A 113,733-nucleotide genomic window follows, 5' to 3' on the forward strand; every position below is an offset into this window, starting at 1 on the left:
CAGTTACGACAACGAGGATTGGCTCACCAAGGGGCTTCCACCCATTCTGCTCAAGCAGGTCGAGCAGGACGTTCCTGCCGCCATGCTGATCAAATACCTGGCGACCAGGTCACCGCACCCCGATGCGGCGAGGCGTCGCCCGCCCGCCCCGTTGCGTCCTGCGCCGCCGCCCATGGGTCCGCCCGCTCCGCCACCTGCCGGGTTCCGCGGTCTGAAGTGGTATCCGCCGCCCCCAGCCGAGGTAGGCGTGCCGCGATGACCGAGTCACCCCCGCCGCGGTTGACCGACGAGGAGCTCGTGCTGCTCGGCGGCGACCATCACGTCGTCGCACTTCCGTTCCTCGACGTACTGGAGCCCGACGCCCGGTCGGTCGCGATGACCGTCGCTCAGCGTGCCCTCTTCGCTCACGGGGCGATGGCAGAGGACGGGTCCATCGGCGTCCCGGAGCAGATCCTCGACCTGCTGCGCTGCAGACGAGAGGCGGACGCGTCGCTCGTCCTGATCGCATCCGACCTGCGTCGTGACCTGTGGGCTGCTCGCTACCTGCATTGCTGCGACGGCTTCTTCGTGGTCGAGGATGTCAGCGCGGACGGCGTGCATGAGTTCGGGCTCGCTGCTCCCGCCGCGGTGGACGACGTTGTGCGGGACTGGATCATCCCGCTCGAACCGCTTGCCGCACAAGGGAATCCGATGCGCTTGGTCGACGCGGCCGAACCGTGGGGGGACTGCCAGTTCCGTCTCGACGCAACCCTTCACCTGCGTGGTGGGCCCCGCGGACGTCTCATCGGTGTGCTCGGCGGCACCCGTGGCAGTTGGCTCACCGATGTGGCACCGCAGCAGCCGGGGGAGGTGGAACTCGAACCCGTCGACCTCGACTGCATCGTGCACCGCATCGTGACGCTTCTGCCGACCGTCGGCGACGATGCTTGCGCGGGGCCGGCAGGTCCAGGCGGCACAATGACCGCGTGACTTCTCCTCGCACCGTGGCCTTGCTCGGTTCCACCGGTTCGATCGGCACCCAGGCGTGCCGGATCGTCCGCGACAACCCCGACCGGTTCCGCATCGTCGCGCTCAGTGCCGGCGGATCGGATCTCGACCTCATCGCGAAGCAGGCGGCGGAGTTCGAGGTGCCGCTGGTGGGTGTGGCTCGCCAGGGAACCGACCTGGACGAGCGCATCATCGCGGCCTGTCGGGCGATGGGTAAGCAGCCCGGGGCGACGCAGGTGCTGCAGGGTGACCAGGCGGCGTCCATCGTTGCCGGTTGCGGCGCCGACGTGGTCGTCAACGGCATCACCGGCTCGATCGGTCTCGTCCCGACCATCGCTGCGCTGCAAGCGAATTCGACCCTGGCGCTCGCCAACAAGGAATCGCTCATCGTCGGGGGCCCGGTGGTGAAATCCCTAGCCAAGCCCGAGCAGATCGTCCCCGTCGACAGCGAACACTCGGCGATCGCGCAGTCGCTGCTGGCCGGACGGCGCGACGAGGTGCGCAAGCTCGTCGTCACCGCCAGTGGCGGGCCGTTCCGTGGCATGAGCCGCGAGCAACTGCAGGACGTCACGCCGGAGCAAGCCCTCAAGCACCCGAACTTCGCGATGGGCAAGGTCGTCACCACCAACTCGGCGACGCTGGTCAACAAGGGGCTGGAGGTCATCGAGGCGCACCTGCTGTTCGACGTGCCGATCGACGACATCGACGTCGTGGTGCACCCGCAGCAGTACATCCACTCGATGGTGGAGTTCGTCGACGGTGCGGTCGTCGCACAGATCGGACTGCCGACCATGATGGTGCCCATCGCGCTCGGCATGGGATGGCCCGACCGTGTGGCCGACGTCGAGACCGCGATCGACTGGACGAAGGCCAGCACCTGGGAGTTCGCCCCGCTCGATGACGAGGCGTTCCCCGCGGTGCAACTGGCCCGCCAGGTCGGACGCGCGGGCTCGACCTACCCGGCCGTTTACAACGCAGCCAACGAGGAATGCGTCGAGGCCTTCCACGACCGCCGGATCAGCTTCACCGACATCGTCGACACTGTCGCCCGCGTCGTCGGGGAGCACGACGCACAGACCGAGCGCGAACTCAGCGTCGAGCAGGTGTTGGACGCCGAGACCTGGGCCCGCGCCCGTGCGAACGAACTCCTCGACCGACGACCGGCTTGAACTGTGCAAGCCACGGTTCGGCGTAACCCAGCTGTGCAAACCGCGCCAGTGGCGCCGCGGTTTGCACAGGCAGGGACTCACAAACCGCGGTTTGCGCAGTTGAGGCTCCACGTTCGCGACGGCGGTGCACATGAACGCGTGAGAGACTTCCGCGCGTGATGTTCCTGCTCGGCGTTCTGTTCATGATCCTCGGTGTCGGGGCGTCGATCGCCTTGCACGAGATCGGCCACCTCACCCCGGCCAAGAAGTTCGGGGTGAAGGTCACCCAGTACATGGTCGGCTTCGGTCCGACCATCTGGTCCAAGCGCAAGGGTGAGACCGAGTACGGCGTCAAGGCCATCCCGCTCGGCGGTTACATCCGGATGATCGGCATGTTCCCGCCGCGGCCCGAGGACGAAGTGCTCCCCGACGGCACCATCCGCGTCCGTGCATCGTCCACCGGACGCTTCAGCCAGCTGGTCGACGAGGCGCGCAACGCCGCGCACGAGGAAGTCTCGCCCGCCGACCAGCACCGCGTCTTCTACGACCTGCCGACGCACAAGAAGCTGATCATCATGTTCGGCGGACCGTTCATGAACCTGGTCATCGCTGCCGTACTGCTCACGATCGTCGCGTGCGGTATCGGCCTGCCGACGGAGAAGGCCGCCAAGATCTACACCGTTCAGCAGTGCCAGGACGCCGCGGTGAAAACCTGCGCGCCGGCCGAGCGAGCACCCGCGTCCGTCGCGGGACTGAAGGATGACGACGAACTGGTCTCCATCGGCGGACGCCGGATCACCGGTGGCACCGAGGCCATCAACACCATCCGCGCGCACGCCGGGAAGCCGGTCGAGATCGTGGTGCTGCGCGACGGTCGGCAACAGGCGATCACCGTCACTCCCGTCGCCCGGACGATGGACAAGATCGACGCCGACGGCGCTCCCGTCCTGGATTGGAAGGGTCAGCGCGAGCGGGCCGAGGTCGGCGTGATCGGCGCCTCCATCGGCGCGGCGAAGATCGTCGACGAACGACGTCCGCTGACCGCCGCGCCCGGCATCGTGTGGGACACCCTGGCCAAGACCGCGTCCATCTTCGTCAAGATCCCGCAGAAGATGGTCGGCGTGTTCTACGCCGCGTTCGGCAGCGGTGAACGCGACGTCAACGGACCGGTCTCCGTCGTGGGCGTCGGCCGCATCGCCGGCGAGGTGGCCGACATCCAGCAGATCACGCTGATGGACAAGTTCGCGATGCTGCTGATGATGCTCGCCGCGCTGAACATGGCGCTGTTCGTGTTCAACCTGGTGCCGCTGCTGCCGCTGGACGGCGGCCACATCGCCACGGCGCTGTGGGAGGCGATCAAGCGCCCGGTCCTGCGCGCCCGCGGAGTGAAGGGACGCATCTACGCCGACGCCGCGAAGGGCATGCCGGTCGCGTACGGCGTCTCGCTGGTGCTGATCGTGATGTTCGTGCTGCTCGCGTACGCCGACATCGTCAACCCGGTGAAACTCGGCAACTGAGGTTTTCGGTAACTACCGGCGCCTGGCGCGACCGAGGTTTCGGTTGATGGCGGAAGGAGACGCCGCTGTTGACAGTGACCTCGCCTCCGCTCATTATCAGTACACAATTTTTGACAACGGGTCGGGGAGTGAGCGATGCGGAGAAGGTTGGGTACGAGTCTAGTTGCGGTGGTGGTTGCAGTCTTGGGTCTGCTGGTTGGCGGGCCCTCGGCGTCCTACGCCTCCGGACCCTCGGTTCACGCGATCCAGTTGGTGGAGCAGGGACCTCAACCTCAGTGGCATCCGTGGGGCTACTACGCGTCGCAGTCGTCGTGTCTGAGCGCTGGAGCGGCCTACCAGGCGGACCCGAACATCATCTCGTACAAGTGTCTCAAGCTTACGAGCGGTGCGAACGCAGGAAAGTGGCAGCTGTGGTTGCAGGAGAAGGGGTAATCGTTACGGGGTGGCTTCTAGGGCCCCGCATCATCTCCTCGTCGCCTGCGGAAACGCGAGGTGAATCGTCAACCGTAATGATTCGCGACTCCCTTGTGGACTTGGCCGATGTCGGCAACGGTGCGGTGCGGCTCACCGGACACCTGGACGAGCAGGGGCTCTTTGTCGAGAGGGTTGACCATCCGGAGACGTCGGCATGGGACGCTCAACCGGGAAAAGGCACCGACTTAGATGTCGCTAGTGCGAGTGCGATGCAGGTGCCCACGGAAGCCGCGGAAGAGATAGAGAGCGTCGGAGTTTCGCCTGCCGAAGATGGATTTGTCGCCGTCGTCCAGTTGCGGCGTCCGGTGCCGGCCGTCGAGCGATGGGCGGCAGACCAGGGACCGACGAAGGTGCGGCTCTACGTGTTCATCCGCGAGTCGGCGGACGCCTGATACACGGATCGCCGGGCCGCGCGACACGCGGATTCGGTTCGTGACCAGCGCGGGTTGATAATGGGCGACATGACGTCTACCCCGATCTCGCTCGGCATGCCCTCCGCCCCGGCGCCGGTCCTCGCGCCGCGTCGCAAGACCCGGCAGATCAAGGTCGGGTCGGTCGGCGTGGGTTCCGATTCGCCGATCTCGGTGCAGTCGATGACCACGACGCCCACCACCGACATCAACGCGACCCTGCAGCAGATCGCCGAACTCACGGCCACCGGATGCGACATCGTCCGTGTTGCCTGCCCGAGCCAGGACGACGCCGACGCGCTGCCGGCGATCGCGAAGAAGTCGCAGATCCCGGTGATCGCCGACATCCACTTCCAACCGAAGTACGTCTTCGCCGCGATCGACGCCGGTTGTGCGGCGGTGCGCGTCAACCCGGGCAACATCCGCCAGTTCGACGACAAGGTCAAGGAGATCGCGGACGCGGCCAAGGCTGCGGGTGTCTCGATCCGCATCGGCGTCAACGCCGGCTCGCTCGACAAGCGCCTGTTGGAGAAGTACGGCAAGCCCACCCCGGAGGCACTGGTCGAATCGGCCGTCTGGGAGGCGTCGCTGTTCGAGGAGCACGACTTCCACGACTTCAAGATCTCGGTCAAGCACAACGACCCGGTCGTGATGGTGAAGGCCTACGAGATGCTCGCCGAACGGGGCGACTGGCCGCTGCACCTCGGCGTCACCGAGGCGGGCCCGGCCTTCCAGGGCACGATCAAGAGTTCGGTCGCTTTCGGTTCGCTGCTGTCCAAGGGCATCGGCGACACCATTCGCGTCTCGCTGTCCGCGCCGCCGGTCGAGGAGGTCAAGGTCGGCAACCAGATCCTGCAGAGCCTGAACCTCAAGCCGCGCAAGCTCGAGATCGTCTCCTGCCCGTCGTGTGGGCGTGCGCAGGTCGACGTCTACACGCTGGCGGACGAGGTCACCGCCGGCCTGGAGGGCCTGACCGTCCCGTTGCGCGTCGCCGTGATGGGTTGCGTCGTCAACGGCCCGGGTGAGGCTCGCGAGGCCGACCTCGGTGTCGCCTCCGGCAACGGCAAGGGTCAGATTTTCGTCAAGGGCGAGGTCATCAAGACCGTTCCGGAGAGCCAGATCGTGGAGACCCTCATCGAAGAAGCGATGCGGATCGCCGAGGAGATGGGCGAACCGATCGACGAGGACGGCGCGGGTGCGCCGACCGTCACGGTGGGCTGACGTACGCCCGACATCGAGAAGGCCGGTCGCTCTCGGGCGACCGGCCTTCGCGTGTCAGCGGGCGATGCGCCGAAGCTCACGAGTCAGCGCCCAACCGCCCAGCAACCCGACCGCGCCGCGACCAGCGGCATACACGACAACCGTCCTCGGAGTGTCTGCGGGCACCAGGTCGTTCGGCACGATGGTGACCACCGCCTGGAACAGGCCCCAGGCGAACAGGGCGCCCGTGCCGGTGAAGGCGGCGAGCACCGGCACCCAGGCCTTGACCTGGGCACGGCCGGTCGCCAGCACGAACAGGCCCGCGGCAGCAACGAACGAGAGCACGCCCTCGACGACGAACATTCGCGCCGCATCCAGGCCCACAGGTACCACCACAGCCAGACTCACAGCACCCATGGTCGCCGTCAGCGTGGCGACCCACGCGGTCGGACGATCGACGACCAGCGCCGCCGGAACTGTTCCTCGGCCTGGAGACAGTCAAGGCCTATGTGGCGTCCGCGCTGGCCGAACTCGGTGTGCGCGACCGGACGCAGGCGGTGGTGTTCGCCTACGAATCAGGTTTCGTCAGCCCGGGAGATCGTTGATTCGCTCCAGCCACGCTTCACCGGTGCCGTCGAAGGGCGGCCGGTGATCGCGGACCGCGCCGAAGACCTCGTCCGCCGTACGTCTGGTCGCGTCGACCAGCTCCGGTGGGTAGCTCAATGCGACTGTGTGCGCTTCGAATTCGTCCTCGTCGTCGATGAACACCTCACCGGTGAAACGCTCGATCACGTCCAGGTCGATGTCGGCGAGAGTCGCCCGGAAACCTTCGTCGGTGCGCGTCCAACTGACCGGCGTGGTGATATCGACGTAGGTGCGGGACCGCAGTTGTCCGGTCGGGTCGGGTGCGTTGTAGCAGGCGGCCCAGAGCGCCTGGTGGGGCAGGAGTCGCACCGTGTCGGTGCGTGCCGTGACGTCCACGCCAGGCCGTGCGAAGGGGGTGCCTGCGCGCATGCCCAACCAGGTCCCGATCTCGTCCACGCCGAGCAGAAAGTAGTGCTCCTGCCAGTGCTCACGACCGTCGTACTTACGGAAGTCGACGTGGACCGGCGTACCGACCGGCGTGTTGGCATCTGGCTGATCGGTCGTCATGCGCGCCACGGTATCGGCAAGGCAACATCGGCGTTCGCGCCCGTCGGCGGCGCCGGGCTGGCAGGCTGAGGGGGTGCTTCGTACGTTCCGGCCACCGGCCACGCTTCGGTCCGAGGACCTGGACGCCGCGCTGCGCCTGGCCGCGACCGATCCGGTGGCCAACGTGTTCGTCGCCGCGCGCCTGGCCTCGGGTGGGGAGTACGCGGCCCAGAACGTGATCGCCATGGGCGGCGGCGACGACCTGAGGTCGATGTGCTGGACGTCGGCCAACGTGGTGCCGATCAATCTCGACGAGGGCGAGCTGGACGCCTACGCCGGCAAACTGCGCCGCTACCGGCGACGCAGCAGTTCGGTCTTCGGGCTCGCGTCGCAGGTGCTGCCACTCTGGGACCGGCTCGAGAAACACTGGGGCACACCGCGTTCCGTGCGTGAGCAGCAGCCGCTGATGGCGCTGACCGCGGATGATCTCAACGTCGAGGTGGCCGCCGACCAGCGTGTCCGCCCGGCGACCATGGGCGAACTCGACCTGGTCGTTCCGGCTGCGGCGCACATGTTCACCAGCGAGATCGGTTACCCGCCGTTCTACGGCTCCGATCGCGAGTACCGACGGATGGTCGCCTCGCTGATCCGGCAAGGCCACACCTACGTGATCGTCGAGGGCAAACGCGTCGTCTTCAAGGCGGACGTCGGGTCGCTCGCGCTCGGCGTTGCGCAGATACAGGGTGTGTGGGTCACGCCCGAACTGCGCGGGCACGGCCTGGCCGCACCGGCAATGAAAGCCGTGGTGGAACAGGTACTCGGCGAGCACGCGCCGACGGCCTCGCTCTACGTGAACGACTTCAACACCTCAGCTGTCCGCACCTACGAACGCGTCGGCTTCCAGCATCGCGACACGTTCGCGACCGTCATCCTCTGACATGACTCGGACGCTCGGATGCCACGGCGAGTGACGCGTGACTGGGTGCTCCGGCGTCGGCTGGCCACTCAACGGCTGTCCGGCTCAGAGCTTCGAACCGGTTCGGACGCAGTGCGCCTGCTGGTCTGCGTGCAGGCCCAGGACGCTCCACTGACAGCGCACTCGCTGGCTATGCGGACGCGTTCGTCCACCTACGACGCCGTGCTGGACGAACAGCGCGCCGGAGGTTGGGTGCGTACGCACATCCTGCGACCGACCTGGCATTTCGTCGCACCCGAGGACCTGCGATGGATCCAGGCCCTCACCGGGCCGAAGGTCGAGTCGAGTCTCGCCGCTCGCCACCGTGGACTCGGCCTGGACACACGGCGCCTGAGCCGAGCTTCGGAAGCACTCAGCAACCTGCTGGCCGGAGGGAAGGCGCTGACCCGCAAGGAGATTCAGCGACACTTCGCACGGAATGGTCTACCGGCGTCCGGCGAACAGATCGGGCACCAACTGCTCGTCGCCGAGGTGCGTTCCGTCATCTGTTCGGGTCCGCCGCGTGGCACCGAACACACGTATCAACTGGTCGAGGACGTCGTCGCGCACGACAAGGAGCTCGATCCGGACGAAGCGGCCCGGCGCCTCGCACAACGGTTCTATGCCGGACACGGGCCCGCGTCCGAGCGGGACCTGCAGCGTTGGAGCGGTCTGACCCTCACGCAGATCAGGGCGGCCATCGTCGACCTCGGTGAGCGGTTGGCTGCGGTCGAATGCGAGGGGGAGACGCTCCACTTCGACCCGTCGGTCAGTGCTCGCGCCACGCGAGCTCAGGACGCCTACCTGTTGTCCACCTTCGACGAGGCGCAACTGACCTACCCCACAACGGGTTTCGTTCGGCGAGGTCCCGACGCGGACCGGACCAGGCAGGTGTCAGAAGCCGGCGGCGGGGTGGTGATCGCCGGACTCGACGATGTCGGCACCTTCAAGCGGAAGGTCGCGCCGAAACACGTGATCGTGTCGGTGACAGCCGATGTTCGGCTCTCATCGCAGGAGCGCACGGCCGTGCACGACGCAGCCGAGCGACTGGCAGCCTTCCACCAGCGCGAACTCGAACTGCAATGGTCCTGAAATTGTGGGGGACGCCGGCCGGTACTGTCGGCGAATGAGCGAACTGTCCCGTGGAGCCCGCAGTATCGCGATCGCCTTCACCGCCTCGGGTGTGACCCATCTGGTGCGGCCGCAGGTCTTCGAGCCGATCGTGCCGCGCTTCTTGGGCAACCCGAGGACGCTCGTGCATCTGTCCGGTGTCGCGGAACTCACGTGTGCCGCAGCACTTGTCGTGCCTCGCACCCGGGCAGTCGGAGCTGTCGCGTCTGCGGCGTTGCTGGCGGCGGTCTTTCCCGCCAACGTGAAGATGGCAGCCGATGCTGTATCTGCGGCTCGTCGTCGTCCGAGTCCTACCCGGAACGCGCTGGCTGCCGCGACGATCGCGCGCCTGCCGCTGCAGTGGCCGATGATCCGCTGGGTGTGGTCGGAGCGGCACTAGCGAAGCCGAACCCCTGGGCCACCGGGTGATTCGCCGCGCCGGGCAACGGAAGGCGGGCGATCACCGCGGATCGAAGCCACCATGTCGACCACGCGTCGGGTGGCTCGGACGTCGTGGGCGCGGAACACGGTCGCGCCGAGCCAGGTGGCGACTGCAGTCGCCGCGAGAGTTCCCTCCAAGCGGTCATCAGCGGGAAGATCGAGCGTCTCGCCCACGAAGTCCTTGCGCGAAAGCGCCTGCAGCACAGGGAAACCAAGGGCGACAATCTCAGCAGTGGCACGCAGCACGGCCAACGAATGGTGGGTGGTCTTGCCGAAATCGAGCGTCGGATCGATCAGCACCCGTTCAGGTGCGACGCCTTCGGCGACCGCGCGTTCGGCGCCTTCACGCAAGGTGCGGACGACCGAAGTGACCACGGCAGCGTCCTCCTGCTCCCGTGAGACACCTTCGTCGGCGTACCGGATCGCGACGGGATCGGTGCGCGGCGGGAGACCACCGGTGTGCGAGACCACGTAACCGGCACCGAGTTCGGCTGCGACGCAAACGAGTTCGGGATCGTGTCCGGCCCACGTATCGTTGATCAGATCGACGTTCCCCGCGGCGGCGCGTGCGACGGACGATCGCCAGGTGTCGAGCGAGAGGACGAGATCGGGGTGTCGTTCGCGGGCAGCGCGCAGGAACGGTACGACGCGCTCGATCTCCTCGGCGTCATCCACCCAATCGCCCTCCTGGCCGGCACGCACCCCGCCCACATCCACGATGTCTGCGCCGGCAGCGACGGCGGCGTCCAGGGCGTGCAGGGCTGACTCGAGTGAGGAGTGCCGGTTGCCCGACCAGAACGAGTCCGACGTGCGGTTGACGATCGCCATCACCGCCGGGCGGGACGCGTCGAAGGTGTGGCCGCGCAGGCGCAAGGGGGCGGGGGAGTGGGAAGTCATCGCCGGATCAACCTACCCGGACACAGCGAACGCCCACCCGAAGACCGAGTGGGCGTTCGCTGGCACCGCTTCAGCCGTCCAGCAAGGCCTGTTGACCGAACATCTCGGCCGCCTGGCGGGCGGTCGGGGTGCCGGCGTCGAGGTCGCTGCCGGCCTCGACGAGCAGACGCACGATCTCGCGCTCGCCCTTGAACAACGCGCCGGCCACGACCGACTGGTCACGTCCGTTGCGCAGGTTCGGGTCGGCGCCCGCCGTCAACAACCGGCGGACGGTGTCGGAGTGACCGTGGTACGCCGCGAGCATCAGCAGGGTGTTGCCGTCGCCGTCGACGACGTCGATCGGCAGGCCGTGGTCGACGAACTCCAGGAGTTCGTCACCGCGTCCGGCACGCGCCAGGTCGAGCGCGAGCGCAACGACGCGCTCGCGCTCTTCCGGCGTGAGTTCCCGCTGGCTCAGAGCAGGTCTCCGTCGAACTCCGGGCCGTACTCGAGGTCTTCGGTGCCGGCCTTCGGGGCCTCACCGGCGTTGAGCGCGTCGATCGCCGCACGCACGCCCGCGCCGTAGGCCTGGTCGGCCTTGGTGCAGTTGCCGATGTGGCGCTCGATGGTCTCGGCCGAGGCACCGCTGATCGCCCGGGCGGTGTTCTCGAACAGGCGCTGCTTCTGCGCGTCGGTGAAGCTGCGGAACAGCTGGCCCGGCTGGCTGAAGTAGTCGGCGTCGTCCTGGCGGAAGTCGAACCGGTCGGCGAGCGGGTCGATCTTCAGAGCCGGCTCGCGGAACTGCGGCTGCTCCTCCCACCGGCCGTAGCTGTTCGGGTTGATGCCCGGGGTCGGCTCGGCCGACAGGCGCATCGCACCGTCACGGTGGTAGGAGTTGACCTGCGGCGCACCCTTGGGGGAGTTGACCGGGATCTGGTGGTGGTTGACGCCGAGGCGGTAGCGCTGGGCGTCACCGTAGGAGAACAGACGTCCCTGCAGCATGCGGTCGGGCGAGAAGCCGATGCCGGGCACGACGTTGGCCGGGCTGAACGCGGCCTGCTCGACGTCGGTGTGGTAGTTCTCCGCGTTGCGGTTGAGCTCCCACTCGCCGACCTCGATCAGCGGGTAGTCGGCCTTCGGCCACACCTTGGTGAGGTCGAACGGGTGGTAGGGCACCTTCTCCGCGTCGGCCTCCGGCATGATCTGCACGAACAGCTTCCACTTGGGGAAGTCGCCCTGCTCGATCGCCTCGAACAGGTCGCGCTGGCTCGATTCGCGGTCGGCCGCGACGATCTCACCGGCGGCGGCGTCGGTGAGGTTCTTCAGGCCCTGCTGGCTGCGGTGGTGGAACTTCACCCAGAAGCGCTCACCCTCCTTGTTGTAGAAGGAGTAGGTGTGGCTGCCGAAGCCGTTCATGTGGCGGTAGCCGTCGGGGATGCCGCGGTCGGACATCACGATCGTCACCTGGTGCAGCGCCTCGGGCAGGTTGGTCCAGAAGTCCCAGTTGTTCTCGGCGTTGCGCATGTTGGTCTTCGGGTCGCGCTTGACCGCGTGGTTGAGGTCGGGGAACTTCAGCGCGTCGCGGAAGAAGAACACCGGGGTGTTGTTGCCGACGAGGTCCCAGTTGCCCTGGTCGGTGTAGAACTTCAGCGCGAAGCCGCGGATGTCGCGCTCGGCGTCGGCCGCGCCGCGCTCGCCGGCGACGGTCGAGAAACGGGCGAACATCTCGGTCTTCTTGCCGACCTCGGCGAAGATGCTCGCGCCGGTGTACTTGGTGATGTCGTTGGTCACGGTGAAGGTGCCGTAGGCGCCCGAACCCTTGGCGTGCATACGACGCTCCGGGATGACCTCACGGTCGAAGTGGGCGAGCTTCTCCAGGAACCACACGTCCTGCAGCAGCATCGGGCCGCGGGCGCCCGCGGTGAGGCTGTTCTGGTTCTCCCACACCGGTGCACCGGCGACGGTGGTCAACGGCTTGGTGTTACCGGCGTCCTGCCGGGGTCCTTCGACGGTCATTCCATCTCTCCTTCGTTGCGCAATCTTGTTGCGTCGGTGGATAGCTCGAACGGATCAGGGGTCAAGCGACTTGCACTCGGGGCACAGACCCCAATAGGTCACCTCGGTCTCGTCGATGGCGAAACCGTGGTCGTCAGGGGCGTCCATGCACGGGCGGATGCCGGTGCCGCACTCGACGTCGGTGATCGTGCCGCAGCGGCGGCAGACCAGGTGGTGGTGGTTGTCGTGTGCCTGCAACTCGTAACGCGCACTCGATCCGGCCGGCTCGAACCGGCGGATGAGTGACGCGCTCTCCAGCGCGTGCAGGACGTCGTAGACGGCCTGTGTTGAGACCGTCCCGATCGCCGCGCGCACCTGTTGTGCGACGGCGTCCGCGCTGGCGTGCGGATGGTCGCGCAGCACCTCGAGCACGGCCACCCGCGGACGGGTGACGCGCAACTGCGCATCGCGCAGCAGCTCGGTCGGGGTGGTCATGACTCGAACCTTTCAAGTTTTCTGGAATGAGTCAAGAATAAGTCCCGAGGCGTGGACGGCGCGGCGGGCAAATTACCCTTTCGAAGGGTGAGCACCGATGTCTTCCAGCGCAACCCGATCAACCAGCCGCGCCCGCTCGTCGGGCACAACGCCGTCCGAGGCGATGCCGGTCTCGTCGCCGCGGTGCGCGCCCAGGCGGGCGATCACGCCGACGCGCTACTCGATTCGCTCGACGAACTCGGCCTCGAGGCGGGGTCGGCCGAAACCCGCGAGCACGGGATGCTCGCCAACGAGCACCCGCCCGCGCTGCGCCCGGTCGACCGGTTCGGCACCCGCATCGACGAGGTGGAGTTCCACCCCAGTTGGCACCACATGATGAGTCGCGGCATCGCCCACGGTCTCGGCGCGACGCCGTGGGTGAGCGACGAGCCGCTGCCGCACCTGCGCCGCGCGGCCGGCTACATCGCCTGGACCCCGCTCGAGCCGGGCCACGGGTGCCCGATCACGATGACGTACGCCTCGGTGCCGGCGCTGCGCTCCGACGACGCGCTGGCCAAGGAATGGACCGACCTCCTGGCGTCGACCAGCTACGACTTCGGGCTGCGCGAACCGCACACCAAGCGCGGCCTGCTCGCCGGCATGGGCATGACCGAGAAGCAGGGCGGGTCCGACGTGCGCACCAACGTGACACGCGCCGACCGCCAGGACGACGGGTCGTACCGGCTCACCGGGCACAAGTGGTTCACCTCGGCGCCGATGAACGATCTCTTCCTCGTGCTCGCACAGGCGCCCGACGGACTCAGCTGCTTCGTGTTGCCGCGGGTGTGCCCGGACGGTTCGCTCAACGACGTGCGCATCGTGCGGCTCAAGGACAAGCTCGGCAACCGGTCGAACGCGTCCAGCGAGTTGGAGTTCCACGGCGCGTACGCCCAGCGCCTGGGGGACGAAGGCAAGGGCGTCCGGACGATCCTCGAGATGGTCGCGGCGACACGGCTCGACTGCGTGCTCGGTTCCGCGGCGTTGATGCGACGGGCGGTCGCGGAGGCGAGTTGGCACGTCTCCCAGCGGGCTGCCTTCGGAGCCACCCTCATCGACCAGCCGGCGATGACCAACGTGATCGCCGATCTCGCGCTGGAGTCGGAGGCCGCGACGCACCTGGCCCTGCGTCTGGCGCGCGCCGTCGAGCAGCCGCACGACGAGCACGAGATCGCGCTACGTCGCATGGCGCTACCGCTGGCGAAGTTCTGGGTCTGCAAGCGCACGCCGACCGTCACCGTCGAGGCGATGGAGTGCCTGGGCGGCAACGGCTACGCCGAAGAGTCGGGCATGCCGCTGCTGGTGCGGGAGTCGCCGCTGAACTCCATCTGGGAAGGCAGCGGCAACGTCAACGCACTGGATCTGCTGCGTGTGCTCGCGAAATCGCCGGAAGCGGTCGAGGCATGGCGTCGCGAAATGGCTTGTGCGGCAGGGGAGTACGAGGTGCTCGATCGCGCCGTCGACAGCGCGCTTTCTGATCTGCAGGTCGCGTCGTGCGATCTGGTCACCGCTCAGGGCCGTGCCCGTTCGCTCACCGCCCGGCTCGCCGTGCTCCTGCAGGCATCCCTCCTGGTGCAGCACTCCACCGGCGAGGTGGCGGACGCCTTCGTCGCCAGCCGCGTCGCGGGGGAGTGGGACGGCGTGTACGGCACCCTGCCAGCGTCCGCCGACGTCCGCTCGATCGCGCGACGACCCCTTCCCGCCTGACCGATACTACGGATTCGGCAGGGGCGGGGGGACGGATAGGCTGGTGGACGGCCCGAGAGCCACCACGAACAACACCCACGAACATCTGGAGATCCGCCCGTGGCACTGCGCATGTCGACCTTGTTCCTGCGAACCCTGCGCGAGGACCCGGCCGACGCCGAACTGCCGGGCCACAAGCTGCTGGTGCGCGCCGGCTACATCCGCCGCGCGGCCCCCGGCATCTACACCTGGCTGCCGCTGGGTCTGAAGGTGCGCGCCAAGGTCGAGGCGATCATCCGCGAGGAGATGGACGCGATCGGTGCCCAGGAGGTGCAGTTCCCCGCGCTCCTGCCGCGCGAGCCTTACGAGGCGTCGAACCGCTGGTCCGAGTACGGCCCGAACCTGTTCCGCCTGAAGGACCGGCGCGACAACGACATGCTGCTGGGGCCGACGCACGAGGAGATGTTCTGCCTCACGGTCAAGGACATGTACTCCTCGTACAAGGACCTGCCGCTGTCGCTCTACCAGATCCAGAACAAGTACCGCGACGAAGCGCGTCCGCGGGCGGGCATCCTGCGTGGTCGTGAATTCATCATGAAGGACTCCTACTCCTTCGACATCAACGAAGCGGGCCTGCAGAAGTCCTACGACGCGCACCGCGACGCGTATACCAAGATTTTCAACCGGCTCGGCTTCGAGTACGTCATCGTGCAGGCCGACGCCGGCGCGATGGGTGGCTCGGCGTCCGAGGAGTTCCTTGCGGTCAGCGACCTGGGTGAGGACACCTTCGTCCGGGACGACGCCGGCTACGCCGCGAACGTCGAGGCGGTCGAGGTGCCGCAGGCCCCGGCCGTCGAGATCACCGCCGGTCCGGCCCACGTCGAGAACACCCCCGACACCCCGACCATCGAGACGCTCGTCGCCGCGCTCAACGCGAACCACCCCCGCGAGGACGGCCGGTCCTGGACCGCCGCTGACACCCTCAAGAACGTGCTGGTCATGCTCGCCCACCCGGACGGCACCCGCGAGCCGTTGGCTGTCGGGTTGCCCGGTGACCGTGAGGTCGACCCGAAGCGGCTGGAGACCAAGGTCGCCCCGGCCGAGATCGAGCCCTTCGAGGAGAGCGACTTCAAGCGCTACCCGATGCTGGCGAAGGGCTACATCGGTCCCGGCGTGCTCGGTGAGGAGAAGGCGAGCGGGATCCGTTACCTGCTCGACCCGAGCGTCGCCGAGGGTTCGGCGTGGGTGACCGGCGCCGACGAGCACGGCAAGCACGTGCTCGACCTGGTGTACGGCCGCGACTTCACCGCCGACGGCACTGTGCAGGCGGCTCAGCTGCGAGAAGGTGACCTCGGCCCGAACGGGCGTGCCCTCACCCTGGCCCGCGGCGTCGAGATGGGTCACATCTTCCAGTTGGGCACCAAGTACGCCGAGGCCCTCGGGCTGAAGGTGCTGGACGAGAACGGCAAGTTGGTCACCGTGACGATGGGGTCGTACGGGGTGGGTGTCACTCGCGCGGTCGGAATGATCGCCGAGGACAACTTGGACGACATCGGTCTGGTCTGGCCCCGCGAGGTCGCCCCGGCCGACGTCCATGTCGTTGCCACGGGCAAGGACGATGCCGTCTTCCTCAAGGCCGCCGAGATCGTGAACGAACTCGAAGCCCAGGGTCTGGACGTGCTGTACGACGATCGCCTCAAGGTGTCGCCCGGTGTGAAGTTCAAGGACGCCGAACTCATCGGTGTGCCGACGATCCTGGTCCTGGGCAAGGGCTTGGCCGACGGAACGGTCGAACTCAAGGACCGTCGCAGTGGCGAGCGACGTGACGTGCCGGTCGAGGGCGCGGTCACCGAGGTGCTGCGCGAGGTCAAGGGCGAGGTCGCGGGGGCGTGATCCGCGCCGTCATCTTCGACTGGGGCGGCACGCTCACCCCGTGGCACGGCGACATCGACTACGAACGTGAGTGGCTCGGCTACGCGCAGGCGTGGGGTGTGCCGAACCCGCACGAGATGGTCGGACGCATCGTCACCGCCGGACAGGCAGCGTGGGCGCGTGCCCGTGAGCAACATACGAGCGCGAGCGTCGAGAGCATCCTGCGGGACGCCGGCGTCGACCCCACCGACGCTCGGCACGAGGCCGGACTCGCCGCGCACCTGGCATTCTGGGACGAGCACACCTACACCGACCCGTTGGTGCGTCCGATGTGGGAACGTCTGCGCGACATGGACATTCGCATCGGCGTGCTGTCGAACACCATCTGGTCGCGCGAGCACCACCGCGGCATCTTCGAACGCGACGGCGTGCTCGACCTGATCGACGGTGACGTCTACTCCTCCGAGATCCCGTGGGCCAAACCGCATCCGGACGCCTTCCGGGCAGCTGCGGACGCCGTAGGTGTCGCTCCCGAACACTGCGCGTACGTCGGTGACCGACCCTTCGAGGACGTGCACGGCAGCAAGCAGGTCGGGATGAAGGCGATCCTGGTGCCGCACAGCGATATCCCGAGGGAGCAGCAGGTGCCGGTCGAGGTCGAGCCGGACGCCGTCGTCCAGACCATCGACGAGGTCGCCGACCACGTCGAGCGGTGGCGTTGATGGACGACATCTCCACCACTGTCTTCATCCTGCTGGTCGTTGCAGCCCTCGCGGCCGGGTGGATCGACTCGGTCGTCGGCGGGGGAGGGCTCGTGCAACTGCCCGCGCTGCTGATCGCCTTCCCGCACGCTGCGCCGGTGCACCTGCTCGCCACCAACAAGATGGCCTCCATCGCCGGCACGACCGTCAGCAGTGTCACCTACTGGCGACGGGTCAGACCCGATCCGAAAACGGCTCTGGCACTGGCGATTCCTGCGTTCGCCGGATCGTTGATCGGTGCGCTCATCGCCTCGCACCTGCCGCGCAGTTCGTTCAACCCGATCATCCTGATCGCGCTCGTCGCAGTGATGATCTACACCGTGGCCAAGCCGGCGTTGGGTCAGACGACGATGCTTCGGCACACCGGCCGCAAGCACACCGTGCTCGCTGCCGGTGCCGGGTTCACGATCGGCATGTACGACGGAGCGCTCGGACCGGGCACCGGCTCGTTCCTGGTGTTCGCGTTGGTCGGTCTCCTGGGATACGCCTTCCTGGAGGCGTCGGCGAAGGCGAAGATCGCCAACTTCGCCACGAACCTCGCCTCTCTGGTGATCTTCATCCCGCAGGGTGCCGGGTTCTGGAAGCTGGGCCTGGCGATGGCCGCCGCCAACATGACCGGTGGCTACCTCGGTGCGCGGACGGCAGTCGCGAAAGGCGCGACGTTCGTCCGGTTGGTGTTCGTCGTCGTCGTGAGTGCGTTCATCCTCCGGATCGGCTACGACGTGCTGCGTCAGTTCGATCTGGTCTGAGCGGGCTCAGGAGCCGGTTCGCGCAGGATCTCGCCGAGTACCACGACGATCGCGAGCGCGAACGTGATCACGTGAACAGCGGTGCACCACAGGCAGATCGCACCGATCCACATGAACTCGGCCCAGATCAGATAACCCACCATCAGCACGCCGACGGCCAGCGCGGCCAACCGCGTCAGGTCGGCGGCACGCGGAGCACGACGCCAGACCTGCGGTAGGCACAACACGACCATCGCGACGAAGAAAAGCAGCCCCAGCAGTGACACCGGCAGGCCGAACAGCGACGACCACTTGCTCGTGGTGACCGTCTGGCAGTTGACCGTCGAGGATTCGGCGCAGAACAACGAATCAGAGCCGGTGTAGTGCTCGTAGGTCAGGTACGCCGAGATCACCAACCCGAGCACGCTGAGTGCGAACGAGGTGGTCGGTACCCAACCGGGCACCGACCCCCGCGTCGCGCGGACGTCGGTCACTTCACCTCGAGCTTCGCTGCGGCCGCCTTCACTCCCGCGGAGTTGCAGACGTTCGCCGGCTGCTGCCCGGTGAGAGTGCAGATCTGCGCCGAGTAGACATTGGCCGCGCCGACGGCTCCCTTGGAGATCGCGCTGTTCGGGTCGGCCATCTGCTCGGCGATCTCCGTATTGGTCATGCCCGGCAGGCTGCGTCCGTCCCAGGTCGCGCCCTGCGTGGTCGACTTGCCGCCGATCAGAACGAACGGGATGGATCCCCGGTCGTTGTACTTGCTCACCAGGGTCGAGTCGGCGTCCGACATCGTCTGCAGCGGTTCGCCCATCCGGTCCTTGGTCTCCCACCCCTTGAACGCGATGTACTTACTGGTGTAGGTCGCGTCCTTGAAGGTGACGGTCTGGATGTTCGACATCGCACCCTCGTTCGGGCTGGACACAGCGCCGGCCAGACCGTCCCAGGTGCCGAAGCGCGACAGGGCCGACACCAGCGACCACCGCTCGACCGCACAGAACGGGCAGAACTCGGCACCGACGTACAGGACGCGTGGCTTGTCCCCGACCTTGTCCTGCGGGCCGTCGGTCGCACTCGGGACGCCGGTCGCCGCGCCGAACCCGACCTTGTCGTGGGTGGCAGCCGGAATGGTGGTGAGCGTCTTGATGAACTGGGAGTTGCGGGCCTGCTGCTCGGCGGACTCGCTCTCCTTCTTCTTGTTGCCCTGCGACACGAACCACAAGATCGCCACGCCCAGCACCGCAATGGTCACGACACCGGCCACCAGGGCGAGCATCCTGCGTTGCTTGGCCTGCCTGGCTTCAAGTTCCTTGACCTCAGCGAGCCGCTCACGGCCGGTCTTGCCGGGGGTCGAGGGAATGCTCACGGTGTTCCTTCCGACGTGCGTTCGCTCGGGCGGACGTACCTCCCCCTCGAGCCTCGTGGTCCGAGCCTAATCCGCCGTTCGTCGAACGGGAGAGCGGGACCTACGCAGCGTAGTAGGTCAGTCGGTCATCGCCTTGGCGATCGTGATCATCCGCGTCACCCACCCCTTGGAGTCCGACCCCCACAGGGCGTTCACGATCACCCGGACGAAGGTCCATGCGGCGGCGCGGTCCTCGTCCAGACCGGCCGCCTCGCAGACGACTCCCAGGCGCAGCCGAAGGTGTGACCGGACGTGGTGCGCGGCTGCCGTGACGTCGTCGCGGTTCCAGAGCACCGGCGCCACGGCGAATTCCCATTCGCCGGCAAGCGCCTTCGGGTCGATGGCCAGCCAAGAGGTCCGCCCCGCAGCAAGGACATTCATGAAGTGCAGGTCCTGGTGGATCAGCGAGGCGTCGACATCGTCGTGCTGCAGATCGCGCACCATGGATGCGGCCTGCTCGGTGAAGCGTCGTGGAACGGCTGCAGACCCGTTGCTGCACAACGTGATCCATTGACTGCTCAGGTCGCTGAGTGTGATGAGCTGTGGGAGAGCGGGCCGGTCCAGTCGACGCATCAGGTCGCCGATGACCTCGCATCCCTCGAGCACCGGGACGCTGGTGAGGTCGGTGGGGTCGAGGCGTTCCAACTGCATGGCCCATCGCCGCGGATCGGCGCGCAGCAGCCGCACCGCACCGTCGCCGTCCCAGGCCCGCAGCGCCAGATGTTCGGTAGACGCTTCGAGGTGGGGCCAAGTCACTTTGAGTACGGACTGTTCGCCGGCGCCCGCAACGGGAAGGACGAGTGCGCACTCACCGAACATCGGTTCGCCGTCCACCGTCAGCTGCCAGTCGTCGAGCAGGCGGTCGAGCGTCGCGGGCAGGGTGCGCAACCAGGCATCGCCGCCGACGTACGGCTGCGGTTCACGTCCGGCGATCGAAGAAGCGAAGGCTTCCGGGATCAGACTCATTTCAGCCCGAGGAAGGTGGTCGGCGCCGTGCCCCAGGTCCAGGCTGCGGCCGCCAGGTCGCCCCACAGCTCCAGCGTGCGCCGTGCCCCGCCAGGGTCGCGCTCCTCACCGCTGACGCTCGCCGCCGCGACGACGCACGATCCCAGCAGGTGGGCCATCGTCGTCCGGGCGCGGGTCGGGTCGTCCGAGCCCGCGGGCAGCGCGTAACTCAGCTGCTCGGCGGGTGCTCGTGACCCTGCCTCGGAGCCCAGCCGCATCCGCTCGGCGTACAGGAAGGAAAGGAGACCGGCCAGATCGCCGCGCTGCTTCACCTGGGTCTTGGCGATGAGCACCTCGGCGGCGTAGGTGGCTGTGCGCACCGGTCCGAGCACCGTGGCGGCGGACTTGGCGGACAAGCCGGTGATCGCGGGCGAGTCGACCGCTCCGAGCAGACGCGCCCCCGTGCGGTGCCCGGCCAGCACCGCCAGGAGTACCGGCCGGTGCTGCGCGCTCGCACGGATCACCGCGCCGAAGCGTCCGGGCTTGATCTCGTCCGCCTCCAGCACTCCGGCGGGGTGGACGGTGATCGTCGAACTGCTCGTGGTCGCCGAACCGGGGGAGGATGTGGGCGCGGGGCGGGTGGTCACCGGCGTCATCGTCGAACTGTCCGTGGTGGTGATACCGGTCGAGGAAGCGACGGGTGATGGTTCGACGGTGATCCCGGCAGACGCCGCGATGCGGGTGAGCTCGTCGGCCTGCTTGCTGTGCAGCGCAGCCAGACGACCGGTCCACGGGGCAGGTTCCTGACCGGACAGCGCGCGGCTGAGCGCGCGCAGACGGGCGATGGTCTCCTGCATGACCGCGATGTCGGCGGGTGGGGTCGCCGTCGGTACTCCGGGGATCTGCGGGGCGTCCCGCTCGAGACGGACGCCGCACGCCGCCAAGGGAAGGGCAGTGGTCGCGAGGAGCACGGAGCGCCGCGTGGCAAAGACGGTCCGCGAGTCCTCACCTGAGGCTGCGGCACCGGACATGCGCGCCAGTGTCGCACGGCTCGGCTGTGCGCCGTCGCATGCTCGCAGCCGGGGGCGTCTCGCCGTCCGAGATCCCGGCATGCATCATTTGAAGTTTGGGGTCACCAAATGGGAAGTTATGGAACGTGACAGTCGTGACGACGAAGAACGAGGGGCAGTGGGCGCTCGACCAGCGCGAGCCGCTGAACCACAACGAGCAGTTCAAGGCGCAGGACGACGGCCTGAACGTGCGTCGCCGGATCGAGGAGGTCTACTCCAAGCAGGGGTTCGCCTCGATCCATCCCGACGATCTGCGTGGCCGGATGCGTTGGTGGGGGCTGTACACCCAGCGCCGCCAGGGGATCTCCGGCGGCCGGACGGCGTCGATGGAGCCGGAGGAACTCGACGACGAGTTCTTCATGCTTCGGATCCGCTGCGACGGCGGAGCGCTCAGCACCGAGCAGTTGCGGGTGATCGCGCAGATCTCGACCGAGTTCGGCCGGGATACGGCCGACATCACCGATCGACAGAACATCCAGTTGCACTGGGTGCGGGTCGAGGACGTCCCGGAGATCTGGCGGCGCCTCGAAGCCGTCGGGCTCTCGACCACCGAGGCGTGCGGCGACTGCCCGCGTGTGGTGCTCGGTTCGCCCGTGGCCGGTGTCAGCTCGGCAGAGGTGCTGGATGCAACGCCTGCGATCGACGAGATCAGCCGCCGCTACATCGGTGACCCGACCGTCAGCAACCTGCCGCGCAAGTTCAAGACCGCCATCTCGTGGCTGCCCGACACCGCGCCGGAGATCAACGATGTCTCGTTCGTCGGCGTCGTCCACCCCGAACTCGGTCCTGGCTTCGACCTCCTCGTCGGTGGCGGCCTGTCGACCAACCCCAAGCTGGCGGTCCGCCTCGGCGCCTTCGTCACCCTCGAACAGGTGCCGGACGTCTGGTACGGCGTCGTGCAGTTGTTCCGCGATTACGGCTACCGGCGTCTGCGTCACCGTGCTCGCATCAAGTTCCTGGTCTCCGACTGGGGACCGGAGAAGTTCCGTGACGTGCTGCAGCGGGAGTTTCTCGGATTCGACCTGCCGGACGGTCCGCCGGCGCCGGTCGACGAGACCCCGCTGGATCACATCGGCATCCACAAGCAGGTCGACGGCAACGCCTACATCGGCTTCGCGCCGGTCGTCGGACGCGTGTCCGGCACGATCCTGTCGCAGGTCGCCGACGCCGCCGAGCGGGCCGGCAGTGGACGCGTCCGGCTCACTCCGCACCAGAAACTCCTGGTGCTCGACGTGCCGCCTGAGCAGATCCAGCCGCTCGTGGCCGAGATGAAGACCGTCGGCCTGGAGGCGAATCCGTCGCGCTGGCGTCGTTCGACGATGGCGTGCACCGGTCTGGAGTTCTGCAAGCTGGCGATCGTCGACACCAAGCAGCGCGCGATCGACCTCGTCGCGGAACTGGATGCGCGCCTGGAGCACCTCGACCTCGACGTGCCGATCGCGATCCACCTCAACGGCTGTCCGAACTCGTGCGCCCGCATCCAGACCGCCGACATCGGTCTGAAGGGGCAGATCGTCACCACCGCCGACGGAGAACAGGTCGAGGGATTCCAGGTGCACCTCGGTGGAGGGCTCGGCCTCGACGCCGGCTTCGGCCGCAAGCTGCGCGCACACAAGGTGACTTCCGCCGAACTCGGCGACTACGTCGAGCGCCTTGCCACCAACTTCGCGCAGCAGCGCACCGACGGCGAGCGGTTCGCGGAATGGGTCGGCCGGGCCGACGAGGAGCACCTGCGATGAGTGACCTCTCGGCGCTCGCAGAAACCGCGTCCCGCGAGCTTGCCGACGCCCCGGCGCAGGAGATCCTGCGCTGGGCGGGTGAGCGGTTCGGGGACGACCTGGTGGTCGCCGCTTCGATGCAGGACACCGTGCTGGTGCACCTCGCCTCGAAGGCCGTCCCCGGCATCCAGGTCGTCTTCCTCGACACCGGCTATCACTTCGCCGAGACGATCGAGACCCGCGACCGCGTCGCCCGCGAGTACGACGTCCGGCTGATCGATGCCAAGCCGCGCCAGACCGTCGCCGAGCAGGACGCCGAGTACGGCCCGCGGTTGCACGACAGCGACCCCGACCTGTGCTGCGCGTTACGAAAGACACATCCGCTCGACGAGGCGCTCGACGGGAAGGCCGCCTGGGCGACAGGTCTGCGGCGCGCGGAGTCGCCGTCGCGGGCCGGGACGCCGGTCGTCTCCTACGACGATCGCCGTGAGCTGCTCAAGCTCGCGCCGCTCGCCGCGTGGACCGACGAGGACGTGGAGCGGTACGTCGCCGAGCACGACGTGATCATGAATCCGCTTCTGTCCCAGGGATTTCCGTCGATCGGCTGCGCGCCGTGCACGCGCAAGGTGCTTGCCGGCGAGGACGCCCGCGCCGGACGCTGGTCCGGCACCGGGAAGACCGAGTGCGGGATCCACACGTCGCAGGAGACGCTCCGGGCACGCTGACCGTGTGCCTGGACGAGTCGGGGTCGAAGACGACCGGCTCGCCGGTCGGACAACCCCGCTTTCGATTGGTGCAGCGGCAGCCGTCCTGATTAGAGTGGTTGATCCCACTCGAGAACACAGGAGTCAGGCGATGAGCACCAGCCCGACGGATCGGCACCAGCAGATCCTTGCCGACCTGACCTGCGCGTTGGCCCCCCTGGGCGCACGCGTCGAGGACCTCACCGTCACCCCCGCCGGCAAGCGCCGCGTCGTCCGCGTGCTCGTCGACCGCGACCTGTCCGATCTCGACCCCGCAGACGACACCTCAGCCATCGAGCCGCTCGATCTCGACACCGTCGGTGAACTCACCCGCGTCATCAGCGACCGTCTCGACGAGACCGACGCGATGGGCGAACAGCCCTACGTACTCGAGGTCTCCTCGCCCGGAATCGACCGCCCGCTCACCGAGCCGCGGCACTACCGGCGCAACGTCGGCCGGCTGATCACGGTCGCCCGCACCGAGGGTGGCGAACTCACCGGACGCGTGATGCGCGCCGGTGCCGACGATTTCGACCTGTTGGTCCAACCCGCCAAGGGCGAACCTGCGCTGACGACGCTGGCCTACGCAGACACGACGAAGAGCAAGGTGAACGTGGAGTTCAACCGGGCCGAGGAAGGAGAGCTCTGATGGACATCGACATGGCTGCACTGCGCGCGCTCGAACGGGAGCGCGAGATCCCGATGGATGTCATCGTGCCTGCGATCGAGCAGGCGCTGCTCACCGCCTACCACCGCGTGGAGGGATCCCTGCGGCACGCCCGCGTCGAACTCGACCGCAAGAGCGGCCATGTCGTTGTGTGGGCCCGTGAGGACGGCGAGATCGACGACGAAGGCGTCCGCAGCGACCCCGGCCCGGAGTTCGACGACACCCCCGACAACTTCGGACGCGTCGCCGCGGCGACCGCCCGACAGGTCATCGTCCAGCGCATGCGTGACGTCGAGGACGAGGCGATCCTCGGCGACTTCAAGGGCCGCGAGGGCGACATCGTCGCCGGCATCATCCAACAGTCCAGTGACCCGCGCACCGTCCGTGTTGACTTCGGCACGGTCGAGGGATTCCTGCCGTCCGCCGAGCAGGTGCCGGGCGAGACCTACAAGCACGGTGAGCGGCTGCGCTGCTATGTCGTGAGCGTCAAGCGCGGACCGAAGGGCCCGCAGATCGGTCTGTCGCGCACCCACCCCAACCTGGTGCGCAAGCTGTTCGCGCTCGAGGTGCCCGAGATCGCCGACGGCACCGTGCAGATCGCGGCTCTTGCCCGCGAGGCCGGCCACCGCACCAAACTCGCGGTGCACTCCAAGACTCCCGGCGTGAACGCGAAGGGTGCCTGCATCGGCCCGATGGGCTCGCGGGTGCGGGCCGTCATGACCGAACTGCACGGCGAGAAGATCGACATCGTCGACTACTCCGAGGACCCGGCCGAGTTCGTTGCCGCTGCGCTGTCGCCCTCGCGGGTCTCCGCAGTGGAGATCACCGACCGGGCCGGCAAGGCTGCGCGCGTCATCGTGCCCGACTACCAGCTTTCGCTGGCGATCGGCAAGGAGGGTCAGAACGCCCGACTCGCGGCCAAACTGACCGGCTGGCGCATCGACATCCGTCCCGACACGGCGCCCGGTGGACCGGCTGTTGCGTCCGGTTCGCCGACCGCCGCCGGACCCGCCGGCAACGGCGGGGAGTGAACGCTGCGCTAGACTTGCTCGCGGACGGTTCGCCAGAACGTGGCCACAAACCTGCACACACCGGTCTGCGGACGTGTGTCGGCTGCCGGCAGCGGGACGAACGGTCCGAGTTGGTACACCTCGTCGCGATCGCCGATCGTGAGCGGCCGTCTCGGTGGCAGGTCATGGTCGACGAGCGAGGCCGGTTGCCCGGCAGGGGAGCCTGGTTGCATCCGCGAGTCGCATGTGTCGAACGGGCTTTGGCCCGTCAGGCACTCGGACGCGCGTTGCGAGTACCGGCGCAGGTGGACACCACACCCGTCCAGGAGTGGTGGGCCATGCACGACGCCGCTGCATCGACCGATGCCGCGGACAAGGAAGAGAACCGAAAGCGGGTTTGACGCTGATGAGCACCCGATGAGTACTCAGCGATGAGCAACACCCTCTGATTGACGGTTCGCTCGCGATTCTTTCGCGCTCGGACCGTCGCAATCCATAAAGGAGAAGCGTGGCAAAGGTCCGAGTTCACGAGCTCGCAAAAGAGCTCGGGATCGAGAGCAAAGAACTTCTTGCGTACCTGAAGGAGCAGGGAGAGTTCGTCAAGACGGCGAGCTCCACCATCGAGGCTCCGGTCGTCCGCAAGATCAAGGAGAACCCGCCGCCCTCGGCGGGTAAGGCCGAGGAGAAGGCCGACAAGCCGGCCGCGAAGTCGGCTGCGCCGAAGCCCGGCGCAAAGAAGGCTGCGCCGTCCCCGTCCAGCACATCGAGCACCCCGTCGAGCACCTCCGCTCGTCCGGGTCCGTCACCGGCCAAGCCCGCTGCAGAGCCGCAGGCTCCGGCCGCGGCTGCCACGCCCGCAGCCGCGCCCGCAGCCGCGCCCGAGGTGAAGGCCGCCCCGAAGCCGACGACCGAATCGGCACCCGCTGCCGAGTCCGCGCCGGCCGCGCAGCCCGCCGCCCCGGCGGCTCGCGAGACGTCGAACCGTCCGGGTCCGGCAGCACCGAAGCCCGGTGCTCGTCCGGCACCGGCTGCTCCGGCCGCTCGTGAAGAGCGTCCGGCGCGTGATCAGGGTCGCGATCAAGGTCGCGATCAAGGTCGTGGTGACTCGCGTCCGGGTCGTCCCGGTGGAGCCGGCGCGTCCGGTGGTGGCCGCCCCGGCGCACCGCGTCCGGGCAACAACCCGTTCAGTTCCAGCCAGGGCATGCGCTCGGGTCAGCCGGCGCGTCCGGGCAACAACCCGTTCGCTCCCAGCCAGGGCATGCCCCGTCCGGCCTCGGCTCGCGGCGCCGGTGGCGCAGCGGGTCCGCGTCCGGCAGGTCCGCGTCCCGGTGGTGCTCCCGCCGGTGGCGCCCCGCGCCCGGGTGGATCCCGTCCCAGCCCCGGCATGATGCCGGAGCGCTCCTCGATCGGTCGTCCCGGTGACCGTCCCACGCGTGGTGGGGGCCCCGGTCGTCCCGGTGGCGGCCCCGGCGGTGCGCCCGGTCGTCCGGGCGGCGGCGGTTTCGCCGGTCGTCCCGGTGGCGGCGGCAACCGTCCCGGTGGTCGTGGTGGCACGCAGGGTGCGTTCGGACGAGGCGGCGGAAAGGTCCGCGGTCGCAAGTCCAAGCGCGCGAAGCGTCAGGAATTCGAGCAGATGCAGGCTCCGTCGATCGGTGGCGTCAGCGTTCCCCGTGGCGACGGCAAGACCGTCGTGCGGGTGCGTCGCGGTTCGTCGCTGACCGACTTCGCCGACCGCATCGACGCGAACCCCGCGTCGTTGGTGACCGTGCTGATCCACCTCGGTGAGATGGCCACGGCGACCCAGTCGCTCGACGAGGACACCTTCAAGCTGCTCGGTGCCGAGCTGGGCTACGACGTCCAGGTCGTCTCGCCGGAGGACGAGGAGAAGGAGCTGTTCGGCGCCTTCAACATCGACCTCGAGGCAGAGGCCGATGCCGAGTCCGACGAGGACCTGCAGGCCCGTCCGCCGGTCGTGACCGTCATGGGTCACGTCGACCACGGTAAGACGCGACTGCTGGACGCCATCCGTAACGCCGACGTCCAGGCGTCGGAGGCCGGTGGCATCACCCAGCACATCGGTGCCTACCAGGTGCACAAGGAGCACGAGGGCAACGACCGGCCGATCACCTTCATCGACACCCCGGGTCACGAGGCGTTCACCGCCATGCGTGCACGTGGTGCGAAGGTCACCGACGTCGCGATCCTCGTGGTCGCGGCCGACGACGGTGTCATGCCGCAGACGGTCGAGGCCTTGAATCACGCGCAGGCGGCCGATGTGCCGATCGTCGTCGCGGTCAACAAGATCGACGTCGACGGTGCGAACCCGGCCAAGGTGCGTCAGCAGCTGACCGAGTACAACCTGATCGCGGAGGAGTACGGCGGCGACACCATGTTCGTCGACGTGTCGGCTCGCCAGGGTCAGAACATCGACGAGCTGCTCGAGGCCGTCCTGCTCACCGCAGACGCCGCCCTCGACCTGCGCGCCAACCCGGACAAGGACGCTCGCGGCGTCGCGATCGAGGCCAACCTCGACCGTGGACGCGGTGCGATCGCCACCGTCCTGGTGCAGTCGGGCACGCTGCGTGTCGGTGACGCGATCGTCGCCGGAACGGCCCACGGCCGCGTCCGCGCGATGCTCGACGAGCACGGCAACAACGTGTACGAGGCGACCCCGTCCCGTCCGGTCCAGGTGACCGGTCTGGCCTCGGTGCCGCGTGCAGGTGACACGTTCATCGTGGCTCCGGACGACCGCACTGCTCGCCAGATCGCCGAGAAGCGTGAAGCTGCCGACCGTCAGGCCAGCCTGGCCAAGGCGCGCAAGCGGATCAGCCTGGAGGACCTCAACGAGCACCTCGCCGCCGGCAAGGTCGAGACCCTCAACCTCATCCTCAAGGGTGACGTGTCGGGTTCGGTCGAAGCGCTCGAGGACGCCCTTATGCAGATCGATGTGGGCGAAGAGGTCGACCTGCGCATCATCGACCGCGGCGTCGGCTCGATCACGATGAACAACATCAACCTCGCGGTGGCCTCCAACGCGGTGATCATCGGCTTCAACGTGCGAGCCGAGGGTCAGAACGCGGAGTACGCCGACAAGGAAGGTGTGGAGATCCGGTACTACTCGGTGATCTACAGCGCCATCGAGGAGATCGAGGCGGCCCTGAAGGGCATGCTCAAGCCGGAGTACGAGGAGGTCGAGCTCGGTACCGCGGAGATCCGCGAGATCTTCCGCTCGTCCAAGTTCGGCAACATCGCCGGCTCGATCGTCCGCTCGGGTGAGATCAGGCGTGGTACCAAGGCGCGCATCACCCGCGACGGCGTCGTCGTGGCCGAGAACGTCGAGATCGCCGGTCTGCGCCGGTTCAAGGACGACGTCACCGAGGTCCGTGAGGGCTTCGAGTGCGGTATCAACCTCGGGTCGTACAACGACCTGCAGTTGGGCGATCTCATCGCGACGTACGAGATGCGGGAGAAGCCGCGGGCCTGATCCCGCTGCTCTTCATGGAGCCCCCGGTGCGAGTTCGCTCGCACCGGGGGCTTCCTGCGTCCCTGATCGCGTCCTGGCAGGAACAGGGAGGGACTTTCCCCGCGAGAAGGGAAAGTTCGCTGCCGGTGGGACAAACGCCTCCCCGAAATGGCGGCGCCGTCCGCCCGGTAGCGTGACCGGTCGTGAGTGAGTACCTGGTGCTGGTCGCACCGTCGAGCAATCGTGTCTATGCGGACGCTGCCCCGCGCCTGGCCGCGGCCGAGATCGAGACCGTGCTGGCGGCCTTCGGATCGACGCCCGACGTCGCGCCGATCGAATTGGCGGGGGTCGATTACCTGACCATTTCCGCCTCCGGTGACGAGGTCGTGCCGGCTCTGTCGAACCTCTCGGCGACGTTCGCGCTGTTCGAGCGCGAGGGTGAGTTGCTGCGGCCGATTCCGTTGCAGCGCAGGCAGTTCTACCCCAGCGATCTGGTGACGATTCAGAAGTACCAGGGGAAGACCAACGAACAGTGGACGCGGTTGCTGCTCAACGTCACTGCGGCTGCGACCAAGCGTCCGAGCAAGTGGCTGGAGGGCGGCCTGGACGTCATGGACCCGATGTGCGGACGCGGGACGACCCTCAACATCGCTCTGCTGGCGGGGTACAGCGTCACCGGCGTCGACGTCGACCGCAAGGACTACGACACCTACGCCGCGTTCCTGAAGACGTGGGTGCAGGCGCACCGGCTCAAACACACGATGGACCGGGGCGCGAGCACGACCGGCGGACGGGCACGCGGTCGCGAGTTCACTCTCGAGGTGGCACCGACCAAGGACGCGTTCAAAACCGGTGACACGCAGACGGTGCGCTATCTGTCGACCGACACCACCGACCTCGGTGGCCTCGTCCGTGCGGCGAGCATCGACGTCATCGTCACCGACACCCCGTACGGCGTGCAGCACGGATCACACGGAGACCGTCTCTCGCGCCGTCCGCTCGAACTGCTCGACCGTGCGATGCCCGCATGGATCCGGACGCTGCGCACCGGAGGAGCGGTCGGTCTGTCCTACAACCGACACGTGGCTCCCGCCGAGGACCTGGCGCTGATGTTGGAACAACACGGTCTCATCGTGGTCACCGACTGGCGGGACAGCTCTTTCCGCCACCGGGTCGACGCCTCCATCGACCGCGACCTCATCGTCGCTCGCAAGGAACCCTGACAACACGGGCCACGCCCTCACGCCGGTCGAGTAGTGAGGCAGGGTTACCGACCGAGCGCGATCGAGACCACGTGAGGTCCCGTGAGCGCAGCCAACTGGGTTGCCGCTCAGCGATGTTCACGCGGTCCCGATCGCGGAGATGCTCAGCGAATGACTCAGACGGTCGGCGTCCAGCTGGACTGCGCCGTCCCCGAGGGCGACGTTGTGGACGAGCCTGCCGAGGAGTCGCCCGCCTGACCCTGCCCGGTCGGGGGAGCCGGACGCTCACCACGCGGGCCGCCCTTACCGGGGCCGCCGGTGCGTTCGGTGATCGTCTTGAGGTCCTTGCTCACCTCGTACATGACCCTGTCGCCGGACTTGGTGGCCAGCACGTCGTACGAGCCGTCCTCGTCCTGCAACACCTTCTCGATCGTCGCGCCTGGATACTTCGCGGTCACCGCGTTCTTCACGCTGGTCGCGGCCGTGCCGGTCACCTCCGTGTGCTTGTGCATCCCGCGAGCGTCCTTCCCCGCACGCGGACCGCAATCCTTGGTCGCATCCTTCGTCGCGTCGTCACCGGAGCTCTTGTTCGAGTCAGCGGACGAGGAGCTCGACGAGCTCGACGAGCTCGGTGAACTGGTCGCGCTCGGCGAGGTGGTGTCGGCGAGCGAGGTCGCGGCCGCGCCCACGCCGAGACCTGCTGCCGCCGCGAGTCCGGCAGTCGCGAGGATCTTCATGGTTGCCATGTCATGCCTTCCTGAGTCGGAACCGACACCGTCCGGTGTCGTCCTGAAGCAGATTCGGGCCGGTGGCTGTCAGGAGGCTGTCGGGATGCCCTCGCAATGCTGGGACTTCGTCGCAGCACGCACCCGCCGACGACGATGGCCGACGTCGTTGGCGGTAGGTTTGCACGCATGGCTGACCCCGCACGCGCACGAAAGATCGCCGAACGCATCAAGTCCTTGGTGGCCGAGTACCTCGAGTTCCGGCTGAAGGACGAGCGCCTCGGATTCATCACCGTCACCGACGTCCGGGTCACCGGCGACCTGCAGCACGCGTCGGTGTTCTACACGATCTTCGGGGACGACAAGGCGCGCGCCGACACCGAGGCGGCGCTCGCCGACAACCGCGGCCGGATCCGCTCGCACGTCGGCAAGGGCCTCGGCATCCGGCTCACCCCGTCGCTGGAGTTCATTCCCGACGCGATCCCCGAAGGTGCAGCGAACATCGAGGCAGCTCTCGCCGCCGCGCGGGAACGCGACGCCGAACTGCAGCGCAATGCCGGTGCCCAGTACGCCGGCGACGCCGACCCGTACCGCAAGCCTGCGGCGGACGACGCCGGTGACGAGTGACCGACGAGTGACCGACGACGGACTCCTGCTGGTCGACAAGCCGGCCGGCTGGACCAGTCACGACGTCGTGGCCCGCACCCGTCGCCTCGTCGGCACCCGCCGGGTCGGGCATGCAGGCACGCTCGACCCGATGGCCACCGGACTGCTGGTGCTCGGTGTCAATCGGGCGACCAAGTTGCTGACCTTCCTGGTCGGGTGCGACAAGACGTACACCGCGACGATCAGACTGGGTCAGGCGACGGTCACCGATGACGCCGAGGGCGACATCACCGCCACAGTTGCGACGGCGCAGCTCGACGCCGGCGCCGTCTCGGACGCGGTCGCACGGCTGACCGGGTCGATACAGCAGGTACCCAGTTCGGTGAGCGCGATCAAGGTCGACGGGAAGCGGGCGTACGCGAAGGTGCGCCGAGGCGACGAGGTGAAGCTCGCGGCTCGGCCGGTGACGGTGAGCACCTTCGAGATCAGGTCGAGCACCCCACGTCCGGAGATCGGGGACGGAGCCCTTGACCTTGAAGTGGAGGTCGAGGTCTCGTCGGGCACCTACGTCCGTGCGCTCGCCCGGGATCTGGGCGATCTGCTCGGAGTCGGTGGGCACCTCATCGCGCTGCGCCGCACACGCGTCGGGCGGTACACGATCGACGGCGTACCGACGATGGACGAGCTCAACAAGGCCCATCACGCCGATGAACCGCTGAACATCCTGCCCATGGCGCAGGCGGCGCGCGAGCAGTTCCCGGTGCGCGAACTCGACGAGGCGCAGGCACGCGCGTTGCGATACGGACAGAAGCTCGCTTCGTCAGGACCGCGGATCGACGTGGTGGCAGCCATCGGCCCGGACGAGGATCTCGTGGCGATCCTCGACCAGACCGGGGAGCGTGCTGTGTCGAAGGTGGTCTTCCCGGCCGGCTGAGGTCGGTGAGTCAGCGGCGACGGAAGACGTTGACCTGTCCGGCGCTGCGGACCAGCGGGGTGTCGTACTGACCGACCAGTTCGAGCCCATGGCGGTCGAACATGTCGATGATGTCGGCGGACTTGACCGGGTCCAGGGCGCCCCAGTCGCCTGCCTGTGCTGCCTTCGGCTTGCCCTCTCGCGAGTTGAGCGACACGGCGTACGTGATGCCCTTGTCGCAGACCTGCCCGATGTAGTGGTCGACGACGGGCGGCTCCATCTCCTGGAAGGAGAAGGAGTTGACGAACACGTCGAACTGGGCGTCGAGGTCCTCGATGCGGAAGTTGGGCAACACGCCACATTCGGGCACGGAAATCGGACCGCGTGCGGCTGTCTGCGGGTCGTAGACGGTGACCGAATCGGCGCCGAAGAGTTCGGTCAGGTAGTAGGAGGCCACGGTCAGCAGCGGCGGGATGTCGAGGTCGACGTACCGTGCTTGCGGATCGCGCGTGCGCACGATCTCGCCGAGAACGCCGAAACCGCCGCCGATCTCCAGGAAGCTGGTCGGTGGACGATCGACGTGCCGCGAAAGCGCCGCCAGCAGCAGCAGGTAGTTGGCGTACGCCCTGCCGAACTGGGCACTTCCTCCGGGGACACCCCCGAATGCCTGCCAAGGGGATCCGACCTTGCTCTCGCCGTGCCCGCCGATGTCGAACGGCCACCGGTGCTGGTCCCAGGCCATCATGGCCACGTCGAAGTCGCGCCGTGCCTCGAACCATCCGTTCAGTGAGTTGTAGAAGTATCCCTGGTCGGCGCGCGGGTTGACCTGCTTCGCGCTCTGCAGCGCTTTGGCCAACGTCGCCTCGGTCCAGCCGTTGCCGTACATCGGGTAGAACCAGATCGGGGCACTCGGCCACGATTTGAACTTCTCCAGACCGATCGTCTCCATCTCGGACAGCAGGCGATCCACGCCGGGTCCCCAGAAGTTCGTCGGACGATACGTCTCGTCCGTCGTGCGGAGTTCGTCGAGCGATCGGCGCGTCAGCTCGGCCCAGCCAGTCATCCCTACCTCCATCACCTGCGTCCACCGGTGTTCCGGGTCGTTCGAATAGTGGCACGAGGCGGAACGCCGTCGGATGAGCACGCGCACTACAGTTGCCGCCGTGCTTGTGATCACCCGCGTCGAGGACGTGCCGGCCGACCTCGGACCCACCGTCGTGACGATGGGCAACTTCGACGGCGTGCACCGCGGGCACCAAGCACTGCTGGAACGAGTCTGTGGCCTCGCCGGTGAACGAGACGCGACCCCGGTCGCAGTGACCTTCGATCCGCATCCGATTGCCGTCCTGCGTCCGGACGAGGCCCCCGAGGCATTGGCCGGGCTCGAGGCGCGGATGAGCCGCCTGGCCGACGCCGGTGTGGCCGCGACCTTGGTCCTGGAGTTCACCACCGAACTGGCTGCGATGACTCCCGAGGACTTCGTCCGTGCCGTCTTCGTCGAAGCACTGAATGTCCGGGTCGTGGTGTGCGGCAAAGACACTCGCTTCGGTGTGCGCAACTCCGGTGATGTCTCGACGCTGCGCGATCTGGGCGACGAGCACGGCTTCGAGGTCGTCGTGCTGGACGACGTGGGCACCGGGCGGCGCTACTCCTCGACGTGCGTCCGCGAAGCGCTGCGGGAGGGTGATGTCACCGCCGCCGCCGACATCCTCGGTCGCCCGCACACAGTGACCGGCATGGTCGTGCACGGTTTCGAACGTGGCCGTGAACTCGGCTTTCCCACGGCGAACCTCGCCCAGAACAGCACCGGCATGGTGCCCGCCGACGGCGTCTATGCCGGTTATCTGGTACGTCCGTCGCTGGCGCCGATCCACCCCGATCACCGCCTCCCCGCGGCGATCTCGGTCGGCACCAACCCGACCTTCGAGGGCACTCAGCGCACCGTGGAGGCATACGTGCTCGACCGCACCGACCTCGACCTTTACGACGAGGTCGTCACGGTGGAGTTCGTGCAGCGGTTGCGTGGCAACGTGAAATTCGAGGGCATCGAACCACTCATCGAGCAGATGACCCGCGACGTCGACGAGGCCCGCAGGCTCTGCCCGGCCCTGAGCGACTGACGACGGACCTCCCGATGACGACGCAGGGCGGTCTCGGCGCCGTCTGGCCGAAGACCGCCGACACGCGTCAGTTGTCCTGGACACGCAGCGACTGGGGTCTGCTGCTGTCCGCGGCAGCTCTCTGCGCGATCGGCGCGCTCCTGGTGTACTCCGCCACGCGGAACGTGGAAGGCGCCGGATCTCTGGTGCGGCATCTGTTCAACACCGTCGTCGGTGTCACCCTGGCGGTGGTGGTGATGCGAACCGACTTCCGGGCGATCCGCGCATTGGCGCCGTGGGTCTACCTGGGCGCGATCGTGGGTCTGGTGCTCGTACTGAGTCCGTTGGGTTCGACCATCAACGGGTCCCGGTCCTGGATCCAGGTGCCCGGCTTCTCGATCCAGCCCGCCGAACTGGCGAAGGTCGCCCTATGTGTGGGTCTGGCGATGATCCTGGCCGAGCGGGGAGAACGTGGCGCGCCGCCTCCGCGGCGCGATGTGTGGCTCGCCGGGGGAGTGGCCGCCCTGCCGATCCTGCTCGTGCTCGCCCAACCCGACCTCGGCTCGGCCCTGGTCCTGGTGATGCTCAGCGTCTGCGTACTCGCGGTGTCGGGGGCCTCGCGGTGGTGGCTGGCCACGATCTTCACCGCAATGGCGTGCGCGGCGGTGATCGCCGTGACCACAAACGTGCTCGACCCGTACCAACGAGCCCGCCTGACCGCGTTCGCGGATCCTGACGGCGACCCGACCGGCATCGGCTACCAGGTGCAGCAGGTGAAGATCGCGATCGGATCGGGCGGCTGGACCGGCGAAGGACTCTTCCAGGGACGCCAGACGCAGGGCGGTTTCATCCCCTTCCAGCAGACCGACTTCGTCTTCTCCGTGGCAGGCGAGGAACTCGGCTTCGTCGGCGCAGCGATCGTGATCGCGTTGCTGGGAACGATCCTGGTGCGCGCAGTCCTGATCGCCCGCCGCGCGCAGGACTCCTTCGGACGCCTGGTCGCGGTCGGTGTCGTCGGTTGGTTCCTGTTCCAGGTGCTGGAGAACATCGGGATGAACCTCGGGCTCATGCCCGTCACCGGACTTCCGCTGCCGTTCGTCTCCTACGGCGGGTCGAGCATGTTCGCCTGTTGGGTGGCGATCGGGCTGCTGGAGAACGTCCATCTGGTGAGCCTGCGGCGTCTGTATTGAGCAAGAGAGACCGGTTTGTTGCCGGGAACGCCTGACGATCTTGTGACCCGTAAGTAACCTGGGTCACAAACTGGCGAGCCCCGCCCCCGACGCAGGAGAGAAAAACACCATGGCAATGATGAGCAACCAGGAAGAGAAGCCCGACTACGCGGTGATCAACAACGCCGCCCGTTCGGTCGGTGCGCTCTTCCTCGATCGCGTCTCGAAGACCCCGGATCGGGTCGCGTTCGAGTTCCCGGACGCCGACGAGAACTGGCACTCCCTGACCTGGGCGGAGGTCGCCGTCCGCTCACGCAACATCGCCGCCGGTCTGATCAGCCTCGGCGTCGAGATGGAGGACCGCGTCGCGATCGCGAGTGCGACCCGCGTGGAGTGGGCGATCACCGACCTCGGCGTGATGCTCGCCGGTGCGGCCACCACCACGATCTACCCGACCTCCACCGTCGACGACACGCTGTTCATCATCGCCGACTCGGGCAGCAAAGTCGTCTTCACCGAGGACGACGCGCACAACACGATGTTGCGTGAGGGCCGTGACGCGATCGATTCCGTCGTCAAGGTCGTCACCTTCGACGGTGAATCGGACGGCGACTGGATCATCTCGTTGGCCGACCTGGAGAAGCTCGGCGCCGAGTACCTTGCCTCGCACGAGGGTGCGATCGAGGAGCGGGTCGACAAGATCGAACCGGAGCACCTGTCCACCCTCATCTACACCTCCGGCACCACCGGCCGCCCGAAGGGTGTGCGGCTGCCGCACCGCGCGTGGACCTACGAAGCTGCGGCCGTCGATTCGTCCAATCTGTTGGGGCCGGACGACAAGGCCTTCCTGTGGCTGCCGCTGGCCCACGTCTTCGGCAAGGTGCTGCTGACCCTTCCGCTGCAGATCGGATTCACCACCGCCATCGACGGCCGGGTCGACAAGATCGTCGAGAACCTCCCGGTGGTGAAGCCGGTGTGGATGGGCGCTGCACCGCGCATCTTCGAGAAGGTCTATGGCCGTATCTCGATCATGATGCGCGAGGAGGGCGGCGCGAAGGCGAAGTTGTTCGACTGGCACTCGGCCAACGCGCTCAAGGTGTCCGATGCCAACTCCAAGGGCGAAAAGCTCGGAGCTGCCACGGCCGCCATGCACAAGATCGGTGACGCAATCATCGCCAAGAAGATCCGTCAGCGGTTCGGTGGCAACATCCGCTTCTTCATCTCCGGTTCGGCCGCACTCAACCAGGACGTGGCCAAGTAGTTCGACGGGATGGGCATCCCGATCCTGGAGGGTTACGGACTCACCGAGACCAGTGCCGCTACGTTCGTCAACCGTCCCTACGCCAACATCCCGGGCACCGTCGGCTGGCCGCTGCCCGGCACCGAGGTGAAGATCGCCGAGGACGGCGAGATCCTGGTGAAGGGACCCGGCGTGATGCAGGGTTACCGCGGCATGGACGACGTCACCAAGGAAGTGCTCACCGACGACGGGTGGTTCCACACCGGCGACATCGGCGAGCTCAACCCGACCGGTCACCTGCGGGTCACCGACCGCAAGAAGGACCTCTTCAAGACCTCCAACGGCAAGTACGTCGCACCCAGCCAGATCGAGGCGATCTTCAAGGGCATCTGCCCCTTCGCCTCGCAACTGGTCGTCGAGGGCGACGGTCGCAAATTCGTGTCGGCGCTCATCACGCTCGACGAGGACGCCATCAAGGAATGGGCGGACGCGCACGGTGGCGACTTGAAGGGCGCCGACTACCAGACCATCGTCACCTCCGACCAGGTGCGCGAGATGGTGCAGGGATATGTCGACGAGCTCAACAGCAAGCTCGCCCGCTGGGAGCAGATCAAGCGGTTCATCATCCTGCCGCGCGACCTGTCGATCGAGGAGGGCGAGATCACGCCGAGCCTCAAGCTCAAGCGGAAGGTCGTCGTCAAGAAGTACAAGGACGACCTGGACACGCTCTACCAGGACTGATCCGAGCAGACAACCGTTCACGAAGGCCCGCGCCTGCCGCGCGGGCCTTCGTGCATCACTGCGTGTGTTCGACCAATGCCCGCCGCTCACCTACCCTGGAGTTCATGTCTGTGACCCCGCGTACCTCCGCTCCGGGTGAGTCCCTCTTCCACGATCTCGAGCCGCTGCTCGAGCGCGTCAGCAAGCCGATCCAGTACGTCGGCGGTGAGCTGAACAGCCAGACCAAGGACTGGAACTGCGGCGGCACCGGCCCGGACGGCCAGGAACTCACAGTTCGCTGGGCCCTGATGTACCCCGACGCGTACGAGGTCGGGCTGCCCAACCAGGGCGTGATGATCCTGTACGAAGTGCTCAACGAGCAGCCGAACGCTCTCGCCGAGCGCACGTACGCGATGTGGCCCGACATGGAAGCGCAGATGCGGGAGCACGGTCTGCCGCAGTTCACCGTCGACGGGCACCGCGCGGTGCGCGACTTCGACGTTTTCGGCCTGTCGTTCTCGACCGAGCTCGGTTACACCAACATGCTCACCGCGCTCGACCTGGCCGGTATCCCGCTGCACGCGGCCGACCGCGGCGACGACGACCCGATCGTGTTGGCCGGTGGTCACGCCGCGTTCAACCCTGAACCGATCTCCGACTTCATCGACTGTGCGGTCGTCGGCGACGGCGAGGAAGCCGTCCTGGCGATCACCACCCACATCGCTGCGTGGAAGGCCGAGGGACGTCCGGGCGGACGCCGCGAACTGCTGCTGCGCCTGGCGCGCACCGGGGGCGTCTACGTGCCGGCGTTCTACGACGTCGACTACCTCCCCGACGGCCGGATCAAGCGCGTCGCGCCCTCACCGCAGGCGCCCGGCGTCCCGTGGCGCGTGTCGAAGCACACCGTCATGGAACTCGACGAGTGGCCGTATCCGAAGCAGCCGCTGGTGCCGCTGGCCGAGACGGTGCACGAACGCATGTCGGTGGAGATCTTTCGCGGCTGCACCCGCGGCTGCCGGTTCTGTCAGGCGGGGATGATCACCCGTCCGGTGCGCGAACGCTCGATCACCGGTATCGGCGAGATGGTCCAGAAGGGCCTGGCCGCTACGGGATTCGAGGAAGTCGGACTGCTCTCACTCAGCTCCGCCGACCACACCGAGATCGCCGACCTGACCAAGGGCCTGGCCGACCGGTACGAGGGCACCCAGACCGGACTGTCACTCCCGTCCACCCGGGTGGACGCCTTCAACATCGACCTGGCGAACGAACTGACCCGCAACGGTCGTCGCTCCGGCCTGACCTTCGCCCCGGAGGGCGGCTCGGAACGCATCCGCAAGGTGATCAACAAGATGGTCACCGAGGACGACCTCATCAACACCGTCGCCGCCGCCTACGGTGCCGGCTGGCGCCAGGTGAAGCTGTACTTCATGTGCGGTCTGCCGACCGAGACCGACGAGGACGTGCTGCAGATCGCCGAGCTCGCCAAGCGGGTCATCGAGACCGGCCGACAGGTGAGTGGCCGCAAGGACATCCGCTGCACCGTCTCCATCGGTGGGTTCGTGCCCAAGCCGCACACTCCGTTCCAGTGGTGCGCGCAACTGGGCGCGGAGGAGACCGACGCCCGTCTGCAGAAACTGCGTGACGCGATCCGCTCCGACAAGCGGTACGGCAGCTCGATCGGCATGCGCTACCACGACGGTCAGCCGGGCATCGTCGAAGGACTGCTCTCGCGCGGTGATCGTCGCATCGGACGCGTCATCGAGGCCGTCTGGCGCGACGGCGGACGCTTCGACGGGTGGAGCGAGCACTTCTCCTACGAGCGTTGGATGCGTTGTGCCGAGGAGGCTCTGGAGCCGTACGGCGTGGACGTCGCCTGGTACACCACGCGTGAACGCGGCGAGACCGAGGTGCTCGCGTGGGATCACCTGGATTCCGGCCTGGACAAGGAATGGCTCTGGGACGACTGGCAGGACGCCCTCGACGAGACCGAGGTCGACGACTGCCGCTGGACCCCGTGCTTCGACTGCGGTGTCTGCCCTCAGATGGGCACCGAGATCCAGATCGGTCCGACCGGCAAGAAGCTGCTGCCGCTGAGTGTCGTCTGATCGCCTGCACCGCAAGCGATTTCGGGTGACCCGTGGTTGTATCGGGCACGTGATTTCCGGTGACCGGTGAAACTGTGCGCGACGTCCGGACCTGGCACCGCGGCCCGCTGGAGGGTCCGGTCGATCTCGCTGTCGGTGCTACGTCGAGGGCTCCGCCGGGACGCTGACCGCTCAGACCTGCAACTCGCCGACGGTCGAGTGCACGTTCTCGGCGTCCTTCTCGGTGAGCTGCTTGCGACCGGCGTGAATGGTCGGGCACACGGCGGCCGCGATGATGCAGAGGGCACCGGCGGCGTAGAACGCCAGGTCGTAGGTGCCGCGGTCGTCCCTGATCCAGCCGGCGGCGCTCGCGGTGACGGCTGCACCGAGTTGGTGGCTCGCGAACACCCAACCGAAGACGATCGGCGCACGTTCGCCGAAGTGTTGTCTGCACAGCGCCATGGTCGGCGGCACGGTCGCGACCCAGTCGAGGCCGTAGAACAGGATGAACGCGAACATGTTCAGCTGCACCGAATCGCTGAACAAGGTCGGCAACGCGAACAGCGACAACCCGCGTCCGGCGTAGTAGATGCCGAGCAGGAGTCTGGGGTCGAAGCGGTCGGTCAACCACCCGGACGCGATCGTGCCGACGATGTCGAAGACGCCGACCAGGGCCAGCAGTCCGGCGGCCGCCTGCTCGCCCATCCCGTGGTCCATCGCGGCCGGAATGAAGTGCGTCCCGACGAGTCCGTTGGTACTCGCTCCGCAGATCGCGAACGTGCCGGCCAGCAGCCAGAAGGCCCGGCTGTGCAAGGCCTGCCGAAGGGTCGTGACCGCGAGTTTCGCTGCGTTCTGCACCGGCACGGACGCCGGTGGGTCGCTTTCCGTGGCGCCGTACGCCCGGACGCCGAGGTCCTCGGGCCGGTTGCGTATGAACAGGACGACGAGAGGCACCGCGCACAGCGCAGCCACGCCGATCGTGGTGGATGCAGCGCGCCAGCCCTGGGTGGTCAGCAGCCATGCCATCACCGGCAGGAACGCCAGCTGGCCGGTGGCGTTCGCGGCGCTGAGAACACCCGACACCAACCCCCGCTGCTGCACGAACCAGCGTCCGGTGATCGTGGCGACCAGGGACATGGAGATCGACCCGGTGCCGAGGCCGATCAGCACGCCCCAGCAGGCGATGAGTTGCCACGGCTCGGTCATCCAGCGGGGCAGGATCGACCCGAGTCCGATGAGGATCAGCGCGACCACCATCACCGGTCGCACGCCGAATCGCTCCATGAGCGCGGCAGAGAACGGCGCGGTCAGACCGAAGAGGATCAGGTTGATCGAGACCGCGGTGCCCATCAGGCCCATCGGCCAGCCGAACTCGCCGTGCAGGGGGTGCATCAACACCCCTGGCGCAGCACGGAAGCCGGCCGAACCCATCATCGTCAGCAGCGTGACGAGGGCGATGATCCACGCCGGGTGGATCGCGAACCTGCGTGCTCTCACTGCGCCATGATGCACCTCGAACCCGACGGTGACGAGAGCGTTCCGCCATCCGTTCGGACGACTGTGGGCCGGGCGGCGTACGCTGATCCGCCATGGCCAAACGAGTACCCGAAGGTCCGCCTCCCGCACCGGTCGTGCAGAAGCTGCGGGTGCAGTACGCCAAGCGTGGACGGCTGCGGTTCACCTCCACCCGCGACTTCCAGCGGGCGCTCGAACGCGCAGTGCGCCGCGCTGAAATCCCGATCGCCTTCTCTGCCGGTTTCCACCCCCACCCGCGCATCAGTTACGCGAACGCGGCCGCGACGGGCACCGCGAGCGAGGCCGAGTACTTCGAACTCGCGTTGCAGCGCGAATGCGATCCCGAGCAGGTGCGGATCGCGCTCGACGAAGCCCTCCCGGAGGGTCTCGACGTCATCAAGGTCGCTCCGGCGCAGGGCGGTTCGCTGGCCGACAGTCTGCAGGCCAGTGACTGGCGGTTGCAGTTCGAAGGCACGGACGAGGCAGCGCTCGCCGCGGCGCTGGACGTGTTGCTCGCGCAGGAGCGCGTCGAGGTCACCCGGATGATGAAGTCCGGTCCGCGCACCTTCGACGTGCGCTCGGCGATCAAGAAGGCAACGGCACAGGGGAGCGTGCTGGAGATCTCGTTGGAGCACACGACGCCGAGTGTGCGGCCGGACGACGTCCTGTCTGCCCTGAAGCAGGTCTCCGGCATCGAGTTCGCGCGCTCGCCGCTGACCACCCGGTTGCGGCAGGGCACACCGCACGACGACGGTCTCATTGCCGACCCGCTCGCCTGAACGACCCGCCGCTTCCGCCCGCAACCCTTCCGGGTGAGCGGTGTGCGATACTCGGTAACGGTCACGCTGCCCACCACGCCGGCGTCGTGCCCCGCCGAGGTTCCGGCCGAACGGTGCGCCCCATCAGCGAGAGCGCGCCGGCCAGAGCACCCGACGGCATCGTCGCAGTGCCGCGCAACGCGCGAGCTGCCCCGATGTAACAGACGACTTCTCGTCGCCGCCCGGACTTCGGGACGGCGGCGGCAGACACCGCGACATGCGGAGTGTGCGGGATGCGAATCTCAGGGCGTGGGCGGCTCCGCGTGCTGATCCACAAAGGAGGGCCATGGGCCCCCAGCAGAACGAACCCGGCAGTCTTTTCTCGGCGCAGTCGGATGGCGATGCCACTGCCAAGTCCACCGATCAGGAGCGTCCGTCCGTACCGGCGGTACCGCCCAGCTTCGGGCTGATCTTCCAGACGCCAGACCTCGAGGTGCGGGTGCCGCGTCGCCGTGCCCAGGACGACGCCGATGACAACGAGGACGCGGGCGGTAACGACGCGCCGGTCGGCCGTTCGAACTCCGATTCGGACGAAACCGACGATTCGATCGACGGCGGCGGACGTGGCCGTCGTCGCGGCGGACGCGGTCGGCGCACGCGCGGCCAGAACGACGACAACCACGCCGACGGCCAGAACGAGAGCCGCGACCATGGTCGTGACCGGAGTCAGGACGACCAGGAGTCCGACGCCGACTCCGAGCAGAAGTCCGAGGACAAGCCGAACCAGCGCTCGGGCCGCGGGCGGAACAACCGCAACAAGCGATCCGATCGCGGTGGCGATGGCGGTCAGGGCCCCGACGACAACAACCACGACTCCGACGACACGGATGACTCGGGTGACGGTGCGGACGACACGTCCGACGACGGCGGCCAGGACAACTCCGACGACAACTCCGATGATGCGAACAGCCGTCGGCGCACCCGTCGCCGTCGCCGCAGTGGTACCTCCGCCGACGGGGACGACCCGCCCGGCACGGTGACCAAGGTGCGCGAGCCGCGCAAGGAGCGCGACGAGGTCACCGCGATCAAGGGTTCGACCCGTCTGGAGGCCAAGAAGCAGCGCCGCCGGGAGGGCCGCGAGGCAGGTCGTCGGCGTACCTCGATCACCGAGGCCGAGTTCCTCGCCCGCCGCGAGAGCGTCGAGCGCGTCATGGTCGTGCGTGAGCGTGACGGTCGCACCCAGATCGGCGTCCTGGAGGACGGTGTCCTGGTCGAGCACTACGTCTCGCGTGAGACCCAGCAGTCCTCGATGGCCGGCAACGTCTACCTCGGCCGCGTCCAGAACGTGCTGCCGAGCATGGAAGCCGCGTTCGTCGACATCGGTCGCGGACGCAACGCGGTCCTGTACGCCGGCGAGGTCAACTGGGACGCCGCCGGCCTCGACAACCAGCCCAAGCGGATCGAGCATGCGCTCTCCTCGGGTGAGTCGGTGCTGGTGCAGGTGACCAAGGACCCGATCGGTCACAAAGGCGCCCGTCTGACCTCGCAGGTCTCGCTGCCGGGTCGGTTCCTGGTGTACGTGCCGGGCAACTCGATGACCGGTATCTCCCGCAAGCTGCCCGACAATGAGCGCGCCCGCCTGAAGAAGATCCTCAAGGAGGTCGTCCCGGCCGACGCGGGCGTCATCGTCCGCACCGCCGCGGAGGGCGCCAGCGAGGAGGACCTGCGCGCCGACGTCGAGCGTCTGCAGGCCACCTGGGAGCAGATCCAGAAGGCCAGCAAAAGCCAGAACGCACCGTCGCTGCTGCACGGTGAGCCCGACCTGACGCTGCGCGTGATCCGTGACGTCTTCAATGAGGACTTCAGCAAGCTGATCGTCGCCGGCGACACGTCCTGGGACGAGGTGTCGGACTACATCGGCACCGTCGCTCCCGACCTGGCCGAGCGCCTGGAGAAGTGGACCGGCGAGACCGATCTGTTCACCGTGCACCGCGTGGACGAGCAGCTGACCAAGGCGCTCGACCGCAAGGTCTGGCTCCCCTCGGGTGGCTCGCTGGTGATCGACCGCACCGAGGCGATGACGGTCGTCGACGTCAACACCGGCAAGTTCATCGGCTCCGGCGGCAACCTGGAGGAGACGGTCACCCGCAACAACCTCGAGGCCGCCGAGGAGATCGTTCGACAGCTGCGCCTGCGCGACATCGGCGGAATCATCGTCGTCGACTTCATCGACATGGTGCTGGAGTCCAACCGCGACCTGGTCGTGCGCCGCCTCCTGGAATGCCTCGGACGTGACCGCACCAAGCACCAGGTCGCCGAGGTGACCTCGCTGGGTCTGGTCCAGATGACCCGCAAGCGCGTAGGCAGCGGACTGCTGGAGATCTTCTCCGAGAACTGTGTGCACTGCGACGGACGCGGCGTGATCGTGCACGACGCGCCCGTCGAGAAGTCCGGCGGCAACAACGCCGGCAACGGCAACAACGGCAACTCCGGCAGTGGCAACAACTCCGGCGGCAACAACGGCAACGGTGGCGGTGGCAACAGCCGGCGCAGCAAGCGCGGACGCAAGGAGGACGAGCCCGAGCAGCAGCCGAAGTCCTCCGGTCCGACGGCGGCCCAGATCGCCGCAGCGGCGCACGCCGCTGCAGCAAAGAAGGCCGAAGCCGCACAGGCCGCCGGTGACGACGCCCACGTCGAGCTCGACCTCGACGTGGACGCGCCGACCTCGCAGGTCGAGATGAGTGAGCGCGGCGTCGACGAGCGCCCGGTCGCCGACGTGACCGCGTCCGTCGTGGGAGCATCCGCGGCCCCGGTCCTCCAGGCGCCCGCAACGACCGAGCCGCCGGCGCGCAAGCGTCGCGGGTCCCGTCGCGCGGGTTCGCCTTCGGTTGCTCCGGCGAGTGCGCCCGAGCCGCAGGAGGTGCCGCAGACCGTGGTGGCCGCCGAGGCCCCCGATGCCGGTTCGCGCGAGATCGTCGCGGACGAGCCGGAGCAGGCTCCCGCGGCGCCGGTGAAGCGGCGTCCGCGTCGTGCCCGGGTCGTTTCTCCGGCAGGACCGCCCGCGAATTTGGAGCAGGACCCGACCGACCGGTAAAGTTGTCCCTCGGTGTGCCCACCGAGCCGACGTCCCTCACGGGGTAGCTGTTGGCCGGTCATACAGAGCGAGTACGCCAAGACGAAAGTGAGTTACGACGTGTACGCGATTGTTCGCGCGGGCGGACGCCAGGAGAAGGTCTCCGTGGGCGACGTCCTGATCATTGACAAGGTGGCCGTCAAGGCCGGCGAGTCCATCGACCTGGCCCCGCTGCTGCTGGTCGACGGCGACAAGGTGACCTCCGACGCCGCCAAGCTGGCGAAGGTCTCGGTCAAGGCCGAGGTCGTCGAGTCCGCCAAGGGCCCGAAGATCACCATCATGAAGTACAAGAACAAGACCGGTTACCGCAAGCGTCAGGGCCACCGTCAGCCGCTGACCCGAGTCAAGGTCACCGCGATCGAGGCCTGAGCCTCGACTGCGACGAACAACGGATAGGTAGGCACAGACATGGCACACAAGAAGGGTGCGTCTTCGACCCGTAACGGTCGCGACTCCAACGCGCAGCGTCTTGGCGTGAAGCGCTTCGGCGGTCAGGTCGTCGGCGCCGGCGAGATCATCGTCCGCCAGCGCGGTACCCACTTCCACCCCGGTGAGGGCGTCGGACGTGGCAAGGACGACACGCTGTTCGCGCTCGTCCCGGGCTCGGTCGAGTTCGGCAGCAAGCGTGGCCGCAAGACGGTCAACATCGTCCAGGTCGAGGCCTGATCAGGCTTCGTCTCCAAGACATTCGACAGGGTGGGTCCGAGATGATCGGACCCACCCTGTCGGTTTCATCCACAGGTTTCCCTTTGAACGGAAGGTTCAGCGATGGCGACCAACTTCGTCGACCGGGTGCTGCTGCACGTCAGCGCCGGTAAGGGCGGCCACGGCGTCGCATCGGTGAAACGCGAGAAGTTCAAGCCGCTCGGTGGCCCCGACGGCGGCAACGGCGGACGCGGCGGCGATGTCGTGCTCGAGGTCGACACCCAGGTGACGACGCTGCTGGAGTACCACCACACTCCCAACCGCAAGGCCACCAACGGCAAGCCCGGCGCCGGTGACGAGCGCAACGGTGCCGACGGCGAAGACCTCGTCCTGCGGGTGCCGGAGGGCACGGTCGTCAAGGACACCCGGGGCGAGATCCTCGCCGACCTCGTCGGTGACGGCGTCCGATTCATCGTGGCCCGCGGCGGACGCGGTGGGTTGGGCAACAAGGCGCTCTCCTCGCCGCGGCGCAAGGCCCCTGGTTTCGCGCTGCTGGGTGAGCCCGGTGACGAGTTGGACGTCGTGCTGGAGCTGAAAACGCTCGCCGACGTCGCGCTCATCGGTTTTCCCTCCGCGGGCAAGTCCTCACTGGTCTCGGTGATGTCGGCCGCGAAGCCGAAGATCGCCGACTACCCGTTCACCACGCTCGTCCCGAACCTCGGTGTGGTCACGGCAGGCTCCGAGCGCTACACGATCGCCGACGTCCCCGGACTTATCCCCGGCGCGAGCCAGGGCAAGGGCCTCGGTCTGGAGTTCCTGCGTCACGTGGAGCGCTGCTCGGTGCTGGTGCACGTGGTCGACTGCGCGACCCTGGAACCCGGCCGCGACCCGATGACCGACCTCGACGTCATCGAGCACGAGCTCTCGGAGTACGTGCCCGACGCGACCCTCGGCGGCAAGCCGTTGGCCGAGCGCACCCGCATCGTCGTGCTGAACAAGGCCGACGTGCCGGACGCACTCGAACTCGCCGAGTTCGTCAAGCCCGATCTCGAGGCCCGCGGCCTGGAGGTGCACATCGTCTCCGCCGTCGCGCACCGTGGGCTCAAGGAACTGTCGTTCTCACTCGCCAAGCACGTCGCACAGGCCCGCGCCGAGATCGAACGCGACACGGCACCGACACGAACCGTGTTGCGTCCCAAGGCAGTCGACGACTCCGGCTTCACGATCAAGAAGGAAGGCCCGGCCGACGAACCGGTCTTTCGCGTCGTCGGCGAGCGCCCCACCCGCTGGGTGCGCCAGACCGACTTCGCCAACGACGAGGCTGTCGGCTATCTGGCCGACCGCCTGGCCCGCCTCGGCGTCGAGGAAGCACTGTTCAAGGCCGGCGCCGTGCCCGGTTCGACCGTCGTGATCGGCCCGGCCGACAACGCGGTCGTCTTCGACTGGGAGCCCACGCTGCAGGCCGGAGCCGAGTTGCTCGGTGCCCGTGGCACCGACCTGCGCCTGGATGAGGGCCCGGCGCGTCCCACCCGGTCGGAGAAGCGGGAGGACTTCCACGCGCGCAAGGACGCCCAGCGCGAAGCGCGTGAGGAGCTGTGGACCGAGCGTGACGCCGGCGTCTGGACCGACGACGAGTGAACCGCAACGCAGTGTGGGTCGCTGCCGTCGCAGCGTTCCTCAGTGAGATCGCGCTGTTCGTCGGTGCCGGATATGCCGCCGCCAGGATCGCGCCGGGTGCATGGGCCATTCCTGCTGTCATCCTCGTGGTCGTGCTCCTCGGCCTGACCTGGAATCGCTGGATGTCACCGAACGCGGACCACCGGCTGCGTCCGGGCCATCGGATGCTGTTGGGCTGCGCACTCTTTCTCGGTGTCGCTGCCGTGCTCTCGGCGGCCGGGGTGTGGTGGGGACCGGTGTTCGGCCTCGCCGGATGCGCCGCGACCGTGGTCGCCCAACCCGTGACCGAACAACTGCACGTATCCTCGCGGTCGTGACCTCCGACCTGCGCGCCGCCGTCCGGACGGCGAACCGACTGGTCGTCAAGATCGGCTCGAGTTCGCTGACCCGCCCCGGGGGAGGCCTGGATCCGGACGCCGTCACCGCGCTGTCCGATGTCCTTGCCGCGCGCCGTCTCGAGGGCAGCGACGTCGTCCTGGTGTCCTCCGGCGCGATCGCGGCCGGTCTCGCGCCATTGCAATTGGCCCGTCGTCCGCGTGACCTGGCCACCCAGCAGGCTGCTGCCAGTGTCGGTCAGGGTGCACTGATGGCCGCCTACACCGCGGCCTTCGCCCGCCACGACCTCGTGGTCGGCCAGGTGCTGCTGACCAGTGACGACGTGACCCGCCGGGGTCACTACACGAACGCCAAACGCACCCTCGATCGCTTGTTCGCGATGGGCGCGGTACCGGTTGTCAACGAGAACGACACGATCGCCACCCACGAGATCCGGTTCGGTGACAACGACCGGCTCGCGGCATTGGTCGCGCACTTGATCAGCGCGGACGCGCTCGTGCTGCTGTCCGACGTCGACGCGCTGTACGACGGACCTCCCTCGCGCCCCGGCACCTCGCGTATCGAGACGGTGCTGGACGAGTCCGAACTCGACGGCATCGACGTCGGGGGCTCCGGTTCGTCGGTCGGCACCGGTGGGATGGTGACCAAGGTCGAGGCAGCTCGGATCGCCACCGGCGCCGGGGTGACGACCGTCCTGACGAGTGCCTCCCAGGCCGCGGCAGCGATCGCGGGGCAGGACGTCGGCACCGTGTTCGCACCTCAGCCGCGCGTCCGCCGGGCTCGGCATCTCTGGCTGGCCCACGCCACCACCTCCCGCGGGCGCCTGATGCTCGACGACGGCGCCGTCGCTGCTGTTGTGCAGCGCGGAAAGTCGTTGCTACCTGCCGGGATTCGCTCGGTGAGCGGCAAGTTCGCCGCCGGCGACCCGGTCGATCTGTGCGCCCTCGACGGCACCGTCGTCGCGCGCGGCCTGGTCAACTACGACGCCCACGAACTGCCGGAGTTGCTCGGCCGCGGCACCAAAGAACTGGCTGCCGCGTTGGGGCCGGAGTACGAACGAGAAGTGATCCACCGCGACGACCTGGTCGTGCTGCGAAAGGGAACCCGATGAGCCAGCCGTCCGAACCCGGATCGGGCTCGCACGAAGAACCCACCGCGGCCGAGCAGGCAGCGGCGGACGCGGAGAAGAATCCGCCCACCAAGGAGTGGTGGGACGACCCCAACCTGCCCTGGCAGGGCAAGCCGAGCAAGCAGGACAAACAGTGCTGGGCCGCGATCGCGCTGCTCGGCCTCTACGGCATCATCCTGCTGCCGCTGCGTCCGATCCTGCTCGGACTTGACTCCTACGTGCTCGCGTTCGTCACCGGATCGAACATCGCCATGGCCGACATCGGCGCCAAGCTCGCGACTGGCGACGAGCCCTGGTGGTGGGTGGCGCTGCTCGCAGCAGCCCTGACCTCGGTGAAGTTCGACTGGATCTTCTGGTGGGCCGGCAAACTCTGGGGTCACGACATCATCCGGGTCATGTCCGGACGCTCGAAGTGGGCAGCTCGTACCGGTGCCGCCGCCGAGCGGCTGGCACGCAAGTACGGCGCACCCGCGATCTTCCTGTCCTGGTTCATCCCGTTCCTGCCCGGCGCGATCGTCGCGGCGTTCGTCGGTGACGTCGGAATGAAGCTGCGTAAGTACATGCTGATCGACTTCATCGGCGCGCTCTGCTACCGCGCTGTGTGGATGTATCTCGGGTTCAACATCGGTGAACCCGCGAAGGACCTGGTGAAGGTGATCGCGAAGTACGCCAACTGGTTCGCTGTCGCGATGCTGATCTTCATCTTCGTCAGCACCTTCCTGCGCACCCGTCGCCAGCAGCGCGAGGCTGCGTCCTGACCGTGCGCGTCCTGGTCACCGGTGCGTCCGGCGCGCTCGGCAGGCAGGTCGTCCGCGCGCTCGCCGTGCGTGGTGACGACGTCGTAGCCACCGTGCATCGCGCGCCGGTCGGTCTGAATCGTCCCTAAACCGCTGGTTGAGCTAGGTGTCCGACGAAGGCTTGTACTGAGTTGTCGCTTCGCCGCTGGTTGAGTCATGCGCCCGACGGAGGAGGGCGCATGCGCCGAAACCCGGTGACCGTGAACGGCTACCCGACCGCACGGGGCTGATTCATGAAGCGTCGTGCACGGAGTCGGGGTAGGTGATGTAGGTGCGGCCGGTGCGGGAGGTCCAGGTGCAGACTCCGTCGTCGCTCATGTCGTAGTCCCAGTGCTTCTTGGTCTTCGCGTCGTGGTGGTGGCGGCAGAGTGCGGCGAGGTTGTGCCCGGCGGTGGGTCCCTGGGGCCATTCGATGACGTGGTCGATGTCGCACCTGATGGCGGCGCGTGTGCACATGGGGAACCGGCAGGTTTGGTCGCGTTGCTGGACGAACTGCCTGATCCGCGGCGTGGGCTCGTACACGGTTGTCGAGGTTTCACCAGTGACTCCGGTGTCGGCGTTGACCAGTGCTCGGGTGAGGCGGCAACCGAACTGCTCGATCAACGCGTCGAGCACTTCGGGCCGGATGAACCCGATCCCGGCGATGCGTGCCCACCCCGTTGTGTAGCAGTGGTCCGATTCGCGTGCTGTTGAGTCGGATTCGGTGCCATCAGTGTCGGCGGGCGCTCCGGAATGGTCAGGACCTCGCGGGGATGAGGTGGATTGTCCGGGTGGTGGTGACCCGTCGTCCGGGGACGCCTCGGGCTCGTGTTCCGGGTCGTCGGTGGCACGTTTGGCCGCGGTCGCAGCCTGTTCCTCACGTTCCTCGCGCACGACAGGGACCTGGATCACGACCTGGTAGCTCACGTCAGCACCTTGGGTGACGAGGTCGTGCAACGCGCCGAGGCGGAGTTGTCCGAGCGTCGGCTTCGCATCTGTGGCCGGGTCATCGGCCTTTGATGGGTTCTTGGCGCGTTGATCAGCGAGTTGGTCGACCGCGCCGTAGATGCGGGCGATCTGGTCGGCCGGGCCGATGGCGCACAGTTCGGCCATGCCTGGTATGTCGGAGGGTCGAACCCAGACACCGGTGGTTTCCTTGGCTTCTTTGACCCGCGCCTTCTTTGCAGCCTCGGCCTCCCATTGCGTCACCAACGTGCGCGCGGCGGTCTTCACCTTCAGGTAGCCCCAGGTGTCGAAGCCTTTCGTGTCGAGCAGGTGCTGCTCGACCCGGTGAGAGGTTTCGGGTGAAGCGCTCACCAGCTCGGAGGCAACGAGGCTGACTTTCCAGTACGGGATCGAACCCTCGACCGCGGCCGCCAACAGACCGGGCGTTTTGGTGCACGCGTCGATGGAGTTGCTCAGCTTGCTCGACGCGGTGCGGGGTGCCATCTGACACGCAGCCGCCAGGTCGGTGTCGGCGAACGGTGCTTGGTGTCCGAGCGGGTGTTCGACCTTGGTGGTGACCCCGGTGTCGGAATCGACCAGCTCTTCGTCGATCGCTGCGTACCGGGCCATGGCCATCGCCTGGACCGCCTGGGAGGTGGATGCCAACTGGGTGGAACCGGTCACTGCTTTCTCGAGCATGCGATGGTCATCGACGTCGACGGATCGGGTGGTGGCGATGGACCCGGTGTTGCGCACGGCGTCTGATTCGAGCCGGTGGAACGCTTCCCGGGAGATCCGGTTCGCGAACGTCAGCATCTCCGCGGGCGATCCCAAAGCGTTCAGAAGCTGGTTCAACAAACGCTGCTTCGGGTCCGAAAGAGATTGCAGCAGAACGAATTCCACCGGTGAGACCGGTTCGTAGAACTCGTAGCTGACGGCCATGAAGAAACTCTAGGCGGGACCACCGACAACCCCCGTCGGTGAGCCGACGGCATGGTCGCGCAGGTTTGATTTGCGTCTCGACACACCTACTCAGACGGCAGGATCTCCGGTCGCAACAGGCGCCGTGCGTTGAGGACGACGAGGTACTGGCTGTGGCCATGGCGTTCGCGGCGACTCCTGCAGGTCCCGCATCCAGGGCTGTCGCCGACAGGGTCGCCCGTGAAGTGCGAAATCGACACCATAGGGACAGTTACGACTTCCGCGAGGGGGCCGCACGTGCGGTGCTCAAACACCTTGCTGGTGGTGGCGACGAAGAGATTCCGTACTGGGCCTAGGACCACACCGGGTCGGTACCAGGCCCGCATCTGGACAACGTCGACGGTCGTGGCAGCCTCGGATCTACGCTTGATCCATGAGCGCCGCCGTGTCCCAAACCGCCGTCAGCTCCATTGAGCGCGTCCAGGCTGCCGGCCTGCGTGCACGAGCGGCGAGCAAGCGGCTGGCCCTGCTCAGCCGCGCCGAGAAGGACACAGCTCTGGTCGCACTGGCCGACGCGTTGCGGGCGGCGGCCGACCGGATCGTCAACGCCAATGCAGAGGACATCGAACGCGGCCGCATCGGCGGCATGACCGAGAGCCTTCAGGACCGTCTCCGGCTCACTCCCGAACGGATCGCGTCCATCGCTCAGGCACTCCAGGACGTTGCCTCGTTGCCCGACCCGATCGGTGAGGTCGTGCGCGGCTCCACCTTGGCGAATGGCTTGCAGATCAAGCAGATTCGGGTGCCGATGGGTGTCGTCGGAATGGTCTACGAGGCGCGTCCGAATGTCACCGTCGACGCTGCCGGACTCGGTCTGAAGAGCGGCAACGCGATGATCCTGCGCGGTGGGTCGGCCGCTGCGTCCAGCAACGCGGTCATTGTCGAGGTGCTCCGTGTGGCTCTCGAAGCGCACGGGCTGCCTGCCGACTCGGTGCAACTGCTCGACGGTGGCCACGAGGACGTCGACGCACTCATCACCGCCCGCGGTCTGGTCGATCTGGTGATCCCGCGCGGGGGAGCGGCACTGATCCAGCGCGTCGTGCTCGGCGCGACCGTGCCCGTGATCGAGACCGGCATCGGCAACGTCCACGTCTACATCGACTCCGCCGCCAACCTCGAGACGGCGCGCGCGATCACGTTCAACGCCAAGACCCATCGTCCGAGCGTCTGCAATGCGGCCGAAACGCTGCTGGTGCACCGCGACATCGCGGCGACCTTCCTGCCGGACGCCCTGAAGCAACTCGCGGACGCCGGCGTCAAGCTCTACCTCGACGACGATTCGCGCGCCATTGCAGGCGATGTGCCGAACGAACCGGTCACCGACGAACTGTTCGGCACCGAGTTCCACGGCCTGGAGATGAGCGTCGGTGTCGTCGACTCACTCGAGGCCGCGATCGATCACATCGACCGATTCGGCACCCAACACACCGAGGTGATCGTCACCGAGAACCGCGCGGCCTCCCGCGAGTTCGTCGCCCGCGTCGATGCGGCTGTCGTGATGGTGAACGCGTCCTCGAGGTTCACCGACGGGGGAGAGTTCGGGTTCGGCGCCGAGATCGGGATCTCCACCCAGAAGCTGCACGCCCGTGGCCCGATGGCGCTGCCGGAACTCACCAGCACCAAGTGGGTTGTCGAGGGCGACGGACAGATCCGAGTCTGAGCCGCAGCCTCCGGAGAGGCACGCCTGCCGCCCTCGACACCAGACGGTAAGGTGGCCGTCATGACGTCGCGTGTCCTGACCATCGTCGCCGAAGGCGATGTGCCCCCGCTGCACCACAACGAACTGCCGATGCCGCACCTGATGTACGGCCTGATCGCGCTGGTGGTGTTCGCGCTGATGTTCGGCATCCTGTGGTCGTTCCGCAACACCTCGCCCAAGCTCGGCGAGCAGGTGCCGCACGACAACCCGAAGGTCACCAACCGCGACGAACGGTCGGATCACTGACCATCCGCCTGGGGGTCATGGGCGGCACCTTCGACCCCATCCACCACGGCCACCTGGTCGCGGCCAGCGAGGTGCAGGCGACGCTCGATCTCGACGAGGTCGTGTTCGTCCCCACCGGGCAGCCGTGGCAGAAGGAAGGCCGCGACGTCGCTCCGGCCGAGCACCGTTACTTGATGACGGTCATCGCCACGGCGTCCAACCCGCGCTTCACGGTGAGCCGCGTCGACATCGATCGGGCCGGACCGACCTACACCCTCGACACCCTGCGCGATCTGAAGACCCAGCGTCCGGACGCCGAACTCTTCTTCATCACCGGTGCCGACGCCCTGTCGCAGATCCTTTCCTGGAAGGGAGTCCAGGAACTCTGGGACCTCGCGCACTTCATCGGAGTCACCCGGCCCGGACACGAACTGTCCGACAAGGGGCTGCCCAAGGACAAGGTGACGCTCAAGGAGATCCCGGCGATGGCCATCAGCTCCACGGACTGCCGCGACCGGGTCCACGACGACAAACCGGTCTGGTACCTCGTCCCTGACGGCGTCGTCCAGTACATCAACAAATATCAGCTCTACCTGCCCGGCGGCGGAGAGTTGCAGGAGGAACAGTGACCGCCACCCCCGAGGCGATCAATCTCGCCAAGGCTGCAGCAGCCGCTGCCGACGAACTCAAGGCGACCACGATCGTCGCGCTCGACGTCAGCGAGCATCTCGCGCTGACCGACGTCTTCCTCATCGCCTCCGCCGACAACGAACGACAGGTGGACGCCATCGTCGGCGCGATCGAGGACGCCCTGCTCGCGCGCAAGGTGAAGCCGGTGCGCCGTGAAGGCCGCGGCGGCGGACGCTGGGTGCTGATCGACTTCGGCGACATCGTCGTCCACGTGCAGCACGACGACGAGCGTGAGTTCTACCAACTCGAGCGACTGTGGCGTGACTGCCCCACGATCGACCTCGAACTACCGAGCGGCGCCGACGAAACGGACGCGGCCACGACCGACGCCGAATGATCGCGGCGATCCCGGGACCGTCCGAGCGGCTTATGCTCAGCAAGAACCCGAAGCGTTTGATCGTGCTGCGTCACGGCCAGACCACCCACAACGCAGGCGGCATCTGGCAAGGCCAGCTCGACACCGAACTCTCCGAGGTCGGCCTTCAGCAGGCCGCAGCGGCAGCGACGGTGCTCGCCGAACGCACACCGGATGTCGTTCGCTCCAGTGACCTGCGCCGCGCGTACGCCACCGCGCAGGCGGTGGTCGGGCTGACCGGCCAGGACATCGAATCCGATCCGCGGTTGCGCGAAATCAATGTCGGTGAGTGGCAAGGAAAGTCGGGCGAGGAAGTCCGCGAACGCCACGGCGCCGAGCTGGACGCGATCGCCCGCGGCGAGGACGTCCGGCGCGGTGAGACCGGTGAGACCGTCGCCGAGGTCGCCGCCCGCGCGCTCGCCGCGACGAAGGACCTCATCGACGAACTCCCGGCGGGCGGCCTCGGGCTGATCGTCACCCACGGCGTCGCCGGCCGCGCGCTCGCTGCGTCCCTGGTCGGCATCGACCTGCACGCCGCCTGGCTCGCGCTCGGCGGGCTGCACAACTGCCACTGGGTGGAACTGTCCGAAGGCGCCCACGGCTGGCGCATCGAGAAGTGGAACGCACACGCATGAGCAAGACCTCCCGCCACGGCGAACGCCGCCGCTTCAGCCCGAACATGCTGCGTCGCGGCATGAACCTCTACCCGCCGTTTCTCGGAATGGGGTTACGGGTCAAGGAGTTCAGCGACGACTGGACCGTCTGCCGGGTGGAGCTCAAGCTCACCCGCTTCAACCGCAACCAGCAAGGCACCGCCTACGGTGGCTCCATCGGCGCGATGTCCGACGCCTTCCACGCCCTGCTGCTCATGCACCAGCTCGGCACCGACTACTACGTGTGGGACAAGGCCGCCGAGATCGAGTACGTCAGCCCCGGTGTCGGCACCGTCTACGGACGCTTCGAGGTCTCGGCCGAGATGGCCGAGGCGATCCGCGCCGAGGCGGCGTCGGGGCAGAAGGTGCTGCCGTGGTTCGAGACCGAGCTCACCCTGCGCGACGGCACCGTCGTGGCACGCGTCCGGCGCCAGCTCTACGTGCGCAAGAAGCGTGCGACGCGCGAGGTCACGCCTGATCGTCCCCGGAGCCGCGATCTTCGATCGGGTCTTCGATCGGGTGCGGACGGCTCATCCGCGGGATGACCAGCGGGGTGTGCGATTCGGGGTCTTCGATCACCCGGCACGCGAGCCCGAAAACCTGCTCCACAAGGTCGGCGGTCAGCACCTGTGACGGCGCTCCCTGGCCGACGATGACACCGCCGCGCATCGCCGCAGCGAGTCAACGATGACGTGTGGTTCTTGGGCCCGGCCCCACCGGCGCCGGGCTGGTGCTTCAGGACTTGCAGAAGTTCTTCGCTACCAACTGACCATCGCGCGGCTGCGCCCGGCATCCCACCGCGTCCGTGGGTCGGGTGCAGTCGCGCGCAACCAGGTGGTTTGCGCGGCGCGTACGGGTCAAGACCGCACGGCCCGACCCGATTTGGTGTCGTGGGGGAGGGTAAGTAAGCTAATCCAGTCGCCCGCACGGGGCAGACAACCCACCTGGGGCATTGGCGCAGTTGGTAGCGCGCTTCCATGGCATGGAAGAGGTCAGGGGTTCGAATCCCCTATGCTCCACCCCACGCACAAGGCTCGAATCCTTGCCATCTTGGATGGTTTCGGTTCGGGCCTTGTTGCTGTCTTGGGCCCAGGTGAGGGCGTTGGCGTTGATCTGGGGATCGAGGAGCATTTCGAAGGGGCGGTTGTTCTCGACGCGGAGTTGGTCGTCTTCGTCGATGTAGATCTTGATGAAGAAGGCTTGGTTGCAGAGGCGTCGGTTGGCGTTGTCGCAGCGTTCGTGGACATCGGCGCCGATGGCGGAACGCCAGCTCGTTGCCGCTCTCGAAGGCCTCCAGTAGTCGGAGGTGGGTGTCGAATCCCAATGGGCCAGTGTCGTCCTCCAGGAACTCGACCTACTGCGTCCATTAGGCCGCCTGAAGTACGTCCCCATCGTCGACGTCGTGCTTGCGCGCGCTCGGATGGATCCTTCACACGGCGAACTGGGTTGGGAAGAACGATCGACTTTCGTCATGAGGGAAACGTCACGTCCAACTGCTCCGCGACCGAACTGACGGCCGCGGGGCAAGCGTGCCGCCGGCGCGTGCTCGCAGGAAACTGTGGGTGGGCCCCACTGTTCTTCTGCTCATGAAAGCGACTGGAGCGGGGCCGGCCCGGGTTCGAAGACCTACCAAAGGCTTCCATCTGGTCTAGCCTCTGGGAGCATCCTCCTGCTGGCTCCTCTCGAGAGCGTCCAGGTCGCGGATTGCGTACCGCAAGTGTTCCCACTCCTCTTCGAGGATCGTCCGGACGCACGACAGGACGGTCTCCTGGTGCTCAGGGGCATGCGGGTTGGGTCGAGTCGACGTCAGTTCGTCGTCGGAGACGGACCCCAGGAACTCCCGGACCATGCCCACTCGGTCGGCTCGGGCCTGCAGCACCTCGGCCCAGCCGGGGGACGCCACGCTGAAAACGCTGGTGTCGCGACCGTCCTCGACGAAGCTTGTGTCCGGCAGACCAGCGGGGTGATAGGGCTGCTCCACGCCCTGCACTGCCTTGCGGAGCCACGTGTCCGTCGCCATGACAAGGTGGCGCACCGTCTGCGCGAATGACCATTCGTCCCCGATCTGGGCATCCACCGAACCTGGTTGCATGGCGTCCACGCGTCGGATCGCCGACTGCCATGCGTGTTCGACGGCGGCCCAGGCGTCGCGCAGACCGTCCGCACTGGAAGCTCGACGAAGGGCACGGCCGGGGAACCGGCAACCATCGCATGTTGCAGTGAATGCAACTGTTCACACTTGCAAACGACGCCTATTCGTCTGGTTCGGTACCCAACTGCTCCGACGATAACAGCGTGATCTCGCGGATGCCGGGATCTGAGTTGACACGGTGATGCACTGTCCCATACTTTGTTGCATCTAATGCAAGATTTTGGGGCCTCTCCAGCGGCGCTTCGGCTGCTCACGTCAGCGTCGAACGTCGCATTGGCGAACCCGGAGGAACAGGTCTTCAACGCGATGATCGAGGGCTGGCGGAACCAGCAGTTGTCACGCGGGCTCCGCGAGCAAACGATTCGAAATCGGACGGCGACGGTGTCGCGGTTCCGTGATTTCGTGGACAAGCCCCGTGGAGGTGGACGGTCGCCGATGTGGATGAGTTCACCGCGGAATCGGGCGGACGCACTCGCACGCTGTCGACGATGCGCGCCAATCACGGGTCCATCCGGGGATTCTGCGACTACCTCACGAACCCGTTGTACGACTGGATGGAGATCTGCGACCGGGAGTTCGGTGAGGTCCCGTCCCAGGTGTGTCTGCCGTGGAACACGGTCGCGCACCGGTTTGAGTTCGAGGGGGACGGGAAACGCCGCCCGTTCACGTACGACGAGATCGAGCGCCTGTTCGACACCGCCGACGCTCGCGTCGAGCTGCTCGTGGCGTCGGGCCGGAAGGGCGCTCTCGGGGCGTTGCGTGACGCACAACTGCTGAAGACGGTCTACGCGTTCGGGTTGCGCCGCACGGAGGCGGTGATGCTCGACACCGTCGACCTGCACCACAACGCAAAGATGCGCCAGTGGGGGCGTTACGGCGCGATACACGTGCGGTGGGCGAAGGCTGCAGGAGGTGGTGCGCCGCGGCGGCGGACGGTGCTGCTGGTGCCCGAGTTCGACTGGTGGGTGCCGGGCATGCAGCAATGGCTCGAGCAGGCCCGGGAACGCTTCGCGCCCGGAGTTGACCTTGACGCGCTCTGGGTGACCGAGCGTCGCACGCGTCTGTCCGCCGGGTATCTCGACCGGAGGTTCGCGGAGCTGCGGGACGAGGCTGGCCTGTCGAAGGATCTGACGCTGCACAGCCTCCGGCATTCCTACGTCACGCATTTGCTGGAGTTCGGCTATGCCGATCGATTCGTCCAGGAGCAGGTCGGGCACATGCACGCCTCGACGACCTCGATCTACGCCTCCGTCAGTTCGGACTACAAGAACCGGGTGCTCGCGGAAGCACTGAAGGCCCTCATCGAAGGAGAAGCTGATGACCGTTGAGCTCGACACCGGATGGAATCTCCGCAGAGTGATGGCTTCGCGCGGGATCTTCCAGACCTCCAAGCTGAAGCCACTGCTCGAGGAACGCGGGATCGACCTGTCCAGGGAGCAGGTGTATCGGCTGGTGACGCAACCGCCTCAGCGGGTGCGTCTCGACGTGTTGGCGGCGTTGTGCGATGCGCTGGAGTGCTCACTCGACGATCTCGTGACAATCGCTCGCCGAGAGGCATCGACCCCGGTGGCCGTGGGCGAGGAAGCGACGCGCGGGTCGATCGGTGATCTCCGTCCTGTCCGCGCAACCATCCGCCGTCCGCGTACGAAGTAGCCACGGTGGCCAAGCCTCCGCAGCAGCCGAGAGTCACGGAAGTTATCGACCTCGTGCGTCCCCTCGTTCCCGAGATCTTGCCCGAGCGTCTCGCTGAGATCGTGCATTCGGTTGCGCCAGTGCCCCTCACGCAGCGGCTTCTTGAGCTCGCGCTGATCAAGCAGCCTGGGGTCCTCGAGGGGCGGCATGCGAATGTGCCGGTGACCGTCCAGGATCTGGCCCGCGCGCTGGTAGAAGAAGGAGCAGACCGGGTAGTGCTGCCGACGTGCGAGTCCTGCGGCCGCTCGGTGAGAATGCCCCACAAGACGCCGAGCGGTGGTCGGCACTGCTCTCGTTGCGAGCGGAACGCCAGGTCCGTCTCCTGCGCTTCCTGTGGCCGGGTCCGACCCGTGCAGCGCACGATCGACGGACAGCGCTTCTGCCGCGAATGCTGGCGAGCCGACCCTCGATCGTTCGGTGACTGCTCGCGGTGCAGGCAGCACGCGACCATCATCGTCCGCCGCCCGGAACTCGTCTGCCTGGCCTGTTATACCGCACCGATCAAGACCTGCGGTCTCTGCGGAGAACCTGGCCGGGTCGCCTCCCACCTTGACGGGCGACGGGTATGCGCACGCTGCTATTACGCGATGCGTAGACCGCAGCCCTGTCCCGAGTGCGGGCGCAGGGTGTTCTTGACCGGTTTCATGAACGGTCAGAAGGTCTGCGCCGACTGCGCGGGCGCTCCGGTGACGATGGCCTGCCCTGGGTGTGGCTCGATCGAGGAGATCCGCAAGCATCATCTCTGCGTCGAGTGCCGCCGGCCCGTCGCGATCCAGCAGTTGCTCGCCGACGACGCGGGAGAGATCCGCGCGGACCTCCACCCCCTTGCGGACTATCTGCTCACGCACCACAGCAAAGCCGCATCGCTCGAACGCTGGATGCACAAGAGCAAGTGCGCGATGGTGCTCCGCGAGATCGCGGACGGAACCCTGCCACTCACCGCCGAGGCGATCATCACCCGAGCTCGGTCGGGACAGTCGGTAGCGTTCCTCCTCTCGCTTCTGGTCCGCTCAGGAGTGCTTCCGGAGATCGATGTCGAAGGCACGCGCTTCGACCACTGGCTCGATGGATGGTTGGCGGGCATCGAACATGCCGAGGACCGGCTGGTCCTGCGCCGGTACTGCACCTGGGAGCTCCTCCGGTCCACCCGGGCTTTCCGAGCGGTACCCCGCAGTACATCGAGTCCAGCCGCTGGCTTCCAAAGGCAACGGGCCGCGCTGAAGTACTGCGCCGCGCTTCTTCGAGAGATTCGGTCACAGCAAGAGACGCTGGCAACCTATCCGCAGCGCCGGCTCGACGCATATCTGACTGATTCACCGAGCCAGCGTGACGCGCTGGCACCATTCACTCGCTGGCTACGACGGCACCGGATGAGCACCCTCCGAGTCGAGTTCCGAGCCCATCGCCTCGAAGGGCGAAGCTACGCCTCCGACCACCGATGGCAGATGGCTCGCAAGTTCCTGTCGGATGCCGGCATGGACCCGAAGACCCGGGCAGCCGGGCTCCTCGTACTGCTCTACGGCATCCAGCTGACCCGCATCGTCACGATCACCCGGACACAGATCGATACGAGCTCGCGGCCCGTCACGCTGACCGTCGGGGCCGAGCCGATCGGGCTCCCCGAGATCCTTGGCGACGCCATCAGCGATCTCGCCGACGCCGCGAAGCACCATCCTGAAGGATGGCTGTTCCCCGGCCGGAACCCAGGCAATCACCTCACCCCGGGCCCGCTGAGCCGTCGTCTTCGCGCCGAAGGCCTGCTCGCGGGAAGCGCACGCACCACAGCGCTCATCGAGCTCACCCGGCAAATGCATCCCCGGATCGTCTCGGATCTCCTCGGCATCACGACCTCGTCCGCCGCCGCATGGTCGCGTCTCGCCGGCGGTGACTGGTCCGACTATCCGGCACTCCGTTCCGACCACGCCTGAACGAGCATCACACGTCAGCGCCCGGGCCGGAAATCGCTTCGCGCAACTGCTCGACGGTCGGCGACCCGGCGATCCCAGCTGGCGTGCGGAACATCCGGCAGGCGAGCCCGACGTGGGTACGCTCGTCGGCGAACGGGTCGATGCCGTCGACGAGCACGGTTGGGGAGCCGTGGAACCCGAGGCGCACGGCGTCCTCGGGGGTCTCGACCAGCTGACGTATGACCCTGACATCGGATCGGTCGTTGACTACTTCAGCGAGCCGCTGGTCGAGCACCTCCCAGTTGGGGCAGCCGTTGAAATACTGCAGGATGATCTCCATGATGGTCCTCTCAGTTCTCGTTGCCGCGGATCATCAGAAGCGCTCCGGCGATCGCGGCGGTGACGATCACGACGTCGGCGACGTTCCCGATGAACCAGTTCCCGTAGGCGAGGAAGTCCACGACGTGCCCCTGGGCGAACCCTGGAGCACGGAAAAGCCTGTCGCCGGCGTGGGAGGCGGCGGCCCCGCCAAGCCCGCCGATCACGATCGCCCACCCGGGGTGTCGGACACGGAACGCGAACACGATCGCGGTGACGGTGGCCGCGACGGCCACCAGCGCGAACACCCAGGTGGAACCCTCACCGAAGGAGAACGCCGCGCCGGGGTTGTAAGCGAGTTGCAGGCCCAGCAGGTCGCCGATCAGCGGGAGGCGCTCACTTACTGTGAGCGTGGCCTCCGCCCATGCCTTCGTCCCCTGATCGATCAGGAGGACGAGCCCGCCGAGCGCGAGTGCCCCCGCCGTGAGCCGCCAACGCCCCCTCTGCTGCCGCTCTCCCGACGTCAGCTCAGCATCGGCAGCCGCGTCCGGGGTCATGCGAGGACCTCGACGAGGCGGACGATGACGCCGGAATCGATCAGGATGAACAGGCCCAGGCCGATGAACACGACGGGTACGAGCCAGTGCTCGACGCGTTCAAGCGTTTCGGTGACGGCCTTGTGGGTTCCGATCAGGTGTCCAGCAGCGCACCAGACGGCGACGAGGACGAGGAACACCGCGATCATGACGACGACGTCGCCGGGCGAACTGGTGCGGAGGATCGGCGTGTAGAGGGAGATGTTGTCGGCCCCGTTGGCGATCGTGATCCCGGCGACGCCCCACAGCCCGACCGCGGTGATCTTCTCGTCGTCGTCATCGTCGTCACCGTTGCGTCGCAGGCCCCGCACGAGGGTCCAGATGCCGATGCCGAGCGGGATCAGGCCGAGGAAGCCCACCCATTCGTCGGGGACGATGGTCAGGCCGAGCGCGGCGATCACGCTGATCACGACGAGGGTGATGAACCCGAGGTACTGGCCTGCGATGATCTGCCACGGTCGCGGCTTCCCTCGGCTGGAGGCCAGGAACAGCACGGTCAGCACGACGATGTCATCGATGTTGGTCGCAGCAAACAAGCCGATCGCTGAGCCGATGGTCGCAAGCATCAGCTCTCCAGCCGTGGGGTACGCGTGCGGGCGGCGCGGAGTCCGTTGAGGATCACGACGACCTCGGCGATCTCGTGGACCAGCACCACAGCGGCGAGTCCGAGGACGCCGAACAGCGCGAGCGGCAGCAGCGCGGTGATGATCAGCAGCGACAGGACGATGTTCTGGTTGATGATGCGGCGTCCGCGGCGGGCGTGGTCGAACGCGCGCGGGATGAGGCGGAGGTCGTGGCCGGTGAACGCGACGTCGGCGGACTCGATCGCCGCGTCCGAGCCGGTCGCGCCCATCGCGATGCCGATGTCCGCGGCGGCCAGAGCGGGGGCGTCGTTGATGCCGTCGCCGATCATTGCAACCGACCCCGCCTTTGACAGCTCCCCGATCGCGGTCGCTTTGTCTTCGGGACGCAGTTCCGCGCGCACGTCGCTGATACCGGCCTGCGCTGCCAGCGCCCGTGCCGTGCGGGCGTTGTCGCCGGTGAGCATCGTCACCCCGACGCCCTGCGCCGCGAGAGTCCGCACCACTTCGGGGACCTCGGGACGCAGCTCGTCGCGGACGCCGATCGCGGCGACAGGGGCCCCGTCGCGGTGCACGATCACAACGGTCATGCCCTGCTCCTCCAGGCCCGCGACCTGGTCGCCGAGCACCCCGGCGTCGAGCCAGCGGGGGCTGCCGACGGTGATCCGAGTCCCGTCGATCTTGCCCTCGATGCCGTGCCCGGCCTGCTCGGTCACGCCCTCCGCAGCCTGGGCTCCGGGGGCTGCGGCGGTGATCGCCGCGGCCAGCGGGTGCGTGCTGTGCTGCTCCAGCGCGGCCGCCCAGGCCAGCGCCTGGGCGTCGGTCACGCCGTCCGCGGCGAGGACCGCGGTGACGGCGGGCTCGTTGCGGGTGAGGGTGCCGGTCTTGTCGACGGCGACGTGGCGGACCGTGCCGAAGCGCTCGAACACCGCGCCGGACTTGATGATCACGCCGAACTTGCTCGCCGCGCCGATCGCCGCGACCACCGTCAGCGGCACCGAGATCGCCAGCGCGCACGGGGAGGCGGCGACGAGGACGACGAGGGCTCGGGTGATCCACAGCTCCGGGTCCCCGAACAGCGAGCCGACCAGGGCGACCAGGGCCGCGAGGACCAGCACGCCCGGGACCAGCGGGCGCGCGATCCGGTCCGCGAGGCGCGCTCGCTCGCCCTTCTCCGCCTGCGCCTGCTCCACCAGCTCCACGATGGTCGTGAGCGAGTTGTCGGTGCCCGCCGCCGTCGTCTCGACCTCCAGCGCACCGGCGCTGTTGATCGCGCCGGCCGACACGGCGTCGCCGGGCTCGACCTCGACCGGGATCGACTCGCCCGTGATCGCCGAGGTGTCCAGGCTGGAGCGCCCCGCACGGACGACTCCGTCGGTCGCGATCCGCTCGCCGGGACGAACCACCATGACCTGCCCGACCGCGAGGTCCTTCGCCGCAATCTCCACCGAAGCGCCGTCGCGGCGCACGGTCGCGGTGTCGGGGACCAGCTTCAGCAGCGCTCGCAGCCCGCCGCGGGCGCGGTCCATCGCCTTGTCCTCCAGCGCCTCTGCGATCGAGTAGAGGAACGCCAGCGCCGCAGCCTCTTCGACGTAGCCGAGGACGACTGCGCCGACCGCGCTGATCGTCATCAGCAGCCCGATGCCCAGCTTGCCCTTGAACAGCTTCCGGATCGCGCCCGGCGTGAACGTCGACGCGCCCAGCAGCAAGCCGACCCAGAACAGCACCAGTGCCGGGATCTCCATGCCGGACCACTCAAGGATCAGACCAGCGAGGAACGCGACACCGGAGAAGACCGGCACCATGATCCCGCGGTCCCTCCACCAGGGCCGCTCCTTCTCCTCGCTCTCATCGACTGCCGTGGTCGTCGGCTCGTGCTCGCAGCCGCATGCCGCGCTCACGCGTCTGCTCCCGCTCCGCAGCAACCCGGAACGGTGCACGACGAGTCCACGCACGGAGCGTGCTCGTCGACAGCCAGAGTCACGTCCACCAGCGCGATGAGAGCGGCCGCGAGGTGCGGATCAGCGATCTCATACCTAGTCTGGCGACCCTCCGGCTCAGCGACCACGATGCCGCAGTCGCGCAGGCAGGTGAGGTGGTTCGACACGTTCGAGCGAGTCAGCTCCAGCTCACGCGAGAGCACCGCCGGGTAGCTCGGTCCCTCGAGCAGGGTCATCAGGATCCGGGAACGCGTCGGATCCGCCATGGCCCGGCCGAGCCGGTTCATGACGTCGAGTCGAGAAGCAATAGTCAGCATGCACTGAACTATACAGCACAGGCTGATCAATCGCCGGATGCATCAGCCTCCGCCACAAGGCGAAACAGCAGTCGACATCTGATGAATACGCGACTCAGCAACAATCGGTGCTACCAGTAGGTCGAGCTCATCGTCGACCAGGGGCGCGACATCCACCCCGTTGACGATGAGCCGCCCCGGCTCCTCGAGCAGCCACGGAGCGTCGATGTCGAGGCCGTCCACGTCAACACCCCGCATGACCGCGTCCCTGAGGCTCACGTCCCGGAAGATCGAGTTCGACAGATCACGAGAGCTGAATTCTTGGCTTCCCATGGCGTGAAGGTACAGCTTGGGGTCTCGGGCACGCCCTCACCAGCTTCACCCGTGTCGGCGACGACCTCGTCCGCCAGTTCCCGGAGGCCGGCCAGGGCTGCTTCGGGCGTCTCGGCGAACCACGAGAGCCTGGCCCGGGGAGTCCACAACACAGGGGTTCGAGGGCCGCTTCGATGCCCGGTAAACCCGTCGCGACCGGCGTGAACATACGGTTCGCGCGGCGGAGCGAAAGTTATCAAACTCTCTACGTAGGTCCACTTTTTCTTCTGGCGGCTCCTTCGGCGTTCATCGGCCGGCTCCTTCGTCGCCTGGCCGATGAGCCGTCCCGCCGCCGTGAGCCTGTCGCTCTGGTTACTTGGGTGCCACCACTGACACATGTCGTTGGGTGGCTCCTTCGGCGTTCATCGGCTGGCTCCTTCGTCGCCTGGCCGATGAGCCGTCCCGCCGCGCTTTCCCCAGTCTCAGCAGTAGTGCGTTGCGGACGGCGCGTAACGTCTGACACTCGGCTTCGTAGGCGGCCCCCGGCGCCGCAGATCCCGCAGTCGGTGCGCTCCGGGCGTCGGCTGTTGCTTCGGATGCCGCCAGCACCGCCCTCGGCGCACCGGCGGGGCGCTCGCAGACAACCTGCGACGAACGCGTACGCCAAGACGACCGATCGACCAACGGTGGTCGACCGGTCGTCCGGGCGCCAGAACGATCAGCTTTTGGTAAACGCTTGGTACGCAGCGGTTTCGAAGTCGACGTACCCGGTGAACGAGGGGCCGTCGGCAAACGGGAAGATCTGCGTCGCCCAGTAGCCTCCGAACCCGTTGTCGCGGTCGATCCAGTAGAAGAGGTTGGCCAAGCCGGCCCAGCCGATGGCGCCGGCGGGTCGTCCGGTCGGGAACGGGTCCTCGGTGTACTGGAAGCTGTACGACCACGTCTTCTTCAGACCGGGGAAGAACTCGGCGTCGTTCGAGAGCCACTTGATGACGCCCGGCAGCAGCTTGACCTGGAGATTGTCGGGAAGTTGGTTGGTGAAGCCGAGGTCGACAGACGCCGGCGACAGCACCTGCTCGCCGGAGGCGCTGCGTCCCTCGTTGAGCCACATGCGGATGAACTTCAGGTAATCGGGCACGGTCGAGAACAGACCGTGCCCGCCGAAGTCGACCTCGGGCGTGGTGGGGGTCGCGAACTCGCTCGGGGTGAGCGTGCCGTCGTCCTCGCGCTGGTGGTGCCGAGCCTGTCGCGAGAGCATCTCCTCGGTCGGCGCGAAGGCTGAGGACGTCATGCCCAGAGGCGCGAAAATGCGCTCCTGGAACACCTCGCCGAGGCGCTTGCCGGTGATGCCTTCGACCACCTGGCCGGCCCAGTCGATGCTGCTGCCGTACTCCCACTGGGTGCCAGGGTCGAACAGCAGCGGAGAGTTCAACGCGGCGCGCGTCGCGGTGGCCACGCTCGGCTGGCCGTGCTCCTCGGCGAGGCGGTTGTAGGTCTCGTTGAAGAAGTCGTACCCGAAGCCCGCGGTGTGCGTCAGCAGGTGGTGGGTGGTGACGTCGCTGGCCGGCGCACGCAGGATCGGCTGACCGTCCGCGTCGAAGCCGTCGATGACCTTGACGTCGGCGAGGGCGGGCGCGTACTCCTTCGCCGGCGCCTGCAGGTCGAGGTCGCCCGACTCCACCAGCTGGAGGCAGGCGGTTGCGGTGATCGCCTTCGTCGTCGACCAGATGCTGAAGGACGTGTCGGTCGTCATTTCGGCGTCGGACGACAGGTCGCGCACGCCGGACGCGCCGAGGTAGATGTCCTTGTCCCGGTCGGTAATACCGGCGACGACGCCCGGCACTCGTCCTTCCCCGGAATTCGGGCCCTGCGAAGCGCGCTGGACGACGGCGTCGACCGCGGTAGTTAAGTTGTCGCTCACTGATCTTCCTCTCGTTCGGTGAAGCTCAACCCTCGCCCAAGTGTGACGCAGATCACAACCGACGCGGCGTCGCAAATCGACGAACCCATCCCGCCAAATGGCGGGGTGCGGTGCGAGACACCGCAATAGACTTCGAAGAATCGTCGGCACAAAGGAGGCCTCATGACGGTGAACGCGGTGCCGCGGCCCGGATTCGACGCCGAGCTACGCGCCGGATTGGCGGTCGTGGGTGGCATGTTCCCGCCGACCATCACCCCTGAACTCATCGACTTCATGCGAGTCTCGTACGCGTCCCCGCCGATGACCGACTTGTTCCGGCAGCATCGTATTGATGTGACGGACGTCGTCCTGCCCGGCTACCAGGGCGCCGACCTCACGGCCGCCGTTCTCCGACCGCGCGACGCACAGGGCCCGCGTCCGACGGTGCTTTACGCGCATTCGGGTGGGTTGATGTTCGGTGACAAGTTCAGCGGTCTCGACCTTGTGCTCGATTGGGTCAGCGAACTGGGCGCGACCGTCATCACGGTCGACTACCGGCTGGCGCCGGAGTTTCCCGACCCGTACCCGTGGGAGGACATGTACGCAGCCTTGGAATGGGTCGCCGCCGAGTCGGGAAATTTGGGCGTACGTCGCGATCGCATTCTCGTCGCCGGCGCCAGTGCCGGTGGCGGGCTCGCGGCCGGCATCGCTCTAGCCGCACGTGACCGCGGCGGCCCGCGGCCCTGCGGCCAACTGCTCGACTACCCGATGCTCGACGACCGATTGATCACCGCGTCGACCGCACAGTTCGACGGCATCGGCGTATGGGACCGGGTGAGCAATCAAACCGCGTGGCAGGCGATGCTCGGCGATCGCCGCGGTGGCGACGACGTGTCGCCTTACGCCGCACCGGCCCGGGCGGGCGACCTCAGCGCACTGCCGCCGGCGTTCATCGACGTCGGCGCTGCCGAGATCTTCCGCGACGAGGCCATCGACTATGCCGGACGCATCTGGGCGGCAGGGGGCGATGCCGAACTGCACGTGTGGTCGGGCGCCTTTCACGCGTGCGACATCTTCGCGCCGCACACCAGCGTGGGGCGATCGATGATCCGCACCCGCAACGCCTGGGTGGAGAAGACCCTTGCCGACTGATCGGCCGACCCGACCTCGCCAGGAGCCCTGAGATGCAAGAACTCCTCGGACGCATCGCGCGCCTCGACCCCAATTCGAGCCTCGGCCTGCGAGTCATCGCCTGCTTCGACGAGCTCATCGTGGGCAACGTCAACACCCGAGCACTGCTGGCCGCGGCGGCCTCGCTGGCCGGATGCACGGCCGGGTTTCGTGAAAGCGGATCGCAGGCCGCCATGCGGGTGTCGCCGCGGGGCGAGATCGACCGATCGCAGGCGCCTACGCCGCGCGATGATCTCCTCGCCCGGGCGGGAGACGACATGCTCGTCTGGCTCGAGCGAGACGAAGCGCCGTTTGCCAACGATGCGATCATCCTCGAACGGCTCGCGCTCGCCGTGCGCATCAGACACGGACGCGGTCAGCGCGAAATCGACAACCGTCGCCACCTCGGCGTGCTGACCGAGCGCAACAGCAGTGTCGAGGAACGGCTCGACGCCGCCGGGGCGCTCGGAGTGGTGGCCGCGCGCCGCTACCGCATCGTCGCCGCGCCGCTGTTCGCTGTCTGGGAGGGTCGGCCGTCCGGGCCCGAGGACGTGATCGGCACCCGCTTCGGCCCGATCCATGTCGTCGTCGTCCCGGAGATCTTCGAGCCGTTCCGCGCCGCGCCGGGCGGCATCGGGATCGCCGCTTCCGTGCACGGGCTCGACCGGTCGTTCCGCAGCGCGCTCGTCGCGCTGCGGCTGTGTGATCGGGCGCGTGAGCCGATGGTCGTGGCCGACGACTACGGCGGCCTGATCGACCTGTTGGCTGACGCCGACGACGACGTCCAGCATGGTGACGCCGACAGTCTCACCCTTGTCGCGCAACAGCATCCGTGGGCATTGGAGACCGTCGAGGCGCTGGTGACGACGCAGACGGTTCGGGAAGCGGCCCGTGAACTGAACATTCACCACAGCACACTGCAAGCCCGCTGCGACACGCTCAGGACCGGCCTCGGCTTCGATCCGTTGCAGGGTTTCGGCCGCACCCGTCTTGGCACAGCCTTCCTCATGCACCGACTCAGTCGGTCGACTGTGCTCGACCTGCCCGCCCCGGCCGCCATGACGGGGGTGAGCAGACCCGCTGTGGTTCAGGAGGATTGGCGCGGGTAGCGGCGTTTGATCGCCTGCACTCCGACTCGGGCTGACTCGCCGGGGAGTGTCCAGCCTCTCGCCTTGGCGATAAGCACCATCGGCGCACCCACGGCGGTAGCGGCGAGCACGCCCACCTCGGCGGTCACCAGACCGTTGAGCATGATCGCGACACCGCTGGCGATGATCGCACAGGTGGCATACAAGGTGTTGCCGCCGAGGAAGGCCGGACGCCGGGCGAGCACGACGTCACGAACCATCCCGCCGCCGACCGCGGTGATCGTGCCGAGCAGCAACGAGGGCAACCACCCCAGGCCCGCGCTGAGTGACTTCTGCGTACCGACCGCCGCCCAGGTGCCGAGGGCCAGACCGTCGAGCGCCGGGTAGACCCGGTTCCACACTCGTCCCTCGAACTGCAGGGTGTAACCGACGGCGGCTGCGGCGATCGCGACGACGAGGTACCAGGAGTCGGTGAGGGCGACCGGCGTCCCCTGCTGCAGGAGGGTGTCGCGGATCATTCCGCCGCCGAGGCCGGAAAGGATTGCCAGCACAGCGAATCCGACCGGGTCGAGGCGCTCGCGGCGGGCGATCTCCGCACCCAGCAGACCGTTCACGGCGACGCCGATGAGGTCGACCGTGCGGACGATGTCACCGAGGTCGGTGGTCACCCTGTCGCCTCCTCAATCGGGCCGGCACCGGCGGCCGACCGGACAAGTGTGCCGTACCCAGCCCACGGGTCCGGGACCGGTCAGCGAGCGCGGACGACCCGCGTCTCGTCCCACACCGGTGCGGGCGTCTCGTAGACCCGGCCGTCGCCGCCGAACACGAGGTACCGGTCGAATCCCTTTGCAAACCAACGGTCGTGGGTCACCGCGATGACCGTGCCTTCGAAGCCGTCCAGGCCCTCCTCGAGCGACTCGGCCGAGTGCAGGTCGAGGTTGTCGGTCGGTTCGTCGAGCAGCAGCAGCGTCGCACCGCTGAGTTCGAGCAGCAGAATCTGCAAGCGCGCCTGCTGCCCACCGGAGAGTGACCCGAAGGTCTGCTCGGCGCTGCGAGCCAACTCGTACCGGTCGAGTGCCCGCGACGCCTGCTCCCGCGGCATGCCTTCGCGGTGCTCGTCACCACGATGCAGGATGTCGAGCAGCGTCCGATCGGTCAGTGAGGCGTGCTGATGCGTCTGTGCGAACCAGCCCGGGCGCACCCTCGAGCCCAGGCGGGCAATTCCGCTGTGCTGCACCGTGTCCGGGACGAAGTCGCCCACCGGGCGGTGCTCGATGTCCGGGTCGGAACCACCGGCGGCCAACAACCGAAGGAAGTGGGACTTGCCCGACCCGTTCGAGCCCAGGACGGCGACTCGCTCGCCGTACCAGATCTCGCAGTCGAAGGGCTTCATCAATCCGGTGAGCTCCAGTCCTTCGCAGATCACCGAGCGCTTGGCCGTGCGACCACCGCGCAGCCGCATGGTCACCTTCTGCTCGAAGGGGATCGCCTGCGGCGGGCCCGCTGCCTCGAACTTGGCCAACCGGGTCTGGGCAGCGTGGTAGCGCGAGGCCATGCCGTCGTTGAAGGTCGATTTCACCTTCAGGTTCAGCACAAGCGTCTTCAGCTTGGTGTGCTCCTCGTCCCAGCGGCGCCGCAACTCCTCGAGGCGGTCGTTCCGGTCGATACGCGCCTGCTGATAGGTGTCGAACGATCCGGGATGCACCCAGCACACGGCGCCGGCCGCCTGTGGTTCCAGGGTCGCGATCCGGGTCGCGACGGTGCTCAGCAGTTCCCGGTCGTGGCTGATGAACAGGACGGTCTTGGGGGACGCGTTGAGTTCAGCTTCGAGCCAGCGCTTGGTCGGCACGTCCAGGTAGTTGTCCGGCTCGTCGAGCAACAGGACATCCTCCGGCCCGCGAAGCAGCGCCTCCAACACGAGTCGTTTCTGCTCGCCACCGCTGAGGGTGTTGACGTCGCGCCACTGTGCCTGGTCGAACGGAATCGACAGTGCCGCAACGGTGCACACATCGGCGAGCGTCTCCCAGTCGTACCCGCCGACCTCTGCCCAGTCGGCCAACGCCTGCGCGTACGCCATCTGGTCTGACTCGTCGTCGCGTTCCATGATCGCCAGTTCGGTGCGGTCGACAGTGGCGGCTGCTTCACGGATCGGCAGGGGAGCGACGGTGAGCAGCAGATCCCGGACGGTCACCTGTTTGCCCTCGCGCCCGACCTTGCCGATGAACTGCGGCATCACGCCGATCCTTCCGCTGCGGGTGATCGCCCCGTCGTGCGCGTCGAGTTCGCCGGCAATGATGCGAAGCAGCGTGGTCTTGCCGGTGCCGTTCGGACCGACGAGTGCGACCTTCGCGCCGTCGCCCACGCGCAGACTCACCCCGCCGAGCAGCGGCCTGCCGTCGGGCAGGAAGTAGTCGACGGAGTTGGCTTCGATATGTCCCACGAGGATCAAGCTTGCTGCATCGCAGGGCATCCGTCACTTCGATTTTGCGCCGGAACGACGCCGTTGTGAGTTCCCTCACCATCCGGGTGCAGGATTTGGACGGCCGTCCTGACAGGCGTAACATTTCGGTATCGAATAGTTCTACTTAGAACTTTGAGACCTGAACCACATCAAGCACTCATGCAACGGCAAAGGAGCCACCAGCCATGACCTCGCTCGCGAAGTCGATCAAGAGCCACCGTGAGAACGCCCGCGCCCGCCGCGCGTTCAACAAGGCGGTCGAGAACGCCGGCACTCCGGCCTCGCGCGACGACCTGATCATGGCCTGGCAGCGTTCCGCCGAGCGCGTCTGACGCAGAACGTACTGATACCTCCGCCCATTCGGGGCGGGGGTATTCTTTTTTGTTCGCAACCTAATTGTGTTGATGAATGTTCATTCCGCAGCGAAATTCTGCAGTCACGGGGGAGAATGCAAAGGTGTTCACGATTGATCGGGAAAGCGCGCAGCCGACGTACGAGCAGATTTGCGATCAGGTCGCCGAGGGCGTCCGGGTAGGCGACTTCGTCGTAGGCAGCAAGCTGCCCACCGTCCGCGGTCTTGCCGCCGACCTGCGGATCGCGCCGGGCACGGTCGCGAAGGCCTACACCGAACTCGAACGATCCGGTCTGATCGTCACGCGCGGACGGGCCGGCACCTTCATCTGCGCCGGTCAGGACACCGCTGCCGAGGAACTCGAGCGAGCGGCTCGCGAGCTCGTCGTGCGGGTGCGCCGGTGGAACCCCGCCCGCGCCGACGTCCTCGCCGTCGTCGAGCAAGCGCTCAAACAGGACGGAATCAACTGACCGGTACTTCGGAACCCGAAGTACCGGTCATCCGGAAATGGCCCGCCACCGAAAGTCGGTGACGGGCCATTCGCGTTGTGCGGGTCCTACTTCAGTTGCGCCGAACTCAAGCCGAGCAGGCGGCGCGCCACCACCAGCAATTGAATCTGCTGGGTGCCCTCGAAGATGTCGAGGATCTTGGAGTCGCGGGCCCACTTCTCCAGCAACTCGGTCTCTGCATAACCCGTAGCGCCACAGAGCTCGACGCAGCCGAGAGCGACGTCGACGCAGGTGCGACCGGCCTTCGCCTTCGCCATGGACGCCTCCATCGAGTTCGGCTTGCCGTTGTCGGCCATCCACGCTGCGCGCAACGCGAGCAGGTAGGCAGCCTGGTACTCAGCCTCGAACTGGATCAGCTTGGCCGCAGCGAGTGACTGACCGGCGAGTGGACGATCCGGGTCCGGCGTCACACCTGCCTTCGCCAGCAGTTCGGTGGCGGTGTCGAGGCATGCACGGGTAAGACCGACCGCCATCGCCGCGACCAGCGGACGCGTGTTGTCGAAGGTCTGCATGGCACCGCCGAAGCCGCCTTCGATCTTGATCTCCGGGTCGCCGAGGAGATCGTCGGCCGGCACTCGACAGTCCTGCAGGCTGAACGCAGCGGTGTCCGACGCGCGAATGCCGAGCTTGTGCTCCAAGCGCACCAGCTTCATGCCCGGGTTCGACCGCTCGACGACGAACGACTTGATCGCCTGCTTGCCGAGCGCGCGATCGAGCGTGGCCCACACCACGACGAGATCGGCACGTTCGCCGGCGGTGACGAAAATCTTCTCCCCGTTGAGCACGTATTCGTCGCCGTCCTTGACGGCCGTCGTCCGGATCGCACCCGAGTCGGAGCCGGTGTCGGGCTCGGTGATCGCCATTGCGGCCCAACGGTTTGCGTACCGAGCCTTCTGTTCGTCATTGGCGACGGCGGCGATCGCGGCATTGCCGAGTCCTTGGCGCGGGATCGACAGGGTCAGGCCGACGTCGCCACGGCAGGTCTCCATGATCGACAGGACGGACGAGAGGTTGGTGCCGTTGCGGTTCGCCTTGCCGGCGTTTCGTCCGGAGCCCACACCCTTCGGCTGCTCGTCGGTCTTGGCCTTGGCCGAGCCGGACGCACCCGCGCCCTGACTCGCGCCGGAGTCACTCATGCCGTCGATGAGGGCCGACAGCAGGTCGAGTTCCTGGGGGTATTCGTGCTCGGCGATGTCGTACTTGCGGCTGATCGGGCGGAACACCTCGTCGGCGAGCGCGCCGGCCTGCTTCAGCAGCGGGGTGAACTTGCGGGGGACCTCGAGGTCAATCATCGGTTGCTCCTCAGACCAGCAGCGTGCCCTCGAGCACGCCGGTCGCGCGCAGGTCACGGAACCAGCGCTCGTTGTCGAATTCTTTGACGAAGCCGTGTCCGCCGAGCAGTTGGACGCCGTCACTGCCGATCTGGGCGCCGTGCCGGGCAGCCAGCGCACGTGCCTGTGCGATGAGCGCGGATGCGTTCTTGTCCTCGTCGAGCAACGCGGCGGCGCGCCAGACCACGAGGCGTAGAGCGTCCACCTCGATCGCGATGTTCGCGACCGTGAACGCGACGGCCTGGCGGTAGGCGATCGGTTCACCGAAAGCCTTGCGCTCGACCGTGTAGGTCTTCAGGTGGTCCAGCACGGCCTGCCCGGTGCCGACGGCTGCCGCCGCCCAGGCCAGGCGGGCGCGACGGACGGCGTCCAGGTGGTCCGCAGCCGTGCCGAGCAGGTTGGCGGCCGGCACCCGGACGGACTTCAGGTGCAGAGCACTGGTGCGGGCTGCGCGCAGACCCATGGCCGGGTCGGGGGAGACCGACAGCCCGTCGGTGCCGGGCTCGACAATGACCAGGCGAGGCTCGTCGTCGACCAATGCCGACACGATGAACAGGTCGGCGTTCTCGGCCCCTGGCACGAGTGACTTCACGCCGTCGAGCACGAGGTGGTCACCATCGCGCTGCGCCGTCGTGGACGGCGCGAGCGGATCGAACAGCGGTTGCGGCTCCTGGATCGCCAGTGCCCCCGTGGCTGGTTCCTGTTCGTGGGTGAATGGCGGCAGGAACGTAGCCTGCTGATCCGAATCGCCATAGTTCGCAAGTGCATTGGCGACTGCTCCGCTGGCCATGATGGCGACGGCAAGCCCCATGTCACCGCGCGCCAGCTCCTCGATGACCAGCACGCCGGTGATCGCGGAACGCTCCTCGGCCACTCCGCCGAGCTCCGCCGGAACACTCAGCAGGGTCATGCCCATGGCGGCGGCCTGTTCGAGCACCTGCGCCGGAGCTCGACGCTCGGTGTCGGCCCCGGCAGCAGCTGGGCGTAGCACCTCGGTTGCGAGTTCGCGCGCTGCCTCCTGGATCATCTGCTGATCCTCGGTCGGGCTCAGGTCGAACTCCCGCCGCGGCTTGGTTGATGCGGCCCGCGTGGGCGAACCCGACCCGGACTTCTTCGTGAAGGCTTTACCGGCGACCGTCTGTGCCTTGAACCCCGACTTCGCACTGCGGTACAGGACCTTTTCGACCCGTCCCCGCAGTACCGGATTCTTCAGTGCTTCGAGTCCACCCGCCATGGTGATCAGGCGCATCCCGAACGCCTGACCCCGATCGGCGATGGACGTCTTGCCGTGCAGCGACATCTCAGCCTTCCCGTGCAGCTTCTCGTGCAGGTCTTCGGACGCTCGTTCAAGCATCCGCGCCGAGCCTAACTGAAAGTGATACTCGAAGTACCGGAAACCACCCGTACCGGGAAACACGCCGATTTCCCAGGATGGTCTTGTCAGCGTCCGGTGAAGGCTCGGGCGATCGCGTCGAAGAGGTGCTGGTCGAGTACGGCTCCTTCGCGCCGGACGGCGCTGGGGTCGACCCGCAGCACCCGGTTCAGGCGTACCTCGCTGGGCCGACCGCGGCGGTCCCACGGACCGGATCCGATGTCGACCCACTCGCGGCCGGCCCGACGCTCCTGGTCGGCGTCGCGATCGTGATCCTTGCTGGTGAGAGGCAGCGCAAGCAGCCACTCACCCGCCCGCCCGACCAGGAGCACCGGACGGTCCTTGCCGCGGGAGTGGTCCTCCTCGTACGGCACCCAGGTCCACACGATCTCGCCCGGGTCGGGTCTGCCGTCCGGCTTCGGGGCGTACTCGAAGTCGGGGATCCCGCAGAAGTCGCCCGGGTAAGGGTGTTGTTCGGGAGCAGGCTGGGCGGCCGGCATCCGGGTTGCAGTGTCCGAGCGTGATCGACCGGACGGCGCGGTCGCACGGGTGGCGTCGAGGATCTGCCGGGTCACCCGTAGAGCGCTGTTGACCCAGAACCGCATGCGACTACTTCAGCAGTTCGTCCGCCGACAGTCCGCGTTGCGAGTGGTCGAGCACGGTGACGATGTGGGCCGTGCCGATGCGTCCGCCCGCTCTCTCGACACCCTGGGCGATCTGCATGATGCACCCCGGGTTGGCCGTCACCAGCAACTGCGCACCCGTCGCGATCACATTGGCGGCCTTCGTGTCGCCGAGTTGCTTGGCCGGCTCGGGGTTCAGCACGTTGTAGATGCCTGCCGACCCGCAACAGATCGACGCGTCCTTGATCTCCTTCACGGTCAGCTCCGGCACCGCGCGCAGCAGCTCACGCGGCTGGTTGCGGATGCCCTGCGCATGACCGAGGTGGCAGGCGTCGTGGTAAGCCACGGTGAGGGGCAGCGGGTGATAGGTGGCGACCGGGCCGAGTTCGGCCAGCAGCTCGCTCACGTCGCGCACCTTCTCGCGGAAGCTCCGCACGCGCTCGTCGGCTTGGTGGGTTGAGTCGTCGGCGAGCAGGAATTCGTACTCCTTCATCGCGCTGCCACAGCCCGCGGAGTTGACCACGATGTAGTCGACCTCGTAGCGCTCGAAGGTGTCGATGAGCGCTCGAGCGAAGTGTTGCGCCTCGGGCTCACGGCCGGAGTGGCTCGACAGCGCACCGCAACAACCCTGGCCCTGTGGCACCACCACGTCGCAGCCCTCGGCAGCCAGCACCCGCGCGGTAGCGGCGTTGACCCCGGAGAAGAAGGCGTCCTGCACGCAGCCGGTGAGCATCGCGACGGTCGCCCGCTTGGTGCCCTTCGCCGGGATACGTTCGGGCAGCCTTTCCGGCTTGGTCAGCTCGGGGGTGAGGCTCTGCAGCATCGCCAGCGACGGCGAAATGCGTTCCAGCAGGCCGGACTTGTTGATCGCGCGGTCGAGGCCGACCTTCTGCGTCAGGCGCAATGGTCCACGCAACGCCTTGAGCCGCTTGGGGTAAGGGAACAGGCTGAAGACCGCAGCACGAAGTGCCCGTTCCGACCTGGACCTGGTCGTGTTGCGCTCGACCTGGGCCCGGGTCTGCTCGAGCAGGCGGTCGTACTGCACCCCACTCGGGCACGCCGTCACGCAGGCCATGCAGCCGAGGCAGGCGTCGATGTGGCCGACAACCGTGTCGTCGAGCGGTGCGCCCTCGGTGACGTTCTTCATCAGGTGGATCCGTCCCCGCGGGGAGTCCATTTCCTCGCCCCACAGCACATACGTCGGGCAGGTCGTCAAGCAGAAGCCACAGTGCACACAGTCGGACAGCAGGCTCGGGTCGGGTGGGTTGTGCTCGTCGAACCCAGTGATCCGCGACATCGGTTCGACACTGACGTCAACGCCTGGCGTGATAGCCGGTTCAGAGGCGGTGCGGGGGTCGGGCATCAGATTCCTCCCACGAATCGGCCTGGGGCCAAATGGTTTTCTGGATCGAACTGCTGTTTCACACGGCGCATTATGTCGATGGCCGGGATCGGACCCCACACATCGACCTGCCCGCGCATCTCCTTCGGGGCATCGAGCACGATCACGCTGCCGCCGAGGGCGACCTCACGAAAACGTGCTGCGGCGGCCTCGACATCATTCGGTTCGGCTGCGCCGGACGGAGATGCGTACAGCACTCCCGCACCGGCTGATCCCTGAATCGTCCAGCCGAGTTCGGCCGCTGCCGCAACGACATTCGGCACAGCGGACAGTTGCGCGGTGATCTTCAGTCCGATGCCTTCGCCCACGGGCCACGGGTAGGTGCCGGTCCACCCGGGTGCTGGCGCTGTCTCGCCGGCGACGGTCGCGCGGATCCGCCCGGAGCGGGCGGAAACGCCCCCCTCAGTGCCTTCGATCAGCACGGCGAGAACTACCGAATCCGCAGTCTCGCAACGGATCTCGACCGCGCTCGGTGCGTCTTGACTATGCAAAAGGTCGTTGAGTACGTGCGGCAATTCGGCGATCGGGTGTTGACCGACGACCCACTCGGACGCCTGCGGCACCGGGTGCAGCCGGAAGGTCGCCTCGGTGACGATCGCGAGCGTGCCGTACGAGCCGACCATCAACTTGCCGAGGTCGTAGCCAGCGACATTCTTGACCACTTTGCCGCCTGCGTGGGCGACGGTGCCGTCGGCCAGCACGACCGTCACCCCGATGAGCAGGTCGCGCACGGAGCCCGCGAGCACACGCAGCGGCCCGCTCGTATTGGTTGCGATGAGCCCACCGACAGTGGTGCCCGGCACCATTTCGTCGAGCGCGAGCCGCTGGCCTGCCTGAGCGACGGTGCTCTGGACGACGTTCAGCGGGCAACCGGCCTCCGCGCTGACGATGAGATCGCCGGGCTGGTGTTCGAGCACCCGGTTCATCGCCGACAGGTCGAGGACCAGGTCGAGGTGGCCGGCGGGGGAACCCCACGTCAGTTTTGTGCCGGCACCCCGCACCGCGACGACCGCGCCGTGCTCACGAGCGGCTCGGACTGTTTCGGCTACCTCTCCGGTCGAGGTCGGCCGAGCGACACAACTCGGCGCGCGTCCGTCGAACAGCGTCGCCGATGTGCCCTGCTCGACATCGATTCCACGGTGCTGCAATGTTTCTCGCAAGCTCATCAGAAGATTTCCGCCTTGCCCTCGTAGGGGTTCGGATCATTCGCCGACCGCTTGCGCGGCACCTCGCCGCACAGCCGCGGCGTCGGGTAGATCTTGCCGGGGTTCGACAGTCCGTGCGGATCGAAGGCACAGCGCACCCGCTGCATGGTGTCGAGATCGACTTCGGTGAACATCTTCGGCATGTGCTTCGCCTTGTCGAAGCCGACACCGTGCTCGCCGGTGATCGATCCGCCGTGTTCCAGGCACAGGTCGAGGATCGCTCCGGACACCTCCTCAGCGCGTTCGTTCTCGCCGGGCACGCTGCCGTCGAAGAGCACCAGGGGGTGGAGGTTCCCGTCGCCCGCATGGAACACGTTCGCGACGCGCACTCCCTTCTCGGCAGCGAGTTCACCCATCTGGCCCAGCACCTGCGACAGCTTCGTGCGCGGGATGACGCCGTCCTGGACGATGTAATCGGGCGAGATGCGACCGACCGCGGCGAATGCCGACTTGCGACCCCGCCAGATCGCCATCCGCTCGTCGGCATCGGCGGCCAACCTGATCTCGAACGCACCGGCCTCCCGGCACATCCGTTGTGCTGCAGCCGATTCGGCCTCGACTTCGGCCGTCGGACCGTCAAGTTCGACCACCAGCACCGCGCCCGCGCCGTCCGGGTAGTTGCACGCCACCGCCGCCTCCGCGGCCTCGATCGCGAGCGCGTCCATCATCTCGATCGCGGCCGGCACAATACCCGCGGCGATGATCGCCGAGGTGGCCGCGCCCGCCGCGTCCGTCGACTCGAACCCGGCCAAGAAGGTCTGAACGGACTCGGCCGAGCGCAACAGTTTCACCGTCACTTCGGTCGCGACACCGAGGGTGCCTTCCGAGCCGACGAACGCACCGAGCAGGTCGTAGCCGGGCGCGTCGGGTGCTCGCTGACCGAGCGTCACCTGCGAACCGTCGGGCATGACCACCTCAGCCGACAGCACGTGGTTGCTGGTGAAGCCGTACTTCAGGCAATGCGCGCCGCCGGAGTTCTCGGCGACATTGCCGCCGATCGTACAGATCTGCTGGCTCGACGGGTCCGGCGCGAAGTAGTAACCCTCCGGCGAACTCGCCTGAGTGACAGAAAGATTGATAACACCTGGGTCGACCACCGCACGCTGATCGGCGCGGGAGATCTCCTTGATCTCCCGGAACCCACTCATCACGATCAGGACGCCATCGGCGTGGGGGAGCGCGCCACCGGACAACCCCGTGCCCGAACCGCGCGCGACGAAGGGGACCCCGGCTTCCGCGCATGCTCGGACGGCGAGGCGCACCTGCTCAGCGTCCGAGGCGAGCACGACCACGGCCGGGGTCACCCGGTGAACCAGCAGTCCGTCACAGTCGTAGGTCGCCAGACGCGCCGGGTCGGTGATGACCGCCTCACGCGGCAGGGCCGACCGCAACCGTTCGATCACGGCTGCGATCGACCCGCTCGAAGTGGCCATCGGTTACGACATCCGCTCGTAAGCCGGCAGGGTGAGGAAGTTGGCGTAGTCGTCGGCGACGGCCACTTCCAGGAAGGTTGCCCTCGCGTCGTTCCAGTCGCTCGCCTCTCCCGGCAGTTCGGCGATGATCTCGTCGGTCAGCTGCAGCACAAGGTCTTTGGTGATGAGCTTGCCCGTGTCGGCCGTGGTGACCTCGTTCTTGATCTGCTGCCAGATTTGCGAACGGGAGATCTCCGCGGTGGCGGCGTCCTCCATCAGGTTGTGGATGGCGACCGCTCCGCGGCCGGCCAGCCACGAGTTGAGGTACTGCAGCGCAACGTCGATATTGGCCCGCAGACCCGCCTCGGTCACCTCGCCGGGCGTCGACTTCACGTCGAGCAGCTGCTGCGCGGTGACCGAAACGTCTTCACGCAGGTTGTCGAGCTGGTTGGTCTTGCCCTCGCCGAACTTTGCGGAGAAGACCTCGTCGCACGCCTGCACCATTCCCGGGTGAGCCACCCACGAACCGTCGAATCCGTCGTTGGCCTCGCGGCCCTTGTCGGCGGCCAGCTTCTCGAAGGCGTTCTTGTTGACCGCCTCGTCCTTGCTCGGGATGAACGCGGCCATACCGCCGATTGCGGAGGCGCCACGCTTGTGGCAGGTGCGCACCAGCAGCTCGGTGTAAGCGCGCATGAACGGCACGGTCATCGTGACGGTGTTTCGGTCGGGCAGAATGAAGTCGGCGCCGCGGGTGCGGTAAGTCTTGATGGCCGAGAACAGGTAGTCCCAGCGTCCGGCGTTGAGGCCGGAGGAGTGGTCGCGCAGTTCGTAGAGAATCTCCTCCATCTCGAACGCGGCTGGGAAGGTCTCGATGAGGCAGGTGGCACGGATGGTGCCCTGGGGGATGCCGAGGAAGTCCTGGCCGATGACGAACGCATCGTTCCAGAGGCGAGCCTCCAGGTGGCTTTCCATCTTCGGGCAGTAGAAGTACGGGCCTTTGCCGCGGTCGATCTGCTTCTGACCGCAGGCGGTCAAGTAGAGCGCGAAGTCGACGAGGGAACCGGAGGTCTCCTCGCCGTCGACCAGGATGTGCTTCTCCGGCAGGTGCCAGCCGCGCGGGCGCACGATGATCGTCGGCTGCTTGTCGGCCTCGACGAGCTTGTACTCCTTACCCTGCGGGCTGGTGAAATCGATGGTGCCGTCGAGTGCGTCCATCAGGTTCATCGGGCCCTCGACGACGTTGCCCCACATCGGGGTGTTGGCGTCCTCCTGGTCGGCCAGCCAGGCCTTGGCGCCGGAATTGAGCGCGTTGATCGTCATCTTGCGGTCGGTGGGCCCGGTCATCTCGACGCGGCGGTCCTCCAGCCCCGGAGCGAGCGGCGCGACCTTCCAGCTGTCGTCCTCCCTGATGTCCTTGGTCTCCGACAGGAAGTCGAGGTCCTCGCCGGCGGCGACCTTCTTCACCGTGTCCTCGCGCGCGGCGAGGAGTTCGAGGCGTCGGGCATTCAGTTCACGGTGCAGCTTGGCAACCAGTTCGAGCGCCTTGGGCGAAAGGATCTCGTCGTAACGGTCCTTCACCGGACCGGTGACTTCGACGCCATCCGGCAGGTTCAAAGTGGACATGCGACTCCTCTGTCTGTCTGACATGCAACACGGCATTCCGCATCGCGGAATGAGGCTCCTTCTGTACGGAATACCCTAGCAATAACATCGACGCTGCGGGTGGGTGAGTGCTGGCCAATCGTCGCCGCGCGGGTGGGTGAGTGCTCGCCAATCGTCGCCGCCGGTCGCCATCGCAACGGGTGATGTTGCTCACGAACCAGGCGCGCGGATTCGCCGACAACTTCCGATTGCCGGGAGACTTGATCGGTGATCCGAGCCAGCGCCCCGCAGACCATCGACGTCGACGGCGATCAGGCGGTGGCCCGCGCGCATCATGTCGGCCTCGCGCTCTTCGCATTGGCCTTGGGCGGATTCGCGATCGGCACCGCCGAATTCGTCACGATGGGTCTGCTGCCGCAGATCGCGGACGGTGTCGACATCTCGATCCCGAGGGCCGGCCACGTCGTGTCCGCGTACGCGCTGGGCGTCGTCGTCGGAGCCCCGTTGATCGCAACGCTGGCTGCCCGCGCACCCCGCAAGGCTCAGTTGATCTGGCTGATGATCGCGTTCGCCCTGGCCAACATCGGTTCGGCGCTCGCCGCTTCGTACGGCACCCTGCTGATCACCCGCTTCCTGTCCGGGCTGCCGCACGGCGCCTACTTCGGCATCGGGTCCGTCGTGGCCGCGTCCATGGTCGCTCCGCACCGACGCACCTGGGCCGTCTCGATGATGCTCGCCGGGCTCACGGTCGCGAATGTCATCGGCGTCCCGCTGTCCACCGTCCTCGGTCAACGGTTCGGCTGGGAATACCCGTACGTGTTCGTCGGAGTGATCTCGCTGGCCTGTGTCGCCGCGGTGCTCGCCTGGGTGCCGCGTCAGCAGGCTGACGAGAACGCCTCTGCCGCAAAGGAACTCAAGGCGCTCACCCGTCCTCAGGTGTGGTTGGCGCTCGGTATCGGCACCGTCGGTTTCGGCGGGATGTTCGCCACGTTCTCCTACATCACCCCGACGATGACCAACCTGGCCGGCTTCGCCGCGAGCACCGTCCCGTTGATCCTCGTCGTCTACGGCGTCGGCATGACGATCGGCGCGACCGTCGCCGGACGCGTCTCACAGTTCGGTCTGATGCGCGGCATCCTGGGGTCGCTGGTGCTCATCGCGACCCTGTTGGCCGTGTTCGGTTTCATGGCGCACCACCCGGTCACCGCCGTGATCGCGGTCTTCCTGCTCGGCTTCCTGCCCACGATCCTCGTGCCTATGCTGCAGACCCGGCTGATGGACGTCGCGCAGGAGGGTCAGTCGCTCGCTGCGGCCCTCAACCACTCCACCCTGAACATGGCGAACGCGCTCGGCGCATGGCTGGGCAGCATTGTCCTGGACCGCGGTCTGGGCTACGAATGGCCGAGCCGGATCGGCGCGCTGCTCGCCGTCGGTGGCATCCTCATCACGATCGTGTCCGCCACCCTCGGACGTCGGGACGCGGCCGCTCGCGCCTAGAACGTCGTTTCGAAGGGTTGTCGGGACACCTCGGCAGGCGTGGGAGACTGGGACGAATACCTGTCCGGCCGAGAACAACGCAAGGAACCATCTGTGGCACCCATGGCACGCACCGCGCTGCAACCAGCCGCGACGCCGCCTTCGCAGATCCGAAACTTCTGCATCATCGCGCACATCGACCACGGCAAGTCCACCCTCGCCGATCGCATGCTGGGGATCACCGGCGTCGTCGACGACCGCGCGATGCGGGCGCAGTACCTCGACCGCATGGACATCGAGCGTGAGCGCGGCATCACGATCAAGAGCCAGGCCGTGCGCATGCCGTGGGAGATGGATGGGGAGACCTTCTGCCTCAACATGATCGACACGCCCGGGCACGTCGACTTCACCTATGAGGTGTCCCGGTCGCTCGCCGCGTGTGAGGGAGCGGTGCTGCTCGTCGACGCGGCGCAGGGCATCGAGGCGCAGACGCTCGCCAACCTGTACCTGGCGATGGAGAACGACCTCACGATCATCCCGGTGCTGAACAAGATCGACCTGCCGGCGGCGCAGCCGGAGAAGTACGCCGAGGAACTCGCCGGCTTGATCGGCTGCGAGCCGGAGGACTGCCTCAGGGTGTCGGGCAAGACCGGCGTCGGCGTCGAACCGCTGCTCGACCAGATCGTCCAGCAGTTCCCGGCTCCGGTGGGCGATGCGAATGCTCCCGCCCGCGCGATGATCTTCGACTCCGTCTACGACACCTACCGCGGCGTCGTCACCTACGTTCGCGTGGTCGACGGCAATCTGAACCCGCGCGAGAAGATCCAGATGATGTCGACGAAGGCGACCCACGAACTGCTGGAGATCGGCGTCATCTCGCCGGAACCGGTGCCTGCGAAGGGGCTCGGCGTCGGCGAGGTCGGCTACCTCATCACCGGAGTGAAAGACGTCCGCCAGTCGCGGGTCGGTGACACGATCACCTCCGCGCGCGACGGCGCCACCGATGCCCTCGGTGGTTACCGCGACCCGAAGCCGATGGTCTTCTCCGGTCTGTACCCGATCGACGGTTCCGACTACCCGGTGCTGCGTGATGCCCTCGACAAGCTCAAGCTCAACGACGCCGCGCTGGTCTACGAACCCGAGACCTCGGCCGCGTTGGGCTTCGGCTTCCGCATCGGATTCCTCGGCATGCTGCATCTGGAGATCGTGCGCGAACGCCTCGAGCGCGAGTTCGACCTCGACCTCATCTCGACACTGCCGTCCGTGGTGTACGACGTGAAGTTGGACGACGGCCGCACGGTCGTGGTGACCAACCCGTCCGAGTTCCCCGAGGGCAAGGTCGACTCGATCACCGAGCCCGTCGTCCGCGCGACGATCCTGGCGCCGAGCGAGTTCATCGGCGCGATCATGGAGCTGTGCCAGAGTCGACGCGGCACGCTGCGCGGCATGGACTACCTGTCCGAGGACCGCGTCGAGATGCGGTACACGTTGCCGCTCGCCGAGATCGTCTTCGACTTCTTCGACTCGCTGAAGTCGCGCACCCGTGGGTACGCCTCGCTCGACTACGAACCCGACGGCGAGCAGCAGGCCGACCTGGTCAAGGTCGACATCCTGCTCCAGGGCGACAAGGTCGACGCGTTCAGCACCGTCGTGCACCGCGACAAGGCGTACGCGTACGGCGTAATGATGGCCGGCAAGCTCAAGGAGCTCATTCCGAGGCAGCAGTTCGAGGTGCCGATCCAGGCCGCGATCGGCGCCCGCGTCATCGCCCGCGAGAACATCCGCGCGATCCGCAAGGACGTCCTGGCCAAGTGCTACGGCGGTGACATCAGCCGTAAGCGCAAGCTGCTGGAGAAGCAGAAGGAAGGCAAGAAGCGGATGAAGATGGTCGGCTCCGTCGAGGTGCCGCAGGAAGCCTTCATCGCTGCGCTCTCCCAGGACGCCTCGGCTGAGAAGGCGAAGAAATAACGCCGTGGCACAACGCGATTCGGGCTTCGACCCGGTTGTTCCGACGAGCCCCGACGGTCGTCCGTTGGCCCGCACCCGATCGTTCACGCGCCGCGGCGGACGCATGCCCGACCGGCACGAGCGCGCGATGGAGCAGCACGGGCCGATCTACCTGCTCGATCTGCCGCTCAACGGCACCGACACCACGCTCGACCCCGACTACCGCTTCGATAAGGAAGGGGTCTTCGGGCGGTCGGCGCCGTTGATCGCCGAGATCGGGTCGGGCGCCGGCGACGCCGTCGTGCACGCTGCGGCATTGCACCCGGACGTTGACTTCCTCGCCTTCGAGGTATGGCGCCCGGGCGTCGCGCACACCATCACCAAAGCGGTCTCGGCGGGCGTCACCAACCTGCGCATCGCGATCGCCGATGCGGCCTGGTCGATGCCGCTCATGTTCGAACCAGGGACGTTGCAGGAGATCTGGACCTTCTTCCCCGACCCGTGGCCGAAGACCAAGCACCACAAGCGCCGTCTGGTGCAGCCGGCGTTCGCGACGCAGGTCGCTGAGTTGCTCGAGTCGGGCGGTGTGTGGCGGCTCGCGACCGACTGGGCCGACTACGCCTGGCAGATCCGCGACGTCGTCGAAGGGTGTGAGGAGTTCACGAACCCGTTCGCCGGGCGACTCGCCGACCCGGGCGACCCCGACGTCGACCCGGAGGGAGATCGCGGCGGATTCGCTCCGCGGTTCGAGGACCGTCCGATGACCCGCTTTGAGAAGAAGGGTCTGCGGGTCGAGCGCATCGTGCGCGATGTTGCGGTGACCCGGCGCTGACCGCGTGCCCGGGAGGGTGGCGCATCGAAGTTACCTGCGAGTAACATCTGCGTATGGCCTCGACCTTCCAGATGTATCGACAGCTCGAAAGCAAGCCGCTCGGCAAGAGCGCGTTCTCGCTCGCCTTCATGCTGAAGGCGCCGTACTTCGCAACGGTGCGCCCGAAAGTGGAGGTCATGGAGCCGCACCACGGCGTCGTCACGATCCGCAAGCGGCGCGGCGTGCAGAACCACATCGGTACCGTGCACGCGATCGCCGTCGCGAACGGTCTCGAAGCGGCGATGGGTCTGCTCTGCGAAGCGACCACCCCGAAGGGAATGCGCTGGATTCCCAGGGGAATTCAGCTCGACTACATCGCCAAGGTGCCCACCGACGTCCGGTGCGAGGCGCGCACAGACATCGCGGATTGGGACAAGCAGCCGCCGTTCCAGGTCGACGTGCGGTGCACCGCTTGTGTCGATGACGGCAGTGAGGTCGTCTCGGGCGTCATCCCGGTGTGGGTCACTGCGAAGAGCTGATTTCGCCTTCGTCGCGGGCGATCGACACCAGGTCTGCGGCGAGCCCCGAGAGACGTCGTGATCCGGTCCAGACTGCGCGCAGCGGACGCCGCAGCTGCAGCCCGAGCGGCACGGTCACCAAGGTGCCGGCCGACAGGGCGTCGGCGACCGCGAGCCGACTGAGCACCGCGGGTGCTGCGCCCGAAGCGACGCTGACCCGCACCGCGGCGTTGCTCGGGAGCTCCAGGTGCGGTCGCACCTGCTGATCGAGCGCCTCGTCGAGGGCCATGCGGGTGCCGGAGCCGGGTTCGCGGGTGATGAGTGCGGTGCGAGCCAGTTCGTCGGCGCGGACCGCGCGCGACCGGCCGGCCCAGACGTGATGCGGGGCGACCACGAGCACCATCTCGTCGTGCGCGACAACAGTGCTGTGCAGGTCGCCGGGCACCGTGGGCTCTTCGACGAATCCCAGGGCGGTGCGACCGGATCGCACATCATCGACGACATCGTGGGAGTTGTGCACGTGCACGGCCACGGCGCCGTTCGGTTGCTGGCTGCGCAGCGTCGAAAGCCATCGGGGTAGTAGGTGTTCGGCGATAGTCTGACTGGCCGCGACCGGCAGCGGACGCGTGGAGTCGCCACGCAGGGTCGCGGCCGAATCGGTGACCGCGTCCATAGCGGCCAGCGCCTGGCGAGCCTGGTCGACGAGCACGGCGCCGGCATCGGTCAGGGTCGATCCTCGGGTAGAGCGCACCACCAGGTCCAGGCCGAGTTGGCGTTCGAGCCGGGCGAGCGAGCGGGTGGCATTGGGTTGAGCCATGCCGACAGTTCGTGCGGCGGCGCCGACGCTGCCGGTTGCGGCCACCGCGACGAGCAGTTCAAGTGCGAGTGGGTCGGGGCGCGCGGTCATATGCGAAGGATATGCGGTACTGCTCAATCGCCGTCTACCGAGAAGTGTTCGCAGGGCGGATGGTTGAAGCGTGTTGCACGCTGCGCCCATCCGCACCTCTCGCCGCGGCCTTGTCGCCGGGTTGGCGGTTGTGCTGCTCATCGGCTGTGTGGCAACGGTTTTCGGCCAGTTTGTGCCCGTGCTCGGCGGTCCGGTGTGTGGCATCGTCCTTGGCCTTGCCGCGGGTGTCGCTGTGCCGCGGCTGCGGTCGCACCACCTGGATGGCGGATATGAGGTCTGCTCCAAGCAGGTGCTGCAGGCGTCCGTGGTGGTGCTCGGCACTGGGTTGTCGCTGCGCCAGGTGGCGCAGGTCGGGTCGTCCTCGCTGCCGGTGATGCTCGCCAGCCTGTCGGTCGCGCTCGGGGGCGCCGCCCTCATCGGGCGCTGGTTGCGTGTCGGGCGCGATGTGCGAACGCTCATCGGAGTCGGCACCGGCATCTGTGGTGCGTCGGCGATCGCGGCCAGCACCGCGGTGATGCGCCCCAAGAAGGCCGATGCGGCGTACGCCCTCGGCACGATCTTCGTCTTCAACGTGATCGGCGTGCTGACCTTCCCGGCGATCGGTCACCTGCTCGGCATGACCGGTGAGAGCTTCGGCCTGTGGGCGGGCACGGCGATCAACGACACGTCGTCGGTGGTGGCCGCGGCGTACGGCTTCGGTGACGGGGCCGGCGATCACGCGATCGTCGTCAAGCTCACCCGGTCGTTGATGATCATCCCGATCACGATCGTGCTGGCTTACCTGACAGCGCGTCGCGCCGCGTCGTCGTCGCCCGGCGGTCCGTCGACGGTGCGCATTCCATTGCGTCAGGTGGTGCCGTGGTTCCTCGTCGGGTTCGTGGTGGCGGCGGCGGTCAACTCGATCGGAGTCATCCCGACCGGCTGGCACCGTGGCCTGTCGAGGATCGGCACCTTCGGAATCACCCTGGCGCTCACCGCGATCGGGCTGTCCATGCGCCCGGCGCAGCTGCGCCGCACCGGCCTGCGGCCGTTGTTGTTGGGCGCGATCCTGTCGGTGCTGGTCGCCTCGACCAGCCTGGCCATGCAGGCCCTGACCGGCACCCTCTGACCCCCGCCCGCAAACGCTGCGCTACTCGCCAGCCACTGGTGGTGCACCAGCAGTGACTGGACGCAGGTGCAGCGCCTGTGGCGGTTGGTGCAGCGATTCGGCGTGCGGGTCGACGTCGGCGAGAATGGACCAATGCCCAGCGCGCTGCCCGATGGTGAACCTGTCCCGACCGACGGACACCTGCCGGCGACGGCGCTGGAGGCGTTGCCGCACAAGCCTTTCGGGGTCTACCTGCACGTGCCGTTCTGTCGGGTGCGGTGCGGCTACTGCGACTTCAACACCTACACCCTGACCGAGCTCGGCCCTGGCGCGAGCGTGGGTTCGTACGCGGACACCGCGATTCGGGAGATCGACCTCGCCGCACGGGTGCTGGGTGACCAGGCGCCGCCGATCTCGACGGTGTTCGTCGGCGGCGGCACGCCCACGATGCTCGCGGCGCACGACCTGGTGCGGATGATCGGCGCGCTGCGCGACCGGTTCGGCTTTGCCGATGGTGCCGAGATCACGACCGAAGCCAACCCCGACTCGGTGACTCCCGAATCGCTGGAGGTGCTGGCGGACGGCGGTTTCAGCCGGGTGTCGTTCGGGATGCAATCGGCGGTGCCACACGTGCTGCACACGCTCGAGCGCACCCACGACCCCGCCAATGTCGGGCGCAGCGTCGAGGCGGCGAAGGCGGCCGGGCTGGCGACCAGTGTCGACCTCATCTACGGCACACCGGGGGAGTCGCTCGCCGACTGGCGCACCTCGCTGGACGCGGCAATTGCCTTGAAAACCGGGCATATCAGTGCCTACGCGCTCGTAGTCGAACAGGGCACGAAGCTCGCAGCTCAGGTGCGTCGCGGCCAGGTGACGATGCCCGATGACGACGACGAAGCCGACAAGTACGAGCTTGCCGACTCCATGCTCGCCGTGGCCGGTTACTCCTGGTACGAGGTGTCGAACTGGGCAACCGACCCGGCGCTGCGTTGTCGGCACAACGAGCTGTATTGGTCGGACGCCAACTGGTGGGGGATCGGGCCCGGCGCGCACAGTCATGTGGGTGGGGTGCGCTGGTGGAATCGCAAGCACCCTGCGGCGTACGCCTCGGTGCTGGCCGAGGGCAACTCACCAGGCGGCGGACGCGAACTGCTCACGGACACACAGCGGTACGAGGAGCGCGTGCTCCTCGGCATCCGTCGAGACGCCGGCCTCGCCCTCGACGACCTCGAACCCGCCGGGCGCACCGCCGTCGCCGGGCTGATCGGCGACGGTCTCGTCGACGGACCGACGGCCCTGCGCGATCGGCGACTCGTGCTCACCCTGCGTGGACGGCTGCTGGCCGATACCGTCGTCCGCCGGCTGCTCGACTTCTGACCCATAACCGGTTTGTGCGAGGATCGACCCATGACCGAACCCTGTGTGGTGGCCGTCAGCCGCGACGACGTCCACCGCTTCTCGAAGACGCCGGTCGAGGAGATCGAGTTGGTCGCCGGGCTCGGAGTGCGTGGCGACGCGCACGCGGGAACCCTTGTGCAACATCGGTCCCGGGTGCGTCGCGACCCGAACCAACCCAACCTGCGGCAGGTGCATCTCGTGCCCAGCGAGGTGTTCGAGACCGCCGAGCGCATGGGTTACACCCTGGCCGCGGGTGACCTCGGCGAAAACGTGCTGACCAGCGGTGTCGACCTGCATGCGCTCCCGGTCGACACCCGCCTGCACCTCGGCGACGAGGCCGTCGTGCGGCTCACCGGCCTGCGCAACCCGTGCGCGCAGATCAACGACTTCAAGCCGGGTCTGCTCAAAGTGGTGCTCTCCAGGGCCGACGGGACCCCGACCGACGAACCCGCCCCGTCGACGGCCTCACCCGAGGTGCGGACGGTGCAGGTCATTCGCCGAGCCGGGGTGATGTCGGTCGTAGAGCGCAGTGGGACGGTGCGAGCGGGTGACCCGGTCACGGTCGAGCTGCCGGACGGCGCCCCGGTCGCGTTGGGGCCGGTCTGAGCGCGCGGCGACTCGGCAACAACCGGCGCCACCCAGCCGGTCTGCTTACAGGTCGAGGCCGATGTCGAGCGTCCGGACGCTGTGGGTCAGGGCACCGATCGAGAGGATCTGCGCACCTGCCTCGGCCAACCCGCGCACGGTCGTCTCGTCGACGCCGCCGGAGACCTCGATGACCAGCGATGCAGGGTGGTCGTCGATCAGGCCGACGGCCTCGCGGATGAGGTCGGGCGTCATGTTGTCGAGCAGCACACCGTGCACCACCGGCGGGAGGCGGCGTCCGAGCCGGTCGGCATCGAAGGCGAGCAGTTCGCGCAACTGGTCGAGAGTGTCGACCTCCACCTCGACCCGCACCAGGTGACCCGAGCGTTCGGCTAGCCTGGCGAGCACCTTGTCGAGACCGCCGCCGAGCCCGATGTGGTTGTCCTTCACCAGGATTGCGTCGTGCAGCCCGAAACGGTGGTTGATTCCGCCGCCGTCGGCGACGGCTCGCTTCTCCAACGCGCGCAGCCCCGGCGTCGTCTTGCGGGTGTCGGCGATGCGGGCCGAGGTGCCGTCGACAAGCCGCGCGAACCCGGCGGTCCGGGTGGCGATGCCGCTGAGGTGACCGAGCAGATTCAACGCGGTGCGTTCGGCGGTGAGGATCGACGCCGCGCGACCCGTCACGGTTGCGATGCGCGTGCCGGGCGCGAGGGCCACACCGTCGGCCACGAACCATTCCACGTCGAGAGTCGGGTCGACGAGGTCGAAGGCGTGCTGGGCCGCGACGATGCCGGAGAGAACGCCCGGCTCGCGCGCGACCAGGTGCGCAGTGCCCTGAGCATCCGGGGAAACCGTGGCGGCAGTGGTGAGATCGCCGGCCTGACCGAGGTCTTCGGCCAGGGCCGTGCGGACGATGCGGTCGACCTCAAGGCTGATATGGCTGTCGATCATGCCGGAACCTCCTGTGCAGCAACGGTTTCGATGGAGTCGACGCGGCGGTGCGCGCCGACGGTGTGCGGGTGCAACAGCGCCGAGCGGGCGACGAGCCAGGCGACGTAGCCGGCATCGTCGTGGCGTAGTTCGGCGAGCCGGTCGACGGCGCGCTCGAGCGTGTCACCCTCGCGCAACACTCCGCAGCTGTCGCCGAGCACGGCGCGCACCTCAGCGAGGTCGACAGCAGGTCCGGCGGACGCGGACACGACGGTGCCCGGGTCGACGGGAAGCACCCGTGGGGTCCAGCGAGTATCGGCGCCGCGAATCGAGTCGGCCGCGGCCCGGCCGGTCACGACCGCCTCGAGCAACGAGTTGGACGCCAGTCGGTTGGCGCCGTGCAGGCCGGTGCGCGACACCTCGCCGACGGCCCACAGGCCGGGCACCGAGGTGCGCGCCTGGGCGTCGACTGTGACGCCACCCATGGCGTAGTGCAGGGCCGGCCGCACCGGCAGCAGGTCGCCGGCGAGGTCGAATCCGTGCGCCCCGCACAGCTCGGCAACCGCAGCGAAACGCGTTACAACAGAAGGGATATCGCGGCAATCGAGACGAACCTGACGCCCAGCCCGCAGCTGTTCCCACACGGCGGCAGCAACCACGTCGCGCGGTTGGAGTTCGTGCACGAATCGCTCGCCGTCGGCGGTCAGGATCGCGCCGGCGCCACGCAGCGCTTCGGTCAGCAGTGGGTTGGGGAAGGCCGGCACGTCGAGAGCGGTGGGGTGGAACTGCACGAGGTGCAGATCGTCGGTGCGGGCACCCACGCGCGCAGCCATCGCGACACCCTGCCCCAGCGCGGTCGCCGGGTTCGTGGTGCACGGCCACAGCGCACCCATCCCGCCGGTCGCCAGCACGACGGCGTCGGTCTCGAGCACGAGCACCGCGCCCGAGGCGTCGAGCACCTCGACACCGCAGATCGCGCCGTCCGAATCGGTCAGCAGGCGGCGGGCGGTGTGTTGCTCCAACGCCTGCACCGACGGCAGACCCCGGACGGCGGCGGCCATCGTCCGGGTGATTGCGGCACCGGAGGAGTCGCCGGCGTGCGCGACGCGGCTGCGGCTGTGGCCGCCCTCGAGCGCGAGGTCGAGCCGTCCGTCGGCTGTGTGGTCGAACGGCACGCCGAGCTCGGCGAGCAAACCGACGACATCGGTCGCCGCGTCGGTGATGCGGCGAATGGTGCGGGTGTCGCCGACGAACGCCCCGGCACGCACCGTGTCGGCGGCGTGCAGCGTGGGGGAATCGTCGTCGGCGAGAGCCGCGGCGATGCCGCCCTGTGCCCACATGCTCGCCGCGTTGTCGGTGAGCATTCCCGGAGTCACCAGAATGCACTCGGCCGGAGCCAGTGCCCACGCGGCGCTGAGGCCGGCGAGACCCGAACCGACGATCACCGGCTTTTTGGCGGTCTCGTGCAGGGATTCGTGCATCGCGTGCTCCTACTTCACCGCGAGCATGCGCTCGATAGCGCGGCGCGCGGGGGCTTCGAGGGTGGGATCGAGGGTGATCTCGTGCTGACCGAGTTCGAGGCTGCGGCGGATCGCGGTGAGCGTGTTGCGCTTCATGTGCGGGCACAGGTTGCACGGGCGCACGAAGTCGACGTCGGGGTGCTCGGCGGCCACGTTGTCGCTCATCGAGCATTCGGTGATGAGGGCGACCTTGCGGCGTCCGCCGGCGTCGGGCACGCCCGCCCGGGACACCTGGCCGACGAAGTCGATCATCTGGGCGGTCGAACCCGAGAAGTCCGATGCGGCAACCACATTCGGCGGGCACTCGGGGTGGGCGATGACCGTCACGCCGGGGTTGCCCGAGCGGATGTCGTCGATGTCGGCGGGCGTGAAGCGCTCGTGCACCTCGCACGCACCCGGGTGGGTGATCACCTCGACGCCGGTGCGGGCAGCGATGTTCCGGGCGAGGTACTGGTCGGGGATCATGATGACCCGGTCGACCCCCAGCGACTCGATGATCTCGACGGCGTTGCCGGAGGTGCAGCAGATGTCGCTGGCGGCCTTCACCGCTGCGCTGGTGTTGACGTAGGTGACCACCGGCACACCCGGGTGTTGCCGGCGAAGCTCGGCGATGTCGTCCGGCGTGATGCTCTCGGCCAGCGAGCAACCCGAACGCAGGTCAGGCAGCAGCACCCGCTTGGCCGGGTTGAGCAGCTTTGCCGTCTCGGCCATGAAGTGCACCCCGGCGAGCACGATCGTGCCGGCCGTGACGTGCTGCGCCTCGCGGGCGAGGGCGAGGGAGTCGCCGACGATATCTGCCACGCCGTGGAAGACCTCTGGCGTCATGTAGTTGTGCGCCAGAATCACGGCGTCGTGCTCGCGCTTCAGCGCTTCGATCGCCTCGATCTCCGGCTCGAAAACCGCCCACTCGACCTCGGGGATGAGGTGGCGGACCTTCTCGTACGTGGCTGTCGACATCGTCGGCTCCATCCTATTTGCTCACATTGAGTAAATGCTTGGAGTGAGCATAACATCGCTCACTGCAAATACTGCGCGTGCGAGCACGCGCTGTGTTTGCAGTGAGAGGCGCAGTGGTTGCGGAGGGTGGGCCGTACCCGCAGCGGCGGACGCGGGTCAGCGCGATCGGGGGATCGGCACCTTGGTGCCCACCTGGCCACGGGCCGCAATGGCCTCGCGACGGAAGCGGTAGAGCCGCGCCGGTCGTCCGCCGGTGGCGCGAGAGGTGTCGTCGGTCGGCTCCACCAGCGCCTGCTGTTCGACCGAGCGGCGGAAGTTCTGTTTGTGCAGGCCGGCGCCGACCAATGCCTCGACCACCGCCTGCAGCTCGCCCAGGGTGAACGTCGGGGGCATGAGCTCGAACACGAGTGGGCGGTACTGGATCGTCGAGCGCAGCCTGGACAGACCCGTCGCGAGGATGCGGCGGTGGTCGGAGTGCATCGCGGGGCCGGTGAGGCCGTCGACGCCGTCAGCGGCGTTGGGCGAATCCGCAACCAGTCCGGCCTCCCAGAGCAACTCGTAACGTTGCAGCGCCAGCTCGGGACGCCATGGCAGTTCACCATCACCGAAGATGTGCGCGATGCGTTCGGACGCATCGGTCGACCACCTGCGCAGCTCGCTGATCAGCTTGTCGCACAACGCGATTGATCGCTCTGAACGGCGATCTTCCCACGGCAGCAGGTCGTAGACATCGCGCCAGCCGTCGTCGGCGGCCGCCCGCGTGAGCCCCAGGTAGGAGATCGACACCGCCCGACCGGCGGAACCGTCGCGGCCCAGGTCGGCAAACGTATAGAGCTGCTCCACGAAGCCCAGGGAGTGCCCCGTCTGTTCCGCAACGAACGCTCGCGCGCCGTTCTGCAGCGAGTGGTGGTCGGTGCGCAACGGGCCCGCCGGAAGGTGCAGTGGATCGCCGGCGGCGAGCACCATCGGTCCCTGATCGGGCGCGCCCGCGCAGGTGCCGACCGAGACGACGACCGCCACCAGGTCGGCATGCAGCGACGCGGCCGGGCGAGAGGTCATGACGCAGAACCTACAAGGTGAATCGGATCAGACCGGAGCGGTGACGAAGTCGATGAGCTCCTCGACGCGGCCGAGCAGCTCCGGCTGCAGATCGGCGTAGTTGTCGACCGTGCCGAGAATGCGCTTCCACCCGCGCGCGACGTCAGCCTGAGAGGCGTGCGGCCAGCCGAGCTCGGCAAGGATGCCGTGCTTCCACGAGGTGCCGCGCGGTATCACCGGCCACTTGGTCCAACCCAGCTTTTGCGGACGCACGCTCTGCCACACGTCGACGTACGGGTGGCCGAGGATCAGCACATGGTCGCGCGACTGAGGCAGCGCCCGCGCGGCGTCGACGATGCGCTGCTCCTTGGTGCCCCGCACCAGGTGGTCGACGAGGATGCCCATGCGCCGCCCCGGCCCGGGGGCGAAATCGCGGATCACGGCCGACAGGTCGTCCACGCCGTCCAGCATCTCGACGACCACGCCCTCGACCCGCAGGTCGTGGCCCCACACCTTCTCGACCAGCTCGGCGTCATGTCGGCCCTCGACGAAGATCCGGGAGCCGAGCGCGACCTTCGCCCGCTGGTCGGCCACGGCGACCGACCCACTCGCCGTACGCGTGGTGGTGGCGCGTGCGGCCGCCAGCGCGGCCGCGTCCGCCGGGCGTGGGGGAGTCAGGATCACCGGGCGTCCGTCGATGAGGAAGCCCGGGCCGAGCGGGAACGCGCGCACCTTGCCGCGTCGGTCCTCCAGGTGCACCACGTGCATCCCGCCGACCTTCTCCACCCGGACGACGGCGCCGACGAACCCGGTGTCGACCTCCTCGACGACCGTGTCGGGCTCCGCGGCGACCTCCTGGGATCGTCCACGCTTGGGCGCGCGCCAGTCGGAGGAGAGCACATCGGAGCCGTATCGGTCTGTCACGGCCGTCACGGTAGACGGCGGCGCAGGTCACGTCGTGGGTGACACGCGCGGTTCGCGCCGGGTCGTAGAATTGGCACTCGTGCCCTCGGAGTGCCAAAGTCGCGAGCGAGCCCGAACAGTGAGGAGGACCGATGAGCGAACAACGCCGTCTCGACGTGCTGCGCGCGATCGTGCAGGACTACGTCGCCACCTCCGAGCCCGTCGGGTCCAAGGCCTTGCTGGATCGTCACCAACTCGGCGTCAGCGCCGCAACGATCCGCAACGACATGGCCGCCCTGGAGGAGGAGGGGCTGATCAGTGCCCCACACACCTCCGCCGGACGTGTCCCAACCGACGCCGGATACCGCCGGTTCGTCGACCAACTCGGCCACATGAAGCCGCTGTCACGCTCCGAGCGTGTCGCCATCGAGACCTTCCTGCAGCAGGCGGTCGACCTCGACGACATCGTCGACCGCACCGTCCGGCTGCTCTCGTCGCTCACCCACCAGGTCGCGGTCATGCAGTACCCGTCGATCGGCACCGCCACCGTCCGTCACATCGAGCTCGTCAGCCTCGCCGACACCAAGGTCATGGTCGTGCTGATCATGTCGACCGGACGGGTGGAGCAGCGGGTGCTGACCATCGCCCACACCGCCGACCAACTCCTCAGCCTGCGCGACGTCGTCAACCAGGCCGCCGAAGGGCGCACCCGCGCTCACGCCGCCGACCGGCTGGACGCCTGGGCCGAGCAGCGCCGCGCCGGCGCGAAGCCTGACTCGCACCCCGACGACTCCACTCCCACGTCCGTCGGCGTGATCCGCGACTTCCTGGCCGAGGAGCGTGAGGAGCGCGTCGTCATGGCCGGCACCTCCCACCTGGTGCGCTCCGGGCAGGACTTCCCAGAGACCATCGGACCGGTGCTGGACGCCTTGGAAGAACACGTCGTTCTGTTGCGTTTGCTGCAGCAGATGGAAGGCGACGACGTCTACGTCCGGATCGGCGGCGAGAACGCCATCGACGGATTCCGGACGGCATCGATCGTCAGCGCTCCGTACACCGCCGGTGGTATCGGTGTGCTGGGTCCGACCCGCATGGACTACCTCACCACCATAGCCGCGGTTCGCGCGGTCGCCCGTTACGTCTCGGAAATTCTCGAGCAGTAAGGAACTTCGTTGAACGACTACTACGCCGATCTCGGCGTGTCCCGCGACTCCTCGGCGGAGGACATCAAGCGCGCCTACCGCAAGCAGGCCCGCAAGTTGCACCCCGACGTCAACCCGGGGCCGGAGGCCGAGGCCGAGTTCAAGAAGATCTCGCAGGCCTACGAGGTGCTGTCCGACCCGAACAAGCGTCAGCAGTACGACATGGGCGCCGACCCGTTCGGCGGTCAGCACGCAGGGTTCGGCGGCAACTTCAGCTTCACCGACGTCATGGACGCCTTCTTCGGTGCCGGCGCGGCCGGTACGCAGGGTGGCCCGAGGTCTCGCGTCCAGCACGGACAGGACGCCCTCGTCCCGTTGCAGATCGATCTGTCGACCGCCGTTTTCGGTGGCGCCGAGGACCTCGTCTTCGACACGGCGATCCTGTGTGACACGTGCGACGGTGAAGGCTCCCGCCCGGGCACCGGACGCCGCACCTGCGACGTCTGCCAGGGCGCCGGTCAGGTGCAGCAGGTGCAGCGTTCCTTCCTCGGCCAGATCATGACCACCCGTCCGTGCGGTGCCTGTCACGGTTACGGCGAGGTCGTCGAGTCGCCGTGCCCGGACTGCTCCGGCGAGGGACGCCGTCGTGACCGCCGCACGCTGAAGATCAAGGTGCCCGCGGGGGTCGACACCGGCACCCGCATCCAACTGAGCGGCGAGGGCGAGGTGGGCCCCGGTGGTGGCCCGAACGGCGATCTCTACGTCGAGGTGCGGGTCCGCAAGCACGAGACCTTCCAACGTCGGGGCGACGATCTGCACTGCTCGGTCGAACTCCCGATGACCGCGGCCGCCCTCGGTGCCAACCTGCCCCTACAGACCCTCGACGGCCCGCGCGACGTGGAGATCAAGGCCGGCACCCAGCCGGGCGATGTCATCACGCTCAAGGGCCTCGGCGTCACGCACCTGCGCACGAACATGCGCGGCGACCTGCTGGTGCACACCAACGTCCGCACCCCGATGAACCTGTCCGACGAGCAGCGCGATCTGCTGCGTCAGCTCGCCACGGCCCGCGGCGAAGAGCGTCCGGAGGGCAACTTCCAGCGAGCCGACAAGGGACTGTTCGGCAAGCTGCGCGACGCGTTCAAGTGACCGCTGCGCTCTTCCTGATCGACGCCGGACGCCTGGACGGTGTCACTGACGGTGCCCCGCTGGTGCTCGACGGCCCGGAGGGGCGACACGCGGCCACCGTGAAGCGGATCGAGCCGGGGGAAACCGTCTTGGTCGCCGACGGTTCCGGGACGGTCGCTCAGTGCACGGTGGCGGCGGCGTACAAGGACCGGCTCGATCTGGTTGTCGTCAGCACCGAGCAACAGACTCCGCAACTCCCGCGTGTGATCCTCGTCCAGGCGCTCGCCAAGGGCGATCGCGACGACCAAGCCATCGAAGCCGCAACGGAATTGGGTGTCGACGAGGTCGTGCCATGGCAGGCCGAGCGCAGCATCGTGCAGTGGAAGGGCGAGCGCGGCGCGAAGGCTGCGCGCAAGTGGGAGCTGGTCGTTCGTGCGGCGGCCAAGCAGTCCCGCCGGGCCACCGTCCCGGTCGTCGGTCCGTTGCTCGATCGCAGGGGGCTCGCCGGCCTGGCGAACGGCCGCACCGTGTTCGTCCTGCACGAGGACGCAACGACTGCCTTGGCCGATGTCGACCTCGCCGGAGTGGAAGAACTCGCGATCGTGGTCGGACCCGAGGGCGGCATCAGCCCCGCCGAACTGTCGGTGCTCGAGGACGCCGGGGCACGGATCGTCCGTCTCGGACCGCATGTACTGCGCTCGTCGAGCGCCGGGCCGGCAGCTCTCGCGGTCGTCATGTCGGGCACCCGCTGGGCGCACCACTGACCCACTCGAAGCCGGCGTGAATTTCGGATGAGACCCATCGGACCCGCACGTAGACTGGGACGCACGATGACAGATTCGACCAACAGCACCCCGCACACCGTCCAGGCGACCCACGCCGTCGAAGTACCACCGGATGTGCCGATGGTGCAGTTGCTCGGGCCGAACGACGAGTTGCTCACCACCATCGAGCGCGCGTTCCCGAAGCTGGTGATCGCGGTCCGCGGCAATGGAATCCAGCTGCAGGGCGATCCCGGCGACATGGCTCTGGTCGAGGATCTGCTCGACGAACTCATCGCGATCGTCGACGCCGGTCACCCGCTCAATCGTGACGCCGTGGAACGCTCGATCGGCATGCTGCGCCGCAAGACCCGCGAGCGCCCGGCCGACGTGCTCACGATGAACATCGTCAGCAGTCGCGGCCGCACCGTCCGCCCGAAGACGCTGGGGCAGAAGGAGTACGTCGACGCGATCGACGAGAACACGATCGTGTTCGGCATCGGCCCGGCCGGCACCGGTAAGACCTACCTCGCGATGGCGAAAGCGGTGGCCGCCCTGCAGGCCAAGGAGGTCGACCGGATCATCCTGACCCGTCCGGCGGTCGAGGCCGGCGAGCGTCTTGGCTTCCTGCCCGGGTCGCTCAACGAGAAGATCGACCCCTATCTGCGTCCGCTGTACGACGCACTGCACGACATGGTCGACCCCGACTCGATACCGCGGCTCATGGCGTCCGGCACGGTGGAGGTCGCACCGCTGGCCTACATGCGTGGCCGCACGCTCAACGGAGCGTTCATCATCCTGGACGAGGCCCAGAACACCTCCGCCGAGCAGATGAAGATGTTCCTCACCCGCCTCGGTTTCGGCTCCAAGATGGTCGTCACCGGTGACGTCACCCAGGTCGACCTGCCCGGCGGCACCACCTCCGGGCTGCGGGTCGTCCAGGACATCCTCAAGGGGGTCGACGACGTCCACTTCGCCCACCTCACCGCGCAGGACGTCGTCCGTCACCGCCTTGTGAGCGAGATCGTCGAGGCGTACGACCGCTTCGATGCCCACCGCCGCACCCCTGACAAGCGTGACGGGCAGGGTCCGCGTCGTGCTGGAGCAGCGGGGAAGAAGGCGTGAGCATCGACGTCGCCAACGAGACCGACGTCGAGGTCGACCTCGAGGAACTGCGCGAGTGCGCGGGGTGGGTGCTGCAGGAGATGCGCGTGCACCCCGAGGCCGAACTGGCCATCACCGTCATCGACGAGGACGCGATGGAGGTGCTGCACGTGAAGTGGATGGACCTGCCCGGTCCGACGGACGTGATGAGTTTCCCCATGGACGAGCTGCGTCCCGGCCGGGACGGGGTCGATCCCGAGGAAGGCATCCTCGGCGACCTCGTGCTGTGCCCCACGGTTGCGGCGAAGCAGGCCGAGGAGGCCGGTCATACACCTGCCGAGGAGATGCTGCTGCTGACCGTGCACGGCATCCTGCACCTGCTCGGGTTCGACCACGCCGAGCCGGACGAGCGCAAGGAGATGTTCGACCTGCAGCGCACGTTGCTGCTGACCTTCCTGGCCCGCAGGCCGGCCGCGACGAGCATCACCCCACCGTCGGGAGACTGACGCGGCAGCGTCGGACATACTTCGACTGCGCCCCGGACGGACGCGAGCAGCACGCAATCGGTTGGAAATGAGTTCGGAATGAGTGAGTTCAAGGCAGGGTTCGCCTGCTTGGTCGGTCGACCGAACGCAGGCAAGTCGACGTTGACGAACGCCCTGGTCGGCCAGAAGGTCGCGATCACCTCGAGCAAGCCGCAGACCACGCGGCACACGATCCGCGGTATCCACAACACCGATGACTCGCAATTGGTGCTGGTCGACACCCCCGGTCTGCACAAGCCGCGCACGCTGCTGGGTCAGCGGCTCAACGACGTCGTCCGTGAGACGCTGATGGACGTCGACGTCATCGGCTTCTGCCTGCCGGCCGACCAGAAGATCGGCCCGGGTGACCAGTTCATCGCCAACGAACTTGCCGAGTTGCGCCGTGGACGCCGCAAGCCGGTGATCGCGATCGCCACGAAGATCGACAAGGTACCGCGCGACCGGATCACCGAGCACCTGCTCGCGATGGACAAACTCGGCGACTGGGACGAGATCGTGCCCTGTTCCGCGGTCGACGGCACCCAGGTCGACACGGTCGCGGAACTGCTGACGTCCTACCTGCCGAACTCGCCGAAGCTGTACCCGGACGACGTGCTGACCGACGAGCCCGAGATGGTGATGATCGCCGAGCTCGTGCGTGAAGCCGCCCTCGAAGGTGTGCGGGAGGAGTTGCCGCACAGCCTGGCCGTCGTCGTCGAGGAGATGACTCCACGCGAGGACCGTCCGGAAGGCAAGCCGCTGATGGACATCCGCGTCAACGTCTTCGTCGAACGTCCCTCGCAGAAGGCGATCATCATCGGACGTGGTGGCTCGCGCCTGCGTGAGGTGGGCACCAATTCTCGCGAGGCCATCGAGAAGCTGCTCGGCCAGCGGGTGTTCCTCGACCTGCACGTGAAGGTCGCCAAGGACTGGCAGACCGACCCGAACCAGTTGTCGAAGTTGGGATTCTGAGTACGCCATGACCGACGAGAACCTCGCGTGGGCCGAGTTCGGCGACACCCTGCGGTTGCCGATCGACGACAAGGACTACGTCCGCGACATCCCCTGGGAGAAGGCGGCGTTCATGCCGCAGTTCCCGATGATCGACATCGGTTCGGGAAGCGGCCTGACCACCCTGACCCTCGGTGAGCAGTACCCGGATGCCGAGATCCTGTCGGTGGAACCCGACCCGATGATGCGAGCGATCCTGATGTCCCGCATTGCAGAACGTTCCGAAATTCGTTCGCGCACAACGGTTCTGCACGAGACGATCGGTTCCACCTGGTTGCCCGAGCAATGTGGTGGAGCGTTGTTGTTCAACGTGATCTACTTCCTTGGTGGGCGCGCCCGCGACCGCTTCTGGCAGCGCATGGCCGATGTGCTCGTGCCCGGCGCACCCATCCTGATGAGCCGGTCGTACGGCGGTGTGCCGGAGCAGTCGGTCGAGCGCAAACTCCTCAGCACCGCGATGATGGGCCGCAACGAGTACCAGCGCTGGTTCGAGGCGCAACCCGGACGCGACAACCGGATGGAGATCACCAACACCTTCGTCGTCCTGCGTGACGGTCAGAAGGTGCGGGAGGAAACCACCAAGCTCGCGGCCTGGGGACTGGACGAGGACATGGTGCTGGACGAAATCCCGATCGGGAAGTTCGGCATCGAGGAGATCAACGACCGCTACTTCGCGATCCGGCGCCTGCCGGACATCAAGCGCTGAGCCGCCGCAGCGCTCAGAACACCTTCACGTCTCGCCAGGCCTGATCGACGGCCTGTTCCTGCGCGGACCCGTCGCCGTACCTGGCCGATGCCGCCTTGACTGTCGCCTGGGCGAATGCCACGAAGTCGGCGTCCTTGGGCAACCTGCCGGCGGTGAGCGCGTCGTACCAGACCGGCCCCACCGTCTCCCAGCTGTTGCCGTCGAGCGCCACGGCGGCACGGTAGAACGCGTGGTTGGGGATGCCGGAGTTGATGTGCACGCCGCCGTTGTCGCCGGAGTCGTCGTGCGGCAGGTCCTGGTAGTCGTCCATGGACGCTGGTTGCGGGTCCTTGCCCAGCTTAGGGTCGTCGTACGCGGTGCCCGGTGCCTTCATCGATCGCAACGCGATGCCCTGCACCTTGTCGGTGAACAGTCCCTCACCGATCAGCCAATCAGCCTGCGCCGCGGTCTGATTGCGCCCACGTTGCTTGACCATCGAGCCCATGACGTCGGAGACCGACTCGTTGAGCGCTCCGGACTGGCCGACATAGACCAGGCCGGCGGTGTACTGGGTGAGGCCGTGCGCGAGTTCGTGACCGATGACGTCGATGCTGTCGGTGAACGAGCTGAAGTAGACCCCGTCACCGTCGCCGAACACCATCTGCTCGCCGTCCCAATACGCGTTGTCGAAGTTGCGGTCGTAGTGCACGGTCGCGATCAACGGGAGTCCCTCGTCGTCGAGCGAATCGCGACTGAACTCATCGTGCAGCAACGACCAGGTGGCACCCAGTCCGTCGTACGCCTCGTTGACCGACTCGTCGGACGACGGACCGTCGCCTTCGCCGCGCACGAGTGTTCCTGGAAGTGTCGTGCCCTGCTCCGCGTCGTGCACCGAACGCTTCGGAGCAGCCGTAAGGCTTACCGGACGCCTGATCGACGTCTCCTCCACCCGCGCCTGCAGGTCGGGCGGAATCAACCCGCCTGCACGCGGCTGACCAGGGCGGGGACGGTTGGCCCTCGCCTCCCGCATTCCGGTGATGGTCACCCGAATCCGCAATGTGCGCTCTGCCGCGCGTGCCACCCGTTCGTCGGACGACTGCGCGAGGGCGCGCAGGATGTGCGGCGGGACGATCGTGCACAGGGCCGGCGAAGTGCTCATGCCTTCATCGTGCGTCCGATCAGGCGCCCTTGGGGTCAGGGAACAGTTTCCAGAACTGGCAAAGACTTCGTATTCAAACGGCAAAGTCGATCATGCAGGCGGCCGGTCGCGACTTGCTTCCACCGTTCAGCGACGCCGGCGGTAGCCGTTCGACGACGTCGATACCGGGTGAATGGGCTACTCAGTGGGCGACGTGGAAGCGGCGCCGTTGATGGGCGGGGCTGTCGATCTCGTCGAGAACGGCCAGGGCGAGGTCGGCGGCCGAGATCTGCGACGTGCCGTCTGGGCCGCGCAGGAGGACGTCGTCGGCGATCCGGTACTGCCCGGTCTCGGTGCTGGGCTCCCACGCACCGAACTCGGCGGCCGGGCTGACGTAGAACCAGTCCAGGTCGTCGGCGGACTGCTGCAGGGTCTCGAGCTTGTGGATGCCGAGCTCAACTTCGGGGCGCGCCTCGGGGGGCATCGGTGTCACGTCGATGAGCCGCGCCCCTCCTTCAGAGACGAGCAGGGACGAGGCGCCACCAAGGACGCCGAGCCGGACGCTGTGCTGACGGGCGAGGGTGACCAGTGCGTCGAAGACGCCCTCGACCTGACCGGCCATGTCGCCGCGAGGGGAGAGGGCCTCGAACACGACGTCGGCGCCGACCACGGCGCGCTCGAGCACGTCGGCGTCCAGTACCGAACCGGTCACGTAGGTGACCCCGGGCGTCGGGGAGTCGGGTGCGGTGCGGCTGAGCGAAAGCACTTGGTGTCCGCGGCGCGCGGCCTCGCGGACGACGGCGCTGCCGCCGTAGCCGGTCCCTCCGAGGACGGTGATGCGTGCCATGTGCGTGTTCCCTTCAGCCGTGTGGTCCCGACAACCGAAACCTGCCTGGACAACTCGGTTGCGCAGGTCAATTATTCCCAGGGAGACGCGATCCGCGCGGCCTCGACTGGTCGAGGAGGCCGACGGTGACAGAAGGCCGGCTGAACGCCTGCCGTGCCCTGCGGGACCCGGGTCCTTCCTGCAGCCGTCCGTATCGCGGACACCCGGCCCATCGGGCAGGACGCGCCCGAATGCCCGGGGCTAAACTGCTCACGTGCGGATGAGCCTCCTGCTTGGCTGCCGCGGCGAGGCCTCGTAATCGGCCTTCCTCGCCGCGGAGGTTGTGATGCCCGGGCCGAGCCCCGCTCCTACCCCAAGTGAGAGACAAATGATCTTCCCGCAGCAGCCGTCCGGAATGCCCGCCGCGAAGTACGTTCCCTTCGACCAGCAGATAAAGGTCGAACTGCCCGACCGCACCTGGCCCGACAAGCTGATCACCAAGGCGCCGCGCTGGTGCGCCGTCGATCTGCGTGACGGCAACCAGGCACTCATCGACCCGATGAACTCCGAGCGCAAGATGCGCATGTTCAAGCTGCTGGTTCGCATGGGCTACAAGGAGATCGAGGTCGGCTTCCCGTCGGCCAGCCAGACCGACTACGACTTCTGCCGCGAGCTCATCGAGGGCGGCCACATCCCCGACGACGTCACCATCCAGGTGCTGACCCAGTGCCGTGACCACCTCGTCGAGCGCACCTTCGACGCCATCAAGGGCGCCAAGACGGCGATCGTGCACTTCTACAACTCCACCTCGGTGCTGCAGCGCCGGGTCGTCTTCGGTCTCGACCAGGACGGCATCGTCGACATCGCCCTGCAAGGCGCGCGGCTGTGCAAGAAGCTGGAGGAGACCATCCCGGAGACGAAGGTCTTCTACGAGTACTCGCCCGAGTCGTACACCGGCACGGAGCTGGAGTTCGCCGTCCGGGTCTGTAACGAGGTCGTCGACGTCATCGACCCGACGCCGGACCACAAGATGATCATCAACCTGCCGGCCACCGTCGAGATGGCCACGCCGAACGTCTACGCCGACTCGATCGAGTGGATGATCCGCCACCTCGAGCGCCGCGAGTCCATCGTCGTCTCCTTGCACCCGCACAACGACCGTGGTGAAGGCGTCGCCGCAGCCGAGTTGGGCTACCTCGCCGGTGCCGACCGCATCGAAGGCTGCCTGTTCGGCAACGGCGAACGCACCGGCAACGTCTGCCTGGTCACCCTCGGCATGAACCTCTACAGCCAGGGCGTCGACCCCGAGATCGACTTCTCCGACATGGACGAGATCCGCCGCACCGTCGAGCACTGCAATCAGTTGAAGGTGCCCGAGCGTCACCCGTGGGGCGGCGACCTGGTCTACACCGCGTTCTCCGGCTCCCACCAGGACGCGATCAAGAAGGGCTTCGAGGACATGGACCGCCAGGTCTCCGAGTCCGGCAAGCAGCTCGACGAACTGGTCTGGGGCGTGCCCTACCTGCCGATCGACCCGCACGACATCGGCCGCAGCTACGAGGCCGTCGTCCGGGTGAACTCGCAGTCCGGCAAGGGTGGCTCGGCGTACATCCTGAAGTCGGAGTACGGCCTGGACATGCCCAAGCGTCTGCAGATCGAGTTCAGCGGCGTGGTGCAGAAGCGCACCGACAGTGAGGGCGGCGAGGTCAGCCCGGCCCAGCTGTACCAACTGTTCAGCGACGAGTACCTGCCCTCGCTCGATCCGAGCTCCGACGGCTGGGGACGCTTCCGTCCGATCGGGCACACGATCGAGTCGGGTTCAGAGGGGCGCGACCACATCAAGGCCCAGCTGCTCGACCGCGGCGAGGAGATCATGATCGAGGGTTGGGGCAACGGACCGATCGCCGCGTTCGTGGACGCGTTGTCGACCGTCGGTATCGACCTGCGCGTGCTCGACTATGCCGAGCACGCGATGTCGGCCGGTGGCGACGCGAAGGCCGCGTCGTACGTGGAGGTCGCGATCGGTGAGCGCGTCCTGTGGGGCGTCGGCGTGCACGGATCGATCGTCAAGGCATCGCTGACCGCGATCCTGTCGGCCGTCAACCGCGCCGAACGCGACACTGTCGCAGGCTGATTCAGTTCAGACCCTCAGCAAGCGCGTCGACGACGTGCTGGAGTGCGACGGTGTCGCCGGAGCGCTCCAGCATGTCGAAATCGCCGCGGTTCCACAGCCACAGGTCGAGCTCCCAGGCGCGACCGCTGATGGTGGCGATCGGCTCACCCGAGTCGATCGGCAGCATGCTCGTCTCGTCCACGGTTTCACCCGACTCAGGATGCGTCCCGGCGAGCCTGCCCAGATGCACGGTCCAGTTGTCACCGGTGTCGACGGCTTCGAATCGGACGATGCCGTCCTGCGCGGCGAACGTCGTCCACTCGGGGTGACCGCCGAGCATGACGCGAAGGATCTCGTCGACTCCATCGGCCGCCAGCACCGGGTCGATGTGCGAGATCGGTTGTGCAATGGTCAGTTCGGCGTCAACGCGGTGGATGAGCGCTTCGTGTGCCTGACGGCGCGCGATGTAACCGGCGGTATGCAGACCGGGGTCACGCGTCCACATCCAACGAGCGGCACCGACGTCCGTCGAACCGAGCGCATCGCAGAGCTTCGCGTGGGCGTCGTCGAACGCGGACAACAACGCATCCCGGCCGTCGGCTCGCTCGGGACGCTCGATCTCTGCAAGTTGCGACGCGTGACGGACCGGCGTGGCGAGGACCGTCGACCAGAACCACTGCACCTCGGTCAGGTGCGCCAACAGATCATCGGCGTTCCAGTCCGGGCAGGTGGGCACTCGCGCACTCGGCTCGGACGCTTCGATCGCCGTGCGGAACAGCTGCGATTGATGCTCAAGTTGGGCGCGGAAGTCGAGACTCATGCGTCGACCGTAGTGCCTGGTGGGACGGCCCGGGCCGGGTGATATGGCCGCGGCTAGGGTGAAACAGAAGCCAGGAAGACAGCAACAGGAGGTGCGCCGTGGGCGCTTTGTGGCATCCGTTCTCGGACATGGGAGTCGTCGAGCAGAACGGCGAATTCGTCATCGCGCGTGGTGAGGGTGTGCACGTCTGGGACGACACCGGCAAGGAGTATCTCGACGCGACGGCGGGCCTGTGGTTCGCCAACGTGGGACACGGACGCAAGGAGTTGGCCGCCGCCGCAGCCAAGCAGGCGGAGACCCTCGCCGCGTACAGCACCTTCGGCGACTACGCGAACCCTCCGGTGATCGAGCTCGCCGAACGCCTGGCCGGGATAGCGCCGGTGCCCGGATCCAAGATCTTCCTCACCTCCGGAGGCTCCGACTCGGTGGAGACCGCGGCCAAGATCGCGCGCCGCTACTGGTTCGAGATGGGCCGTGAGAGCAAGCGGTACATCATCGGCCGCTCCAAGGCGTACCACGGAATGCATTACGCCGGAACGTCATTGGGTGGCATCCAGGGCAACACGGAAGGCTACGGCGTCCTTGTCGACGACCAGGCGCACGTCGCCTGGGATGACGCCGAGGACCTGCGTGCGACGATCGAGCGCATCGGCCCCGAGAACATCGCGGCGTTCTTCGCCGAACCGGTGATGGGTGCCGGCGGCGTGTATCCGCCGCCCGAGGACTACCTCATGGCGGTCCGCAAGATCTGCACCGAGCACGACATCCTGTTCGTCGCAGACGAGGTCGTCACCGGGTTCGGACGCATCGGCGGCGCGTGGTTCGCTTCGGCGAAGTTCGGCCTCGAACCCGACTTCGTCACCACGGCGAAGGGCCTGACGTCCGGTTACATCCCGATGGGTGCCGTGTTCGTCGCACCGAAGATCGCCGAGCCGTTCTTCGAACAGGGCGCCGGACGCTGGCTGCGCCACGGATACACCTACTCCGGGCACGCAGTCGCGGCCGCCGTCGCGAACGCCAACCTCGACCTCATCGAGGCCGAGGGCCTGCTGGACGAGGCCGCTCGCCTCGAGGGTTCGCTGGCCGCAGCCTTGAAGCCGCTCGAGCAGCACGAGGCGGTCGCCGAGGTGCGTTGCGGGACGGCCGCCGTCGCTGCAGTTCAACTGCACGACATCGCCAAGGCCGCCCCGGTGGTGGCCAAGATGCGTGAACTCGGTGTCGCCACGCGTGCCGTCGGTGCGGGCGGCGTCCAGTACTCGCCGGCGTTCGTGATGACCGACGAGCAGGTGAACCAGCTGGCCCAGGTCACCCGACAGGCGCTGGACGTCGCGCTGTGAGCGGACAGCCGCCCGGGCACTCTCCGGGCCCTACCGGTCCGCCTCCGCCCGGCTGGGGTGGCCCCGGGCCTCAGCAGGGGCAGCATCCGCCGCAGCAAAGCCCGTATCAGGGACCGCCCCCGGGATACCTGCACCTGACCGTTCAGGGCAGCGCGATGACCTCGAACATGGTGCCGCCGGTCGTGCTGATCGACGGGCGGCAGGTGCCGTCGGGTTACGGGTCCTTCACCTTCCCGCTCCCGCCCGGCCAGCACCACCTATCGATCTACTGCCAATGGCTGCGTCGCTACGGGCAGGCCGAAATGCCGCTGAACATGGTTCCGGGGCAACAGGTTCCGGTGTTCTACCGTGGACCGTTGCACCAGTTCACCACCGGGAGCATCGGCCACGAGCCGCAGAAGGCGAAGGGCAAGGGTTGCATGTTCGGTGCACTCGGGTTCGCGGTGCTGGTGATCCTGGTGATCGTGATCGCCGCGCTGCTCGCTTGATGACGACCACCGCGGCGCACGCCGACATCCAACCGCGCATCGTCCGCACTCTGATGGGTGCGCAGGTGCTCGGCGGTGTCGGCATGGCCGCCGGCATGGCGGTCGGTGCGCTGCTGGCCGAGGACATCTCCGGCAGGCGGGGGGTCACCGGTGTCATCGTCGATCGGATGGGCTACAACCAGCTGGGATGGGTCTCGGCGGCGATCGCGTTGTTCATCGTCGTCTTGGCCGTGACGGGATTGCGGTCGCGAAAGGCGCGAGCCTCAGCGGATTCCGTGTGGCCGGAACTGGATGCTGATGCGCGGGCCGACCGGCTTGCTGGTTTTCGGAATGGCGTGTTCCCAGGTGCGCTGATGTGAACCACCCATCACGACGAGATCACCGTGGCCGAGGACGAAGCGCACCGACTCGCCGCCGCCGGCGGGTCGCATCAACAACGCTCTCGGTGAACCGACGGAGACGATCGCAACCATCGTGTCCTGTGTAGATGCGCGTCCCTCCCGGTCCCCGTGCCACGCCACCGAGTCGCGTCCGTCGCGGTACAGGCACATGCCCGCGGTGGTGAAAGGCTCTCCGAGCTCGTCGGCATAGTGCGACGAGAGTGCCGAACGAGCTTGCTGCAGGACGGGATCCGGCCAGTTCTCGGCTTCGGAATAGAACCGCAACAGGCGGGGAGTGGCCACCTCGCGGTCGTACATCATCCGTCGTTCGCCGCGCCAGTCGACGCCGCCGCTGCCACCCGGCATCAGCCTGCTGAACAACTCGTCGGCCCCGGTGAGCCAGCCCGGACGCAGGTCGACCCATGCTCCGCGAGTCAAAGGAGTACGTCGGACGGCGACACCCAGGCTGCGCAGCCCGATCTGCTCCTCCTGGTCGAGCAGCGAACCCTGAAGTGCGTAGGACATAGTCCGACGCTAGGCGATCGGACCGCCGATGTCTAGAACATATGTACGAACGTTGATCAGCGTCCGAGCACCGCCATCGCAGCCGCGTAGCCGCCGAGTCCGCTGACTCCACCACCGCGCTGCGAACCGGCGCCGGCCAGCAGGATGCCGTCGTACGCCGTCGCGACTCCCCAGCGCTGCGCAGCAGTCTCGAGGCAGGCGTCGTCCTCGGCCCATGGCCAGGTCAGCGGTGCATGGAAGATGTTGCCGCCCGGCATCGCGAGTACGTCCTGCAGATCGCGCGTGGTCTTCGTCTCGATGCAGAGGTTGCCGCCCCGATCGCGCATGACGACGTCGTCGATCGGCTCGGCGAGTACCGAGCTGAGCGAATCGAGCACCCGACGCTGCAGGTCGTCCCGCACGTCGGCGTCCGCGTCGTCCAGTAGGCGGTCGGGCGTCTGGAGCGTGAAGACCGTGAGTGTCTGGGCCCCGGACGCCTGCAGCTCGGGGGACAGGATGCTCGGATCGGTGATCGAGTGACAGTAGATCTCCGCGGGTATCGGGTCGGGAATCGATCCGGATTCTGCTGTGCTGTAGGCGGATTCGAGCTGTGAATACAGCTCGTTGATGTGGAAGGTGCCGCCGAACGCCGCCTGCGGTGCAACGTCCGTCTCCTTCAGCCGCGGCAGCCGGGACAGCAGCAGATTCACCTTCACCTGCGCACCCTCGACCCGGTCGCCGCGGGCCCCGACCAGGTCATCGAGGACGGCGGGTGCGGCAGCCCAGAGGACGGTCCCTGCGGTGGCACGGTGTTCGTCCCCGGCGGCGTCGGTCCAGCTGACGGCGCCGTGCCCGACGCCCGTGACCGTTGCGTCCGTCGTCAACGTCGCGCCTGCGGCGCGTGCAACCTCGGCCAATTGCGTTGCCAACTGGCCCATTCCGCCGATGGGCACGTCCCAGTCGCCGGTGCCGCCACCGACCACGTGGTAAAGGAAGCAGATGTTGTGGCGCAGGTCTGCCTGGTGCGCGGACGCGTACGTGGAGATCAGACCGTCGGTCAGCGCGACCCCGCGTACCAGGTCGTCGGTGAAAGTGTTCTCGATGACCTCGCCGAGCGGACGATCGATGAAGTCCCGCACCGACGTCGGGTCCCCGACCAGCTGTTCCATCTGCGACCGGCGCATCAGCGGTTCGGTCATCGTCGGCCACAACTTCCGGGCGAGTTCCGTTGTGCGGCCGTAGAACTCATTCCACCGCTCGAAGTCCTCGGCGGCGCCGATCGCGTCGAAGGATGCCTTGGTCGCGTCCGCGTCGCCGTTGTCGACGAGCAGCCCGCGGGCGGCACCGGGTACGGGTGTGTAGGAGGAGTAGCGGCGGCGGGCCAGTCGCAGATTCAGGCCGAGATCGTCGATGATCCGGCGTGGCATCATACTGACCAGGTAGGAGTACCGCGACAGCCGAGCACCCATGCCGTCGAACGCGTCCGCCGAGACAGTCGCGCCGCCGAGATCGGACTGCCGCTCCAGCAGCAGGACCGACTTGCCTGCCTTCGCGAGGTAGGCCGCGGCAGTGAGGCCGTTGTGCCCTCCACCGACGATGACGACGTCGTGCGACGTGGTGTTGTGCATGTGCCCGATCCTAGGTGTCGGTGCGGTGTCGGCTGCTCGGGTTGGGGGACAATGGACGACACCATGCCCACCTACAACGACGTCGCGATCGTGCTGCGCACCCACAAGCTGGGCGAGCACGATCGGATCGTCACGCTGTTGACCCGCGGACGCGGCAAGGTGCGTGCGGTGGCGAAGGGGATTCGCCGCACGAAGTCGAAGTTCGGGTCGCGGCTCGAGCCGGCGATGATCGTCCAGGTGCAGTGCTACGAAGGACGCAATCTGGACACCGTGACACAGGCCGAACTGGTCGCGGCGTACGGCCATCACATCGCGCAGGACTACGGTGCATACACCGCCGCTGCCGCGATGTTGGAGACGGCCGAGCGGTTGTGCGAGGACGGTGAGCAGCAGATTCAGCAGTTCAACCTGCTGGCGGGCGGCCTTGCGGCACTGGCGAGTTCGGCCCACGAGTCCGGGCTTGTGCTCGACAGCTACCTCTTGCGGGCCGTTGCGATCGCCGGCTGGGCGCCGACCTTCGACCGGTGCGCCGGCTGCGGCGACCCCGGGCCGCACCGTGCGTTCAATCTCGCCAGTGGGGGAGCGGTGTGCTCCTCGTGCCGTACCCCGGGATCCGGCGCCCCGCGTCCGGACACCTTCCTGCTGCTCGGTGCGCTGCTGGCAGCCGATTGGGACGTCGCCGACGCCAGCGCACCCGAGGTGCGCAACGAGGCGACCGGTCTGGTCGCGGCGTACGTGCAATGGCACCTCGAGCGCGGCGTGAGATCGTTGCGGCTGGTCGATCGCACCCCGACCGTGCTACCCGAAGGAGTTCGCCAGTGACCGTCCCGGACGTCCCGCCGCTGCACCTCGACGGGATCGACCCGCCGAAGATCCCGGCCGAACTCGTCCCGCAGCACGTCGCAATGGTCATGGACGGCAACGGGCGCTGGGCCAATCAGCGGGGACTGCCGCGCACCAAGGGGCACGAGGCCGGCGAGGCGCAACTCATCGACGTGATCGCCGGGTGTATCGAACTCGGCATTCCGAACCTGTCGGCGTACATGTTCTCCACCGAGAACTGGCGGCGATCGCCGGACGAGGTGCGTTTCCTGATGGGCTTCAACCGCGACGTCATCCGCCGCAGGGTCGACCTGCTGCACTCGTGGAACGTGCGCTGCCGGTGGTCCGGGCAGCGTCCGCGATTGTGGCTGTCGGTGCTCAAGGAACTCAAGCGTGCCGAGGAACTCACCGCGAACAACACCGGCATGACGCTGCAGATGTGCGTCAACTACGGCGGACGCGCGGAGATCGCGCAGGCCTGTCAGCGCATCGCCGAGCAGGTGAAGGCGGGACGGATCAAGCCCTCGTCCATCGACGAGAAGATGATCGCCCGCAACCTCACCTGGCCCGACATGCCCGACGTCGACCTCTTCGTCCGCTCGTCCGGCGAGCAGCGCACCAGCAACTTCCTGCTGTGGCAGTCGGCGTACGCCGAGATGGTCTTCCTCGACACGCTGTGGCCCGACTTCACCCGCCAGGACCTCTGGCGAGCGGTGCAGATTTACGCCGACCGTGACCGCCGCTTCGGTGGCGCCGTCGATGCTGCGTCCAACTGACCTGGTCCAAGCGAGAGTGTCATGCAGAGCGCTTCGAATGTAGCGCGCTCCGTATGACACACATGCTGGCAGCGCGCGCCCTGCATGACCTCGCTGTAAACAGAAAGGCTCAGTGCTCGGCGCAGACCCCGAAGATCTCGAGGGTGTGCTCGACGTCGCGGAAACCGTTCTCGGAGCTGACCCGGTCGGCCCACTGCTCGACGGCGGGGCCCTCCACCTCGACGGTGCGGCCGCACTGGCGGCAGACCAGGTGGTGGTGGTGGCCGGTGGTCTCGCACCGCCGGTAGATGGTCTCGCCCTCGGGGGTGATCAGCGCGTCGACGGTGCCGTCGCCGGCCATCGTCTGCAGTGTCCGGTACACCGTCGCGAGACCGACCGATGCGCCGCTGGCGGTGAGCGCGGCATGCAACTGCTGCGCCGATACGAAGTCGCCGCGGGAGGCGAGTTGCTCGGCGACGGCGGTCTGCTGGCGGGTCGGTTTGCGGCTCATCAGACGTGCTCCTCGTTGGTGGTTCTGCCGGACGTCTCACGCGTCGGCGCGTGTTCATCCCAGTGGTCGTCGTGCGCAGCGTGGTGGTGCCCGTCGTGGAGGTAATCGACATGGTCGGCGTGCAGCACTGCGTCATGTCCGCAGCCGTCGTAGTGCCGGTGTGGGTGCGTGCCGGCGCGCGCACGGCGCAGGATGATCGCTCGGCGCGCCGCGGCGACGAGCGACACCACGATGAAGATCAGGACGGCGGTGAGGACGACGGTGCCCCCGGACGGGGTGTCGAGTTGGTACGACGCCGCGACTCCTACAGCGCCGCACAGCACCCCGACGACGACAGCCCAGGTGGTGGACGCCCGGAAGCTTCGGCCGAGCAACTGGCCGGTGGCGTTGGGCAGAATCATCAGTGCACTGATCAGCAACAGACCGATCACGCGCATCGACAACACGACGGTCACCGACGTGAGCACCGACAGCAACAGGTTGGTCCGCATGACCGGCAGGCCGACCGCCCGGGCGAACTCCTCGTCGTTCGCCACCGCGAACAACCGCTTGCGCAGGACGGTCGTGGCACCGAGCGCGATCACGGCCAACACCGCGAACTGCCAGAGCTCGTCCGCCTGCGTGGTCAGGATCGAACCGA

At 67.5% G+C, this 113,733-nt stretch carries 111 protein-coding genes, 1 tRNA gene and 1 pseudogene (2 of these 113 running past the window's edge); 69 read left to right on the forward strand and 44 right to left on the reverse strand.

All coding sequences use genetic code 11. The features are described 5' to 3' along the window. The 6 genes from EU513_RS09075 to ispG form a co-directional block, all read left to right on the forward strand. A protein-coding gene (locus EU513_RS09075; protein WP_129625580.1) for a WXG100 family type VII secretion target crosses the window boundary here: on the forward strand, positions 1 to 259 show its final stretch. 938 nt of this gene lie to the left of the window's left edge; 259 of the gene's 1,197 nt are visible here — the last part of the coding sequence; its start codon lies off the left edge, out of view; its stop codon occupies positions 257 to 259. Next, entirely contained in the window at positions 256 to 969 is a 714-nt protein-coding gene (locus EU513_RS09080) for a hypothetical protein (RefSeq protein WP_129625581.1), read from the forward strand. Before EU513_RS09075 ends, EU513_RS09080 begins: the two co-directional genes overlap by 4 nt. Continuing rightward, positions 966 to 2,156: a 1-deoxy-D-xylulose-5-phosphate reductoisomerase gene (gene dxr / locus EU513_RS09085; protein WP_129625582.1), complete on the forward strand. Its 1,191-nt coding sequence runs from the start codon at positions 966 to 968 to the stop codon at positions 2,154 to 2,156. Before EU513_RS09080 ends, dxr begins: the two co-directional genes overlap by 4 nt. Before the next feature lie 158 nt (positions 2,157 to 2,314). Next, positions 2,315 to 3,652, forward strand: coding sequence for an RIP metalloprotease (locus EU513_RS09090; RefSeq protein WP_129625690.1), 1,338 nt, complete (start codon positions 2,315 to 2,317; stop codon positions 3,650 to 3,652). Between the two features lie 509 nt (positions 3,653 to 4,161). Then, a complete protein-coding gene (locus tag EU513_RS09095) occupies positions 4,162 to 4,518 on the forward strand; it encodes a hypothetical protein (protein ID WP_136622858.1) in 357 nt (118 codons plus the stop codon). Positions 4,519 to 4,614: 96 nt separating this feature from the next. Next, a complete protein-coding gene (gene ispG / locus EU513_RS09100) occupies positions 4,615 to 5,757 on the forward strand; it encodes a flavodoxin-dependent (E)-4-hydroxy-3-methylbut-2-enyl-diphosphate synthase (protein WP_205744737.1) in 1,143 nt (380 codons plus the stop codon). A 54-nt stretch (positions 5,758 to 5,811) separates the two neighbouring features. Here ispG and EU513_RS09105 read toward each other — a convergent pair whose 3' ends face one another. Both EU513_RS09105 and EU513_RS09115 read right to left on the reverse strand, forming a co-directional pair. Further along, a complete protein-coding gene (locus EU513_RS09105; RefSeq protein ID WP_129625585.1) occupies positions 5,812 to 6,144 on the reverse strand; it encodes a hypothetical protein in 333 nt (110 codons plus the stop codon). A gap of 177 nt (positions 6,145 to 6,321) precedes the next feature. Further along, a complete protein-coding gene (locus EU513_RS09115) occupies positions 6,322 to 6,888 on the reverse strand; it encodes a DUF402 domain-containing protein (RefSeq protein WP_129625586.1) in 567 nt (188 codons plus the stop codon). Positions 6,889 to 6,961: 73 nt separating this feature from the next. Between EU513_RS09115 and EU513_RS09120 the strand changes: the two genes are divergently transcribed. The 3 genes from EU513_RS09120 to EU513_RS09130 are packed head-to-tail and all read left to right on the forward strand — an operon-like array spanning position 6,962 to position 9,332. After that, the gene (locus EU513_RS09120; RefSeq protein ID WP_240795991.1) at positions 6,962 to 7,804 is read left to right on the forward strand and encodes a DUF4081 domain-containing GNAT family N-acetyltransferase; all 843 of its coding nucleotides are present in this window, start codon (positions 6,962 to 6,964) and stop codon (positions 7,802 to 7,804) included. An 18-nt stretch (positions 7,805 to 7,822) separates the two neighbouring features. Further along, a complete protein-coding gene (locus tag EU513_RS09125; RefSeq protein ID WP_129625588.1) occupies positions 7,823 to 8,914 on the forward strand; it encodes a winged helix DNA-binding domain-containing protein in 1,092 nt (363 codons plus the stop codon). 34 nt (positions 8,915 to 8,948) lie between these two features. Continuing rightward, positions 8,949 to 9,332, forward strand: coding sequence for a DoxX family protein (locus tag EU513_RS09130; protein WP_129625589.1), 384 nt, complete (start codon positions 8,949 to 8,951; stop codon positions 9,330 to 9,332). Here the strand turns inward: EU513_RS09130 and folP are convergent. The 4 genes from folP to EU513_RS09150 all read right to left on the reverse strand — a co-directional run bounded on the left by folP (position 9,329) and on the right by EU513_RS09150 (position 12,739). Further along, positions 9,329 to 10,270, reverse strand: a complete 942-nt coding sequence (folP, locus tag EU513_RS09135; RefSeq protein WP_129625590.1) for a dihydropteroate synthase — start codon at positions 10,268 to 10,270, stop codon at positions 9,329 to 9,331. The two genes, EU513_RS09130 and folP, sit on opposite strands and share 4 nt — an antisense overlap. Positions 10,271 to 10,340: 70 nt before the next feature. Beyond that, positions 10,341 to 10,727: an ankyrin repeat domain-containing protein gene (locus EU513_RS09140; protein ID WP_129625591.1), complete on the reverse strand. Its 387-nt coding sequence runs from the start codon at positions 10,725 to 10,727 to the stop codon at positions 10,341 to 10,343. Next, positions 10,724 to 12,265, reverse strand: coding sequence for a catalase (locus EU513_RS09145; protein WP_129625592.1), 1,542 nt, complete (start codon positions 12,263 to 12,265; stop codon positions 10,724 to 10,726). The genes EU513_RS09140 and EU513_RS09145 overlap by 4 nt, the downstream gene beginning before the upstream one ends. A 54-nt stretch (positions 12,266 to 12,319) precedes the next feature. Next, positions 12,320 to 12,739, reverse strand: coding sequence for a Fur family transcriptional regulator (locus EU513_RS09150; protein ID WP_129625593.1), 420 nt, complete (start codon positions 12,737 to 12,739; stop codon positions 12,320 to 12,322). 87 nt (positions 12,740 to 12,826) lie between these two features. On the opposite strand from EU513_RS09150, the gene EU513_RS09155 reads away from it, so the two are divergent. From EU513_RS09155 to EU513_RS09170, 4 genes are all read left to right on the forward strand, one after another. Beyond that, positions 12,827 to 14,482: an acyl-CoA dehydrogenase family protein gene (locus EU513_RS09155; RefSeq protein WP_129625594.1), complete on the forward strand. Its 1,656-nt coding sequence runs from the start codon at positions 12,827 to 12,829 to the stop codon at positions 14,480 to 14,482. 99 nt (positions 14,483 to 14,581) lie between these two features. After that, positions 14,582 to 16,354, forward strand: coding sequence for a proline--tRNA ligase (locus EU513_RS09160; protein WP_205744726.1), 1,773 nt, complete (start codon positions 14,582 to 14,584; stop codon positions 16,352 to 16,354). Continuing rightward, a complete protein-coding gene (locus tag EU513_RS09165; protein ID WP_129625595.1) occupies positions 16,351 to 17,055 on the forward strand; it encodes an HAD family hydrolase in 705 nt (234 codons plus the stop codon). The genes EU513_RS09160 and EU513_RS09165 overlap by 4 nt, the downstream gene beginning before the upstream one ends. Beyond that, entirely contained in the window at positions 17,055 to 17,843 is a 789-nt protein-coding gene (locus tag EU513_RS09170) for a TSUP family transporter (RefSeq protein WP_129625596.1), read from the forward strand. The genes EU513_RS09165 and EU513_RS09170 overlap by 1 nt, the downstream gene beginning before the upstream one ends. On the opposite strand, the gene EU513_RS09175 is transcribed toward EU513_RS09170, so the two are convergent. From EU513_RS09175 to EU513_RS09190, 4 genes are all read right to left on the reverse strand, one after another. Then, on the reverse strand, positions 17,825 to 18,316 hold the full coding sequence (locus EU513_RS09175; protein WP_129625597.1) for a vitamin K epoxide reductase family protein: 492 nt from the start codon (positions 18,314 to 18,316) through the stop codon (positions 17,825 to 17,827). The genes EU513_RS09170 and EU513_RS09175 overlap by 19 nt on opposite strands. Continuing rightward, positions 18,313 to 19,188 carry a DUF929 family protein gene (locus EU513_RS09180; protein WP_129625598.1) on the reverse strand — a complete coding sequence of 292 codons (876 nt, stop codon included), beginning with the start codon at positions 19,186 to 19,188 and terminating at the stop codon, positions 18,313 to 18,315. The genes EU513_RS09175 and EU513_RS09180 overlap by 4 nt, the downstream gene beginning before the upstream one ends. A gap of 117 nt (positions 19,189 to 19,305) precedes the next feature. Continuing rightward, entirely contained in the window at positions 19,306 to 20,193 is an 888-nt protein-coding gene (locus EU513_RS09185; protein ID WP_129625599.1) for an aminoglycoside phosphotransferase family protein, read from the reverse strand. After that, positions 20,190 to 21,203: a hypothetical protein gene (locus tag EU513_RS09190; RefSeq protein WP_129625600.1), complete on the reverse strand. Its 1,014-nt coding sequence runs from the start codon at positions 21,201 to 21,203 to the stop codon at positions 20,190 to 20,192. The genes EU513_RS09185 and EU513_RS09190 overlap by 4 nt, the downstream gene beginning before the upstream one ends. Before the next feature lie 134 nt (positions 21,204 to 21,337). Here EU513_RS09190 and EU513_RS09195 point away from each other — a divergent pair, with 134 nt between their 5' ends. The 7 genes from EU513_RS09195 to EU513_RS09225 all read left to right on the forward strand — a co-directional run bounded on the left by EU513_RS09195 (position 21,338) and on the right by EU513_RS09225 (position 30,066). Beyond that, a complete protein-coding gene (locus EU513_RS09195; protein ID WP_240795992.1) occupies positions 21,338 to 22,981 on the forward strand; it encodes a nitrite/sulfite reductase in 1,644 nt (547 codons plus the stop codon). Beyond that, positions 22,978 to 23,685 carry a phosphoadenylyl-sulfate reductase gene (locus EU513_RS09200; protein ID WP_129625602.1) on the forward strand — a complete coding sequence of 236 codons (708 nt, stop codon included), beginning with the start codon at positions 22,978 to 22,980 and terminating at the stop codon, positions 23,683 to 23,685. The genes EU513_RS09195 and EU513_RS09200 overlap by 4 nt, the downstream gene beginning before the upstream one ends. Positions 23,686 to 23,815: 130 nt before the next feature. Continuing rightward, entirely contained in the window at positions 23,816 to 24,352 is a 537-nt protein-coding gene (gene rimP, locus EU513_RS09205; protein WP_129625603.1) for a ribosome maturation factor RimP, read from the forward strand. Next, positions 24,352 to 25,401 (forward strand): transcription termination factor NusA, encoded by a 1,050-nt coding sequence (gene nusA, locus EU513_RS09210; RefSeq protein ID WP_129625604.1) that lies wholly within the window; start codon positions 24,352 to 24,354, stop codon positions 25,399 to 25,401. The genes rimP and nusA overlap by 1 nt, the downstream gene beginning before the upstream one ends. Continuing rightward, positions 25,398 to 25,781, forward strand: a complete 384-nt coding sequence (locus EU513_RS09215) for a YlxR family protein (protein ID WP_205744728.1) — start codon at positions 25,398 to 25,400, stop codon at positions 25,779 to 25,781. Before nusA ends, EU513_RS09215 begins: the two co-directional genes overlap by 4 nt. A gap of 107 nt (positions 25,782 to 25,888) precedes the next feature. After that, complete coding sequence (gene infB / locus EU513_RS09220; protein WP_129625605.1) at positions 25,889 to 28,864, forward strand: translation initiation factor IF-2; 2,976 nt, start codon at positions 25,889 to 25,891, stop codon at positions 28,862 to 28,864. Positions 28,865 to 29,046: 182 nt separating this feature from the next. Next, positions 29,047 to 30,066 carry a TRM11 family methyltransferase gene (locus EU513_RS09225; protein WP_129625606.1) on the forward strand — a complete coding sequence of 340 codons (1,020 nt, stop codon included), beginning with the start codon at positions 29,047 to 29,049 and terminating at the stop codon, positions 30,064 to 30,066. A 155-nt stretch (positions 30,067 to 30,221) separates the two neighbouring features. Here EU513_RS09225 and EU513_RS09230 read toward each other — a convergent pair whose 3' ends face one another. Beyond that, positions 30,222 to 30,791 carry a hypothetical protein gene (locus EU513_RS09230; RefSeq protein ID WP_129625607.1) on the reverse strand — a complete coding sequence of 190 codons (570 nt, stop codon included), beginning with the start codon at positions 30,789 to 30,791 and terminating at the stop codon, positions 30,222 to 30,224. A 168-nt stretch (positions 30,792 to 30,959) separates the two neighbouring features. Between EU513_RS09230 and rbfA the strand changes: the two genes are divergently transcribed. Beyond that, entirely contained in the window at positions 30,960 to 31,397 is a 438-nt protein-coding gene (gene rbfA / locus EU513_RS09235; RefSeq protein ID WP_129625608.1) for a 30S ribosome-binding factor RbfA, read from the forward strand. 7 nt (positions 31,398 to 31,404) lie between these two features. Further along, entirely contained in the window at positions 31,405 to 32,310 is a 906-nt protein-coding gene (gene truB / locus EU513_RS09240; protein ID WP_240795993.1) for a tRNA pseudouridine(55) synthase TruB, read from the forward strand. Between the two features lie 10 nt (positions 32,311 to 32,320). On the opposite strand, the gene EU513_RS09245 is transcribed toward truB, so the two are convergent. Then, entirely contained in the window at positions 32,321 to 33,352 is a 1,032-nt protein-coding gene (locus EU513_RS09245) for a putative sugar O-methyltransferase (protein WP_168990225.1), read from the reverse strand. A gap of 100 nt (positions 33,353 to 33,452) precedes the next feature. Between EU513_RS09245 and EU513_RS09250 the strand changes: the two genes are divergently transcribed. From EU513_RS09250 to EU513_RS09265, 4 genes and pseudogenes are all read left to right on the forward strand, one after another. Continuing rightward, the gene (locus EU513_RS09250; protein WP_240795994.1) at positions 33,453 to 34,409 is read left to right on the forward strand and encodes a bifunctional riboflavin kinase/FAD synthetase; all 957 of its coding nucleotides are present in this window, start codon (positions 33,453 to 33,455) and stop codon (positions 34,407 to 34,409) included. 14 nt (positions 34,410 to 34,423) lie between these two features. After that, positions 34,424 to 35,578, forward strand: a complete 1,155-nt coding sequence (gene rodA, locus EU513_RS09255; protein WP_129625612.1) for a rod shape-determining protein RodA — start codon at positions 34,424 to 34,426, stop codon at positions 35,576 to 35,578. A 118-nt stretch (positions 35,579 to 35,696) separates the two neighbouring features. Continuing rightward, a pseudogene (locus EU513_RS09260) lies at positions 35,697 to 37,538 on the forward strand (long-chain fatty acid--CoA ligase). A gap of 104 nt (positions 37,539 to 37,642) precedes the next feature. Then, positions 37,643 to 39,622, forward strand: coding sequence for a TIGR03960 family B12-binding radical SAM protein (locus EU513_RS09265; protein WP_129625613.1), 1,980 nt, complete (start codon positions 37,643 to 37,645; stop codon positions 39,620 to 39,622). A 171-nt stretch (positions 39,623 to 39,793) separates the two neighbouring features. Here EU513_RS09265 and EU513_RS09270 read toward each other — a convergent pair whose 3' ends face one another. After that, the gene (locus tag EU513_RS09270) at positions 39,794 to 41,098 is read right to left on the reverse strand and encodes an MFS transporter (protein WP_240795995.1); all 1,305 of its coding nucleotides are present in this window, start codon (positions 41,096 to 41,098) and stop codon (positions 39,794 to 39,796) included. Between the two features lie 92 nt (positions 41,099 to 41,190). On the opposite strand from EU513_RS09270, the gene EU513_RS09275 reads away from it, so the two are divergent. From EU513_RS09275 to EU513_RS09315, 9 genes are all read left to right on the forward strand, one after another. Then, positions 41,191 to 41,895: a TIGR03936 family radical SAM-associated protein gene (locus EU513_RS09275; protein WP_129625614.1), complete on the forward strand. Its 705-nt coding sequence runs from the start codon at positions 41,191 to 41,193 to the stop codon at positions 41,893 to 41,895. A 256-nt stretch (positions 41,896 to 42,151) separates the two neighbouring features. After that, positions 42,152 to 44,968 carry an Rne/Rng family ribonuclease gene (locus EU513_RS09280; protein ID WP_129625615.1) on the forward strand — a complete coding sequence of 939 codons (2,817 nt, stop codon included), beginning with the start codon at positions 42,152 to 42,154 and terminating at the stop codon, positions 44,966 to 44,968. Positions 44,969 to 45,067: 99 nt separating this feature from the next. Next, positions 45,068 to 45,376: a 50S ribosomal protein L21 gene (gene rplU, locus EU513_RS09285; RefSeq protein WP_129625616.1), complete on the forward strand. Its 309-nt coding sequence runs from the start codon at positions 45,068 to 45,070 to the stop codon at positions 45,374 to 45,376. A 39-nt stretch (positions 45,377 to 45,415) separates the two neighbouring features. Then, entirely contained in the window at positions 45,416 to 45,673 is a 258-nt protein-coding gene (gene rpmA / locus EU513_RS09290; protein ID WP_129625617.1) for a 50S ribosomal protein L27, read from the forward strand. Between the two features lie 102 nt (positions 45,674 to 45,775). Next, entirely contained in the window at positions 45,776 to 47,290 is a 1,515-nt protein-coding gene (gene obgE / locus EU513_RS09295) for a GTPase ObgE (RefSeq protein ID WP_129625618.1), read from the forward strand. After that, positions 47,287 to 47,646: a DUF2568 domain-containing protein gene (locus EU513_RS09300; RefSeq protein ID WP_168990226.1), complete on the forward strand. Its 360-nt coding sequence runs from the start codon at positions 47,287 to 47,289 to the stop codon at positions 47,644 to 47,646. Before obgE ends, EU513_RS09300 begins: the two co-directional genes overlap by 4 nt. Beyond that, positions 47,643 to 48,776 carry a glutamate 5-kinase gene (proB, locus tag EU513_RS09305; protein WP_240795997.1) on the forward strand — a complete coding sequence of 378 codons (1,134 nt, stop codon included), beginning with the start codon at positions 47,643 to 47,645 and terminating at the stop codon, positions 48,774 to 48,776. Before EU513_RS09300 ends, proB begins: the two co-directional genes overlap by 4 nt. Further along, complete coding sequence (locus EU513_RS09310) at positions 48,773 to 49,552, forward strand: DedA family protein (protein WP_129625621.1); 780 nt, start codon at positions 48,773 to 48,775, stop codon at positions 49,550 to 49,552. Before proB ends, EU513_RS09310 begins: the two co-directional genes overlap by 4 nt. Positions 49,553 to 49,554: 2 nt before the next feature. Beyond that, positions 49,555 to 49,680: an NAD-dependent epimerase/dehydratase family protein gene (locus EU513_RS09315; protein ID WP_129625622.1), complete on the forward strand. Its 126-nt coding sequence runs from the start codon at positions 49,555 to 49,557 to the stop codon at positions 49,678 to 49,680. Positions 49,681 to 49,822: 142 nt separating this feature from the next. On the opposite strand, the gene EU513_RS09320 is transcribed toward EU513_RS09315, so the two are convergent. Then, the gene (locus EU513_RS09320) at positions 49,823 to 51,457 is read right to left on the reverse strand and encodes a hypothetical protein (RefSeq protein WP_129625623.1); all 1,635 of its coding nucleotides are present in this window, start codon (positions 51,455 to 51,457) and stop codon (positions 49,823 to 49,825) included. A gap of 412 nt (positions 51,458 to 51,869) precedes the next feature. Here EU513_RS09320 and EU513_RS09325 point away from each other — a divergent pair, with 412 nt between their 5' ends. From EU513_RS09325 to EU513_RS09360, 7 genes are all read left to right on the forward strand, one after another. Then, entirely contained in the window at positions 51,870 to 53,156 is a 1,287-nt protein-coding gene (locus EU513_RS09325) for a glutamate-5-semialdehyde dehydrogenase (protein WP_129625624.1), read from the forward strand. A gap of 60 nt (positions 53,157 to 53,216) precedes the next feature. Then, positions 53,217 to 53,441 carry a hypothetical protein gene (locus EU513_RS09330; RefSeq protein ID WP_129625625.1) on the forward strand — a complete coding sequence of 75 codons (225 nt, stop codon included), beginning with the start codon at positions 53,217 to 53,219 and terminating at the stop codon, positions 53,439 to 53,441. A gap of 17 nt (positions 53,442 to 53,458) precedes the next feature. Beyond that, entirely contained in the window at positions 53,459 to 54,049 is a 591-nt protein-coding gene (nadD, locus tag EU513_RS09335) for a nicotinate-nucleotide adenylyltransferase (RefSeq protein WP_129625626.1), read from the forward strand. Then, positions 54,046 to 54,447: a ribosome silencing factor gene (gene rsfS / locus EU513_RS09340; protein WP_129625627.1), complete on the forward strand. Its 402-nt coding sequence runs from the start codon at positions 54,046 to 54,048 to the stop codon at positions 54,445 to 54,447. Before nadD ends, rsfS begins: the two co-directional genes overlap by 4 nt. Positions 54,448 to 54,479: 32 nt before the next feature. Then, entirely contained in the window at positions 54,480 to 55,100 is a 621-nt protein-coding gene (locus EU513_RS09345) for a histidine phosphatase family protein (protein WP_240795998.1), read from the forward strand. Further along, positions 55,097 to 55,663, forward strand: a complete 567-nt coding sequence (locus EU513_RS09350) for a DUF4442 domain-containing protein (RefSeq protein ID WP_129625629.1) — start codon at positions 55,097 to 55,099, stop codon at positions 55,661 to 55,663. Before EU513_RS09345 ends, EU513_RS09350 begins: the two co-directional genes overlap by 4 nt. Positions 55,664 to 56,064: 401 nt before the next feature. Continuing rightward, positions 56,065 to 56,137 (forward strand) — tRNA-Ala (locus EU513_RS09360). Positions 56,138 to 56,766: 629 nt separating this feature from the next. On the opposite strand, the gene EU513_RS09365 is transcribed toward EU513_RS09360, so the two are convergent. Then, entirely contained in the window at positions 56,767 to 57,273 is a 507-nt protein-coding gene (locus tag EU513_RS09365; RefSeq protein ID WP_129625630.1) for a DinB family protein, read from the reverse strand. A gap of 434 nt (positions 57,274 to 57,707) precedes the next feature. Here EU513_RS09365 and EU513_RS16380 point away from each other — a divergent pair, with 434 nt between their 5' ends. From EU513_RS16380 to EU513_RS09380, 3 genes are all read left to right on the forward strand, one after another. Next, positions 57,708 to 58,598 (forward strand): tyrosine-type recombinase/integrase, encoded by an 891-nt coding sequence (locus EU513_RS16380; protein ID WP_305037033.1) that lies wholly within the window; start codon positions 57,708 to 57,710, stop codon positions 58,596 to 58,598. Next, complete coding sequence (locus EU513_RS09375; protein WP_026936353.1) at positions 58,588 to 58,923, forward strand: helix-turn-helix transcriptional regulator; 336 nt, start codon at positions 58,588 to 58,590, stop codon at positions 58,921 to 58,923. Before EU513_RS16380 ends, EU513_RS09375 begins: the two co-directional genes overlap by 11 nt. A gap of 818 nt (positions 58,924 to 59,741) precedes the next feature. Beyond that, positions 59,742 to 60,890 (forward strand): hypothetical protein, encoded by a 1,149-nt coding sequence (locus EU513_RS09380; protein ID WP_240796000.1) that lies wholly within the window; start codon positions 59,742 to 59,744, stop codon positions 60,888 to 60,890. A 7-nt stretch (positions 60,891 to 60,897) separates the two neighbouring features. Here EU513_RS09380 and EU513_RS09385 read toward each other — a convergent pair whose 3' ends face one another. The 7 genes from EU513_RS09385 to EU513_RS09420 form a co-directional block, all read right to left on the reverse strand. After that, positions 60,898 to 61,209, reverse strand: coding sequence for a hypothetical protein (locus EU513_RS09385; RefSeq protein WP_026936351.1), 312 nt, complete (start codon positions 61,207 to 61,209; stop codon positions 60,898 to 60,900). Positions 61,210 to 61,219: 10 nt separating this feature from the next. Continuing rightward, on the reverse strand, positions 61,220 to 61,744 hold the full coding sequence (locus EU513_RS09390) for a signal peptidase II (RefSeq protein WP_129625631.1): 525 nt from the start codon (positions 61,742 to 61,744) through the stop codon (positions 61,220 to 61,222). Continuing rightward, positions 61,741 to 62,349 carry a cadmium resistance transporter gene (locus EU513_RS09395; RefSeq protein WP_129625632.1) on the reverse strand — a complete coding sequence of 203 codons (609 nt, stop codon included), beginning with the start codon at positions 62,347 to 62,349 and terminating at the stop codon, positions 61,741 to 61,743. Before EU513_RS09395 ends, EU513_RS09390 begins: the two co-directional genes overlap by 4 nt. Then, on the reverse strand, positions 62,349 to 64,265 hold the full coding sequence (locus EU513_RS09400; protein WP_028707591.1) for a cation-translocating P-type ATPase: 1,917 nt from the start codon (positions 64,263 to 64,265) through the stop codon (positions 62,349 to 62,351). The genes EU513_RS09395 and EU513_RS09400 overlap by 1 nt, the downstream gene beginning before the upstream one ends. Next, positions 64,262 to 64,621: a helix-turn-helix transcriptional regulator gene (locus tag EU513_RS09405; RefSeq protein WP_026936347.1), complete on the reverse strand. Its 360-nt coding sequence runs from the start codon at positions 64,619 to 64,621 to the stop codon at positions 64,262 to 64,264. The genes EU513_RS09400 and EU513_RS09405 overlap by 4 nt, the downstream gene beginning before the upstream one ends. 42 nt (positions 64,622 to 64,663) lie before the next feature. Next, on the reverse strand, positions 64,664 to 64,843 hold the full coding sequence (locus tag EU513_RS16670; protein ID WP_205744730.1) for a hypothetical protein: 180 nt from the start codon (positions 64,841 to 64,843) through the stop codon (positions 64,664 to 64,666). Between the two features lie 787 nt (positions 64,844 to 65,630). Continuing rightward, entirely contained in the window at positions 65,631 to 66,833 is a 1,203-nt protein-coding gene (locus EU513_RS09420; protein ID WP_129625633.1) for a serine hydrolase, read from the reverse strand. 162 nt (positions 66,834 to 66,995) lie between these two features. On the opposite strand from EU513_RS09420, the gene EU513_RS09425 reads away from it, so the two are divergent. Both EU513_RS09425 and EU513_RS09430 read left to right on the forward strand, forming a co-directional pair. Continuing rightward, positions 66,996 to 67,964 (forward strand): alpha/beta hydrolase, encoded by a 969-nt coding sequence (locus EU513_RS09425; protein ID WP_205744731.1) that lies wholly within the window; start codon positions 66,996 to 66,998, stop codon positions 67,962 to 67,964. A 119-nt stretch (positions 67,965 to 68,083) separates the two neighbouring features. After that, positions 68,084 to 69,091: a helix-turn-helix domain-containing protein gene (locus EU513_RS09430; RefSeq protein WP_205744732.1), complete on the forward strand. Its 1,008-nt coding sequence runs from the start codon at positions 68,084 to 68,086 to the stop codon at positions 69,089 to 69,091. Here the strand turns inward: EU513_RS09430 and EU513_RS09435 are convergent. Both EU513_RS09435 and EU513_RS09440 read right to left on the reverse strand, forming a co-directional pair. Continuing rightward, positions 69,070 to 69,738 carry a trimeric intracellular cation channel family protein gene (locus EU513_RS09435; protein WP_129625635.1) on the reverse strand — a complete coding sequence of 223 codons (669 nt, stop codon included), beginning with the start codon at positions 69,736 to 69,738 and terminating at the stop codon, positions 69,070 to 69,072. The two genes, EU513_RS09430 and EU513_RS09435, sit on opposite strands and share 22 nt — an antisense overlap. An 80-nt stretch (positions 69,739 to 69,818) precedes the next feature. Continuing rightward, a complete protein-coding gene (locus tag EU513_RS09440) occupies positions 69,819 to 71,510 on the reverse strand; it encodes an ABC-F family ATP-binding cassette domain-containing protein (RefSeq protein WP_129625636.1) in 1,692 nt (563 codons plus the stop codon). 206 nt (positions 71,511 to 71,716) lie between these two features. On the opposite strand from EU513_RS09440, the gene EU513_RS15895 reads away from it, so the two are divergent. Next, a complete protein-coding gene (locus EU513_RS15895) occupies positions 71,717 to 71,863 on the forward strand; it encodes a hypothetical protein (RefSeq protein ID WP_168990227.1) in 147 nt (48 codons plus the stop codon). A 124-nt stretch (positions 71,864 to 71,987) separates the two neighbouring features. Next, a complete protein-coding gene (locus EU513_RS09445) occupies positions 71,988 to 72,353 on the forward strand; it encodes a GntR family transcriptional regulator (RefSeq protein WP_168990228.1) in 366 nt (121 codons plus the stop codon). Between the two features lie 86 nt (positions 72,354 to 72,439). Here EU513_RS09445 and EU513_RS09450 read toward each other — a convergent pair whose 3' ends face one another. The 7 genes from EU513_RS09450 to aceB form a co-directional block, all read right to left on the reverse strand. Then, positions 72,440 to 73,684 (reverse strand): acyl-CoA dehydrogenase family protein, encoded by a 1,245-nt coding sequence (locus EU513_RS09450; protein ID WP_129625638.1) that lies wholly within the window; start codon positions 73,682 to 73,684, stop codon positions 72,440 to 72,442. Between the two features lie 10 nt (positions 73,685 to 73,694). Next, positions 73,695 to 75,077 (reverse strand): acyl-CoA dehydrogenase family protein, encoded by a 1,383-nt coding sequence (locus EU513_RS09455; protein ID WP_240796001.1) that lies wholly within the window; start codon positions 75,075 to 75,077, stop codon positions 73,695 to 73,697. An 86-nt stretch (positions 75,078 to 75,163) separates the two neighbouring features. Further along, complete coding sequence (locus tag EU513_RS09460) at positions 75,164 to 75,700, reverse strand: type II toxin-antitoxin system PemK/MazF family toxin (protein WP_129625639.1); 537 nt, start codon at positions 75,698 to 75,700, stop codon at positions 75,164 to 75,166. 4 nt (positions 75,701 to 75,704) lie between these two features. After that, complete coding sequence (locus EU513_RS09465) at positions 75,705 to 77,015, reverse strand: (Fe-S)-binding protein (protein ID WP_129625640.1); 1,311 nt, start codon at positions 77,013 to 77,015, stop codon at positions 75,705 to 75,707. Between the two features lie 65 nt (positions 77,016 to 77,080). Next, positions 77,081 to 78,286 carry an FAD-binding oxidoreductase gene (locus EU513_RS09470; protein ID WP_129625641.1) on the reverse strand — a complete coding sequence of 402 codons (1,206 nt, stop codon included), beginning with the start codon at positions 78,284 to 78,286 and terminating at the stop codon, positions 77,081 to 77,083. Further along, the gene (locus EU513_RS09475) at positions 78,286 to 79,758 is read right to left on the reverse strand and encodes an FAD-linked oxidase C-terminal domain-containing protein (RefSeq protein ID WP_129625642.1); all 1,473 of its coding nucleotides are present in this window, start codon (positions 79,756 to 79,758) and stop codon (positions 78,286 to 78,288) included. Before EU513_RS09475 ends, EU513_RS09470 begins: the two co-directional genes overlap by 1 nt. Positions 79,759 to 79,761: 3 nt before the next feature. After that, positions 79,762 to 81,360, reverse strand: coding sequence for a malate synthase A (aceB, locus tag EU513_RS09480; protein WP_129625643.1), 1,599 nt, complete (start codon positions 81,358 to 81,360; stop codon positions 79,762 to 79,764). 246 nt (positions 81,361 to 81,606) lie between these two features. Here aceB and EU513_RS09485 point away from each other — a divergent pair, with 246 nt between their 5' ends. The 4 genes from EU513_RS09485 to EU513_RS09500 all read left to right on the forward strand — a co-directional run bounded on the left by EU513_RS09485 (position 81,607) and on the right by EU513_RS09500 (position 86,112). Next, positions 81,607 to 82,836, forward strand: a complete 1,230-nt coding sequence (locus EU513_RS09485; protein ID WP_129625644.1) for an MFS transporter — start codon at positions 81,607 to 81,609, stop codon at positions 82,834 to 82,836. Positions 82,837 to 82,938: 102 nt separating this feature from the next. After that, a complete protein-coding gene (lepA, locus tag EU513_RS09490) occupies positions 82,939 to 84,783 on the forward strand; it encodes a translation elongation factor 4 (protein ID WP_129625696.1) in 1,845 nt (614 codons plus the stop codon). A 4-nt stretch (positions 84,784 to 84,787) separates the two neighbouring features. Continuing rightward, complete coding sequence (trmB, locus tag EU513_RS09495; protein ID WP_240796002.1) at positions 84,788 to 85,594, forward strand: tRNA (guanosine(46)-N7)-methyltransferase TrmB; 807 nt, start codon at positions 84,788 to 84,790, stop codon at positions 85,592 to 85,594. Positions 85,595 to 85,647: 53 nt separating this feature from the next. Then, positions 85,648 to 86,112, forward strand: a complete 465-nt coding sequence (locus EU513_RS09500) for a hotdog fold domain-containing protein (RefSeq protein ID WP_129625645.1) — start codon at positions 85,648 to 85,650, stop codon at positions 86,110 to 86,112. On the opposite strand, the gene EU513_RS09505 is transcribed toward EU513_RS09500, so the two are convergent. Beyond that, entirely contained in the window at positions 86,096 to 86,998 is a 903-nt protein-coding gene (locus EU513_RS09505; protein ID WP_129625646.1) for a LysR family transcriptional regulator, read from the reverse strand. The genes EU513_RS09500 and EU513_RS09505 overlap by 17 nt on opposite strands. A gap of 70 nt (positions 86,999 to 87,068) precedes the next feature. Between EU513_RS09505 and EU513_RS09510 the strand changes: the two genes are divergently transcribed. The 3 genes from EU513_RS09510 (at position 87,069) to EU513_RS09520 (ending at position 90,089) form a co-directional block, all read left to right on the forward strand. After that, positions 87,069 to 88,106: a YeiH family protein gene (locus EU513_RS09510; protein ID WP_129625647.1), complete on the forward strand. Its 1,038-nt coding sequence runs from the start codon at positions 87,069 to 87,071 to the stop codon at positions 88,104 to 88,106. Positions 88,107 to 88,238: 132 nt separating this feature from the next. Next, entirely contained in the window at positions 88,239 to 89,462 is a 1,224-nt protein-coding gene (gene hemW / locus EU513_RS09515; RefSeq protein WP_129625648.1) for a radical SAM family heme chaperone HemW, read from the forward strand. Positions 89,463 to 89,492: 30 nt separating this feature from the next. Beyond that, positions 89,493 to 90,089: an MOSC domain-containing protein gene (locus EU513_RS09520; RefSeq protein WP_129625649.1), complete on the forward strand. Its 597-nt coding sequence runs from the start codon at positions 89,493 to 89,495 to the stop codon at positions 90,087 to 90,089. Between the two features lie 45 nt (positions 90,090 to 90,134). Here EU513_RS09520 and nadC read toward each other — a convergent pair whose 3' ends face one another. From nadC to EU513_RS09545, 5 genes are all read right to left on the reverse strand, one after another. Beyond that, on the reverse strand, positions 90,135 to 91,019 hold the full coding sequence (nadC, locus tag EU513_RS09525) for a carboxylating nicotinate-nucleotide diphosphorylase (protein WP_129625650.1): 885 nt from the start codon (positions 91,017 to 91,019) through the stop codon (positions 90,135 to 90,137). Then, positions 91,016 to 92,479, reverse strand: a complete 1,464-nt coding sequence (locus EU513_RS09530; RefSeq protein WP_129625651.1) for an L-aspartate oxidase — start codon at positions 92,477 to 92,479, stop codon at positions 91,016 to 91,018. The genes nadC and EU513_RS09530 overlap by 4 nt, the downstream gene beginning before the upstream one ends. Before the next feature lie 9 nt (positions 92,480 to 92,488). Next, positions 92,489 to 93,475: a quinolinate synthase NadA gene (gene nadA / locus EU513_RS09535; RefSeq protein WP_239701628.1), complete on the reverse strand. Its 987-nt coding sequence runs from the start codon at positions 93,473 to 93,475 to the stop codon at positions 92,489 to 92,491. Positions 93,476 to 93,631: 156 nt separating this feature from the next. After that, positions 93,632 to 94,534, reverse strand: a complete 903-nt coding sequence (locus EU513_RS09540; protein ID WP_129625653.1) for a hypothetical protein — start codon at positions 94,532 to 94,534, stop codon at positions 93,632 to 93,634. 27 nt (positions 94,535 to 94,561) lie between these two features. After that, positions 94,562 to 95,437, reverse strand: coding sequence for a DUF3097 domain-containing protein (locus EU513_RS09545; protein WP_129625654.1), 876 nt, complete (start codon positions 95,435 to 95,437; stop codon positions 94,562 to 94,564). A gap of 131 nt (positions 95,438 to 95,568) precedes the next feature. Here EU513_RS09545 and hrcA point away from each other — a divergent pair, with 131 nt between their 5' ends. The 7 genes from hrcA (at position 95,569) to EU513_RS09580 (ending at position 101,792) form a co-directional block, all read left to right on the forward strand. Continuing rightward, positions 95,569 to 96,579 (forward strand): heat-inducible transcriptional repressor HrcA, encoded by a 1,011-nt coding sequence (gene hrcA / locus EU513_RS09550; protein WP_129625655.1) that lies wholly within the window; start codon positions 95,569 to 95,571, stop codon positions 96,577 to 96,579. 9 nt (positions 96,580 to 96,588) lie between these two features. Next, the gene (gene dnaJ / locus EU513_RS09555; RefSeq protein WP_129625656.1) at positions 96,589 to 97,707 is read left to right on the forward strand and encodes a molecular chaperone DnaJ; all 1,119 of its coding nucleotides are present in this window, start codon (positions 96,589 to 96,591) and stop codon (positions 97,705 to 97,707) included. Beyond that, positions 97,704 to 98,450: a 16S rRNA (uracil(1498)-N(3))-methyltransferase gene (locus EU513_RS09560; RefSeq protein WP_129625657.1), complete on the forward strand. Its 747-nt coding sequence runs from the start codon at positions 97,704 to 97,706 to the stop codon at positions 98,448 to 98,450. The genes dnaJ and EU513_RS09560 overlap by 4 nt, the downstream gene beginning before the upstream one ends. Positions 98,451 to 98,516: 66 nt before the next feature. Next, on the forward strand, positions 98,517 to 99,572 hold the full coding sequence (locus EU513_RS09565) for a PhoH family protein (RefSeq protein ID WP_205744734.1): 1,056 nt from the start codon (positions 98,517 to 98,519) through the stop codon (positions 99,570 to 99,572). Beyond that, positions 99,569 to 100,057, forward strand: coding sequence for an rRNA maturation RNase YbeY (ybeY, locus tag EU513_RS09570; RefSeq protein ID WP_129625659.1), 489 nt, complete (start codon positions 99,569 to 99,571; stop codon positions 100,055 to 100,057). The genes EU513_RS09565 and ybeY overlap by 4 nt, the downstream gene beginning before the upstream one ends. A gap of 78 nt (positions 100,058 to 100,135) precedes the next feature. Further along, entirely contained in the window at positions 100,136 to 101,047 is a 912-nt protein-coding gene (gene era / locus EU513_RS09575) for a GTPase Era (RefSeq protein WP_129625660.1), read from the forward strand. A 7-nt stretch (positions 101,048 to 101,054) separates the two neighbouring features. After that, positions 101,055 to 101,792, forward strand: a complete 738-nt coding sequence (locus EU513_RS09580) for a trans-aconitate 2-methyltransferase (protein WP_129625661.1) — start codon at positions 101,055 to 101,057, stop codon at positions 101,790 to 101,792. A gap of 13 nt (positions 101,793 to 101,805) precedes the next feature. On the opposite strand, the gene EU513_RS09585 is transcribed toward EU513_RS09580, so the two are convergent. Both EU513_RS09585 and EU513_RS09590 read right to left on the reverse strand, forming a co-directional pair. Then, positions 101,806 to 102,930 carry a M4 family metallopeptidase gene (locus EU513_RS09585; protein ID WP_129625662.1) on the reverse strand — a complete coding sequence of 375 codons (1,125 nt, stop codon included), beginning with the start codon at positions 102,928 to 102,930 and terminating at the stop codon, positions 101,806 to 101,808. 181 nt (positions 102,931 to 103,111) lie between these two features. Continuing rightward, positions 103,112 to 103,756, reverse strand: coding sequence for an NAD(P)-dependent oxidoreductase (locus EU513_RS09590; RefSeq protein WP_129625663.1), 645 nt, complete (start codon positions 103,754 to 103,756; stop codon positions 103,112 to 103,114). Between the two features lie 367 nt (positions 103,757 to 104,123). Between EU513_RS09590 and leuA the strand changes: the two genes are divergently transcribed. Beyond that, positions 104,124 to 105,869: a 2-isopropylmalate synthase gene (leuA, locus tag EU513_RS09595; protein ID WP_129625664.1), complete on the forward strand. Its 1,746-nt coding sequence runs from the start codon at positions 104,124 to 104,126 to the stop codon at positions 105,867 to 105,869. 1 nt (position 105,870) lies between these two features. Here leuA and EU513_RS09600 read toward each other — a convergent pair whose 3' ends face one another. After that, complete coding sequence (locus tag EU513_RS09600) at positions 105,871 to 106,668, reverse strand: maleylpyruvate isomerase N-terminal domain-containing protein (RefSeq protein ID WP_129625665.1); 798 nt, start codon at positions 106,666 to 106,668, stop codon at positions 105,871 to 105,873. A 98-nt stretch (positions 106,669 to 106,766) separates the two neighbouring features. Between EU513_RS09600 and EU513_RS09605 the strand changes: the two genes are divergently transcribed. The 3 genes from EU513_RS09605 (at position 106,767) to EU513_RS09615 (ending at position 108,852) form a co-directional block, all read left to right on the forward strand. Beyond that, positions 106,767 to 108,005, forward strand: coding sequence for an aspartate aminotransferase family protein (locus EU513_RS09605; RefSeq protein WP_205744735.1), 1,239 nt, complete (start codon positions 106,767 to 106,769; stop codon positions 108,003 to 108,005). 155 nt (positions 108,006 to 108,160) lie between these two features. Beyond that, a complete protein-coding gene (locus EU513_RS09610; RefSeq protein ID WP_168990229.1) occupies positions 108,161 to 108,493 on the forward strand; it encodes a hypothetical protein in 333 nt (110 codons plus the stop codon). Beyond that, positions 108,493 to 108,852 carry a hypothetical protein gene (locus EU513_RS09615; protein ID WP_129625667.1) on the forward strand — a complete coding sequence of 120 codons (360 nt, stop codon included), beginning with the start codon at positions 108,493 to 108,495 and terminating at the stop codon, positions 108,850 to 108,852. Before EU513_RS09610 ends, EU513_RS09615 begins: the two co-directional genes overlap by 1 nt. Here EU513_RS09615 and EU513_RS09620 read toward each other — a convergent pair. Both EU513_RS09620 and EU513_RS09625 read right to left on the reverse strand, forming a co-directional pair. Then, positions 108,757 to 109,398, reverse strand: a complete 642-nt coding sequence (locus EU513_RS09620) for an alpha-ketoglutarate-dependent dioxygenase AlkB (RefSeq protein ID WP_129625668.1) — start codon at positions 109,396 to 109,398, stop codon at positions 108,757 to 108,759. The two genes, EU513_RS09615 and EU513_RS09620, sit on opposite strands and share 96 nt — an antisense overlap. Positions 109,399 to 109,454: 56 nt before the next feature. Then, a complete protein-coding gene (locus EU513_RS09625; protein ID WP_129625669.1) occupies positions 109,455 to 111,005 on the reverse strand; it encodes an NAD(P)/FAD-dependent oxidoreductase in 1,551 nt (516 codons plus the stop codon). Positions 111,006 to 111,068: 63 nt separating this feature from the next. On the opposite strand from EU513_RS09625, the gene recO reads away from it, so the two are divergent. Then, complete coding sequence (recO, locus tag EU513_RS09630; protein WP_129625670.1) at positions 111,069 to 111,827, forward strand: DNA repair protein RecO; 759 nt, start codon at positions 111,069 to 111,071, stop codon at positions 111,825 to 111,827. Further along, positions 111,824 to 112,603: an isoprenyl transferase gene (locus EU513_RS09635; protein WP_240796003.1), complete on the forward strand. Its 780-nt coding sequence runs from the start codon at positions 111,824 to 111,826 to the stop codon at positions 112,601 to 112,603. The genes recO and EU513_RS09635 overlap by 4 nt, the downstream gene beginning before the upstream one ends. Positions 112,604 to 112,712: 109 nt before the next feature. Here the strand turns inward: EU513_RS09635 and EU513_RS09640 are convergent, their stop codons facing one another. Then, positions 112,713 to 113,093 carry a Fur family transcriptional regulator gene (locus tag EU513_RS09640; RefSeq protein ID WP_129625672.1) on the reverse strand — a complete coding sequence of 127 codons (381 nt, stop codon included), beginning with the start codon at positions 113,091 to 113,093 and terminating at the stop codon, positions 112,713 to 112,715. Next, a protein-coding gene (locus EU513_RS09645) for a metal ABC transporter permease (protein WP_129625673.1) crosses the window boundary here: on the reverse strand, positions 113,093 to 113,733 show its 3' portion. 364 nt of this gene lie beyond the right edge of the window; 641 of the gene's 1,005 nt are visible here — the last part of the coding sequence; its start codon lies beyond the right edge, outside the window — the gene reads right to left on this strand; its stop codon occupies positions 113,093 to 113,095. Before EU513_RS09645 ends, EU513_RS09640 begins: the two co-directional genes overlap by 1 nt.

The sequence above is a fragment of the Yimella sp. RIT 621 genome (assembly GCF_004146205.1).
Classification (GTDB): Bacteria; Actinomycetota; Actinomycetes; order Actinomycetales; family Dermatophilaceae; genus Yimella; species Yimella lutea.

Bases quoted from the DNA above. Each gene is read 5' to 3' on its own strand.
- EU513_RS09080 (WP_129625581.1), top strand. From the start codon at position 256: ATGACCGAGTCACCCCCGCCGCGGTTGACCGACGAGGAGCTCGTGCTG.
- EU513_RS09090 (WP_129625690.1), top strand. From the start codon at position 2,315: ATGTTCCTGCTCGGCGTTCTGTTCATGATCCTCGGTGTCGGGGCGTCG.
- EU513_RS09095 (WP_136622858.1), top strand. From the start codon at position 4,162: ATGATTCGCGACTCCCTTGTGGACTTGGCCGATGTCGGCAACGGTGCG.
- ispG (WP_205744737.1), top strand. From the start codon at position 4,615: ATGCCCTCCGCCCCGGCGCCGGTCCTCGCGCCGCGTCGCAAGACCCGG.
- EU513_RS09115 (WP_129625586.1), bottom strand. From the start codon at position 6,888: ATGACGACCGATCAGCCAGATGCCAACACGCCGGTCGGTACGCCGGTC.
- EU513_RS09125 (WP_129625588.1), top strand. From the start codon at position 7,823: ATGCCACGGCGAGTGACGCGTGACTGGGTGCTCCGGCGTCGGCTGGCC.
- EU513_RS09130 (WP_129625589.1), top strand. From the start codon at position 8,949: ATGAGCGAACTGTCCCGTGGAGCCCGCAGTATCGCGATCGCCTTCACC.
- folP (WP_129625590.1), bottom strand. From the start codon at position 10,270: ATGACTTCCCACTCCCCCGCCCCCTTGCGCCTGCGCGGCCACACCTTC.
- EU513_RS09145 (WP_129625592.1), bottom strand. From the start codon at position 12,265: ATGACCGTCGAAGGACCCCGGCAGGACGCCGGTAACACCAAGCCGTTG.
- EU513_RS09150 (WP_129625593.1), bottom strand. From the start codon at position 12,739: ATGACCACCCCGACCGAGCTGCTGCGCGATGCGCAGTTGCGCGTCACC.
- EU513_RS09170 (WP_129625596.1), top strand. From the start codon at position 17,055: ATGGACGACATCTCCACCACTGTCTTCATCCTGCTGGTCGTTGCAGCC.
- EU513_RS09185 (WP_129625599.1), bottom strand. From the start codon at position 20,193: ATGAGTCTGATCCCGGAAGCCTTCGCTTCTTCGATCGCCGGACGTGAA.
- EU513_RS09190 (WP_129625600.1), bottom strand. From the start codon at position 21,203: ATGTCCGGTGCCGCAGCCTCAGGTGAGGACTCGCGGACCGTCTTTGCC.
- EU513_RS09200 (WP_129625602.1), top strand. From the start codon at position 22,978: ATGAGTGACCTCTCGGCGCTCGCAGAAACCGCGTCCCGCGAGCTTGCC.
- rimP (WP_129625603.1), top strand. From the start codon at position 23,816: ATGAGCACCAGCCCGACGGATCGGCACCAGCAGATCCTTGCCGACCTG.
- nusA (WP_129625604.1), top strand. From the start codon at position 24,352: ATGGACATCGACATGGCTGCACTGCGCGCGCTCGAACGGGAGCGCGAG.
- EU513_RS09230 (WP_129625607.1), bottom strand. From the start codon at position 30,791: ATGGCAACCATGAAGATCCTCGCGACTGCCGGACTCGCGGCGGCAGCA.
- rbfA (WP_129625608.1), top strand. From the start codon at position 30,960: ATGGCTGACCCCGCACGCGCACGAAAGATCGCCGAACGCATCAAGTCC.
- EU513_RS09245 (WP_168990225.1), bottom strand. From the start codon at position 33,352: ATGACTGGCTGGGCCGAGCTGACGCGCCGATCGCTCGACGAACTCCGC.
- rodA (WP_129625612.1), top strand. From the start codon at position 34,424: ATGACGACGCAGGGCGGTCTCGGCGCCGTCTGGCCGAAGACCGCCGAC.
- EU513_RS09265 (WP_129625613.1), top strand. From the start codon at position 37,643: ATGTCTGTGACCCCGCGTACCTCCGCTCCGGGTGAGTCCCTCTTCCAC.
- EU513_RS09275 (WP_129625614.1), top strand. From the start codon at position 41,191: ATGGCCAAACGAGTACCCGAAGGTCCGCCTCCCGCACCGGTCGTGCAG.
- EU513_RS09280 (WP_129625615.1), top strand. From the start codon at position 42,152: ATGCGGAGTGTGCGGGATGCGAATCTCAGGGCGTGGGCGGCTCCGCGT.
- rpmA (WP_129625617.1), top strand. From the start codon at position 45,416: ATGGCACACAAGAAGGGTGCGTCTTCGACCCGTAACGGTCGCGACTCC.
- obgE (WP_129625618.1), top strand. From the start codon at position 45,776: ATGGCGACCAACTTCGTCGACCGGGTGCTGCTGCACGTCAGCGCCGGT.
- EU513_RS09310 (WP_129625621.1), top strand. From the start codon at position 48,773: ATGAGCCAGCCGTCCGAACCCGGATCGGGCTCGCACGAAGAACCCACC.
- EU513_RS09320 (WP_129625623.1), bottom strand. From the start codon at position 51,457: ATGGCCGTCAGCTACGAGTTCTACGAACCGGTCTCACCGGTGGAATTC.
- EU513_RS09325 (WP_129625624.1), top strand. From the start codon at position 51,870: ATGAGCGCCGCCGTGTCCCAAACCGCCGTCAGCTCCATTGAGCGCGTC.
- EU513_RS09330 (WP_129625625.1), top strand. From the start codon at position 53,217: ATGACGTCGCGTGTCCTGACCATCGTCGCCGAAGGCGATGTGCCCCCG.
- nadD (WP_129625626.1), top strand. From the start codon at position 53,459: ATGGGCGGCACCTTCGACCCCATCCACCACGGCCACCTGGTCGCGGCC.
- EU513_RS09345 (WP_240795998.1), top strand. From the start codon at position 54,480: ATGCTCAGCAAGAACCCGAAGCGTTTGATCGTGCTGCGTCACGGCCAG.
- EU513_RS09350 (WP_129625629.1), top strand. From the start codon at position 55,097: ATGAGCAAGACCTCCCGCCACGGCGAACGCCGCCGCTTCAGCCCGAAC.
- EU513_RS09375 (WP_026936353.1), top strand. From the start codon at position 58,588: ATGACCGTTGAGCTCGACACCGGATGGAATCTCCGCAGAGTGATGGCT.
- EU513_RS09385 (WP_026936351.1), bottom strand. From the start codon at position 61,209: ATGGAGATCATCCTGCAGTATTTCAACGGCTGCCCCAACTGGGAGGTG.
- EU513_RS09390 (WP_129625631.1), bottom strand. From the start codon at position 61,744: ATGACCCCGGACGCGGCTGCCGATGCTGAGCTGACGTCGGGAGAGCGG.
- EU513_RS09395 (WP_129625632.1), bottom strand. From the start codon at position 62,349: ATGCTTGCGACCATCGGCTCAGCGATCGGCTTGTTTGCTGCGACCAAC.
- EU513_RS09405 (WP_026936347.1), bottom strand. From the start codon at position 64,621: ATGCTGACTATTGCTTCTCGACTCGACGTCATGAACCGGCTCGGCCGG.
- EU513_RS09425 (WP_205744731.1), top strand. From the start codon at position 66,996: ATGACGGTGAACGCGGTGCCGCGGCCCGGATTCGACGCCGAGCTACGC.
- EU513_RS15895 (WP_168990227.1), top strand. From the start codon at position 71,717: ATGACCTCGCTCGCGAAGTCGATCAAGAGCCACCGTGAGAACGCCCGC.
- EU513_RS09450 (WP_129625638.1), bottom strand. From the start codon at position 73,684: ATGATTGACCTCGAGGTCCCCCGCAAGTTCACCCCGCTGCTGAAGCAG.
- EU513_RS09455 (WP_240796001.1), bottom strand. From the start codon at position 75,077: ATGCTTGAACGAGCGTCCGAAGACCTGCACGAGAAGCTGCACGGGAAG.
- EU513_RS09460 (WP_129625639.1), bottom strand. From the start codon at position 75,700: ATGCGGTTCTGGGTCAACAGCGCTCTACGGGTGACCCGGCAGATCCTC.
- EU513_RS09465 (WP_129625640.1), bottom strand. From the start codon at position 77,015: ATGTCGCGGATCACTGGGTTCGACGAGCACAACCCACCCGACCCGAGC.
- EU513_RS09470 (WP_129625641.1), bottom strand. From the start codon at position 78,286: ATGAGCTTGCGAGAAACATTGCAGCACCGTGGAATCGATGTCGAGCAG.
- EU513_RS09475 (WP_129625642.1), bottom strand. From the start codon at position 79,758: ATGGCCACTTCGAGCGGGTCGATCGCAGCCGTGATCGAACGGTTGCGG.
- aceB (WP_129625643.1), bottom strand. From the start codon at position 81,360: ATGTCCACTTTGAACCTGCCGGATGGCGTCGAAGTCACCGGTCCGGTG.
- lepA (WP_129625696.1), top strand. From the start codon at position 82,939: ATGGCACGCACCGCGCTGCAACCAGCCGCGACGCCGCCTTCGCAGATC.
- EU513_RS09500 (WP_129625645.1), top strand. From the start codon at position 85,648: ATGGCCTCGACCTTCCAGATGTATCGACAGCTCGAAAGCAAGCCGCTC.
- EU513_RS09505 (WP_129625646.1), bottom strand. From the start codon at position 86,998: ATGACCGCGCGCCCCGACCCACTCGCACTTGAACTGCTCGTCGCGGTG.
- hemW (WP_129625648.1), top strand. From the start codon at position 88,239: ATGCCCAGCGCGCTGCCCGATGGTGAACCTGTCCCGACCGACGGACAC.
- EU513_RS09520 (WP_129625649.1), top strand. From the start codon at position 89,493: ATGACCGAACCCTGTGTGGTGGCCGTCAGCCGCGACGACGTCCACCGC.
- nadC (WP_129625650.1), bottom strand. From the start codon at position 91,019: ATGATCGACAGCCATATCAGCCTTGAGGTCGACCGCATCGTCCGCACG.
- EU513_RS09530 (WP_129625651.1), bottom strand. From the start codon at position 92,479: ATGCACGAATCCCTGCACGAGACCGCCAAAAAGCCGGTGATCGTCGGT.
- nadA (WP_239701628.1), bottom strand. From the start codon at position 93,475: ATGTCGACAGCCACGTACGAGAAGGTCCGCCACCTCATCCCCGAGGTC.
- EU513_RS09540 (WP_129625653.1), bottom strand. From the start codon at position 94,534: ATGACCTCTCGCCCGGCCGCGTCGCTGCATGCCGACCTGGTGGCGGTC.
- hrcA (WP_129625655.1), top strand. From the start codon at position 95,569: ATGAGCGAACAACGCCGTCTCGACGTGCTGCGCGCGATCGTGCAGGAC.
- EU513_RS09565 (WP_205744734.1), top strand. From the start codon at position 98,517: ATGACAGATTCGACCAACAGCACCCCGCACACCGTCCAGGCGACCCAC.
- era (WP_129625660.1), top strand. From the start codon at position 100,136: ATGAGTGAGTTCAAGGCAGGGTTCGCCTGCTTGGTCGGTCGACCGAAC.
- EU513_RS09580 (WP_129625661.1), top strand. From the start codon at position 101,055: ATGACCGACGAGAACCTCGCGTGGGCCGAGTTCGGCGACACCCTGCGG.
- EU513_RS09585 (WP_129625662.1), bottom strand. From the start codon at position 102,930: ATGAGCACTTCGCCGGCCCTGTGCACGATCGTCCCGCCGCACATCCTG.
- EU513_RS09590 (WP_129625663.1), bottom strand. From the start codon at position 103,756: ATGGCACGCATCACCGTCCTCGGAGGGACCGGCTACGGCGGCAGCGCC.
- leuA (WP_129625664.1), top strand. From the start codon at position 104,124: ATGATCTTCCCGCAGCAGCCGTCCGGAATGCCCGCCGCGAAGTACGTT.
- EU513_RS09600 (WP_129625665.1), bottom strand. From the start codon at position 106,668: ATGAGTCTCGACTTCCGCGCCCAACTTGAGCATCAATCGCAGCTGTTC.
- EU513_RS09610 (WP_168990229.1), top strand. From the start codon at position 108,161: ATGACCTCGAACATGGTGCCGCCGGTCGTGCTGATCGACGGGCGGCAG.
- EU513_RS09615 (WP_129625667.1), top strand. From the start codon at position 108,493: ATGACGACCACCGCGGCGCACGCCGACATCCAACCGCGCATCGTCCGC.
- EU513_RS09620 (WP_129625668.1), bottom strand. From the start codon at position 109,398: ATGTCCTACGCACTTCAGGGTTCGCTGCTCGACCAGGAGGAGCAGATC.
- EU513_RS09625 (WP_129625669.1), bottom strand. From the start codon at position 111,005: ATGCACAACACCACGTCGCACGACGTCGTCATCGTCGGTGGAGGGCAC.
- recO (WP_129625670.1), top strand. From the start codon at position 111,069: ATGCCCACCTACAACGACGTCGCGATCGTGCTGCGCACCCACAAGCTG.
- EU513_RS09640 (WP_129625672.1), bottom strand. From the start codon at position 113,093: ATGAGCCGCAAACCGACCCGCCAGCAGACCGCCGTCGCCGAGCAACTC.